Consider the following 113243-nt stretch of genomic DNA (forward strand, 5'->3'; position numbering starts at 1 on the left):
CTCCGCCCTGCGCGGCGCGCCGGTGGTGATCTTTTTCTACCCGCGTGACGACACCTCTGGCTGCACCAAGGAAAACGAGGCCTTCACCGCGCTCTTGCCCCAGTTCGAGGCGCTGGGGGTCAAGGTCTACGGGCTGTCCAAGGACACCATCGCCAAGCATGAGAAGTTCATGGCCAAGAAGAACCTGACCGTGCCGCTGCTGTCGGACACGGAGTCCGACGTCTGTGAGAAATTCGGCGTGTGGAAGGAAAAATCCATGTATGGCAAGACCTTCTTCGGGATCGAACGGTCCACCTTTCTGATCGACGGCGAGGGGCGGATCGCGCAGGAATGGCGCAAGGTCAAGGTGCCGGGCCATGCCGAGGCGGTGCTGGAGGCGGCGAAGACGCTGTAACTCTGGCGGCGGTACGGGGGGCTTGCGTCATGGGGGCGCTGCCCCCATACCCCCGGCGGTGTTTGCAAAGAGAAGAAGCCAGGGAGTGCGCCCGGATGATGAGCCTGTGCGAGATGGCGGTGGACGTGTTGACCACCGCAGATGGCCGGCAGAAAACCGCCAAATCGCGGGACTATGCCGCGAGATGGTTCGCCGCGAAGGACGCAGGCACGCCGATCCCCGTGGGGCAGGCCGCGCCACCGATGCGACCCGCCCGCCCCGCGCAGCCCGAACTGCTGGACCCGCGCGATGTGCCGAAACGCAAGCCGGGCAGCCCGCAGGGGCGCATCGCGCTGTTGCACGCCGTGGCGCATATCGAGCTGAACGCCGTCGATCTGCATTGGGACATCATCCCGCGCTTTGCCGACACGCCCATGCCCGCCGGGTTCTATGACGACTGGGTCAAGGCGGCGGACGAGGAATCGAAACACTTCAACCTGATGTGCGACTGCCTTGAGGAGTTGGGCAGCTTTTATGGCGCCCTGCCCGCCCATGCGGGCATGTGGCGCGCCGCCGAGGACACGGCGGAGGATTTCATGGGCCGTCTGGCGGTTGTACCCATGGTGCTGGAGGCGCGCGGGCTGGATGTGACCCCGGGCATGATCGGGATTTTCCGCAAGGCGGATGCCAAGAGCGCCGTTGCGGCGCTGGAAACCATCTATGCCGAAGAGGTGAGCCATGTCGCCTATGGTTCAAAATGGTTCCATTTCCTCTGTGGCCGACACGACATGGACCCGAAACTTGTGTTCCACGATCTTGTCAAAACCTATTTCAAAGGCGCGCTGAAGCCGCCCTTCAATGAGGAAAAGCGCGCAGAGGCCGGGTTGCCGCCGGACTTCTACTGGCCGCTTGCGGATCAGCCCGCGCCGCGAAGCCGTTGAATCGGCGGTTTTTTGCCATTTCGGCCCGTTCCCGCCGGTGCGGCCGAATCGCAGGCCCAAATACCTTGCGGGAATGTGAACGGCTGGGGTAAGCCCGTCGGGAGTGTGCCGTATTGTGGGGACAACGGGCACCGTATCTGGGACGGGACTAGGGGACAGTCGGGTGAGATCACGTCTGACGATCAGAATTCATGCGCTCGTGGAGCGCTTCTTTCCGGAACGCCGGCTGTTTCTGCGGTCCGATACCGACACGCGCTTCATCCGGCTGAAATCCGAAACGCAGGCGATTGCCTTTGGCGGCATCGTGATGGTGGTGGGCTGGACCATCGTGGCCACGGCGATCCTGCTGATGGACTCGATCGGCGCCGGCAACTTCCGCGAACAGGCCCTTCGTGAACAGATCACCTATCAGCAGCGGCTGAACGCCCTGTCGGCCGAGCGCGACTCGCGCGCCGCCGAGGCGCTGGCCGCGCAGGAACGCTTTGGCTCGGCGCTGAAGCAGATTTCGCTGATGCAGACCGAACTGCTGGATTCCGAAACCCGCCGCCGCGAGCTGGAAACCGGGATCGACGTGATTCAGGCGACGCTGCGCGACGTGATCCGCGACCGCAACGAGGCCTCGACCCGGCTGGCCGAGCTGGAAGCGGAGCTGAAGGGTGAGGTCGCCCTTGCCCGTTCGGAAGGCGATGACACCACCGTCAAGATGCTGTCCGACGCGCTGGCCCGCACTGCCGTGGAACGGGACCAGATCCTTGCCGATGCGCAGCAGGCGCTGATCCGCTCTGCCGAGATGCAGGCCGAGATCGAAGGCATGGAAGACAAGAACGACCGCATCTTCCGCCAGCTGGAAGAGGCGATGACCGTGTCGATGACGCCGCTGGACAAGATGTTCCAGAAGGCCGGCATGGATCCCGACCGCATTCTTGGCGAGGTCCGCAAGGGCTATTCCGGCCAGGGCGGCCCGCTGACCCCGCTGAGCTTTTCGACAAAGGGCGATGGCGACTCGCTTGATGCCCGCCGCGCCAACCGCATCCTGAACCAGATGGACCGGCTGAACCTGTACCGGATCGCCGCCCAGAAGGCGCCTTTTGCCTCGCCGCTCAAGGATTCCTTCCGCTTTACCTCTGGCTTTGGCTACCGTTGGGGCCGCCTGCACGCAGGCACCGATTTCGCCGCGCCGCATGGCACGCCGATCTACTCAACCGCAGATGGTGTCGTGATCCACGCGGGCTGGCAATCGGGGTATGGCCGTCTGGTCAAGATCCAGCATGAATTCGGGATCGAAACCCGCTACGCACATATGTCCAAAATCCGCGTGAACGTCGGCCAAAGGGTCTCGCGCGGGCAGCGGATCGGTGATATGGGGAACACCGGTCGGTCGACGGGGACGCATCTTCACTATGAAGTCCGAGTCGGCGGCGAACCCGTCAATCCGATGATCTATATCAAGGCTGCGAACGATGTTTTCTAAGAGCAAGATCAATGAGCCCGGCCACAAGGCCGACGACGTGTCCAAACCGGCCATGCCCGAGGCGTCGAAGCCTGCGGCAGGCGACTACAAGCCCGCCGCCACCCCCAAGGCCAAACCGCCCGCATCGGTGCTGTCGGCTGACCTGCACGTCACCGGCAACATCAAGACCACCGGCGATATCCAGGTCGAAGGCACGATCGAGGGCGACATCCGCGCCCACCTGCTGACCATCGGCGAGAGCGCAACCATCAAGGGCGAAGTGGTCGCCGACGACGTGGTCGTGAATGGCCGCATCGTGGGCCGCGTGCGTGGCCTGAAAGTCCGCCTGACCGCCACCGCGCGCGTCGAGGGTGACATCATCCACAAGACGATCGCCATCGAATCCGGCGCCCATTTCGAAGGCTCGGTGCAGCGTCAGGACGATCCGCTGAACGGCGGCAAGCGTCCGGCAGCGCAGACCCCTGCCCCGGCCGCCCCTGCGAATACGGGCCAGTAACGCCGCAGCCTTACCGGACCAGAAAAAAGGCCCCGCATTTGCGGGGCCTTTTTTGTTTGGCAGGGCCGTCGTTGATCAGCCCCCTCCAAAACTTGCGTCAGTTAGTTGCCGCGGCTCCGGCTTTGCACGTTTTGCTGGGCCTGGGCCTGCGCGCGATCCCGGCTCTGATCCCGATCGCGGTTGTCGTCGGTCACGCTGGGGCTGACGGGGCCGGCCACGGTTCCATCGGGCAGAACGAAGTTGCCATCGACAATGGTTCCGCCGACAACGTTGCCGTATTTGTCCAATGTGACCGGGTAATAGACCCCGACCTCTTCTTCCTGCTGTGCACAGGCTGCAATCAGCAAACCCGATGCAATCATAGCCATTGCCTTGAAACGCATGTTCTGTCCCTTTGTCTGGTTGGTTTGGATTATCCTTGACCAAGGGTCGCAAAGGCACAAGAGCCATATTTCAATTTTAGAATGCGACTCAAAGAGTCATGTTTAGGCTGAGGCCCAAGTTCAGGCTGCGGCCCCTGTCGGTTTTTCCTCGCGTCGTGGGTGGGCATTTGGTTTCCTGTCCAAAGACGGCCGGAACCGGGGGAGATTGTCCGATGCACCACCTGATGTCAGCTATGAGCCTGTTCGCCTTGGGCGCCCTACTCGGTATGGGAAGCCCCGCTGAGGCGGCAGAGATCACCCTGTCAGATGACCCAGCCTATGGCTGTATTGCGGATCTGCGCGGGCGCATCGAAGAGGGAGACCTTGCCCGGCTGCGGGCCGTGGTCGATCAGGTCGCGCGCCTGCCTCAGTATCGCGATCTGATCTATGTGGGGGAGGATTTCGAGGACGGCACACCAAACATGGGGTTTTACACGCCGCTGAACCTGTGCCTCGACAGTCCCGGCGGATCGCTGACAGAGGCGATGGACCTGACCGAATTCGTGCACGGGCGGCTGGGCACCGTGGTGCGGGCCGGGGCGCGCTGCGAATCTGCCTGCGCGCTGATCTTCATGGCGGGCAGCTTTTCCACGGAAAGCGATATTGGCCTGACGGTGAACCGCTTTCTGCACGTGGACGGAAAGCTGGGGTTTCATGCGCCCAGCCTGACGGTGCCAGAGGGCCGGTATGATGCCGCCTCCGTGGCCAAGGCCTATCAGATCTCGGTCGCGGTGACGGAACTGATCTTTCGCAACCTCGTGGCCTATCGCTTTGCCCCCTCGCTGGCCGCGCGGATGCACGCGACCCCGGCCGAGGACATGCATTACATCACAAAGGTCCAAGAGGCCGCGCGCTGGCGCATCTCGATCCTTGGCATCGATTCGCCCGGGCCGGTCACGGATGCGGTGGTCCGCAACGGCTGCACGAACCTGTACCTGTCCGCGCTGGATCAGGACACCAGCGACCCGGACGCATGGCCACGTCTGGGCGCCCCGCTGGAAGAGGTCCGGCGCAACGAATACGGCGCCTATGAATACACCGCCTTCGGGATGGAGGCCGCGGGCACCTGCGGCGTGACGGCGGGCGATCTGGGGTCCGATTTCACCCCGGATTTCTGGGGCGAAGGCGCCTTGATCCGGCAATCTGTCTGGGGGGTCGGCGACGTGGAAAACGCCGTCCCGGCGGTCTTTTTCGGCTACCTTCAGAATTACATGGCCTGGCCTGGGGAACTGCCTCTCACCGCCCTGCCCCGCAACGGGCGGGTTCAGGAACTGACCAGCGGCGGGCGGTGTTACGTCTTCACCGGTGCGGAACCGGCCCGCATGACGGACAGTGAGGCCTGCTCTCGCTCACGCCGCACCGCGCCGGGCGGGCTGATGATCGACACCCATCTCTGGCCGTCCGGGGCCCGCACGACGGTCGAGGATGCGGGGCTGGTGCTCAGCCTCAACGGCAACCGCGCGACGTCATGGTACTGGCCGGGCGATCTCCTGCCGGACCCGTCCGCCCGGCCCCGGTGTTTCCGAAACGATGCCTCGAACAACGTCTTCTGTTTCGTCCCGGCCAGCTGACTCAGCCGTTCGAGTGCCGGATCAAATGCCCGCCACCATAGTGGCCCGCCGCCATCTGATCCCGCGGGCACCAGACGGAGAAGCCGTAGAAATGCTCTGTCTCCATGGCCAGCAGCATGTCTTCTGACAGGGCAAACAAGCAGTCCTGCCCGCGCAGATCCTCTGAATTGTGGGGCGGCGGCGTTTCCAGCCCGAACAGGCGATGCCCCCGCCATGCGGTGATTTGCAGATCCAGAAAGGGGCGATAGGCCTTTGGCACACTGCCGAAATCCCCGTCGCGCTGTATCTCCGGATAGGCCCAGAGCAGCTCTCGCAACATCTTGTTTGCCCCACCGCGCAGGTGCTGTCCGGGTGCATAGGGCCCCATCCGGTCACACAGCGCATCGCGCCGCGCCATGATCTGCGCCAGCGCGTCGGGATCGACAGCCTCCTCCGGCGCCCCCTGCCCGCACAGTGCGACAAACTCCTCAAGCTCGGCGATCAGGCCCGGGGCCTCCTCTGCCATGAGCTCATGATGCCGCTGCTCCCGCCGCTTGTGCTCGGGCAGTTGCGACATGTCCTTGTCCTTGAAGAAAGCCTCAAAGGTCTCGGCAAGCCGGATCGCCTGCCGCAGCGTTTTGATGGCGTGTCCGGCCTCGAAGGCGGCAAACCCCTTTGTGGTGATCCAGCCCTCTGGCCGGGCAAAGAGATCCGGCAGCCCCGGCGGACGCTGCCCGTCCTCGTCCATGAACGGCACCAGATCCACCGCGTGGCAGGGAAATTCGTGCTGTTCGGCGAAAAATCCGATGTCGCGAAGCAGCGGCAGGTCCGGCGGCGGATCCGTCGGCACCGCCTCTTGCATCTGCGCGGCGTCCAGCAGTTCGACGTGATGGGCCCACATGCCGATGAACACCACCAAGGCCCCCTCCGTTGGCAAACCGGGCGGGCGTACCCCGGTCTGGGGTTCGGGCAGAATATCCGCCAGATCGATCTGCATCAGGAAGGTCAGCGGCACGCCCTCGGGATCGCGCGGCCAGTCCAGCACTGCGGGCCGCTTGGGTCGCCCGCCGATCCAGGATGTCACCGGCCCCTGCCCCGCATAGGGAGAGCGCAGGCGCAGCATCCAGCCGGGCAGCGCATCCGCGCGCCCGTCGATGCCGGTCAGCGCATGCAACTGCGCGCCGATATCCTCGATATCCAGGCTATGGATACGGCGCCCCGCCCCGGCGTCCCGCTGCTCCGACGCCCTCTCTTTCTGCCTGCGCCGCGTCCGGTCCTGCGGTTCCGGACCGTCCGAAGGCCTGCGCCGGTCGGAGGCACGCGCCATACGGTCGTGGCCCTTCTTGAGGTAGAGCAACAGCGCCGTCAGCCCCAGAAACACCGCCAGAACGCCCAGCATCAGGCCAAGCGGCTGGGACCGGTCGACCTCATTTGCCCAGAAAAGCCAGCCAAGGCTGCTGGCCCAGACCAGACCGATCACCGCCATCAAAACCTTGTCCATATCACTCACCCGTTGCCTTGGCGCAGGGGCACGGGGAACAGGGCGTCCATGGCGCGGCGCCACAGGGACCTGTCCGGAAACGGACAGGGTTGCCCCGATCCTGCCCGTGCCTCAGGCCTCCAGTTCGGCGTCCCAGTACAGGAAGTCGATCCAGCTGTCATGCAGATGGTTCGGCGGAAACCGGCGCCCCATGTTCAACAGCTCAGAGGCCGACGGCTGACGCGGCGGCTTGCGCAGGCTCATCCCTACCTTGCGCAGGCTTTTCGACCCTTTGCGCAGGTTGCAGGGCGCACAGGCGGCCACCACGTTTTCCCAGCTTGTCACGCCTCCGGCGGCGCGCGGCACGACATGGTCAAAGGTCAGTTCCGTCTTGGTGCCGCAGTACTGGCACCTGAATTCGTCCCTCAGAAAAAGATTGAAGCGCGTGAAGGCCACGCGCTTCTGCGGTTTGACGAAATCTTTCAGGACCACCACGCTGGGGATCCTGATCGCCATACTGGGACTGCGCACCACCTCATCGTATTCGGCGACGATATCCACCCGGTCGAGAAAGGCCGCCTTGATCGCGTCCTGCCACGGCCAGAGGCTCAGCGGATAGTAGGACAAAGGCCGGTAATCCGCGTTGAGCACCAGCGCGGGATAGTGTTTCAGCGCGCCCGGCTCGCGCACGAAATTGGTTCTGAACTCGGTATTCATGAGAGACTCTTCCCTCGCCCTGCCTGCTCACCCACGTAGCACCAGAGCGGGGAACCCGCCCCAGCCTTCGAAACACTATATCTCGCGTTTCGCCTCTGGCAAGTCCCGCAAGATAAGGTGTTCGTGCACAGGGGTAGCCTGCCTATGTAAGAGGCATGTGACAGCCGCACCGGGTCAGCCCGTCCGTCGCCCTCCGCCCGCCGCGTGGCTCAGGGCTGCACCAGGTCGTAATGGCGGATCAGCCGGTGTTCGACCAGCTCCTCCTCCGCCGGGTCGATATGCGCCGAGGTATAATCCTCGCCGACGAAATCCTTGAGCGCCTGCAGATCGCGCCAGATCATGACAAAGGCAAACTCTCGCGGGCTTTCGGCGCGCGGCGCGCCCGGCAAGACGTCGACGACGCCCTCGGTTCCCTTGATCAAGGGGATGGCGACCTCGTGAAAGAACTTGCCAAACTCCGCCTCCTTGCCGGGGCGAGTGATGACCTGAAAAATGCGCATGATCATGGTGGGGCCTCCCCTGTGACAGGGCCGGAGCCCCCGGCCCCTTGGGGAGAGTGTAGCACAGAAGGCGGTGTGGCGGGGGATGTGGTGGTGTCTGATGACGGCCCAGAGCTGCCATTCATGCCAAGTTCCCTGAATGACGGCTGTGCACCCCAAAGCGGAATATTGTCAGCCTAAGTGTAGGTAAGTTGCACGGTACAAGGCCGCCATACGAGCAATCCAGTGACTTCCCGATCCAATGACTTCACTCATCGTCGTGAGAAACACTTCGTGATTTGAAATGTCGAAATCATCCTCTTACCGCAGGAAAAGCAACTTTCTTCGATAATCGCAAGTCAAATTTGGGTCAAAAGTTGAAATGGAAAATCTGATTAAAAAAATCAACCTTTTTCGAAGAACCTTTTTTCGAAATAATTTCTACTATATTCTCCGCATTGATCGCAATGGCGCCACGATGGCTCCCTGTTGAACTGGAATGCAGAAAATCTTCGCAGTGCATTCCACTCTTGATAGTCGCCTCCCCAGCCAATAACATTTCAGTAGGATCAAGTTTTGAGTCATTTAACGTACCGCCATTAAACTTAACGCACCTTCGAAGTAGAACTGAGTGAAAATAAATTTGGTCAATCACGAACCCCGGGTCGATATTCGTAGTATTTACTATCTTTTTGTCCTTTTTCTCTTGCCAAATTCTCTGCAATTGAACATCCGTCAATGAAATGAAGCTATTTGCAATTATCCTATCCGCGAATGAAGAACTCCGAGATGAAACAAGATGGTGACCGTTGAGGATAAGTGCAGAAGATACAGCTTTCGATGATCTCGCTGAGTTTAAAAGTGTAAGCAAGAAATTCTCAAGTTGCTCGTACTTCCCTTCCCGTTCCAGGTAGATGTACCCCATATATTGACTTGCCGACCTCAAGTTGCGGTAGTTCGACGCTACGTCAAATCTTTCTTGCCACCGCTGACTTGTCGATCCAATCTCAAGAATCTTTTTTGGAATGCTCCCAAGCGCATGATCAAGTCCTTCGGCGATGTTTTGCGCTCCAATATTTGGACCCTCTTCGACAAAAGACAGCATCTCCGGGTTTGCAAACGAAAAGAACGTTCTGTATGTGTCCTTAGTAAAGGACACCCTGCAGAAGTATTGACTTACGAGAAACTCGATATAGCTCTTATGAGGAAAATAGAAATAATTTGGCCCTTTCAGTCCAACGAGACCCGCGTCAGATTGATTTGATGCAATTTCTGCAACAGACCCAATGAGAGCTTCCCGGATATCGTTTAGTTGAACCTTCGTTGACCTCAGTGCCTTCGGAAGCAAGCGATATGGAATTTCGGATGGCAGGAATCTATTCTCTCGGTGCTCCGTTGACACCCACCAAGCTAGTTCTTGCATAAAAACAGTTCGCGGATCATCGTAACCAAGCTCGTAATTTGGGGTCGCGTCCGCCAACCCCCGAGCGGGCTTCTCACCTTCTCTCTTTGCAAAGCGCTTAATAAACTCTTGGTACAACCTGTATCGAGTTAGTTCAGTTTCTCTTCGCCTCGAGAGGTAGGAAAGAATTTTGGTAAACATGTTGACTTGCACTGGCCTCGACAAAGTTTGATATTCGCTCTCAGTCAAGTTGTCTATCAATTCTCCTTCGTCAGTTGATAAATCTCTCCGCTCACGATAATTTCTGAGATACGCTTGCACGTCTTCTTTTGAGAACATCTCCACTTCGAATTTTGGAATCTCGTCCTCCTTGCAATCAGTGGCGTCAAGCAATGCGTTAACGACATCCAACTCTTCTTTTTCGTCAAAAAATGCGTCTGGTCGCCCCAAAATTAACGCCCTTGAATTTTCTTGGAAAAGCGGAGACATTTGTTCAAAGGTGTACGAAAAATCTTCGATGGACATCGCGTGTCGCATTTCGTCAAATCCATCCAATATCAAAAATATAGCACCTCTTCGCACCATTTGAAAAAAAAGATCATATGAAAAATTATTTACGGCGGGTTGCCCTTCTGCCCCAGTGAGCTCTGAACAGATCAGAGCTTTCAAGTCTTGTTTTGTGTAAAGTCCGCCCAGCGAAATACGCACAGGTATGCGAGAGAAATCACCTGAAAGATATTCTCTGGTAAGTTCACTAGCAATATAATAACTGAAAGTTGTCTTTCCCAGACCATATCCACCATAAACCATTGCGAGTGGAGTCTTTAATTCTTCCAACCATGTTCGAACCCGATATTCCAGCCGCTCTGAATTCCCCACAATCCTTGGGTGAATAAAATTTTGAGATCCTTCATGGTTGTCAAATGCCGCAATATTACTTTGCAGGAGAAGGCTGAAATCCATTAGAGAGTGAACAAACACATCAAATGTCATGTGTTCCACGCTATCAAGGTCTTTGAGACTTGCGCTGGGTTGCTGACCTAGTTCATGTCTTGATATGATTACCAGCCTATCGATTGCGCCAGAGTTAAGGGCGGGGCTATATAGTAAATGTATTTCTGCAAGATCTTTCGAAGTTAAGGATTTTGACCAATCCTTGCACTCAATGGCGATTTTTATTGATCCGAATTGCGAGATATCTTCAAAATACAGATCAGCAGTTGTTGTTCCGATTTTTGCTTCCTTTTTAACGCCCGGATATTTTGCTCGGAGCAGCCCAAAAATCGTGTCTCTTAGTTCGGATCCCGGATTCTTTTTCAACGTCTTGATCCCGTATTGTTATCGGTATCTCTTGGAAATATTGAGATTGCCTTTGAAGGTATGAGAGGAGATACGTCAAGTAGCTGCGCTGAACCTCTAGTCGATCACCTCCGGGCGGTTTCTTTGAGAAGGAGTCCCTCAGCGCTTATATGTCATTGAAAAGTTTTCATTGTTTTACGCGGGCGAATTCGGAACAGGGGTTGTTTTTTGGTTCTGAATGTAGTGGTTCGTGTTTCAACTTATAGTTTGACCCTCTGTTTGCCCTTTGTCGAGAGGCGGGATGCTGTGCCGTATGCGAACATCGGCAAGACCGGCTGTGGCAATCGGGTTCTTTCGTAGAATGCGGTTTGGGTGGTATGCAAAAGTTTGCAAAGTCTGCGATGCGGCGCGAAGCTGTCATCTGTGCGTTCTGCAGCGAACTTCGGCTCTCCGCCCTCGATCCCCCCAGACTTGCGGCCCCGTTCCGGGGCCGCTTTCCTAACCAAGGGTTAAAACGCCCTTGTAACCCCTTGAATCTACATTCCCCCTAAGCTGTCCACGCGTGGACACCCCCGGGAAAGGCCCCGTTTCAGAAGCCGCATTTGTCCCGCAAAAAGGCCAGCGCCACGCCCAGCCCGTCCGGCGCGATGCCGTGGCCGGTGCCCTCCATGATATGGGCGTAGACCTCCTTGAAGCCCGCCTCCTGCAGGGCCTGGGCCGCCTCCGGCAGCGACTGGGGCGGCACCACGTCGTCCTGATCGCCATGCACCAGCAGGATCGGCGGCTTGCTCACCACCTCATCGGCCAGAAGCTCCGGCGCCAGCAGACGCCCCGAGAAGCCCACGATCCCGGCCAGTTCATCCTCCCGCCGAGGCCCCACGTGCAGGCTCATCATCGTGCCCTGGGAAAAGCCCACCAGCGCCACCTGTTCCGGCAGCAGATCCTCATCCACCATCAGCGCGTCGAGAAAGGCGTTCAGATCGTCCACCGCGCGCGCCATGCCGGCCATCGACTCCTCCTCGGAAGAGCCGTCGATCCAGGGGATCGGGAACCACTGGAACCCGAAGGGCGCCCCGGCGCAGGCCTCTGGCGCGTCGGGGGACAGGAACAGCGTGTCGGGCAGATGCTCGCCCAGCGGGTCGGCCAGCCCCAGAAGGTCGGCGCCATTGGCGCCATAGCCGTGCAGAAACACCACGCAAGAGCGCTTGTCTCCCGAAACCGGCTCTTTGCGGCCGGTCTGCAATACTCGTGTCATACCCTGTCTCCCGTGATGAGCCTGTGGTCTGCGTTTCTCGAACGATCAGACCTCGACCGCGCCCGCAGTTGCCCCAAGCGCCGTGTCGTTGATGCGAAATTCCGTGACCTGCGTGGTGTCGGCCTTGTTGATGGTCCTGCCGTTGCCGGTATGGCCGACGCAGCCCTGACCAAACACGCCGCCACCACAGCGGCGGCCACCACACCATGCCTCATGCGATCCCCTCGCGGTTCTTGTCCACATGGTAGTAGGCCCAGAGGATGCGGGCCGCAACCGATCGCCAGGGCGCCCAATCCTCTGCCATGACCCGCAGGGCGCGTTCCTTGGGGCGTTCGTGCAGATCGAAGAGCGCGCGCGCCGCCTCTTGCAGGGCCAGATCGCCGGGGGCAAAGACATCGGCCCGGCCAAGGCTGAACATGGCGTAGATCTCGGCGGTCCAGACGCCGATGCCCTTGACCGCCACAAGGGTCTTGATCACCTCGCCGGTCGGAGCGCTGCGCAGGGCGTCATAGTCGATCCCCGCCCCGGCCAGCGCGCGGGCATAGGCGGCCTTCTGCCGGCTCAGGCCCAACCCGCGCAGGTCATCTTCGGTGCGGGCAAGCACGGCCTCGGGCGTCACCATGCCTGCCGTTTCCAGCCGCGCCCAGATCGCACGGGCGGAGGCGACGCTGACCTGCTGGCTGACGATGGCGCTCAGCAGTTGGGCAAATCCGTCCGGGCGCAGGCGCAGCGGCAGCGGGCCGACCTGATCCAGCGCATAGGCAAAGCGCGGATCCTGCCGTGCCAGCCACGCCGCGCCTTCGGCCACGCAGGCGTCGCCCCGAATGACGCGCCCTATTGTGTCCTGATCTCCAGCCATCGCAGGGCCTCCGTAACGGTTTCGACGCGCGGGCCGTCCGGGCGGCGCGGACGGGCCAGCATGGCCACCGGCAGGTGCAACTGGCGCGCGGCCTGCAGCTTGGGCCAGCCGCCGGTCCCGCCTGCATTGTGCACCAGCAGCCAGTCAACCCGTTCCCTGCGCATCAGGCGGATCTCATGCTGGACGGTGAAAGGCCCCGACCCGCCCAGAAAGCGCCCACGTTTGAGCGGGAAGGGCCCGGTTTCCCCACCGATCCGCCGCATCAGGACATGGGCCTGCAGGGCCTTCAGCCCCGGCAGAGCCTCGCGCCCCGTGGTGACAAGCACACGTGCGCCGCGCGGGATTACCGCTGCCGCCTCCCGGACGTGTTGCAGCGGCAGCCAGAGATCGCGCCGCCCCGCCCGCCACGCAGGCCGGACCAGTTGCAGGTGCGGCACAGCCGCCTCCTGCGCCGCCTTGGCCGTGGCGTGGGCGGTTGCGGTGTCGCAGGGATGCGCCGCCTCGACCACGGCGCGCGCGCCGGCCAGCCGCAGGGCCGCCGCGTCGATGGGGCCAACCCGCACCGGCCCGGGCCAACGCCGGGCCACCCGTTCGGGCGCGCTCAACAGTACTGTCGCCCCCGGCAATTGCCGCGCCAGGCGATAGGCCTCGACCGAGCCACCTATGATCACGATCCCGTTCATCCCGACTGCTTAGAACAGAGTGATCCCAAGCGAAACCTCCTCTCGCGCGCGCGTTTCGGTCTGCCGAGAGGCCACGAGGAGAGGCGCAGGACATATAGGCGCAGCGCCCGGCGGCATATTGCCTCTTGCCCCTCTATGCGCCGCCGCCTACCCATTCGCCATGAGCACCCTGTCCCCCGCCGCTGCCGACGCCCGCGCCCGCCGCAACGTCATCGTTCTTGTCCTTGCGCAGGCCATCCTTGGCGCGCAGATGCCGATGATCTTTACCATCGGCGGGCTGGCCGGGCAGTCGCTGGCGCCGAACCCCTGCTTCGCGACCTTGCCGATCTCTCTGATCGTGCTTGGATCGATGCTGTCGGCCACGCCGGTGTCCGCCTTGATGCAGCGCTATGGCCGCCGCGCCGGGTTCTTTGTCGGGGCCAGCGCCGGGGCCTTGGGTGGTGCGGTCGGGGCTTATGGGCTCTATGTCGCCTCTTTCCCGATCTTCCTGCTGGGGTCGCTGATCACCGGCACCTACATGTCGGCGCAGGGGTTTTACCGCTTTGCCGCGACCGACACCGCCTCTGACGAATTCCGGCCCAAGGCGATTTCCTATGTCATGGCGGGCGGGCTCTTGTCGGCCATCATCGGGCCGCAACTGGTCAAGGTGACGGCGGATGCCTTTGTCGTGCCATTCCTTGGCACCTATGCGGCGGTGATCGCGGTCAACCTGCTGGGCGCTCTGCTGTTCCTCTTCCTCGATATCCCGAAACCGCCGCGCCCGTCCGAGGACGCGCCGCGCGGGCGCAGCCGGTGGGAGCTGCTGACCACGCCGCGCATCGCCGTTGCGGTGATCTGTGCCACCGTTTCCTACGCGCTGATGAACCTTGTGATGACCTCGACCCCGCTGGCCGTGGTCGGCTGCGGGTTCGAAACGGATGATGCGGCCAATGTCGTGACCGCCCACGTGCTGGCGATGTTTGCGCCCAGCTTTTTCACCGGCCACCTGATCGCGCGCTTCGGCGTGGAAAAGATCATGGCGACGGGGCTGGTGATCCTTGCGGGCGCAGGCGTCGTCGGCCTGTCGGGGGTCGAGTTGGAACAGTTCTTTGTGGCGCTGGTCCTGTTGGGGCTTGGCTGGAATTTCGGCTTTATCGGCGCGACAACCATGCTGGCCGGGGCGCATGAAGCGCATGAGCGCGGGCGGATGCAGGGCTTGAACGACTTGATCGTGTTCGGCGGCGTGACCTTTGCCTCGCTCGCTTCGGGCGGGTTGATGAACTGTTCGGGCGGCTCTGCGCAACAGGGCTGGACGGCGGTGAACCTTGCCATGGCGCCCTTCCTCGCGCTGGCGGGCGGGGCGCTGATCTGGCTGCTGCTGCGCCCAAAGGATGAGGCGAAGGCCTGATCCGTCAGGCCGTCAGCAACCGCCAGCGGCGCTGAAATTCGCTGAGCCGCAGACGCCCCTCGGCCACCGCCGCGGGATCGCGTGCCACCATCACCAACAGGGGCCGCGCCTGCGCAAATTCGCGCAAGGCGGCGCCTGCGGGGCCGAAGGATCTGCGCAGCGCCGACAGGCTGCGCGGCATCTCTGCCAATTGTGCCTGTGCCAGCCGTGTCAGCGCCTCTGCCCGGCCGTCGGGCAAGGGCAGCTTGCCGCGCGCCTCCAGTTCCGGCACCGCCTGCAGATAGCGGACCAGCGCCGCGCCCCGCGCATGGGGCAAGGCCGCATCGACCCTTTCCGGCGCAGCGCCAAGCGCCGCCAGCGCCGTCAGGGCAATCCCGCCAGAGGTCCGTTCAAGATAGTCCAGCAGCGCGGTCTCATCCTCGAACGGCACGCGTTCCAGATCGCGTTCGCGGGCCTCCACCGTCGCCCTCAGCCGGGCGAGATCGACGCCCGACAGGACCTGAGCCAGAGGCGTGACCACCTCATGCCGCCGCACGAACCCGCCTGCGGCGATTTCGTCCAGCGCATCCAGCCACCATTGCAGCCGCATCTGTGCGATCATCGGCTCCTGCGTGACCCATGGCGCACGGGAGACTTCGACGTTGAAGGCATAGAGCGGGAACAGCACGGCACGCGCCGCGACAGGCGCGGCCATGGCCGCGGCAAAGCGTTCCGGATCGCCCTTTTCGACGATCTGTGCGCAGGCGTAGAGGTCTCCTCCGGGTTCCCAGCTCATGAGCGCCGCGCCACCGTCAGAAGATAGCCGGTTTCGGCCCGCAATGCCCGCCATTGCACGGCCTCTGCCGCGCAATAGTCCAACATCCCGGTCAGGGCCGGGTCGCCCTCTGCCCGCAGCTTGGCAATGCGGGCCTCCATGGGCTGGTAATAGGCCTCCCAGCCTTCGTCCGACACCGGGCGCGATCCCAGCACCTCGAACCCCGTGGCGGAAACCGCCGACAGGATGCCCCCGACGTCCCGGGTGGAATAGCCTTCCCAGAACGCACGCGCCTCTGCAGACGGCGCATCGGTAAAGAAGCAAGGTTCGGAAAACGCCAGCACACCGCCGGGTTTCAGGGCCGCGCGCATGATGTCCAGCCCGTCTTTCAGACCAAGGAAATATAGCGCCCCGGCGCACCAGATCATGTCGAACGGCGCCTCCGGCAAATCCCCGATCGCGGCAAGATCCGCCGTGCGCACCGTCACGCGCGGCTCGCCCGCGAACCGCGCCTGCATCGTCTCGACAAATTGCGCCGTCTTGTCGAAGGCCAGCACGCGCGCGCCCGGTGCGGTCAGCAGTGCGGCCACATCGGCGCCCGGTCCGGCGGCGGCATCGCAGATCATTGCCCCCTCGGGCAAGCCCGCAAGCTCCAGCGCCCATGACACGTCATCCGCCGTGCCCGGCCCCTCTCGCGGGAGGTCCTTGTGGACCGTGAAGAAGGCGCTCCAGTCCATCAGGCCGGCACCCCGTCGCGCACCAGTTTCCAGCGCACCGCATCCAGCAACGCCTCGAACGAGGCGTCGACTATGTTGGCGCTGACGCCCACGGTGGCCCAACGCCGCCCCTGCCCGTCTTCGCTGTCGATGATGACGCGGGTCACGGCCTCTGTCCCGCCTTGGGTGATGCGCACCTTGAAGTCGACCAGCCGCATGTCGTCGATCGCCTCCTGGTAGCGGCCAAGGTCCTTGGCCAGCGCCTTGGACAGCGCGTTGACCGGGCCGCGGTCATTGCCGTCCTCGTCCATCGACTCCGACACCGAGAGTTTCTTCTCGCCGTCCACCTTCACGACAACCACCGCCTCGGACAGCGAGACCATCTTGTCGTACTTGTTCTTGCGCCGCTCCACTGTCACCCGGTAGCGCTTGACCTCGAAGAACTCGGGCAACAGGCCCAGTTCGTCCCGCGCCAGCAGTTCGAAACTCGCCTGAGCGGTGTCATAGGAATAACCTTCGGTTTCCAGCGCCTTGACCCGTTCGAGGATGCGCGCAAGTGCCGGATCGGCCTTGTCCACCTCCAGCCCCATCTCACCCAGACGTTTGCGCAGGTTCGACTGCCCCGCCTGATTGGACATCGGGATCACCCGGCGGTTGCCCACCAGCGCAGGGTCGATGTGTTCATAGGTGGTTGGATCCTTGAGGATCGCGCTGGCGTGCAGCCCCGCCTTGTGGGCAAAGGCAGAGGCGCCCACATAGGCCACCTGTTTCTGCGGCACCCGGTTCAGGATGTCGTCCAGCATCCGGCTGGTCCGGGTCAGCCCGGCCAGCGCCTCTGTGCTGACGCCGGTGTCGAACAGGTCCTTGTAGGGCGCCTTGAGCAACAGCGTCGGGATCAGCGCCGTCAGGTTGGCATTGCCACAGCGTTCGCCCAGCCCGTTGAGCGTGCCCTGGATCTGGCGCGCGCCCGCCATGACGGCGGCCAGCGATCCCGCGACGGCGGTTTCCGTGTCATTGTGCGTATGAATGCCCAGACGGTCGCCGGGGATGCCGTTGTCGATCACATCCCCCACGATCCGCCCGATATCATACGGCAAGGTCCCGCCGTTGGTATCGCACAGCACGATCCAGCGCGCGCCCGCCTCCAGCGCGGCGCGCAGGCAATCCAGCGCATAGGGAGCGTTCGACGTGTAGCCGTCAAAGAAATGCTCAGCATCGAACAGCGCCTCGCGCCCCTGCCCCACGATATGAGAGATCGAGGCCGCGATATTGGCGATGTTCTCCTCCAGCGTGATGCCCAGCGCCGTTGTGACGTGGAAATCATGCGTCTTTCCCACAAGGCAGACGGCGGGCGTGCCCGCGTTCATCACCGCCGCCAACACCTCATCATTGGCGGCGGAACGCCCGGCGCGCTTGGTCATGCCAAAGGCGGTCATCGTGGCGCGGGTCTTACCCACTTCTTCGAAAAAGCCGGAATCCGTCGGGTTCGCTCCGGGCCAGCCGCCTTCGATGTAATCGACACCAAGGCTGTCGAGCGCCGCAGCGATTTTCAGCTTTTCGGCGGTGGAGAACTGAACGCCCTGCGTCTGCTGCCCGTCGCGCAGGGTGGTGTCGTAGAGGGATAGGCGTTCGCGGGTCATTGGCAGGCCTCCAGCAGATCGAACTCGCACAGGCGGGTTGCATGGGTTCCGTGAAGCGCAAAGGGCAGTCCCCGACCGAGGGTGGGGGCAAAGCCCCCGCCCTGGGGGGCGGTCGGGGGCTGCCCGGCGTGCCGCCGGGCGAAGAGGTTCGAGTGGAGGATCATTTCAACGCCTCCACCAGGTGAATCGGCATCGACGTATCTGAAAGATGAGCCAAGCCGCCATTTACACCGTTCGGCGATCGAGAAGCTCGTAGTTCTACGCCAATCGACAATGCTTCAGTCTTGAGCCTGTCTGCGTTTTTCCAGTCCTTCCCCCGTCGATACGCGAGCCATCGATGGACTAACCCCAGTACAGCGGTTTGCAATTCTTCGGGGGCTTCACCCCAGCCAACAAGTCCCACAGTCGGTTGGTAGTCGATACCCTCCTCCCAGAACTGACCGCCTTCGATTTCAAGGCTGAACGGCTTGGCCCATTGGTTATTCGATATTTCGGCGAGATCAAAACCGAGAATTTTGGCCGAGGCGCAAAGTGCGGCACGAGCATCATCGTCATAGAGCTCATTTAGTCGTGAAATTGCCGCCGCTGTGTTCAAGTCATCCGATAGATACTCGAGAAAATCCTCATCGACATCGAAGCTGGTGTATTGGGTCGCCGCACTCGCCCATTTTCTGAGCGTTTCCTTGGCCTCGCGCGCCTTCTCCGCCGTCCAGTCCATAGGCTTTCGGTAATGCGTCGACAGCATGACAAAGCGGATCACCTCGCCCGGGACACTAGGTGCTCCGTCGTGCCCGTCCAGAAGATCTCGCACGGTAAAGAAGTTGCCCAGTGACTTGGACATCTTCTTGCCCTCCACCTGCAGCATCTCGTTATGCAGCCAGACCCGCGCAAAATCCCCCTCGGGATGGGCGCATTTCGACTGGGCGATCTCATTCTCGTGGTGCGGGAAAGTCAGGTCGTTGCCGCCGCCGTGAATGTCGAAACTATCACCCAGCAGCGCGTGGCTCATGGCCGAGCATTCGATGTGCCAGCCCGGACGGCCCCGGCCCCAAGGGCTATCCCATCCCGGCAAGTCATCGGTGGACGGTTTCCACAACACGAAATCCATCGGGTTCTTCTTGTAGGGCGCCACCTCGACCCGCGCGCCTGCAATCATGTCATCGACCGACCGCCCCGACAGCGCGCCGTAGGCCTCGTAGCTCTCGACCGAGAACAGCACATGGCCTTCCGCCGCGTAGGCGTGGCCGCTGGCGACCAGATCCTTAATCATCGCCACCATCTCGCCGATATAGGCGGTTGCGCGCGGTTCCTGCGTGGGCCGCAAGGCCCCCAGCGCATCCATGTCTGCGTGATACCAGCCGATGGTCTCATCGGACCGTTCGCGCACCAGATCCTCCAGCGTGCCCTCGGCCCCCGCCTCCTTGCGCGCCAGCGCGGTGGCGTTGATCTTGTCATCCACGTCGGTGAAGTTGCGCACATAGGTCACGTGATCGTCGCCATAGACATGGCGCAAGAGCCGGAACAGCACGTCGAACACCAGCACGGGGCGGGCATTGCCCAGATGCGCGCGGTCATAAACCGTCGGGCCGCAGACATACATACGCACGTTCGTCGGGTCGATCGGCTGGAAGATTTCCTTCTTCCGGGTCCGGGAATTGGTGAAGCGTATGTCCATGGCCTCGTCCTTCGCAAATGTTGCGGCGGGCCTAGCAACTCTGATGATGGATTGGAATAGAGGACCGTCCCGCCGTTGACCGGGGAACCCCGGCCTATGTCAGCAGGTAATGCAGCAGATGATGTGTGCAGCGGTCGTCATGGTAACGCTGTTACCACGGAGCGGTATCCAAGCAAAGGAAAATCCGGCGCGGCGGCTGTGACCGCGCCGGTGCCGGATCAGGCGTAGCTGACCACCTCGTATTCTACCGCATCCGGGCCGTCGAAATAGAACCGCTGTCCGGGTTCGTAATCGGCGTGGCTGTGCGGGGCATAGCCCGCGGCCCGGACGGCTTCCTCGGCCGCCTTCAGGTCCGTGACGCGAAGGCCGATGTGGCACAGGCTGCCTTCGTGGCGATACCGCGGGATCGCGGCGTCCAGCGCCCGGGCCGGCGCGTAGAGCGCCAGATAGGTCTCTTCATTGCCGACATGCACGGTGTGGCCATTGTCCTTGGCCGGTCCTTCCCAGCGGATGCGCCAGCCAAAGACCTCTTGCAACAAGGCGGCGGTGGCGCGCGGATCGGGCACCGCGATATTGACGTGTTCAAGGGTGGTGGACATGGGAAACTCCTGTGATCCTGTCATCGGCGACCAAGGTAATTCCTGAACCGGACTTGAGGACAATCCAAAACTTCAACGAAAAAACAGTGCCTTGCGAAACCAGCCGCCGGACCCACAGGAAAACTTGCGCGAATCCCACCATCCGGCACACTGATCACATGAGCCGTGACACCGTGAACCGAATCTGCAGAACATTCCCCGGCGCCGAAGTCTCGGACCCTTGGGGCGGCGGGCATGATGCGTGGAAGGTCGGCGGCAAGATGTTCGCCTGCATCGGCAGCATGGGCGACGGGGTTTCGGTCAAGACACCGTCGGTCGAGGACGCGCAACTGCTGATCGAGATGGACCGCGGGCAAAAGGCCCCCTACTTCCACCGCTCATGGGTGCGCATCGACTGGGACAGGGTCCCCGAGGACGAATTGCGTGACAGGCTGGAAACCTCGTATTCCCTGATCTTTTCCGGCCTGACCAAAAAGAAGCAACGCGAAATCGCGGGCGACTGACCCCAGCCTCAGCAAACGCCGCTGTCTGGTCCCTGCCGGTCCCGCAAGCGCAATAGCGCGCCGAAAGGCGCGCTTATCGCGGGACCAAGGCCTCAGGCCGCCGGGAGCGCTCCCCCTGCGCGCGCGCCAGCGCGCACCGCTGGATTACGCCCCCGAAACCTTATTGATCCCGCTGCGCCTCCAGCGCGCGATAGATCGCCACGTTCTTGTTGTGCTCGTCCAGCGTCACCGCAAAATTATGCCCGTCCGCAGGGTTCAGCGTCTTGGCGACGAAGTACAGGTAATCGGTCTGCGCAGGGTTCAGCGCCGCCTCGATGCTGGCACGGCCCGGATTTGCAATCGGGGTCGGCGGCAGGCCGGAAATCACATACGTGTTCCACGGCGTCTCGCGGCGCAGTTCGGACTGGCGCAGCCCGCGGCCAAGGATGCCCTCGCCCTTGGTGATGCCATAGATCACCGTCGGGTCGGTTTGCAGCCGCATCCCCTTTTCCAGACGGTTGATAAAGACACTGGCCACCTCGGGGCGTTCTTCGGGGCCGCCGGTTTCCTTCTCGATGATAGACGCCAGGGTCAGCGCCTCTTCCGGGCTGGTCAGCGGCAGACCGCTGTCCCGGTTGGCCCAGGCCTGCGCCACGATCACCTCCTGCGCCTGCTGCATCCGGGCGATCAGGCTTTCGCGAGTGTCGCCCGGCGCGATCTCATAGCTGTCCGGCGCAAGGCTGCCTTCGGGGGGCACCTCCACCGTGCCTTCGAGAATGTCGATCTCTTTCAGTTCCTCGACCACCTGCCAGCTGGTCACGCCTTCGGCCAGCGCCACGCGATACCGCGTGTCGCGCGCCTGTTTGACCGTGGCATAGATCTCTGGCGCGGCCCCTTCGCCGGGGTCGAAACTGGCGCGTTCTTCGTAACGGCCGGTGTTCGGGTCGATCTCACGGACCTGTACGCTCGCCCGGGTGATACCAATGCGGTACACCACCTCTGTCCCGCAGGTCGAGGCACCGCCGCGCGTCACGATATCGACGATCTCGGCCATGGAGGCCCCTTCGGGGACGATATAGCTGCCCGCTTTCAGGGATTGCGCCTTGTCGGAGTAATCCGCGCCCAGCCGCAGCATCAGCGGGCTGGCCACCGCCTCGCGATCGCCCAGATCCTCGGACACGGCGCGCATGTTGGTGCCACGCGGCACCTCAAGGCAGATCGGCGCGGTCAGCGGCCCCTCTGCGGTGTATTGCCGTTGCGCCCAGATCAGGGCGCCGCCGAGGAGAAAGAGCGCGACGACCAGAAAGGTCAGCGCGTTCGAGGCGATACTGCGCCACATTTGGAGTTACTCCACCTTTCCGAAGATCACGCTGGCATTGGTGCCGCCGAACCCGAAGGAGTTCGACAGGGCGTAATCCACCTTGCGTTCCCGCTTGGCATTGGGAGCAAGATCGATGGGCGAGTTGACCGCCGGGTTTTCAAGGTTGATCGTCGGCGGAACAACTTGGTCGCGGATCGCGAGGATCGAAAAGATCGCCTCGATCGCGCCGGCCGCGCCCAGCAGGTGGCCGGTTGCGGATTTGGTGGACGACATGGTTGCCTTGGACGCGTGATCACCCAGAAGGCGTTCCACAGCGCCCAGTTCGATGGTGTCCGCCATGGTCGAGGTGCCGTGCGCGTTGATATAGTCCAGCGCCGTCGGCTCCAGCCCGGCATCCTTCAGCGCGGCCCGCATGGACCGTTCACCGCCTTCGCCATCCTCGGAGGGGGCGGTGATGTGATAGGCGTCGCCCGACAGGCCGTAGCCGCAGACCTCTGCATAGATCTTTGCGCCGCGCGCCTTGGCGTGTTCGTATTCTTCCAGAACCACGACCCCCGCGCCTTCACCCATGACAAAGCCGTCACGGTCCGCGTCATAGGGGCGGCTGGCCTTTTTCGGATCGTCGCCACGCTTGGTCGACAGGGCCTTGCAGGCGTTGAAGCCCGCGATACCGATTTCGCTGATGGCGGCCTCGGCCCCGCCCGCGATCATGACATCGGCATCGCCATATTTGATCAGCCGTGCCGCATCGCCGATGGCATGCGCCCCGGTGGAACAGGCCGTCACAACCGCATGGTTCGGCCCCTTGAAGCCGTAGCGGATCGAGACGTTGCCCGAGATCAGGTTGATCAGTGCGCCGGGGATAAAGAAGGGCGACACGCGGCGCGGGCCCTTGTCGCGGATCAGAAGCGCGGTTTCGGCGATGGAATTCAGACCGCCGATGCCGGACCCGATCATAACACCGGTGCGCAGGCGATCCTCTTCGCCCTCGGGCGTCCAGTCAGCGTCGCGCACGGCCTGTTCTGCCGCGGCAATGCCGAACTTGATGAAGTCGTCGACCTTGCGCTGTTCTTTTTTGTCCATCCAGTCGTCGGCATTGAAGGTGCCGTCGCTGCCATCGCCATACGGCACTTCGCAGGCATAGGTGGTGGCAAGGTGACTGGCGTCGAACTTGGTAATGGTGCCCGCGCCGGACTGTCCGTCCAGCAGCCGCGACCACGTTTCCTCGACTCCACAGGCCAACGGTGTGACCAATCCTAATCCGGTGACGACAACGCGACGTGCCATGCGCCTGCCCTTCTCTTGTTCGCTCTTTATCCCGCTCTTACCGCGCGAAGCCCCACAGGGGCAAGAGGATCACCGCGCGATCGGCAGAAGACCGACCCCCGGGGGTTCTTGTTTGATTTGTATCTTGCCCAGCAGAGGCTGGTGGATGCACAGCCCCTCAGGCCCAGTCGTCGCCCAGATCCGCCCGCGCCCGGTCGATCCAGTGATCGGCCAGCCAGTCGCAGGGTTTGGAATAGCGGATGACCGACCCGCTGTACCCGGACAGTGCGTCCGTCATCTTGGGCCGACCGTGGAAACAGACGACGCGCGCATCGGCGGGCAGTTTCGGCGCGCGCAGATAGTTGGTCGGGAACGGGTTGCAGTCGTACTTGAAGGACACGACCCAAGGCTCTGGGATATAGGTGAAAACGCCGCGATCCATCGCCTTGTGCGAAGTATAGCGCTGCTCGGACCCGCGCGCTTTTTCCACCTCTTCGTAGGGGTTGGCGGCCAGATCGTCATAGAGGAACCCGTGCAGCGCCGGATCGAAGCGAAAGACAGATCCGTGCCCGGTAGGCCGCCCCTTACGCTTTTCCGTCCAATCGTGGCGCATGGCCACCGTTCCGGGGGCCAGATCGTGGATCTCGTCCAGCGATCCGGTGATCACCACATCGAGGTCAAAGCCCAGCACAGGCCCTTCGAGATCCGGCACCAGACCGGGCCGGAACAGCGAGGTCTTGCGCATCGCCCCCTGCCGGTTCGCCACCGCAAGGGCCGCGTTCATCGGTTCCAGGAAGGGTTCCACCGGCAGGTCCAGCACCTCGATATCCGGGTGCAGACCGTCCGCATGTTCGGTCATGACCATGAAACGCACCGGGCGCGACAGGTTGCGCCGCACGCCGGAATAAAGGCGGTTGACGTATTCGGGGCCAAACAGCGTGCCCCACTTGATGCACATGATATTGACCCGTGTCATCGCGCCCTTCCCTTTTCCGGTTCGGGCCAGATAACAACGCGCGGGCGGGAATACCAGCGCTTGCCGCAGCACATGCTCTGGGCTAACGTGCCGTCCAACCTGATCCCGAAGGGAGGACGTGATGGAGATTGCATCGACCCTCCGGGTTGCGCGCTGACACAAGGCCCGCCGCCCGTGCATGTGAACCGGACCGCCGCGCGCGGACCGTATCTGAATGCTTGAACGGGATTCCACCAAATTGACCGACTATACACTTGCCGACCTTGGATGGTCGGACCACTTCGCGCGCCAGCTGGATGGTGACGAAACGCTTACACCTCTGCGCATCACCGAGGTCCACCGCGACCGCCTGCGGGTGCTTGGCGCGAATGGCGCTGCGGAACTCATCCCCACCGAATCCTCTGGCGCCTATGTGGTTGGCGACTGGGTGCTGAGTGACGGGGTGCACGCGGTGCGCCGCCTGACGCCGTTTTCCGATCTGGCCCGCCGGGCAGCGGGACGCGACGCCGTGTTGCAACGCATCGCGGCCAATCTGGACACGCTGGCCGTGGTCACCAGTTGCAACGCCGATTTCAACCCCGCGCGGCTGGAACGCTACCTGGCATTGGCGCACAGCGCCGGTTGCCTGCCGCTGATCGTGCTGACCAAGTCCGACCTGGCCGAGGATGCGGGCGATTTCCTGCGCCGGGCCGAACGGATTTCGCCCTTGGCCAGTGCCATCGCGCTGGACGCCACCGACCCTGAAGACGTGGACCGTCTGACACCATGGTGCCGCGATGGGCAGACGCTGGCGCTTGTCGGGTCTTCGGGTGTGGGCAAAACCACCCTGCGCAACCTGCTGACCGGAGAGTCGGCGGAAACGCAGGCCATCCGCGAAGATGACGCCAAGGGCCGCCACACCACCACCACGCGCAGCATGGTGGCGACGCGCGCGGGGGGGTGGCTGATCGACACGCCGGGCATGCGCGAATTGCAGCTTGCCGGGGTCGAGGACGGCATCAGCGCCGTCTTCGAGGACATCGAGCAACTGGCGCAGGACTGCCGGTTCCGCGATTGCGCGCATCAGGGGGAACCCGGCTGCGCCGTGCAGGCGGCCATTGCGGCGGGGGAACTGGACCCCGACAGACTGGCGCGCTGGCAAAAGCTGCTGCGTGAGGACCGGTTCAATTCCGAAACCGTGGCCGAGGCGCGGGCACGGGGCAAGGCCTTCAACCGGATGGTCAAGGACGCGGTCGGCAAGAGCAAACGAAAGCGCGATCCGGGCGGTCTGGCCTGAGACAGCCGGGCAGGTCCAAAGCGCCTGCCCGGCAAATTTCCGCCTGCGCGCGCGTTTTTTGTGGTGCCGTAAGGTCACGCCGCGGTGCGGCAGCCCCTTGAGAGATTGAAAGCCGGAGCAGTTTCCCGCTACCCCCGTTAGCGCTAACTCAATTATTGGAGGCTCCCATGAGCACCCCCCAGATCGACACCGGCATGATCGCCGAAGCCGCCTATAACCTTTGGCTGGAAGAAGGTTGCCCGAATGGCCGCGACCAGGAACATTGGTTCCGCGCCACCGAGGCCCTGAAAGCCGCCGCCAAGCCGGCCCGCAAGCCCCGCGCCAAAGCCGCCGCGAAACCGGCCGCCAAAAAGACCGCGCCCAAGGCGGCAGCCACCAAGGCAAAAGCCGCTGACAAGCCCGCAGGCGAGGCAAAGACCGAAGCAAAACCGGCGGCCAAACGCACCCGCGCGGCTGCGAAACCGGCCGCCAAAACCAAAGCCGCAGCCGAAGCAGCCCCCGTCGCCGCGACAGCAACGGCCAAGCCAAAGACCACGCGCAAACCGCGCAAGGCCCCGGCAAAAACTGACACCTGAATTGAAATAACGGCGGGGAGTACTGCCCCCGCCGCCCTTTAGGTCAGGACGCCAGCGGCATCCGCCGTTCGACGATCTCGGCCCACCACGAGCAGCCTGCAGGAATCGCCTCGTCGTTGAAGTTGTACTCCGGATGATGGACCATCGCCGTGTCGCCGTTGCCGACAAGGATATAAGCCCCCGGACGTTCCTCCAGCATATAGGCGAAATCCTCGCCGCCCATGACCAGTTCGGCCTCTTCGACGCCGCCGGACACGGCCTTGGCCACTTCGCGGGCGAACTCGGTCTGCTCGGGGTGGTTGACCATGACCGGATAGCCCTTGTGGTAGGTCACATCGGCTGTGCCGCCAAAGGTCGCCGCCACGCCTGCCGCAATCGCCTGAATACGTTCTTCTGCCAGCGCGCGCATTTCCTTGGACTGGGTGCGCACGGTGCCCTTGATGTGGACCCGCTGCGGGATCACGTTGAACGCCTTGGACGAGGTTTCAAACGAGGTCACGGAGACCACCACCTGATCCACCGGATCGGCATTGCGCGAGGCGATGGTCTGCAGGCTGAGCACCAGTTGCGAGGCCATGACCGTAGTGTCCACGGTCTCATGCGGCTTGGCCGCGTGGCCTCCGCGCCCTTCGAGATGGATTTCGAATTGGTCGGTGGCTGCAAAGAACGCGCCTTCGCGAATCGCGAAAGAGCCGACCGGACGGCCCGGCCAGTTGTGCATGCCATAGACTTCCTGAATGCCCCAACGCTCCATCATGCCGTCGTCGCACATCTCCTTGCCGCCGCCGCCGCCTTCTTCGGCGGGCTGAAAGATTACCACGACCGTGCCGTCGAAATTGCGGGTCTCCGACAGGTACTTGGCAGCGCCCAGCAACATGGCGGTATGGCCGTCATGACCGCAGGCATGCATCGCGCCATCGGTTTTGGAAGCGTAATCAAGCCCGGTCTGTTCATGGATCGGCAGCGCGTCCATGTCGGCCCGCAATCCGATCACCCTGCCCGACCCGGTGCCGCGTCCCTTGATGACACCGACAACGCCGGTCCGGCCAATGCCCGTAACAACCTCGTCACAGCCGAAATCCTTCAGCTTTTCCGCCACCATGGCCGAGGTTCGATGGGTTTCAAAAAGGATTTCAGGGTTCTCGTGGAGGTCCCGCCGCCAGGCGGTGATCTCGTCCTGCAGTTCTGCAAAGCGGTTCTTGACCGGCATCGTTTGCTCTCCTTGTGATGGTATGATGGCGCGACCCTGCCAGCGCGCAGAGACCTGCGCAAGACGGGACGCGACGGGGTTCTGATTATTTTGACCTTTCGGTCAAATAAGGGGTCGCGCGCCTAGCCGATGGGCATCCGGCGCTCTGCCATCTCGGCAAAGAAACTGGCCCCCACCGGGATCAGCGCGTCATTGAAATCATAGGCCGGGTTGTGCAGGTCGGCGCTGTCCTCGCCATTGCCAAGAAACAGAAAGGCGCCGGGGCGCGCGGCCAGCATGTCGCCGAAATCCTCGCTGCCCATCACGGGGGCAACATCGCGCTGCACCCGGCCAGAGACCGCCTCTGCCACATCCGCAGCAATGCGGGCGTTTTCCGCCGTGTTCACCAGCGCGTTGACCCCACCGTGAAAGATCAACTCGGCCCGGCATCCATGCGCGGCGGCGGAGGCGGTTACGATCTCCTCCATACGGCTGTCGATCACCGCGCGGTCCTCCGGGTGGTAAAAGCGGATCGTGCCGATCAGGCGCACGGTATCCGGCAGAACATTGTAGGCGTAGGTGTCCGACCGGATGCCGCCGACCGTCACGACCGCCGGGTGCTGTGGGTCGATGGCGCGCGACACCACGCTCTGCAGGGCCATGACGATCTGCGCGGCGGCAAGATTGGTGTCCCGCGCCAGATGCGGCATCGCCCCGTGGCCGCCCTTGCCCGTCACCACGATTTCGAACTTGTCATTGGCGGCAAGAAAGGGTCCGGCCCGCGTCCGGAACTCGCCCACCGGCACGCCGGGCCAGTTGTGCAGACCGTAAACCTCCTGCACGTCAAACTCGTCGAACACCCCATCGGCCAGCATGGCCTTTGCGCCGCCACCGCCCTCTTCGGCGGGCTGAAACAGCGCCACGACCGTTCCGTCGAAATTCCGGGTCTCTGCCAGATAGCGCACCGCCCCCAGCAACATGGTTGTGTGACCGTCATGACCGCAGGCATGCATCTTGCCCGCGATGGTCGAGGCATGATCCGCACCTGTCTGTTCATGGATCGGCAGCGCGTCCATGTCGGCGCGAAACCCCACGACGCGCCCGGTCGCGTCGCTACGCCCGCGGATCACGGCAATGACCCCGGTCTGCCCCACGCCTTCGCGGACCAGATCGCATCCCATGGCGCGCAGCTTTTCCGCCACCAACGCGGCGGTTCGGTGCTCCTCAAATCGTAATTCCGGGTTTCGGTGGATGTCCTGACGCAGCGCGGTCAGGTCCTCTTGCCATTCGGCAATGCGGTTCTTGATCGGCATGACATGGCCCCCTTGGCTGTGACCAGCGTGACAGCCCGCATGCCCCACGGCAAGCGGCGTCAGAGGTTGGGACCGGGCACCAGCCTTGAGCCGTCAAAGAACCGTCCCATGCGGAACCGCGTCAGATCATGCCCCGGATCGCGCCCTGTCGCCAGATCCACGGCAATCCGGCCAAAACCCGGCCCCGCGCCAAAGCCATGCCCGCACATGCCGGTGACAACGGTCAGGCCGGGCAGTTGCGCGACCCGGTCCACAACCGGCACCACATCAGGCAGCACATCGATCATGCCGCCCCAGGTGCCGCGCGGGACCACCCGCCCGACCGCCGGATAGATCGTCGCGAACCGCTCTGTGATCTCATCCACTTTTGCCTCGTTCGGGCCGGGATCCAGAATGCGCATCCGCTCAAAGGGGCTGACCTCTGCCGCGCTCCAGTGGCGCGGCGTGGAAAAGGCATCGGGCCATCCGCGCGGCTGCGGCGGGCGCGGATGAACGTCAAATTCACCCGACATGGCCAGCGGCAGGTAATGCCGCGCGTGACGCAACAGGTCCGGACCAAGGTAAAGCTCGCCAAAGGCGGCGGGCGCCAGTGTGTAGCCGCCATCGGCGCGCGCGCGAAAGGCCAGCCGATCATCCACCGCCGCCGTGTCCACCACCTGCGGCAAGGGCTGTGTCGCCACCACGGTCGACCGCACTGACAATTGCGGAATATCCACGCCGTGCCGCCGCAGGAAGAGCGAGGACCACGCGCCCCCTGCCAGCACCACCGCCCCGGCCCGGATCCGGCCTGCCTCTGTGACGACGCCCGTCACCCGGCCTGCCTGCCGGTCCAGCCCGCGCACCGCGCAATGTTCCCGGATCAGCGCGCCCTCGGCCTGCGCCAACCGCGCCAGTTCCGGCACCGCGACCCAAGGCTCGCCCTTCATGTCCGTCGGCGTATGCAGCGCCCCGATCCAAGGCGCGCGCGGCAACCCGAGACGCCGCAACATGGTCTCGCGGCCCAGCAATTCAGAGCTGACGCCTAGTGGCCGCGCCGCCTGCAGCCAACCTTCGAAACCGGCCATCTCCGATTCGCGGTGCGCCAGGTAGGTCACGCCCACCGTCTTGACGCCCAGACGCCCGTGGCAATCGCGATCCAGATCCTGCCACAACTGCTGCGACTCCAGCGCGATCGGAATCTCGGCCAGATCGCGCCCCTGCACGCGGATCCAGCCCCAGTTGCGCGAACTCTGTTCCGCGGCGACCCGGCCCTTTTCCAGCAGGACTACCCGCAGCCCACGCCGCGCGGCGAACAGTGCCGCCGAAACGCCAATCACGCCGCCGCCGATTACCACCAGATCCGCCGCCTCGGGCAGGTCATCCCGAAACGTCAGGGCACCAGCAGCGCGAAAGGGGATTGTCACCGGTTCACGTGCCATCTCAGGCCAACCGCTCCAGCAACCGCTGCATGAACTGCCGCCCCTCGTCGAATTGCGCCAGCGTGATGTATTCATCCGGCTGATGCGCCACGGTGATGCTGCCGGGGCCGCAGACCACGGCCTTGTAGCCCGCCACCTGAAAATGACTGGCCTCGGTGCCGTAGCTCACAAAGTTTTCGGAATTGTCGCCGGTGATCTGGCGCACCAGCCCCTCGGCGGTGTTGTCCTCTTCCGGCGCAAAGGGCGGCAGGCTGAACTTCTCGGTCACCTCGATCCACGCCTCGGGGCGGATCGCCTGCATGCCCTTGGTCAGCTCCGCCACCTTTTCTTCGGTCAGGCGGCGCCACTGATCCAGCGTTTCACCCGGCACCACGCGATAGCCGAAACCGAACTCGCAGTCCTTGGCGGCGATGTTGTGGGCGGTGCCACCGTGGATCTGCCCGACATGCACGTTGGTGTAGGGCGGGTCGAACAGACCGGCCATGCCGACGGGCGCTGCCGCCGACAGTGTGGCGTTCATCTGGTTGGCCCAATCGATCATCTTGGCCCCCCACATGATCGCGCTGACGCCGGTGTGCAAAAGCGAGCTGTGGACTTCGAAGCCGTGCACATGCACCCAATAGGTCACGCCGCCCTTGTGGCCTGTGACCGCCTTCATCATTGTGGGTTCGCCGACGATCACATCCGATGCGCGGGGCAGCACCTGCATCGCCTTGATCAGCGGCGGGGCCCCGGCGCAGCCGATTTCCTCATCGTAGGACAGCGCGATCTGCAAGGGCCGGGTGACACCGCGCCTTTGCGCCTCGACCAGCGCCCAGATCGCCAAAGCGTCAAAGCCCTTCATATCCGTTGTGCCGCGGCCGAAAAGCTTGCCGTCCTTTTCGGTCACGGTGAAGGGATCGGTGGACCACTCCTGCCCGTCCACCGGGACCACGTCCGTGTGCCCCGACAGAATCACCCCGCCTTCGATCTCCGGCCCCACATGGGCGAAAAGCGCTGCCTTTTCCGGCTCATCGGGTTTGACATGACGGTGGACCGTGATGCCGTGCCCGGCCAGATAGGCCTGCACCCAGTCGATCAGCGGCAGGTTGATGTCGCGGCTGACGGTGGGAAAACTGACCAGCTTATCCAGCAGGGCGCGCGGGGACAGCACCTCGGGCATCGGGGACCTCTTTGTGTTGGTGTGCGTATCCCTGTCACGGCAGCCGGATGTCCGCAACCACGGGGTAGTGATCCGATGGCCAGTCCCCCGCCCGCCTGCCCCGCACTGCCCAAGGACCGTTCAGAACCGTCACCTGCGGGCTGTGCAGGATGCGGTCGAGGGCGGGCAACAGGTGCAGGCCCCGATTGAAATGAAAGCTCGCCCCATTGGGGTCGGTCAGTGTCAGGCCGGCCCTTTGCAGGGTCCGTACCGGGGTCCACCGCATAAAGGAATTCGTATCGCCCATCACGATCACCGGCATGCCGTCCGCCAGCGCCGGGGCGGCATGATCCGCAACGCGGGCTGCCGCATGGCGGCGTTTGAGGGCGTCGAAGAAATGGAAATGCACGTTGTAGACGCGAAAGACTTGCCCGCCACGGTCTTCGAACTCGGCCCAGGTGGCATGATAGATCCAGAACCCGCGTCTGCGTTTTTCCCGCGCCACGACATCGGGAGGGTCGTGGAAGAACCACCCATGATCGCGCAGCCGCAGCCTGTCGGTTCGGTAGAAGATCGGCTGTCGCGTTGGAAAGCGTCGCCAGTCGCCGCTGGCGGCCACCCCGTACCCGGGATTGCGCGACAACAGCCAGTCGCGGGCAAGGTTCACATCGCGGTTATCGTCCGGGCCGATGCTGACCATTTCCTGAAAGGCGACAAGGTCCGCATCCGTCTCCTTGAACACCGCATCCAGCGCATGTTTGCGGTCCTCCCAATCGGAAAGGGACCACGGGCCGCGCGCCTTTGTCATGCGGATGAAATGGACGTTGTGAGTGGCAATGCGCAGCGCATCGGGCGCGGGGTGCGGCGGACGGGACGGTGCGGCACACCCCGTCAGCAGTAACAAGCCCGACAGCGCGGCAATCAACCGGACGGCCGCGCGCATGATCAGCCGCCCTCCGGGACCGGCGTATCGCGCAACCATTTGCCGTCAAACCACTCCGTGTACCAATCTGGCCTGTCCGATTCGACGGCGCGCAGCACCTGCGCCGCCGCGCCGTAATCGTCGATCGACAGGCTGATATAGGGCTGATCGCGGCTGGGCATCAGGATCTGGATCTGGAACCCGCCGCGCCGAAAGAACCCGTTTCCCCGCTCGTTCCACTGAATCCCCGGCAGGTGCCGGTCAAACACCGTGCGGATATCCTCTGCCCCATCGAAGGCACAGGCCGGATTGGGCGGCAGCAGATCCTCGATCCCGAACCGGTCCCCCAGCGAGGGGTCATCGGGCGACGGCGGCGGCGGACCGTCAAAGCGGTAGATCCGGATCAGCGCCGCCATCCCCTGCCCCGGTCAGTAACCGCTGTCCGTGGTCAGGACAAAATGGCCCGGGCTGACCTCATCATAGCGCGAGGGCTCGGGCTCATAGTCAATCGGATGGATCGGCGAGGGAATCGGTTTGAATTTCAGGTCCTTTTCGGACTTGCGCTTGCGCGGGTCAGCGATGGGAACCGCCTTCATCAGGGCCTGCGTATAGGGATGGCGCGGGTCTTCGAACACGGCGCGGCGCGGTCCCAGTTCAACGATCCGGCCAAGGTACATGACACCGACGCGGTGGCTGACCCGTTCGACCACCGCCATGTCGTGACTGATGAAGAGATAGCCCAGCCCCAGTTCCGCCTGCAGCTCCATCATCAGGTTGATGACCTGCGCCTGCACCGAAACGTCCAGTGCGGAAACCGCCTCATCAGCCACAATCAGACGCGGGCGCAGGGCCAGTGCGCGGGCGATGGCGATCCGCTGCCGCTGACCGCCGGACAGTTCGTGCGGATAACGGCGCATGAAGCTGCGCGGCAGTTCGACCCGGTCGAACAGCTGCGCGACGTTGTCCATCACCGCCTGCCCTTTTTCGATGCCGTAGTTGTGGATCGGCTCGGCCACCTGATCGGCAAGCTGCAACTGCGGGTTCAAAGAGGCAAAGGGATCCTGAAAGATCATCTGCATGTCGCGCCGCGCCTCGCGCAGCGCCTCGGTCCCAAGGCTCATGATGTCCTTGCCATCAAGGTCGATCTTGCCCGACAGCGGTTCGACCAGCCGCAGGATCGACCGCCCGGCAGAGGATTTGCCGCAGCCGGATTCGCCCACAAGACTGAGCGTCTGACCCTTGTTTAGGACAAAGGACACGTCTTCGACCGCGTGAACATTGGCCACGGTGCGGCGGAAAAAGCCGCCCTTGACCGGAAAACGCGTTGTCAGCCCCTCGACCGTCAAAAGCGGCTGGTCGGTGCCTGGGATCGGACGCAGATCCTGATCGGAACGGCCTACCAGCTTCATCGGTTCGGGCAGGTCCTTGCCCGTCATCTCTCCCAGCTTGGGCACTGCGGCCAAGAGCGCCTTTGTATAGGGGTGCTGCGGATGCTCGAAGATCTGTTCGACCGGCCCTTCCTCGACCTTGTTGCCGCGGAACATGACGATCACGCGGTCGGCCATCTGTGCCACCACGGCCATGTCGTGGGTGATGAACATCACCGCCGTCCCGGTTTCCCGCTTCAATCGGTCCATGAGCGCCAGAATCTCGGCCTGAATGGTCACGTCCAGCGCGGTGGTCGGCTCATCCGCGATCAGCAGACGCGGCTTGCAGGCCATGGCCATGGCGATCACCACGCGCTGGCGCATGCCGCCGGAAAGTTCGTGCGGATATTGCGTCAAACGGCGTTCGGGTTCGGGGATTCGCACCTCGCGCAGCAGTTCGATTGCGCGGTCATCGGCCTGCTTTTTGGACATGCCGCGATGGACCCGCAGCCCCTCTGTCAGCTGTTTTCCCACGGTGAACACCGGGTTCAGCGCGGTCATCGGCTCCTGAAAGATCATCCCGATCTCGTTGCCGCGAATGCTGCGCATATGTTTCTGGTCCAGCGTGCGCAGATCGACCTCGCCGCCTTCCTTGCGGTCGAACAGCAGCCGCCCACCGGCGATGTCGCCGCCGCCATATTCCACCAGCCGCATCAGGGACAGCGACGACACCGACTTGCCCGACCCGGATTCGCCCACAACACAGACGGTCTCTCCGGGACCGATGTCAAAACTGACATCCTCGACGCCCAGAACCGGTCCGTCCTTGGTCTGGAACTCGACCCGCAGCTTTTCGATCCGTGCGATCGGCCCCTTCGACGTCCCCGTCGGCATGTCCAGCATGTCCCGCGCTCCCCGTGGTTTGCCAGTGGTTTGATTGCCGAGGCTATGGGCAGGCCACGGAGCCTGTAAAGGGGGCGGATGCTTTTACGTTAGGCAACGCTTGCAATTTGCGCATGTTATGCGTTCGATGGGCGGTGAGTGGGGTTTGCGGTACATCTATGGAACGAAGCGGTTGCAACGCCCGGTCCATCTGTTGAATCCTCCCCACCACAATCCAAAGGACCGGACTAAGCCGGTCGAGACCAACATGGAGTGACGTTATGAAACTCAAGACCCTGATGCTCGGGGCTGTGGCCGCGATGGCGTTTGCGCCTGCCGCATTCGCCGAGCGCGGTTCGGATGGCGAGGTGAAGATCCTGTATTGGCAGGCGCCCTCGATCCTGAACCCGTTCCTGTCGGGCGGCACCAAAGATGTCGAATCCTCGTCGATGATCATCGAGCCGCTGGCACGCTACAACGAAATGGGCGAGCTGGTTCCCTGGCTGGTTGAGGAAATCCCCACCGTGGAAAACGGTGGCGTCAATGCCGAGCTGACCCAGATCACATGGAAGATCACGCCCGGCATCCTGTGGTCGGACGGCACGCCCTTCACCTCCGAAGACGTGAAGTTCACCTATGAATACTGCACCCATCCCGAAGGCGGCTGTGCGCAGCTGACCAAATTCGAGGGTGTGACCTCTGTCGAGACGCCGGACGAAACCACCGTTGTCGTCACCTTCGGCGGCGCGACCCCCAACCCCTACGGCCCGTTTGTGGGCGGCGAAAGCCCGATCCTGCAGAAGGCCCAGTTCGAAGGCTGCGTCGGCGCGGCTGCCTCGACCTGCACCGATGAAAACTTTGGCCCGATCGGCACCGGCCCCTTTGTGGTCACCGAGTTCAAACCGAACGACGTGATCACCATGGTCGCCAACGACAACTACCGTGACCCGGCCAAGCCGGCCTTCGCCAGCGTGACCTTCAAGGGTGGCGGCACGGCCGCTGCGGCGGGCACCGCTGTCATGGAAACCGGCGAATTCGACTACGCGTGGAACCTGCAGCTTGCGCCCGACGTCATCTCCAAGATGGAACAAGGCGGCAAGGGTGTGCCGGTCGCAGGCTTTGGCCCGCTGCTGGAACGCATCATGCTGAACAACGCCAACCCCGATCCGGCACTTGGCCCGGATGAGCGTTCGGTCATTCGCCCGCACCCGTTCCTGAGCGATCCGGCAGTCTACAAGGCGATGTCGATGGCCATCGACCGCCCGCTGCTGGTCGAAGTCGGCTACGGTCAGGCCGGTCGCGTGTCCTGTTCCTGGGTCCCGGCTCCGGCGGCCTTTGCCGTAGATATCGAAGGCTGTGACGTGCAGGACATCGATGGCGCCAAGGCAATGCTGGACGCCGCGGGAATCGTCGACACCGATGGTGACGGCATCCGCGAAAAGGATGGTGTGCCGCTGTCGATTGTCTACCAGACCTCTGTCAACGCCGTCCGTCAGGACTTTCAGGCTCTGATCAAGGAATGGTGGGAACAGATCGGCATGGAAGTCGAACTGCGCTCCATCGACGCCTCGGTCTTCTTTGGTGGGGACGCCGGCTCGCCGGACACCTTCCAAAAGTTCTATGCCGACGTGGAAATGTACGCCAACACCTTCAACGGCACCGACCCGCAGGCCTACCTTGGCAACGGTCTGTGCGACAAGGCTCCGCGTCCGGAAACCCAGTGGCAGGGTGAGAACATCTCCCGCTTCTGCGACGAGGAATACGACGCCCTCCACAAGCAGCTGACCGAGACCGCCGACATGGCCGAGCGTTCGCGCATCGGCAAGGAACTGTCGCGCATGGCGTTCGAGCGTGGCGCGATGATCCCGCTGGTTCACCGTGGCCGTCTGTCGGCACATGCCAACAGCCTTGGCGGCGTCAAGCTGAACGTCTGGGACTCCGAGCTGTGGAACGTTGCCGACTGGTACCGGATCGGCGGCTGACCCATTGAGCCGGGGCGCCGCGGCGCCCCCTCCGCAGGCCGGGTATCCCCCGGCCTGCCCCCTTCGGCCACAAGGCCGCAAAATCTGAGGCGCCGATGCTCTCATTTGCGACACGCCGTCTGATCCTCTCGATCCCGACGCTTCTCTTCATCAGCTTTGTCATCTTCATGCTGCTGCAACTCGCCCCCGGCGACCCGATGGCGCAGGTCCCGCTGACCGTGCCCCCGGAGGTCAAGGAAAAGATGCGACAAGCACTTGGCCTCGGCGAGCCACCACTCGTGCAGTACTGGAAATGGCTGGTCCAGATGTTCTGGATCGAACCCAAGGTCTTTGTCGACTGGATGTTCGGTACGCAATTCGCGTGGCACTGGGAGGTTCCGGTCACCCCGTTGAGTGAAAACCAGCTGACCACGCTGACCGACGCGGGCCGTATCCGCGAGGTCGATGGCGTTTTGCAGGTGCTGGTGCAGGATCAGCGCGTGATTTCCTGGCAGACCCGGTCGCCGGTGATGGACATCGTGATCCAGCGGATTCCGCAGACGCTCTGGGTGGTGGGCACCGCCTATGTCGTCGCCATCCTCATCGCGCTGCCGGTGGGCGTCTACTCCGCTTACAAGCAGTATTCGATCTTCGACCAGTCCGGCACCTTTGTCACCATGATCGGCTTTTCGATCCCCCCCTTCTTCACCGGGCCGCTGCTGATCGTGATCTTTGCCGTGCAGCTTGGCTGGTTCCCGTCGAAATATGACACCACCCATGTCGTCAACGACTGGGATAGCTTCAAGGTGCAGCTGAACCAGATGATCATGCCCGTCATGGTGCTGGCGCTCCAGATCACTGCCCAGCTCAGCCGCTACATGCGCGCCTCTACTCTGGACAACCTTGGACAGGACTATGTCCGCACCGCGCGTGCCAAAGGGCTGTCAGAGGCGGTTGTCGTCACCTCTCATGTCGTCCGCAACTCGATGATCCCGGTGGTGACCGTGATCGCGCTGGGGGTGCCGTCGATCTTTGGCGGTGCCATCATCACCGAGAACGTGTTCAGCGTGAATGGCATCGGCCAGTTGCTGATCACGTGGCTGTTTGCCAACGACCTGCCGGGTGTCATGACCCTGACCTTCATCTTCGCCGTGCTGATCGTGCTCTTCAACCTGATCGCCGACATCCTCTACGGCCTGCTCGACCCGAGGATCCGCTATGACTGACAGCCCGCAGAACGACGTCATCCTTGGCGAAAACGCGCCCCTTCAGGCGATCGAGGCGCTCAAGGACAAGGAACCTTCCAAGCCGCCCCGCTCTCGCGGCAAGGACGTCTGGGACCAGTTCCGCAAGCACAAGGGCGCGATGTTCGGCCTTGGGTTCCTGACCTTCATCACCCTCGCGGTTCTGGTCGGCCCCTTCCTTTGGGACGCGGATCCGACCAAGACCGATATCCGCAACAAGAATTTCCGCCCGATCTACGTGGCGCTGTGGGATTCGGACGCCAAGACCGGCTGGTTGAAACCACTGGGGTCTGACCAACTGGGCCGCGACCAACTGGCCCAGATGCTGTCGGGCGGACGGGCGTCGATGGCCGTGGGCTGGGCGGCGATGATCCTCAGCCTTGTGATCGGCACCGCCGTGGGCGTCACGGCGGGCTATTTCAGACGGCTAGACGGCCCCCTTATGCGGATGACGGACCTGTTCCTGTCCTTGCCGATCCTGCCTTTGCTGCTTTTGGCCGTGACCCTGTTCCGACAACCGCTGAGTGCGAATTTCGGGCTGGAAGGCGGGATGTTCATCCTGATCGTGACCATGATCGCGATCACTTCCTGGATGCCGACGGCGCGCATCGTGCGCGGCGATATCCTTGCCATCAAGGAACGCGAATTCGTTCTGGCCGCCCGGTCGATCGGCACCACGCAGGGCAAGATCATCCGCCGTCACCTGCTGCCCAACGTGCTGTCGCCCATCATGGTCTCGGCCGCACTGGGGCTGGCCACCGCCATCATCACGGAATCGGCGCTGAGCTTCCTTGGCGTCGGCTTCCCCTCGGACTTCCCCACATGGGGCAAGATGCTGGCCGATGCGGTGGTGCGGATGGAGGAATTCCCCGAACGCGTCCTGCTGCCCGGGATCGCCATTTCGCTGACGGTGCTGTCGGTCAACTACCTTGGTGACGGTCTGCGCGACGCGCTGGACCCGCGGATCAGAGGACGCTGAACAGAGCAAACGGCAAGAGGGGCGGTTCGGAAACGGGCCGCCCTTCGTCTTTTGGGGCGCTTTCCGCTTGGCTTCCAGTTGCCCGGATCCCTCCTCATTCCGCCAGTTTGTAAAAAAGAATGAGATATGGCCCTGCCGCCCGCCACGCGAACAGCCGTCACAGGGCCTGGGCGAACCATCGGGCCCCTCATTCTCTCGCATCCGAAAATTCCAGAACGTTGTTCCGGATACTCTGCCTCGCCACATAGATCATGCCCTTGCCAAGCGACGGCAACCTCCTCATTTGGAACAAAATCCCGATTCACGTTTTCCGGAGGCTGCCATGTATGAATCACTGGGCTTCGAAAACCTGACCGCGCCACAGGCGGTGGTCTGGTTCGCACTGATCCTTGGGGCGGCCTTTGGCCTCTTGGCCGAGCGCACGCGCTTCTGCTTTCGCCGCGGCCTCGTCGGAGAGGATCGCCGCGCCGCCCTTGGCGTCTGGCTGACCGCACTGGCTGTGGCCATCCTCGGCACGCAAGGCGCCGTGGCAATGGAGTGGATCAGTTTCGACGATCACCGTTTCATGGCCGCCGATCTGCCCTATGCCGCGATCCTTGTGGGCGGCGCCCTGTTTGGCGCGGGTATGGTGCTGACGCGCGGCTGCGTCTCGCGCCTGACGGTGCTGACCGGCTCCGGCAACCTGCGCGCCCTGACCGTGCTGGCGGTCTTTGCCGTTGTCGCCCATGCCACCCTGAAGGGCGTGCTCGCCCCGGTGCGCCTGACATTGGCGGAACCGACACTGCCGCTGGGCGACACCGTCAGCCTCGCCGCCCTGCCCGGCGGCGCGCTGCTCTGGTCCGGGCTGCTGGCGATTGCGGCGCTGGCCTATGCGCTGCGCTCGGGCAACAGCCCGCTGATGCTGATCGGGGCGGCCCTGCTTGGCCTGCTTGTTCCGCTGGGATGGGTCGGCACCGGCTTTGTCCTCTATGACGACTTCGACCCGATCGCGATGGAAAGCCTCGCCTTTACCTCGACTTGGGCCGATACGCTGTTCTTCACCGTTGCTTCCACCTCGATCCCGGCTGGGTTCGGCGCTGGCCTGATCGGCGGCGTGCTGCTGGGCGCCCTGTTCTCCTCGCTGGCCGCGCGCCGGTTCCAGTGGCAAAGCTTTTCCTCGCCGCGGGAAACAGGCCGCTACCTCGCCGGTGCCACGCTGATGGGTGTCGGCGGCGTGCTGGCCGGTGGCTGCACCGTGGGCGCGGGCCTCTCCGGGGTTCCGACGCTCTCCATCGCAGCCTTGCTGGCCATCGGCGCCATCGCCGCTGGCGCGCTGCTGACCAATGCCGCGCTCACCGCCGCCCCGCGCGGCGCAGCCCTGCAACCGGCCGAATAACCCTCCAAGGGGTCTATTTACTGGTGAATCCCTTCGCGCGCCCGACGGGCGCGCGCCGGTCGACCCGCGCAAGCGGGGCGAAACCCGTCTCAGATCCGGTTACAGATCGGGGCCGCTGCCTTCTACATGGTGCCGTATACGCCGGATCATCAGCCAGACGATCGCGACCACCGGCAGAGTCACGACGGCCGTCATCGTCCCCTTGCTCAACCCAAGCACCTCGGCCACCGGGTACAGCAGGTATCCTGCCAGAGACACCGCGTAATAGCTGATCGCCACCACCGACAGGCCCTCGACCGTCTTCTGCAATTGCAACTGCAGTTCCGCGCGCTTGTCCATGCTCTCCAGCAACAGCTGGTTCTGGGCAGAGCGGCCAACCTCGACCCGCGTTCGCAGCAGATCGGCAGCCCGCGTGGCGCGGTTTGTCATGTTCTCCAAACGCCGCTCGGAGCTTTTGACCGTGCGCATGGCAGGATCGTAGCGCCGCGTCATGAACTCCTTGAACGTCTGCCGCCCCAGGAACCGCTCCTCGCGCAGGACCTCGATCCGCTGACCGACAATGGCCTCATAGGCCCCGGTCGCGCCCAGACGGAACGCCGTCCGCGCCGTCAGACTTTCCAGTTCCGCCGAAGCCTTCAGCAGGGCCTTCAACGTGTGCTCTTCGAGCCCGTCGTCCTCGGTCATGATCTGCATCAGACGGGTCAGCTCCGCGTCGATCTCTCCCAGCCGGGGGCCGATTTCGCGCACCCGCGTAAAGCCCAGCATCGACATCGCCTTGTAGGTCTCGATCTCGCACAGCCGCTGCACGATGCGCCCCACGCGACGGCGGCCGACGCCGTCCCGCGCAAAAACCGCAAACCGCTGATGGCCCGACGGATCGATGCGGAAATCGCCCGCCACAACAGCATCACTGTCGATCACGTCACTGACCGCCACGCTTTCCGGCACCAGCCAGTCGTTGATCATCCGGCTGATCGCCTCGTCGTCTTCGGGCCGCTGTTCGACGCGGAGCATGGCCGAGGTCACCCGGACGCCCGGTGCGCGTTCCAGCCAGTCCGATGGGAAGACGTCGAAATCTGCCGGGTCAAAAGGCCGTTCGCCCAACCCGTGCATGAAGACCGTGTAGGTGACGAATTCGGTATGCTGTTCCCACTTCAGGTGGTGCTGGCCGATCTGCCCCTGGTAATGCGTGGCCCCCGGCTGCGGATGCGGGGTTCCGTAGCGGTCCAGCAACTCGATCAGATGCGTCAGGTCCGCGCTGCGATCACGTGAGGCGGCGTCCTTGGGCTGTTTGACCGCAAGAAACATCGCGCGGCAGGGCGCTGTAAGCGAGGGAAAGGGGCGCGCGTGCAACTCATTGGCCAGCTTGTAACGCAGCGGGTGATCCTGGATGGGCGGCATGTCTCTGCTCCGGTGATTGGCGGCAATCTGGTATGCCGCAGGTGCAAAGTAAAGGCGAAAAATCAAATAGTTTCAGAGCGTTACCGGAATGCCATCGTATACCGAACCGGCCACGCAGAATCTGCGCCGAATCATGTGCTTACCGGTGTCGTCCGGCTGTAGCGCGTGAAGCTGGCGTAAGCCTTGCGGGGGCCGAACACCCGCCAGGTGACGTGCCAGTCCGGCCAACCGGAGAAATCGTAATGGCCGTCGTACTGATCCGGCGGGCACCAATGCGCCACGTCGCCACCCTGCGGCGGGACAGTATGAAACAGCCGCCCGTCTTCGAAATACACCGTCAGGTCCGTCCCCCAGCGATACCGCCGCTCTGCGTGGAACGGTCCCTGCCCCGCAAGCCAGAATTGCCCGGTCTCCACATAGATCGCGCCGTCCTCATCCGCGCGCCACTCTGCCGTGCCTTCGAACCTCCCCTCTGCGCCATCGTCCTGCCGGATCTGGCGCGTGATTTCCCACTTTCCCAGAAACGCGCTGAGTGCCCGTGCCGTCTGTTTGTCCTGCATACCTGTCCCGATGCTGCCCGCCCGATCTTGCAGGGCTAACATGCCGGCCCCCTGCAGGAAACGCTGCTGATTGCCCGGCACCCGGCCAAAAGGTGCACCGCCACTGCCCCCAATCGTCGCGGAATCGCCCCGCCCCATTGCCGACGCGAGGCTTGCGGCGTATGGCAGCGCACGCCGCAGTCCAGACGAGAGGTCCGCCATGATCCCCCGCTATTCCCGCCCCGAGATGGTCGCCATCTGGAGCCCCGAAACCAAGTTCCGCATCTGGTACGAGATCGAAGCCCATGCCTGTGACGCCATGGCCGATCTGGGGGTGATCCCCAAGGCCAACGCCGAAGCGGTCTGGAAGGCCAAGGACGTCGAATTCGATATCGACCGCATCGACGAGATTGAGCGTGAGACCAAACATGACGTCATCGCCTTCCTGACCCACCTGGCCGAGCATGTGGGCAGTGACGAAGCACGCTTTGTCCACCAGGGCATGACCTCTTCGGACGTGCTGGACACCTGTTTCAACGTGCAGCTGGTGCGCGCCTCGGATATTCTGATCAAGGATCTGGAGGGGTTGCTGGAGGCGTTCAAGCGTCGCGCCTATGAGCACAAGGACACCGTCCGCATCGGCCGGTCCCACGGCATTCACGCCGAACCCACGACGATGGGCCTGACCTTTGCCCGTTTCTACGCCGAGATGGACCGCAACCTCAGCCGGATGCGTGACGCGCGGGCCGAAATCGCCACGGGTGCCATTTCCGGCGCGGTCGGTACATTCGCCAATATCGATCCGGCGGTCGAAGAACATGTCTGCGACCAACTGGGCCTTGTCCCCGAACCGATCAGCACGCAGGTCATCCCGCGCGACCGCCACGCGGCGTTTTTCGCCACGCTGGGCGTGATCGCCTCCTCCATCGAAAACGTCGCAACCGAAATCCGCCACATGCAGCGGACCGAGGTGCTGGAAGCGGCGGAATTCTTCTCGATGGGGCAGAAGGGGTCGTCCGCGATGCCCCACAAGAAGAACCCGGTCCTGACGGAAAACCTGACCGGTCTGGCGCGTCTGGTGCGCATGGCCGTTGTGCCCGCGATGGAGAACGTGACGCTCTGGCACGAGCGTGACATCTCGCACAGTTCGGTCGAGCGCAACATCGGCCCCGATGCCACCATCACGCTGGACTTTGCGCTGGCCCGTCTGACCAGCGTCATCGACAAGCTGCTGGTCTATCCGCAGAACATGCTGGACAACATGAACAAGTTCCCCGGACTGGTCATGTCGCAGCGGGTTCTGCTGGCGCTGACGCAGGCCGGAGTCAGCCGCGAGGACGCCTATCGTCTTGTGCAGCGTAACGCGATGAAGGTCTGGGACCACCGGACCGATTTCCGCGAGGAGCTGCTGGCCGACGATGAGGTGCGAGCCGCGCTGTCCGAGGAAGAGATCAACGAGAAGTTCGACCTTGGCTATCACACCAAGCACGTCGACACGATCTATGCCCGGGTGTTCGGCGACTGAGGCAGTCGGCCGTTCCGCATAGAGACTGAGCAATAATCGCGCGCGGGATGTCACGATCTTGCGCGCGCCCCTGCGCCCCGACAACTTTCTTTTGGACGATTTCGGGCTGCGTGCTACCTTGCTGGCCATCCGATCAGGAGGACGAGAAAGATGAAGCTTAAGATGATTCTTGCGGCGGCCGCTCTTGTCGTATCGCCGACGCTGGCCCTTGCCGCCTGCAACGGCCACGCGGATCAGGTCATGACCTGCGCCGAAGGCATGGTCTATGACACCGCCACCAATACCTGCAAGGTGATGTCGAGCTGACGCCGCACAGGCGCCTTTGACAGGAAGACCGGGCAGCCCTGCGGCTGCCCGTTTCCTTTTGGGTCAGGACCGCTGGTCGCGGTCCACCATGTCCGAAAACGCCAGCAGCATCTCTTCCAGCCGGTCAAGTTCATCCAGCGCCTTTTGCGGATCGCGGCGCGACACGCGCGCGCGCACCATGCGCAGGGTGCGCAACATGCGCGACAGAACCGGTGCCATATCCTTGCCCAGACTGTCGCTGAAATCCGCCACCAGTCGCGCGCTTTCCGTATCGCGCAGGATTTCGCGCTCTTCCAGAAAGGCAGAGACCATGTCCCAGATGGTGCGCGTGTTGAGGTGATCCTTTGACAGGGCGGTGATGCCGTCGCTCAAAAGGCGCGGATCATCGTTGGTGACGACACAGATCATGGAATCGCGCATCCGGCCGTCGCGGTGCAGTTCCTCCGCAAAGTCCGCCCCCAGACCATCCGGCATCCGGTTGTCGAGAAGGATCAGATCGTACTTGCCCTGATCAAGAAACGCCCGCGCCTCTGCCAAGGTGGCGCATTCGTACATCTGCAGATCGGGGCGGTCGCGCGTGACGCAGCGCTTGATCATGTGGCGATCAAAGGTGTCATCATCGACAACAAGGCAAGTTGTTACCGTCTTTTCCAATGGCCCGTCTGCGGGATTGGGGCGCAGTTGCGGCTGCATTGGCGTCACCTCCGAAAATGAATTGGTGTTGAGCCTGTGGACCTGCCGCCTAACAGGGCCTTAACAGCGCACCGTATTTTACCATCAATTGCAGACACTTCCGGCATCGAAACGATCCATCAGCCTTAACGGGCCGGAAACCTTGTCGGTCTAGCACTGAGGTCGAAGCAACACCCCAAAGGTCGAGTCGCCCGGATGTCAGCCCTTGCCGCCCTTCCCGCCCCAACCGCCCCTCGCCCGGGCAAAGCGCCCCTCAGCCGCAAGGCAAAGGCCGCCATCATCGTGCAATTCCTGCTGAACGAAGGCGCCGATGTGCCCTTGTCTGCCCTGCCGGACGAATTCCAGGCCGAACTGACGACGCTGCTGGGCAACATGCGCTACATCGACCGCGATACGCTGAACACCGTGGTCGAGGAGTTTTCGAACGAGTTGGAATCCATCGGCCTCGCCTTTCCCGGCGACATGGCCGGGGCGCTGACCGCGCTGGATGGCAAGATCAATCCCCACACGGCCATGCGCCTGCGCAAGGAGGCCGGTGTGCGGCAAACCGGCGATCCGTGGCAGCGGATCAACGGGCAGGACATCGACCGGCTCAAGGATCTGGTGCTCTCCGAAAGCACCGAGGTCGCCGCCGTCATGATGTCGAAGATCGATGTGGGAAAGGCGGCGCAGGTGCTGGCCAAGCTGCCCGGCGACAAGGCGCGGCGCATTTCCTACGCGGTGTCGATGACCACCGGCGTCACGCCCGACGCGGTGGACCGGATCGGCCTGTCGCTGGCCGCGCAGATCGACGCAGAGCCGCCCAAGGCGTTCAAGGCACGGCCCGACGAACGACTTGGCGCCATCCTCAACTATTCCAACACCACCATCCGCGAGGAATTGCTGCAGAACCTCGAACAGGAAGATGCACAATTTGCCGAGGCCGTGCGCAAGGCGATCTTTACCTTCGCCAATATTCCCGAACGGCTGAACCCGATGGACGTGCCCAAGATCACCCGCGACGTGGACGCCGCCACGCTGGCCACGGCAATGGCCGCCGCGGCAGAGGGCGGTGACGGCGAACGCCAGACGATGGATTTCCTGTACGCCAACATGTCCAAGCGCCTGTCGGACAATATCCGCGAAGAGGCGCAGGGCCTTGGCAGCGTGAAACCGAAAGTGGGCGAACGCGCCATGGCGGCGGTTATCGCGGCGATCCGCGATCTGGTCGAGGTCGGCGAGATCGAGCTTGTGGACCCCAACGCCGACGACTGAGGCCATGCCGCTCCCCTTGCCCAGTGCGCTGGCCCTGCTTAGAACAGGCCCATCGGCGGAAAACGGGTGCAACACGTGGGCAAGAACGACGCGGCGGGACAAGACAGCAGCAAAGGCGGCTGGCAGGACTGGCTGTCCGATATGGCCTTGCGGGTGCTTGTCGGCTCTGTCGGGCTGTTGCCGGTGCGCGCACGGCTGAACCTTGTGGGATGGGTCGTGCGCCGGGTCATTGCGCCGCTTCTGGGCTGGTACGACCGGGTCGAGGCGAACATCGATCACGTCTGGCCGGAAACGCCGCCCGCCCGAAAGCGCGAGATTGCCGAGGCGGCGATCACCAACCTGGGCCGCGCCATTATCGAGAATTACGACCCGCAGGAAATGAAACGCCGCGGGGCCGCCTACCCGGTCACAGGGCCGGGGCTGCCGGCGCTGGAAAAGGCGGTGGCCGACGGACGTCCCGTGCTGCTGTTGTCGGGCCACTACGGCAACCCGGTCTGCGCCCGCAGCGCGCTGGTCGCGCGCGGCTACACCGTGGCGGGCCTGTTGCGCCCGCTGTCCAATCCCTATTCCAACGCCCGCTATATCCAGAACTACAAGGACGTCTGCGAGCCGGTTTTCGAACAGGGACGGCGCGGCACGATGGACCTGCTGAAATACATCCGCGGGGGCGGCGTGGCGGCCATGGCCTTCGACGTGTTCGAAAGCTCCGGCCCCGCCATCGACTTTCTGGGTCAGCCCGCCCCCACGGCCCTGTCACCTGCGGAGATCGCGCTCAAGACCGGGGCGCTGCTGATCCCCTATTTCGGCGTGCGCCGCCCGGACGGCTACGGATTCGACTGCGTCGTCGAAGAGCCGATCGCCGAAGGCGAACCGATCGAGATGATGAAAGAGGCAACGCGCCGGCTGGAGGCGTGGATCGAACGCGATCCGGGGCAATGGATGTGGACTCACCGGCGCTGGAAACCCAAGCGCCAGATGAAACGTCAGCGCAAGCGCGCCGCCGCCACGATGTGACCGTTCTTCGGGTCCTGCACCAGCACGACCACCGGCAGGTCTGCCGCCACGGTCACGCGGCCCTCATAGACGCCCTGCCCGTCCCAACGCGCCGCCACGTCCCAGCTTTGCACCACATGAGTATAGGACAGGGTGCGACCGGCGTTTTCGCCGCGCGCGATCTGGACTTCCTTGCGCGGAATGTAGCGCACGATGTGAATGTCACAGGGGCGCAGCGCGCCCGTCGCCTCGGCCCGGATGGCAATCGCGTCTCCGTCCCGTGACACCTGCAGATCGACGTGCGAGCCCTTCTCCAGATGCTTGCGGATCAGGGCGGCCAGCTTCATCGGGCGCGACCCGACGACATCGTCCTGCCCGTTGACCACCATTTGCGGCGTGTAGATCATCTTCCAGCCGCCGGTGCGCGCATAGGATTTTTGCCGGCGGGTAAAGGCGTGCTGGGCAAAAACATCCTTCCAGCCGATGTAATCCCAATAGTCGACGTGCAGCGCCAGCGGGATCACATCCTCGCGGTCGCCCAGTTCGGCAAGGATCGCATCCGCGGGCGGGCAGGAAGAACAGCCCTGCGAGGTGAACAGTTCGACCACCACAGGAGAGGTGTCGGCCGCAGCCGCGCCAGCGAGCGCGATCCAGCCTGCGGCCAAAATGCCTGTGATACGGGTCATAAGGCCGATGCCTCCGGTTCTTGTGTGCCTTTGCGGTCTACCCAACCCGGTTTGCGAACGCCAATCAAGGTTTTGCGAGAGCAAGTGAGGCGTTTCACGGGTCGGTGAGCCTGCACCTTCCTCAGGCGTTGCACCGGTTGCGCAAACACGCAAGACTGGAATTGCAGCGAAGTGCCGCAAATTGTGTGCGACGGTATACAAAAACGCCGCACCCCCCTTGATCGAGTCGCCCCCTTTGGGGCAAGAGGGGCGCAATCACTGCATATCGTCACCCCATCGGAGGTACCCATGACCATTACCGTAGGCCATGACAGCGCCAAGACGCGCAAGACGCTCGAGGCCGGAGGCCAGACCGTCGCCTATTACTCGATCCCGGCGGCCGAAGCGGCCGGTCTGGGCGAGTTTTCCAAACTGCCCGCCGCGCTGAAGGTGGTGCTGGAGAACATGCTGCGCTTCGAGGACGGCAAGACCGTCACCGTCGATGACATCAAGGCATTTTCCGACTGGGCCAAGAACGGCGGCAAAGGCGACCGTGAACTCGCGTACCGCCCCGCCCGTGTGCTGATGCAGGACTTCACCGGCGTTCCCGCCGTGGTCGACCTTGCCGCGATGCGCGACGGCATCAAGGCGCTGGGTGGCGACGCGCAAAAGATCAACCCGCTGAACCCCGTCGACCTGGTCATCGACCACTCGGTCATGATCGACGAATTCGGCAACCCGCGCGCCTTCCAGATGAACGTGGACCGCGAGTATGAGCGCAACATGGAGCGCTATACCTTCCTCAAGTGGGGCCAGACCGCGTTCAACAACTTCCGCGTTGTGCCCCCGGGCACCGGCATCTGCCACCAGGTGAACCTGGAATACCTGTCGCAGACCGTCTGGACCGACACTGACCAGAACGGTGACATGGTCGCCTACCCCGATACGCTGGTCGGCACCGACAGCCACACCACCATGGTCAACGGCGCCGCCGTTCTGGGCTGGGGTGTGGGCGGGATCGAGGCCGAGGCCGCGATGCTGGGTCAGCCGATCTCGATGCTGATCCCCGAGGTCATCGGCTTCAAGCTGACCGGCGCCATGATGGAAGGCACCACCGGCACCGACCTTGTTCTGAAGGTCGTGGAAATGCTCCGCGCCAAGGGCGTTGTCGGCAAGTTCGTGGAATTCTACGGCGAAGGTCTGGATCATCTGCCGCTGGCGGATCGCGCCACCATCGCCAACATGGCCCCCGAATACGGCGCCACCTGCGGCTTCTTCCCGATCGACGACGAAACCCTGCGCTACCTGACCAACACGGGCCGCGACAAGGACCGCATCGCGCTGGTCGAGGCCTACGCCAAGGAAAACGGCATGTGGCGGGACGCAGACTATGCGCCGGTCTACACCGACACGCTTGAGCTGGACATGGGCACCATCGTTCCGGCCATCTCGGGCCCCAAGCGTCCGCAGGACTACGTAGCGCTGACCGGCGCCGCGTCGGCCTTTGAAAAGGTTGTCGCCGACTTCCGCGGTATCGACGTATCGGACGACGCCAAAGACATGCTGGACGAAGGCCCCGCCGCCACCAAGCAGATCAACATCCACAAGACCGCAAAGGTCGAGGGTGAAGATTACGAACTCCGTGACGGGTCGGTCGTGATCGCCTCGATCACCTCCTGCACCAACACCTCGAACCCCTACGTCATGATCGGCGCAGGCCTCGTGGCCCGCAAGGCCGCGGCCCTTGGCCTGACACGCAAGCCCTGGGTCAAGACCTCGCTGGCACCGGGTTCGCAGGTCGTGTCCGCCTACCTGGAGGCCGCAGGCCTGCAAGAAGATCTGGACAAGATCGGCTTCAACCTCGTCGGTTACGGCTGCACCACCTGCATCGGCAACTCCGGTCCGCTGCAGTCCGAGATCTCGAAGGCCATCAACGACAACGACCTGATCGCCACCTCGGTCCTGTCGGGCAACCGCAACTTCGAAGGCCGTATCAGCCCCGATGTGCGCGCCAACTACCTTGCCTCGCCGCCGCTGGTCGTGGCCTACGCGCTGGCCGGTGACATGAACATCGACATCACCAGCGAGCCGATCGCCCAGACGCCGGACGGCAAGGACGTCTACCTGAAAGACATCTGGCCGACGACAAAGGAAGTCGCCGATCTGGTGCAGGAAACCGTCACCCGCGAGGCGTTCCAGTCCAAGTATGCGGACGTCTTCAAGGGCGACGAAAAATGGCAGGGCGTCGAGGTTCCGCAACAGGAAACCTATGACTGGCCGTCGACCTCGACCTACATCCAGAACCCGCCCTACTTCCAGGGTATGGGCAAGGAAAAGGGTGAGATCACCAACATCGAAGGCGCGCGTGTCCTCGCCCTCTTGGGCGACATGATCACCACCGACCACATCTCTCCGGCCGGGTCCTTCAAGGACACCACACCGGCGGGCAAGTACCTGACAGAGCGTCAGGTGCCCCAGCGCGAGTTCAACTCCTACGGCTCGCGTCGCGGCAACCACGAAGTCATGATGCGCGGCACCTTCGCCAACATCCGCATCAAGAACGAGATGCTGGACGGCGTCGAGGGCGGCTATACCAAGGGCCCCGACGGCAACCAGACCTCGATCTTCGACGCGGCCATGGCCTACAAGGATCAGGGCACCCCGCTGGTGATCTTCGGCGGCGAACAGTACGGCGCGGGTTCCTCGCGTGACTGGGCGGCCAAGGGCACGGCCCTGCTGGGCGTCAAGGCGGTCATCGCGGAATCGTTCGAACGTATCCACCGCTCGAACCTCGTCGGCATGGGCGTCATCCCGTTCGAGTTCACCGGCGGCGACACCCGCAAATCGCTGGGCCTGACCGGCGAAGAGACCGTTTCGATCACCGGTCTGGACACCGTGCAGCCGCTGCAAGAGGTGCCCTGCACCATCACCATGGCGGATGGCTCCACCAAGGAGATCACGCTGAAGTGCCGGATCGATACTGCCATCGAGGTGGAATACATCGAACACGGCGGCGTTCTGCACTACGTGCTGCGCAACCTCGCGCAAGAGCCGATCGCGGCAGAATGATCTGACCGATTAACCTACAAGAAAGGGCGCCTTCGGGCGCCCTTTTTTCATGCCCGGGATTCGGCCCGCCCGGCGTCCCCCCTTTCACTCGATAGCTCCGGGAAATGACGGGTTACTGTCCGCCCACAGCTTTGGATTCAAATCCGATTGACGGTGCCAACCGGTGCAGTAACGTGCCGGTGTTTATCCAATATTGTGGGGAAAAATGTCCGATTTCAATTACGTGCAGGATTTCGTCTATGATCCGGCAGGCACGCAGATCAACAATTCCATCGCTGGCGGATCCCTTGCGGATGAGGACAATGACGACCAGTTCGAAACCGGCGATCAGACCTTTTCGACCAACGATTACGTGGGCACCATCACGGTCGGTGGCATTGAAATGCCGGTTTTCCAGCGTCCCGACGGCTCGCACCATGTGTACAACCCCGGTCCGGGCTGGGTTACTCCCCCGGCGAGTTTTCCGGGGGCGACACCGGGCGCGCATCTTTTCTGTTTCGCGGCCGGAACGCGGATTTCGACCCCTGACGGCACGGCGGCGGTCGAGGATCTAACCATCGGCGATGACATCCTGACCGAGGATGGCCGCTGTGTTCTCGTGAAATGGATCGGGCGTCAGACGGTACGCACGGCATTTGCCGCGTCGAAGCGGCAATTGGTCAGGCTTCGCGCAGGCTCGCTTGGCCATGGACTGCCAAATGCCGACCTGACCGTGACCGCCGACCACGGCATGGTGCTGGACGGATACGTCATCAACGCGTCCGCGCTTGTGAACGGCGACAGCATCAACTGGGTGCAGAGCGCCGAACTGGGCAACAGCTACACCGTCTACCACGTGGAAACCGAAGCGCATGACGTGATCCTCGCCAATGGCGCGCCTTCGGAAACCTTCATCGACTACGCAGACCGCCGCGCCTTCGACAACTATCTGCAGTACCTTGATCTCTACGGCGCTGAGCGGGTCATCCCGGAAATGGCCCGCCCGCGCATTTCAGCCCGACGACAATTGCCCTTGGCGATCAGGGACAGGCTGGGCGTCTTTCCCACCGAGGATTTGGCTCTCACGGCCTAGCCCCACCTGAAGCAGCGCAGGCTGCTTGAGGGACACGACAGAAGCAGGGGCCGCCGTCCCTTGCAGACCCCGCTCCGGCGGGGTCTACTCGTTTCATGACCCTGACCCTGATCACCGGCGCCTCCAACGGCATCGGCGCCGCCATCGCCCGCGAACTGGCCGCGCAGGGGCACAGTCTTGCGCTGACCTACCGCGATGACCGCCAAGGCGCCGAGCATCTTGCCTCCGAAACCGGGGCACAGATCTTTCACGCGGATTTCGCAGACCCCGGGGCCGCCGCGCGTCTGCATGCCGAAGTCACGCAGGCTCTCGGCCCGGTCCATACCCTCGTCAACAACGTCGGGCCGGGGCGCGCCACGCCCCTGTCGCCCGGCATAGGGGCTGAGGCGATGCAGATGATGCAGGTGGGTCTTGCCCCCGCACTGGACCTCTCGGCGCTCTGCGCGCCGGACATGGGCGCGGGCAGCGTCATCCTGAACATATCGTCGCTGAACGGGCGACTGCCCCCTGCCCGCGTCTCGGCCTTTGCCGCGTCAAAGGCGGCACTGGACGCCGCGACGCTGGCGCTGGCGCAAGAGCTGGGACCGCGCGGCATCCGGGTCTGCGGCATTGCCCCCGGACCCATCGAGCGCGACGATGCCCCGCGTCCCGACGATATCCGCGACAAGATCCGATCCCGCACCGCCCTGCCCCGTTTCGGCACGCCGCAGGACGTGGCCCAACTTGCGGCGTTCCTTGTGTCAGACAGGGCCGGGTTTCTTACCGGAGAAGTGATCGGGCTGCACGGCGGCTGGCAATAGCCTGCCAATTTCTCGGGCAGCCACGCCGAAAACCGCGCAAACCGCTCGCATTGCGGGTATTCCTGACCTGCGCTTCGGATGTTTCCCCCTGTAATTCAATCTCATTATCCCATGTGTTGAACACAAAGACTAATGAGGCAGACCCGATGAAACTCCTGACCCTTGTACAGGCCGCAGCACTCCTTCTCCTCGCCGTGATCGGCGCCTACGCCGCGCAGGACAGCGGTACCCCGCCCTGCACGGCCCCGACGGACGTGACCGTGTCCGTGACCTGCGAGCTCTGACCGCAGGCCCCGACGCGCGGGATTATTCCGGGTCCGGCTGTGGCGGGATGGTGCGCAGGTACAGGATCAGCGCATCCATGTCGTCCGCCGTCATCCGGGCCAGATAGCCATAAGGCATGGGTGGCATCATCTGGCTGCCGTCCGGCCGCACGCCCTTGGCAATCATGTCCTTCAGTTCCGCGTCCGAATACCCCGCCAACCCGTCCTCGTGCGAAGTGATGTTCGACGCCACCGACCCCCCCCAGGGCCCGTGGAATTCGAACCCGCCCCGGCCCAGATGAGTGTCGAACATCGGCCCCATGTCGCCAAAGGTCGTGTGACACTCCAGACAATGGGCCACCGGCCCGGCCAGATAGGCCCCGTATTCGACGCTTACGCCCTCTTCGGGATGCGGGACGCTGTCCAGCGGCGGTCCATAGGCGGGCGGCAAAGGGATGTTGTAGGTGCTCTTGCCCGGATCCAGATCGACCGCCGGGACAGAGCGCAGGTACATCACCATGCTCATCACGTCGTCATCCGACAGGCCCCGGTACAGCAGGATGGGCATCGGCGGCCCGATCACGCTGCCATCGGGGCGAATGCCTTCGCGGATGGCCTTGGCCAATTCGCCGTCCGTCCAATCGCTTACCGCACCCGCCGGCGTGATATTCGGTGCAATCGCGGTGAAAGCGGGGTTCTTCTCGACCAGACGCCCACCAAGGTTCTGATCCATCACCGGGCCCTGCGGCCCCAGCGGCGTATGGCAGTTGCCGCAGCCCGCAGGCCCCTCGACAAGGTATTCGCCGCGCTCAAGGCTCGGCTCTGCAAGGCCCATCGTGGCAGAGGTCAGCACGATGATCCCGCTTAAAATCGGTTTCATTTCCGTCTCCGTGAAATCAGTTTTTCTTGAAACAAGGCGACTCATGCACCTGCACAGAATAGCGCAGGTCGCGTCAGCCTCTCAGGGGAATCTTGTTCAGCGCCCCAGCGCCTCGTTCAGCCTGGGCACAAAGCGCTGCCGGTAGTCGGACCCGACCAGAGGGCCGACGAACTTGAACAGGACCGTTCCGTCACCGTCCAGGATAAAGGTCTCGGGCGGGGCCGTGACGCCCCAGTCGATGGCCGTACGGCCCGGTGGATCAAAAGCGATGGCAAGGAAGGGGTTGCCCTCATCTTCCAGATAGGCCGTCGCATTGCCCGCCTGATCCTTGAAATTCACACCGACGATGCGGATGCCGTCCGCCTTCATCTGCATCAGTACCGGGTGTTCGGCGCGGCACGGCGGGCACCAGCTGGCCCAGAAGTTGACCAGCGTCACCTCCCCCGCGGCCAGCGTTTCCGGCGTGATGGCGGCATAGCCCGGCAGCGCCTGATCGGTCATCGCCGGGGCCGGCTTGCCCTCGAAAACGGATTCGAGGTCATCTTTGCCCTCTCGCCCAAGGCCAAGGTAAAACAGCAGACCAAGCGCGCCAAAGATCACCGGCGGCAGGACCATCAAAGGCGACAGTTTAGCCATTCTTCACCCGTTCCTCGACCTTCTTCAGCTCTGCCCGCACCCGGCGCGCCCGCCAGACGCTGAAGATCACCAGCGCCACGATCAGCCCCAGCGACACGGCGTAGGACGACAGGACCGCGCCCGCGTATTTGCCAAGTTCCGGCATCATGCCATCCGCTCCCGCGCCAGCAGCGCCTTGGTCCGGCGCGCCCGGATTTCCGTCTGCGTGCGCAGGAAAACCAGCGCGATGAACAACAGGACAAAGCCCAGCCCCGACACCAGCATCGGGTAGAAATAGACGTTCGACACCTTTTCGGTGGTGTCGGCCCCCACCACGGCCTCTGCCCGCAGCACAGATTGCCCCTGATGCAGCCCCTGGTTCCAGAAATGCACCGCATATCGGCTGAGCACGGCAAAGACCGATCCCACAAGGCACAGGATCGCGGTCAGATCGGCGGCGGTGTCGTCATCCTCGATCGCCTGCCACAGCGCCATATAGCCAAGGTAGAACAGGAACAGCACCAGAAAGGCGGTCAGGCGCGGATCCCAGGCCCACCATGTCCCCCACATCGGCTGGCCCCAGATCGCGCCCGTCGCCAGCCCGATCACCGTCATCGTCGCGCCAATGGGTGCCGCGGCCCGCGCGGCCAGCGCGCTGACATGGTGACGGCGCACGATCCAGATCAGCGAGGCCACCAGCATCATCGCCCATGCGTTGATCGCCATCATCGCGGCGGGCACATGCAGGTAGATGATCTTGACGGTGGACCCTTGGCGGAAATCGTCAGGCGTAAAGAAAAAGCCCCAGATCAGCCCGACGGACAGACAGATCACCGCCGCCACGGACAGCCACGGCAATACCCGGTCCGCAGTACGGATGAACTTCACCGGATTGGCGTATTCCCAGATCGACATGGCCATGTGCCTCCCTACCCCCGGGGGTTACAGCGCAAATATCGCGCGGACGCAATACGTCAGCATGGCGCGCTCACCGCAGGTTGATGCGCAGCACCGCCGCGCTGGCAAAGGGCAGCAGCGCCGCGACGCCAAAGCTGATCCCGGCCAGCATCATCAGGGGCGTCTGCACGGGCAACCCCTCTGCCCCGCGCCGCGCCACCTCGGCCCCAAAGATCAACGTCGGCACATAGAGCGGCAGCACCAGCAGGGACATCAGCAATCCGCCGCGTTTCAACCCCACCGTCAGTGCCGCGCCAAAGGTGCCGATCACCGACAGCGCGGGCGTCCCCAGCGCGAGGCTGACAAAGACCCAGACGTATCCGGGCGTCGCAAGATTCAACAACACGCCCAGAACCGGCGCGGCCAAGACCAACGGCAGACCCGTGGTCAGCCAATGCGCCAGCGCCTTGATCGCGACGATCCCCTCCATCGGCAGCGGGGCGGTCGCCAGCAGGTCCAGCGACCCGTCCTCCCAGTCCAGCGCAAAGATCCGGTCCAGCGACAGCAGACAGGCCAGCAGCGCCCCGATCCACAGCACCCCGGGCGCAATCCGCCCCAAGAGGCCGGTCTCCGGCCCCACGCCAAAGGGCACCAGCACCGTCACGATCAGGAAAAACGCAAGCCCAAGGCCAAAGCCGCCCCCGGCCCGCACCGCCAGCCGCAAATCCCGCATCAAGAGCGCAATCACAGGAAGGCCTCGTCTTGCACGGCGGCGCGCGGCGTGGCGCGATAGGGGGCCACATCCAGCACATCCGCCTCCAGCCCAAGGTCGATATGGGTCGCCATCAGCGCCGATCCCCCGCCCGCCAGATGCGCCCTGACCGCATCGGCAAACAGCGCCACAGAGGCCACGTCCAGCGACACTGTCGGCTCATCCAGCACCCAGACAGGTCGCCCCGTCACCATCAGCCGCGCCAGCCCCAGCCGCCTTTTCTGACCTGCCGACAGGGTGCCGGCCAGACGGTCTTCAAGGGCCTCAAGGTTGAACGCCCGCAGCGCCTCGCCGATATCCGCCGTGCCGAACACCCGCGCCCAAAACCGCAGGTTCTCCCCGACACTCAGCATGGATTTCAACCCGTCCGCATGGGCGGCATAGGCGATCCGCTCGCCCGCGCCCTCAACCCGGCCCTGCATCGGTGGCTGCAATCCGGCGACGCAACGCAAAAGCGTGGTCTTGCCCGCACCATTCGGCCCCCGCAAAACCAGCGCCCGCCCCTCGGGCAGCACGAACCCGACGCCTTCCAGGATAGGAAGACCGCCGCGCGCCACCGTCAGATCGGACACTTTCAATTCCATGCCAGTGGCTTACCCCAGCCCGCGCCGACGCAAAAGCCCCAAGCCGCCCCCGCGACGCGATGACCGCGCAACGCCCTGCTTCTTTGGTTTTTCAGATACCCGCGGGGGAGTCGCGCAACGCGCGACGGGGGTAGCGCCCCCAAGCCCCGATTTTTCCCCGGAAAAATCGTGCCCAGCTCAGACCGGCAGTGCCGCAACGGCCACCCGCCGCCCCTCGCTCAGCAACACGTTGTAGGTCCGGCAAGCCGAGGGAGAGTTCATCGCCTCGACGCCCAGCCCGGCCTCCTCCAACTGGGTGCGCAGCGCGGTCGGCACATGCATCGTCTCGGCGCCGGTGCCCACGAACAGCACGTCCACCAGCCCCGCGAGGGTCAGCAAAGCCGCCGCATCCTCCAGCCCGCCCCAGTCCGAGCGGCCGCGATCCCACAAGAGCAGCGGCCCCTCATGGACATCGCCACCAACCCGGAAAAACCCGGGCCCGTAGCCGTCCACCGGCACCGCATCGGTATAGACAATCTCATTCAGTCGCATGCCGTCTTCCTACCCCCAAACCGGCAGCCCCGACAAGGCCGCCATCAGGATCAGAACATAGGCCACACCGCGATAAAGACGCTCTTTCGCCGGATCGAACAGCCGCCCGCCAACCCAGTTGCCCATCATGTTGGGCAGCGCCATCGCCAGACCGAACAGAAAGAACGACCCCTCCAGCCGCCCGAAGGCGCCCATGTAGCCCACCAGCATCAGATCATAGGCCAGAAGGAACAACAGGATGGTTGCCCGGATCATCCGCACCGGCAGGGGGCGCGACATGTAGAACAGGATCACCGGCGGCCCCGGCAGCCCCGCCATGCCGCCCAGCACGCCCGCCGTCGCCCCGATCGCCGTCACCATCCGCCGTTCGACGGTGCCGCGGTACCGCAGCCCCAGCGACAGAACCAGCAGCATGGCCAGCGCCAAAAGGCTGACCGCCCATTGAAATGCGTCGGGCGGCACCTGCGTCAGGATCCACAGGCCCAGGGGCAGGCACAGGCCACAGCCCAGGACCAGCCGCTTCAGATCGCCCCTGTCCACGTCGCCCCAGGCCCGGCGCAGAATCGGCACCGGACCGAAGAGGTCCATCAGGGTCATGGTGAGGATTGCGCCGAAGGGCGGCAGGAACTGCGCCGCCACCGGCAGAAAGACGAGGCCGGACCCGAACCCGGTAAACCCCCGGACCAGACCGGCCAGAAAGGCCGCGAACACGATCCAGCCCAGCCCCTCGGGGGCCGGGCCGAACACGTCAGGCATCGATGTCGCCGAACTGGTTGCCGGTGTTGTCCGCCGGCTTGGACCAGTCACGCTTGACCCCCAGCCGCATCAGCATGGCCGAGGCCACGAAGATCGACGAATAGGTGCCGACGATGACGCCCCAGATCATGGCAAAGACAAAACCGCGGATCACGTCCCCGCCCAGCACGAACAGCGCAATCAGCGCCAGCAGCGTGGTGAAGGAGGTCATGAAGGTCCGGCTCAGCGTCTCGTTGATCGAGAGGTTGAGCACCTCTTTCAGGTCCTTGGTCTTGTACTTGATCAGGTTCTCGCGCACCCGGTCGAACACGACCACGGTGTCGTTCAGCGAATAGCCCACGATGGTCAGCAGCGCCGCGATGATGGCGAGGTCGAACTTGATCCCGACCTCGGAAAAGATCCCGATGGTCAGCACCACGTCATGCACCAGCGCCACGACCGCACCGACAGCAAACTGCCATTCGAACCGCAGCCAGATGTAGATCAGCACCGCCCCGATCGCCAGCACGACAGCGATAGCCGCCGTCTGGATCAATTCGCCGGAAACCTTGGGGCCAACCGATTCCACCGACACGAACTTGATGTCCGGCGAAATCTCGACCAGTGCCGCCTCGGCCTGCGCGATGACCTCGCTCGATACGGCTTCTTCGCCGTCCTGCGCGCCGATGCGCACCATTGCGACGTTCTCTTCGGGGCCGAAATTCGGGTCGAAGACCTCGGAAATCACCACGTCGCCCAGATCCAGCGCGTCCAGTGCGGCGCGATAGGCGCCCACGTCCACCGGCTGCGCGCTTTCGGTCCGGATCGTGGTGCCGCCCTGAAAGTCGATGCCATAGTTCAGACCGCGCACGCCAAAGCTGATCAGCGCCAGCACCATCATGAAGGCCGAAATCCCCAGCCACAGCGCCGGTCTCGAAAAGAAATCAAAGTTGGTCTCTTGAGGTACCAGTTTCAGGCGCATGTCAGACCTCGATCGTTTTCGGACGGCGGCGTTCGAACCAGATGACGATCAGCAGCCGCGTGACGAAGATCGCAGTAAAGACAGAGGTCAGGATGCCAAAGCCCAGCGTGACCGCAAAGCCGCGCACCGGACCGGACCCCATGACATAGAGGATCACCGCCGTGATGAAGGTGGTGATGTTGGCGTCCACGATTGCGCTCAGCGCCTTTTCATAGCCTAGCTCGATGGCCCGCGCCGGACCGCGCGCGGTGCGCAGTTCTTCGCGGATCCGCTCGAACACCAGCACGTTGGCGTCGACGGCCATACCCACGGTCAATACGATGCCCGCGATGCCCGGCAGGGTCAGCGTAGCGCCGATCAGGCTGAGAAAACCGAACATCAGCCCGATGTTCAGGATCAGCGCCACATTGGCAAAAACGCCGAACAGCCCGTAGCTGAGGAACATGAAGACCAGCACCGCGACAAAGGCGACGATGGTCGCGATCTTGCCCGCGTCGATGCTGTCCTGCCCCAGTTCCGGACCGATGGTCCGTTCTTCAAGGAACACCATCTTGGCCGGCAGCGCACCGGCGCGCAGCAGCACGGCCAGATGCGTCGATTCCTCGACCGTGAAGTTGCCCGTGATGATGCCCGATCCGCCGGGGATGTGGGACTGAATCACCGGGGCAGAGATCACTTCGTCGTCAAGGACGATGGCAAAGGGAGAGCCGATGTTGTTGGCGGTATAATCGCCGAACTTACGCGCGCCCGAGGGGTTGAAGTTGAAGTTCACTGCCGGACGGCCGTTCTGGTCAAAGGCGGGCTGCGCGTTGGTCAGTTCCTCGCCCGTGACCACAGGGGCCTGTTCCAGAATGTAGAAGACCCCCTCGTCGTCCAGTGACGGCAAAAGCTCGTTGCCCACGCCCGGCGCCTCGGAGGCATCCGTCGTGCGCGTCACGACCGGCTGAAAGGTCAGCTGCGCCGTGGTGCCGATGATTTCCTTCAGTTCCTGCGCCGATCCGATGCCCGGCACCTGGATCAGGATACGGTCAAAGCCCTGCCGCTGGATTGTGGGTTCCCGCGTGCCGACCTCGTCGATGCGGCGGCGGATGATCTCAAGGCTCTGCTGCATGGTGCGGTCGTCCATGGCCTGACGTTCGGCCTCGGACAGGGTCACGACCAGAACGTCGTTCTCGCTGCTGACCTCGATGTCAGAGGCGCCCGCCCCTGTCAGCGACACGACCGGCGTGGCCAGATCGCGCACAACCTCCATCGCACGCGCCATGCCCTCGGGCTGTGAGACACGCACGCGCAATTCGCCCGGCACCCGCGACGGCTGCAGGCGGATGGTGCCCACGGTGTCCCGCTCGGCGCGCAACACGTCGCGCACCTCGGGCCACAGCGCCTCCATCCGCGCCTCATAGACGTCCTCGACCTGAACCTCGGCCAGCAGATGCGCGCCGCCGCGCAGATCCAGCCCCAGGTTCACCAGCCCCGAGGGCAGGAAAGAGGGCCAGTTGCCCAGCGCCGTCCGGTTTTCCTCGGTATCGAAACCCGCCTCGATGGCCTTGGCCGCGTCGTTATGAACCTCGACGCGGGTATAAAAGGCATTCGGCATGGCGAGCAGCAGGCCGACCACCACGGTGGCCCAGATCAGCACGCGCTTCCAGAGATCGACCTGCAGCATCTGGGATCAGCTTTCCGCGGGTTCGGTCTTGGACAGAACCTGTGCGACGGTGGCCTTGACCACGCGAACCTTCACGCCCTCGGCGATCTCGACTTCAAGTTCCTTGTCGTCCTTGACCTTGACGACCTTGCCGATCACGCCGCCCTGGGTGACGATCTGATCGCCCCGGCGCAGCGCCGCGACCATATTCTGGTGATCCTTCATCTTCTTCTGCTGCGGACGGATCAGCAGGAAGTACATGATCGCGAAGATAAGGATAAGCGGAAGAAACTGGCCGATGGCTTCCATAGGGATGATGCTCCTGTAGAGGGACAGCGGGGCACCCCCCGCGAAATTGCGCGGAACCTATGCGCGGCACGGCCCAGATGCAAGGCGGCCCGGCCCCGTTCGCCCGTGTTTCGCCCCGCGCCCCGGCCGATGGCGACGCAAATTGCCGCTGTCCCGCGGAAAGCCCGGCCTTGCCTCTTCCCTCGCCCTGCCCTGACGCTATCGTTGTGGCGATGCTGTTGCGCCTGTTCCTTTTGCTGATGCTGCCCGTCGCCCTGCACGCCGGCGAAGAGGATGCGATTGGCCGCCTGAACACCGCCGGATACCGCACCACGGAAATGTGTACCGCCACGCTGATCGCGCCCGCGCTGATCCTGACGGCTGCGCATTGCGTCACCCGGCCCGAGGACGGCTATCTCAAACGGGTGGATGACATGGTCTTTGTCGCCGGCTGGGATGGCGCGGACCATACCGGCGCCGCCCGGATAAAAGAGGTGCATGTGCACCCGCAGGCCTATGCAGAGGGGCGTTTCGACATCCGCCATGACCTTGCGCTGGCCGAATTGACGGAACCGCTGACACCCGCGCCGCTGACCTTCGGCAACGGCACCCTGCCCGGCCCGCTGACCCTGATGGGCTACATGCGGTCGCGCCCGCACCGGCTGACCATCACCCCCTATTGCTATGGCGAAGCGGTCTCTGGCCTCTGGCGGATCGGCTGCCGGGTGGAACCGGGACAGTCCGGCGGCCCGGTCATCCTGGGAGAGGGCCAGGCGCGGCGCGTGGTCGCGGTGATCGTCGCCGTGACAGAGGAACAGGCCCTTGTGGTGCCCGTCGACGGATGGCTCCGGCAACAATTCGCGGCATCCCGTTGAGTTTGCGCCCGAACCGGCCCGCGGCCTCTACCGTCCTTTGCCAAGTTGGGGCATAACCCACCCGACTCAACCGCACGCTAGAAAACTGGAGGAGACGATGCACGACATCCGCGCCATCCGCGAAAATCCCGAAACCTGGGACGCGGCGCTTGTCCGCCGGGGGGTGGAACCGATGTCCTCGTCCGTTCTGGAACTGGACCGCGCCCGCCGCGCCGCCATCACCGCCGCCGAAGAGGCGCAGGCCGAACAGAACCGCGCCTCCAAGGACGTGGGCCGCGCCAAGGCCAGCGGCGATGAGGCCGAATTTGAACGCCTGCGCGCGCTGGTCGCTGCGAAAAAGGCCGAAGTGGCCGAAATGCAGGACAAGGCCAAAACGCTCGACGCCGAACTGACCGACCTGCTCATGGGCATCCCCAACCTGCCCTTCGAGGACACGCCCGACGGCAAGGATGAGGACGACAATGTCGAGATCAAGCGCTGGGGCACCCCGCGCGAACTCGATTTCGCGCCCAAGGAACATTTTGACATCGATGGCGTAAAGCCGGGCATGGATTTCGAAGTGGCGGCCAAGCTCTCGGGCAGCCGTTTCGTCGTGCTGTCCGGCGCCGTGGCCCGCATCCACCGCGCGCTGGCGCAGTTCATGATCAACACCCACGTTGATGAAAACGGCCTGACAGAGACATGGACCCCCGTCCTTGTCCGCCCCGAAATGATGTATGGCACCGGTCAGCTGCCGAAATTCGGCGAGGACAGCTATGAAACCACCAATGGCTGGTGGTTGATCCCGACCTCCGAGGTGACGCTGACCAATATCGTCAATGGCCTGGTGGTCGAAGAGGGTTACCTGCCGCGCCGCTACGTGGCCCATTCGCAGTGTTTCCGCTCCGAAGCGGGCAGCGCGGGCCGCGACACGGCGGGCATGCTGCGCCAACACCAGTTCGAAAAGGTCGAAATGGTCTCGATCACCAAGCCGGAAAACAGCCGCGCGGAACACGATCGCATGACCGGCTGCGCCGAGGGCATCCTCGAACGGCTGGGCCTGCCCTACCGCACCGTGGCACTCTGCACCGGGGACATGGGCTTTGGCGCGCAGCGCACCCATGACATCGAGGTCTGGCTGCCGGGTCAGAACACCTACCGCGAGATCAGCTCTGTCTCGCTCTGCGGCGATTTTCAGGCGCGCCGCATGAACGCCCGCTACAAACCCGCCGAGGGCGGCAAGCCGGAATTCGTGCACACGCTGAACGGCTCCGGCCTTGCGGTGGGCCGCTGCCTGATCGCCGTGCTGGAAAACGGCCAGCAGGCCGATGGCTCGGTCGATCTGCCAGAGGTGCTGCACCCCTATCTGGGCGGCAAGACACGTCTGAACGCCGACGGGACGCTGGCATGATGGCCTCCGGCACCGTCTCCAGCGCAAAGCCCAAGGCATGACGCGGCTCTGGTCCATCCTCTGCGCTGTTGCGGCGCTGGCCTTCGCGGCCTCGCCCTGGCTTGCACCCGGGTTCAACGGGTTCGAGCCCTCGCAATTCCCGGTCCCGCTGGAGGACCCGCCGGTGCAACCGGCGGGCTACGCCTTTGCGATCTGGGGTTTGATCTATGTCTGGCTGATCGTCGGCACGGTCTTCGGCGCGCTCCGGCGCGGCGACGATCCCGACTGGGCGCCGATGCGGCCCATGCTCTTCGCCAGCCTCGCCATGGGCATCGTCTGGCTGCCGCTGGCCACGGTCTCACCAGTTGCGGCCACGGTTCTGATCTGGGCCATGCTGGGCACCGCTCTTGTTGCCCTCTTCCGCGCCGGGGACACCGATCGCTGGCTGCAACAGGCCCCCATCGCGGTCTACGCGGGCTGGCTCTCGGCGGCGGCCTGCGTGGCGCTTGGCGTGGTGATCGGCGGCTATGGCTGGATGCCCCCCACCCCGGCGGCCCTGCTGGCGCTCTCGATCTGCATGGCGCTTTCGGTGATCATGCAATACCGGCTGCACCGCGCGCCGGAATACGGCATCACGGTGATCTGGGCGCTGGTCGGGGTCGTGGTGCAGAACTCGCAGCCCTTCAACGCCGCCGTGGCGCTGCTGGCGGTTGTCGGCATGGTCGCCATCCTGGGCGTGCGCGGCACCGATACCGAGTAATTCTGGACAGACCCGCGGGCCGGGGCCTAGGCTTGGGTCGAAATTTTCCAGAACAAAGGCCATTGCCATGCGCGCCCTGTTTTTCGCAACCGTCCTCAGTGTCTTGCCGCCAATGGCCATGGCGCAGGAAACCACGCACCAGAGCGAGGCCGCCATCGCCGGCACCTACGCGGTCAGCGGCCGCAACCCGGACGGCTCGGCCTATACCGGCACGGTCGTGCTCCGCCAGCAGGGCGCGGACTACAACATCGCATGGTCCATCGCAGGTCAGGACTACCAGGGCACCGGCCGTCTCGAAGGCCGCGTGCTGACGGTAAACTGGCAGGGCGACTCCAATCCGGTGGTCTATGTGCTGATGCCCGACGGCGAATTGCATGGCACCTGGGCCGATGGCCACGCGCTGGACCGGCTGGCCCCGCAGCGCTGACGCCGGATCGCCGCCCAGCCGTCTGTTCGCCGGAGCCGCCTCTCGCTTGATGCCGGAAAGAGGGGAGCGCGCCGCCGGTGCAAGGGGGCGCAGCCCCGCGCCTTGCGCGGCTTGCCCTTGCAGCGGGGGCGGGCTTGCCTCAGGCAGCAATTCAGCGAGAGGGGGATCCGGCGAACAGACAGCGTCCTGTTCACGGGTGGGTCCCGAAGCGAAACCCGCGCCCGTCAGGGCAGGCGCAGCCCTTCAAGTCTTACCAGGAGGTTAAAACGTCCTCGTAACCCCTTGAATCCACATTCCCCCTAAGCTGTCCACGCGTGGACACCCCCTCAGGACTTCTTCGCCTGCAGGCTCCCAAGGTGCTTTTTCAGCGCGCCGGCGTTCTTTTTCTTGCGGCCCTTGTAGGGGTTCTTGTCCCCCTGCCCGCGCATGGTCAGACGGATCGGCGTGCCCGGCATGTCGAAATCCTCACGCAGCCCATTCACAAGGTAGCGCGAATAACTTTCCGGCAGCTTGTCGGGCAGCGAGCACATCACCACAAACGCCGGCGGCCGCGTCTTCACCTGCGTCATGTAACGCAGCTTGATCCGGCGGCCCTGCGGCGCGGGGGGCGGATGCCGCTGCACCATCCCCTCCAGCCAGCGGTTCAACTGCCCGGTCGACACCCGGCGGTTCCAGACGTCATAGGCCTTCATCACCGCCGCCTGCAGCTTGTCCAGACCCTTGCCGGTCCGCGCCGAAATGGTCACCAAGGGGGCACCGCGCAACTGCGGCAGGACATGCTCGAACTGCTCGCGCAGCCACTTCAGCTTTTCCTGCTTCTCGTCCTCGATGTCCCACTTGTTGACCGCAACGACCACGGCGCGGCCCTCACGCTCGGCCAGATCGGCGATCTTCAAATCCTGCGTCTCGAAGGGGATCGCCGCATCCAGCAGCACAACCACCACTTCGGCGAACTTCACCGCCCGGATGCCGTCCGAGACAGACAGCTTCTCCAGTTTCTCCTGCACCTTGGCGCGCCGCCGCATCCCGGCGGTATCGAAAATCCGCGTCGGCACCCCGCCCCAGTCCAGCTGAACGGAAATCGCATCCCGCGTGATCCCGGCCTCCGGCCCGGTCAACAGCCGGTCCTCGCCTAGGATCGCGTTCACCAGCGTCGACTTGCCCGCATTGGGGCGCCCGACCACGGCGATCTGCAAAGGCTTGTCCTGCGTCGGCACCCGCGCTGCCGTCTCCGCATCCTCGTCGTCGCTGACCGCGATATCCGTCTCGGGCGCATCCGCCTCGGCGCGTTCCGCAAATTCCTCGGAAATCGGCAGGAGCACGCTGTAAAGCTCGTTCATCCCCTCGCCATGCTCCGCCGACAGGCGCAGCGGCTCGCCCAGCCCCAGCCCATAGGCCTCCAGGATACCGGCATCCGCTGCCGACCCCTCGGCCTTGTTGGCGGCAAGGATCACATGCGCCGAGCGTTTGCGCAGGATCTCGGCAAAGATCTCGTCATCAGGCAGGATTCCCACGCGCGAATCCACGAGGAACAGACAGACATCCGCCATATCCACCGCCCGCTCGGTCAGCCGCCGCATCCTGGCAGGCAGGGAATCGTCGCTGGCGTTCTCCAGCCCAGCGGTATCGATCACCGTGAACCGCAGGTCGCCCAGCCGCGCCTCGCCTTCGCGCAGGTCGCGGGTCACACCCGGCTGGTCGTCGACCAGCGCAAGACGCTTGCCGACAAGACGGTTGAACAGGGTCGACTTGCCCACGTTGGGGCGGCCGACGATGGCGAGCGAGAAAGTCATGAGCGGCTCCGCGGATCAGGCGCGCGGCTTAGCGCATTTTCAACGCGCGCGAAAGAGCAATGCGACCACACCGCCGGAGACCAACCCCGCCCAGACCAAGGGCCCGCGCACAGACAAGACCGAGGCAAGGCTTCTTTGGGTTCCCAAAAACCTTGGGGGACCGCGCCTCGGGCGCGGTGGGGGCAGCGCCCCCACACCCGAGCCAATGGCCCAAAGGGCCGTTGCGCGAGTGACCCTGCGCGCGCGCAAGCGCGCTCATCTAGGTCAAGGGTTAGCGGTAGGCGTGCAACACGCCCTTGCGGGACACAGCATACAGCGTGCCACCGGCCACCACTGGACGTGTCGTGGCGCCACCGGGGATGGCAACCTCCTGCACGATCTGCCCGTTGGCCGGGTTGAAGATACGCAACTTGCCGTCCGAGCTCGCCACGATCAGGCGATCCCCCGCCAGTATCGGACCGTGATTGGCAAAGGCCTTGTCCCGGCGGCGGTTGGGGTTGCGCGAAGGTTCATAGCCCGGCAGTTCCGTCGACCAGATCTCCTGCCCGGTGCGCGCGTCCAGCCGCACAAGGTCGTTCAGGTCAGAGACGAAGAAGACCGAATCGCCCGCAGGCCACATCGGCCCCAACGCACCGCGCTTGGCGGTCCAAAGACGCTCTCCGTTGTAGACGTTCAGGGCCACGACGCTGCCCGAGTGGTTGCCGGCGAAAACCGTATCACCCGAAATCAGCGGATCGCCCGTCACGTCATCGATACCGGCAATGGTGAACCCGGACCGACGGCCAAGGATATCGGCGCTCCAGACCCGCAGGCCGCCTTGGCGGAACGCGCCCTGCACTGTGCCCGATCCAAAGGAGAAGATGACGTATTTGTCGTTCACCGCCGGTGCAGGCGCACCCGCGATATTGTTGAGGTCCTTGGCGCCGTCCATTTGCCAGCGCACCCGGCCGTCCCCGGCCTCGATGGCCCAGGCCGTCTGATCGCCCGACACCACATAGACCAGACCGTCGCGATACGAGGGCGCACCCGTGGCGGTGTTGTTCAGATCCTGCTCCCAGAGCTTGCCGCCCGTTGCCGGATCCAGCGCGGTCAGCTTGCCGAAACCGGAAGAGACAAACAGCTTGCCGTCACCATAGGCCAGACCGCCGCCCTGCCCCTGGGGCGCCTTGTCCCGTATCGGAACCAGCGATGCGCTCCACAGGGTTTGCCCGCCCGTCGAGGTCGCGCGCACGACGTGATCGGCATCCATTGTATAGATGCGGCCACCGGCAACGATCGGATCGACGTTCAGGCGCTGCTTGCGTCCGTCCCCCGCGCCGATGGAGACCGAAAACAGCGGCTGAAGTCCCTGTCCAAGGGCGGCATTCGTCACGCGGACATGGGGTGAGACCGGGCTTTGCGACCAATCGGCATTTGCCACTTTCTTCGGAGCGGAAAAGGCCCGGGCCTGCGCATCAGGCTCCGCCGCAACGGTGGCGTCCTCGGCATACTCCCCGCTCAGGGCATCGCGCACGTTCAGCCGCTCCCCCGGAAGGATCTGCTCACGCTCGGAACATCCGGCAGCCAGCGCCATCGCGGCCAGCGAAATCAGCAGAGAGGTGGTGCGCAGCATCTCGTTACCCTTTCGTCACCTTGCGGGGGCCCGCCCCCGAGGTCTGAGCCGCTTGGGCTCAAGTCCCGGGCGGTGTACCGCCCAGTGCCACAATCAGTTGCGAGGCGCGGCGGCGCAAGCCCTGCGTGGCCTCGGAGTCTTCGACCAGGCGCCCCAGTCGCGTCAATGCCGCTTGCCGCTCGCCGATCTCGATATCGATCAGGGCCAGTTGTTCCTCGGCCAAAAGGCGCAGCGGTTGCCCCGGCACGGCCAGCGCCTCGAACCCGGCGCGGCGCTCATCGACAGAAAGCACCTCTGTGCCGCGGGTCAGCGCCTTGTAGCTGGCAATCTGGCGGTAGATCGACGGAATTTCAGAATTGTCCGCCACCGCCTGCAGGCGCTTGACCGCCTCGGCATCGTCACCTGCGGTGCCCTCTTCGGCGGCGGTCAACATGTCCAGAACGGCCTGGGCGCCCGTTGTCGGCGCCTCGATTGCCTCCAGCGCACCGATCCGTGCCGCTGCATCGCTGCCGTCCAGCGCCGTCACCACGCTGTCGCCAAAGGCCTGCGCCTGCGTCTCTGCCGAAGCAATTCGCCATTCGCGGTAAGCCGTACCGCCGACGATCAGGACAACGATCAGAACGCCGACCCAGCCCCATTTGCGCATCCAGGCAAAGAGGCGGTCGCGTTTGACCTCTTCGGTCACCTCTTCGATAAAACTGTCGGCGTCGCTCACCGGGGCCCCCATCCATCTAGATTTTCTCTCTCTTACATGTCCCGCCTGCGGGTGCCAAGGCGGGAACGGTTGCATCCTGCGCCTGCCTGTCGAACGGGCGGTTCTTTGCATGAGCGGGAAAAATGTCCGAAATTCGCGATGATTTGACCAAAAACCGGCTGCTTGACTTGCATTTCGGAGGGCTGTGGTTGAAGCGCGCGCCTTGACGGCATAAAACTGAACAGTACGGTTCAGGCGTCTTGCAACGTGTCCTTGGGGGAACATGCGGCTGCTGCTGAAAGAGCTTTTTGAAATTTCGCGCCGGTCCAAGGGTTGGCGCAAGAAGGACTGACAGACGATGCGCATCATGTCGATCTTGACCGCGTGCCTTGTGGCGGCCGTGCTTTATGCCCTTGTGATGGAACGTGACAGCCTGTTGCAATTCGCGCGGGACATGGCCCCGGCCCCCTTGAACGGCAGCGACGACGGGGCCGAGCCGACAGATGCGCCCGATCCCGCCGCTGATCCGGCCCCTGCGGCTCTGGCGGTCGACGTCCTGCCCGAAGGTGCCGTGCGCGTGATGGCGCGCCGTTCGGTGGCACAGGTGGTCGACAGCGCCGTGATCCTGCGAGGAGAGACAGAGGCCGTCCGGCAGGTCAGTGTCATGTCCGAAACCTCGGGCAAGATTTCGTCGGAGCCTTTGCGCAAGGGCGCGATGGTGGCGGCGGGGCAACTGCTTTGCGAAATCGATCCGGGCACCCGGCAGGTGTCCCTGCAGGAAGCGCTTGCCCGGCTGACGGAATCAAAGGCAAGCCTGCCAGAGGCGAAGGCCCGGCTAGCCGAGGCCGAGGCCGCGGTGCCCGCCGCCCGTGCGCGCATTCTGGAGGCCGAGGCCGCGGTGCCCGCCGCCGAGGCGCAACTGGCAGAGGCCCGGGCCGGCGTTCCGGCGGCGGAGGCGCGCCTATCCGAGGCCAAGGCCCGCATCCCAGAATACGAAGCCCGGCTTGAGGAAGCAGAGGCGCGCGTCCCCGAAGCCGAAGCCAAGCTGGCCGAGGCCAAGGCAGGCGTTCCCGCCGCAGAGGCGCGTTTGAAAGAAGCCGAGGCAGGTATTCCCGCGGCCGCCGCCGGGCTGGCAGAGGCCGAAGCCCGCGTCCCCGAGGCAGAGGCGCGTCTGAAGCAGGCGCAGGCACAGGTCCGGGAGGCCGAAATCAACCTGCGCGCCGCACAGGAACTGGCACGCGACGGGTTCGCCGCCCAGACACGGTTGGCCGCGGCCGAGGCCGCCAACGAAGCGGCCCTGACCGCCGTTCAAACCGCGCAACTGGGCCTGAAATCGGCTGCAGCCGGGATCGAGGCGGCGAAATCACAGCTTGAAGGTGCGAAGGCCGCAGTCGAAACCGCCAAGAGCCAGATCGCCTCCGCCAAAGCGGCGGTTCAGGCTGCGGAAAGCGGGATCCGCAATGCCAAGGCGGGCGTGATCTCGGCCAAGGCGCAAATCCAGAACGCGCTGGCGGGCGTGCAATCGGCGGAAAGCCAGCTGGAGGGCGCCAAGGCCGCCGTCGCCTCTGCCCTGTCCGGCGTCGAAGGGGCCAAGGCCGCCGTCATTTCCGTCAGATCACAACTGGAAGGCGCGCTGGCGAGCGTCCAATCCGCCAAGACCGGAGAGCAAAGCGCGCTCAGCGCCATCCAGGCATCGGAGGCCGCCGTCGCCACCGCGCAAAAGGAAATCGAAAGACTGAAAATCCACGCGCCCTTTGCCGGGTTGCTGGAAACCGATACAGCCGAACTGGGCACCCTGATGCAACCGGGATCGGCCTGCGCGACAGTCATCCAGATCAATCCGATCAAGATCGTCGGCTATGTGCCGGAAACCGATGTGGCGCGGGTGGAACTGGGCGCGCGGGCCGCCGCGCGGCTGACCAACGGGCGCGAGGTGGTGGGCAAGGTCACCTTCGTATCGCGCAGTTCTGATCCGACGACCCGAACCTTTGCCGTTGAACTGACCGTCGACAACAGCGACCTGTCGATCCGCGATGGCGAAACCGCCGAGATCGCCATCGAGGCCGAAGGCGCCAAGGCGCACCTGCTGTCTTCATCCACGCTGACTTTGAACGACGAGGGCAAGCTGGGCGTACGCACCGTGACCAAGGACGATGCGGTCCAGTGGATGAACGTCGCCATCCTGCGCGACACCCGTGACGGGGTCTGGGTCACAGGGCTGCCCGACACGCTGGACGTGATCACCGTGGGCCAAGAATATGTCACCAACGGCGTGACGGTTGTGCCCAGTTATGAGGATGTCATCCAATGACCGGGGTAATCGACTGGGCCGCCGCCCGCGCGCGGATGATCCTGGCCTTTATCGTGCTCAGCCTTGCAGCGGGGGCCTATGCCTATGTTTCGCTGCCCAAGGAAGGTGAGCCGGATATCGAAATCCCGGCTCTTTTCGTTTCTGTCCCCTTCCCCGGCATTTCGGCCTCTGACGCCGAAAAGCTGTTGGTCAAGCCGATGGAAAGCGAGCTGAGCGACCTTGACGGCCTCAAGAAGATGACCGCCACGGCTGCCGAAGGCTATGCGGGTCTGTCGCTGGAATTCGAGTTTGGCTGGGACAAGACGAAGATCATCGCCGATGTGCGCGACGGCATGAACAACGCAGAGGCCGATTTCCCCGACGGCGCCGAACAGTACAGCATCAACGAGATCAACTTTTCCGAATTCCCGATCCTGATCATCAACCTGTCCGGCCCGGTGCCGGAACGCACCCTGAACAAGGTGGCCAAGGACCTGCAGGACCGTGTCGAGGCGTTGGAGTCCGTACTGGAGGCCGGGATCGCCGGGAACCGAGACGAGATGCTGGAGGTGCTGATAGATCCCCTGCGACTGGAGGCTTACAACGTCACGGCAAGCGAGCTGATCGCGGTCGTCCGGAACAACAACCAACTGATCGCGGCGGGCGAGGTCGAGACCGAGACCGGCGCCTTCGCGGTGAAGATCCCGTCAAGCTTTGACGAGGCCCGCGACGTGTTCAACCTGCCGGTCAAGGTGAACGGCGACCGGGTGGTCACGCTGGGCGATCTGTCGACCATCAACCTGACCTTTGAAGACCGCAAAGGCACGGCGCGCTTCAACGGCGAGCAGACCGTCGCGCTGCAGGTGGTCAAGCGCAAGGGATTCAACATCATCGACACGGTCGCGCAGGTGCGCGAAGTGATCGACGCAGCGCAGGAAACATGGCCGGATGAGCTGCGCGCCGTTCTGAACGTGGGCAGTTCCAACGACCAGAGCCGACAGGTGGCCAGCATGGTCAGCCAGCTTGAAGGCTCGGTCCTGACGGCCATCGCGCTGGTGATGATCGTGGTGCTGGCCTCTTTGGGACTGCGCCCTGCCCTGCTGGTGGGTTTCGCCATCCCGACCTCTTTCTTGCTGTGCTTCGTACTACTGGCGCTGATGGGGGTGACGATCTCGAACATCGTGATGTTCGGCCTGATCCTTGCCGTGGGCATGCTGGTCGACGGTGCCATCGTCGTGGTGGAATACGCCGACAAGCGCATCGCGGAAGGCACCGGCCCGATGCACGCCTATGTCGAGGCCGCCAAGCGCATGTTCTGGCCGGTGGTCTCCTCTACCGCGACCACGCTTTGCGCCTTTCTTCCCATGTTGTTCTGGCCCGGTGTCGCGGGCGAATTCATGGGCATGCTGCCGGTCACGCTGATCTTTGTCCTGTCCGCCTCGCTGGTTGTGGCGCTGATTTACCTGCCGGTCATGGGCGGTGTTTCGGGGCGCTTTTCCCGCAACGTGGGCCGCGCGGGCAACTGGCTGCGGGCACGCCTGCACTGGAGCCTGCGCATCCTGCTGGTGCCTGTTGCGCTGCTGGGCCTGTTCACCGGCGCCATGATGGTGCTGAACCCCGACTACCTGTTTCCGTCCCAGGCAGAGGGCTTTGCCGCCCGCCTGCCCGGCGTCGTGATCTTCATGCTGTTTGCGGTGATCGCCTCTGTGGTCATGGATGCCGCCGAGATCCGCCGCCCGCCGAGAAAGGTCGCAAGCGGAACCCGGCGCAACCTGTTCGGTTGGGTCATCAAGGGCATCGCGGGCAATCCGATCATGCCACTGGTGACCGTGGGCGCGGTGATCTTTTTCGTGATCAACGTCTTTGCCTATTACGGCGAAAACAACAACGGCGTCGATTTTTTTGTCGAGAGCGAGCCCGAACAAGCCATCGTCTATGTCCGCGCGCGCGGCAACCTCGGCCTTGCCGAGAAGGACGCCTTGGTAAAGCGGGCCGAGCAGATCGTGCTGACGCATCCCGGCATCCTCAACGCCTTTTCCTTTGCCGGCGAAGGCGGTCTGGACAACAACACTGGCGGCGCGATGGCCCCCAAGGACACTATAGGACAGGTTCAGCTGGAAACGATCCCATGGGAGGATCGCCCGGCCTATGCCCGCCAGAACGGCATCCCGCTGGCCCAGTTGGACGGCGACGTGATCCTGGAGGACCTGACGGCCAAGCTGGAGCGAATTCCGGGTGTCGAGATCGAGATCCTTGCCCAGGCTCGAGGACCCGCCAGCGCCAAGCCGGTGCATCTGCGTCTGAAGGGCGACAACTGGAACGACCTGTTGCAGGCCGCCACGACTGCGCGCGAAAAATTCGACACCACCCCCGGTCTGACGCTGATTGAGGACACCCGCCCCCTGCCCGGCATCGACTGGGAGATCGACGTCGACGTCGAAAAGGCCGGACGCTATGGCGCAGACGTGGCGACCGTGGGCGCGATGGTGCAACTGGTCACGCGCGGCGTGCTGCTGGACGGCTATACGCCCGGCGGTTCGGACGACGAGATCGAGATCCGCGTCCGTCTGCCAGAAGAAGATCGCGTGCTGACCACGCTGGACAGCCTCAAGGTACGCACCGCCGATGGTCTTGTGCCGCTGGTCAACTTCATCACGCGAAAGCCTGTGGCCAAGCTGGCCGAAATCGAACGGATCGACCAGAAACGGTTTTTTGACGTCAAAGCCGGGGTGCAGGAAAGCCTTGTCGAGGTCGGCTGGGACGTGACCCGGACCGGGCCGGATGGCGAAGATGTGACCGAGTTCGAGCCACTGCTGACCGCGATTGAACTGGAGCCGGAAGAGGCCGGAGAGGACGCCGCCGAATGGCGTCATGACTTTGGCCGCGCGGCGCATTTCGAACAACTGATGGGCAAGAACATCCGTTACTTCGACCAGATCCGCCTGCTGGGCGACCTGACCCTTGACGACATCACCGCCCGCGCAGGGACCGACGGCTTCTCCAAGCTCAAGGTCGTTCCCGTGACCGGGACAGAGCGGATCGAGGCGCTGACCACCTGGTTGGAAACCAATCCCTTGCCTGCAGGCATCGAATGGGAATGGACCGGGGATCAGGAAGATCAGGAAGAATCGCAGGCTTTCCTGCAGTCGGCCTTTACCGGGGCGCTGTTCCTGATGTTCATCATCCTGCTGGCGCAATTCAACAGCTTTTACAACGCGGTACTGGTGCTGCTGGCGGTGATCCTGTCGACCACCGGCGTGCTGATCGGGATGCTGGTAATGGATCAGTATTTTTCCGTCATCATGACCGGGACGGGGATCGTGGCGCTGGCCGGGATCGTGGTGAACAACAACATCGTCCTGATCGACACCTATCAGGATTATTCCCGCTACATGCCCCGGATCGAGGCCATTGTGCGCACGGCACAGGACCGTCTGCGGCCCGTTCTGCTAACTACGATCACCACGATGGCCGGTCTTGCCCCGATGATGTTCGGCCTGTCGCTGGACTTCTTCGGCGGCGGCTATTCGATCGACAGCCCGACCGCGCTGTGGTGGAAAAACCTCGCGACGGCGGTGGTCTTTGGTTTGGGGATCGCGACGGTTCTGACGCTGGTCTTCACCCCGTCGATGCTGGCGATCCGGGTCTGGTTCACCACCTATGTCCTGTGGATCGCCCGCCTGCTGGCCCGGCTGTCGCTGGGCCGCAGCAGCCGTGCGGCGCGGGACTGGGCATTGAACCGGGCCGCCCGGCAGGTCAAGGCGCCAGAGATCATCTGGGAGGACGACAGTGCGCCCAATGTCGACCGGAGCCCGGAACTGCGCGCGGCGGAATAGGGTTGGGCAGGCAGGTTTCGGTTCGCCGTCGCGGACCGATCCACTCGCGCCTGTGGCGCGCGTTTTCCGCTTGTTGAACCCACAAGTGAACAGCCCTCGGCTCATCCCTTGGCCCCGCGACGGCACCGTTCCGAGCAATAGCGAACATCGTGCCAGTTGCGCGCCCATTTCCTGCGCCACGTGAAGGGACGTCCACAGGTGGCGCAGGCCTTTTGCGGAAGATCGGATTTTTTCACACCGCGCGGCATCAGGTATCGAGGCTCAACTGACGGTCCTTTCGGGCTACGCGGGGATCATATCCGGGAATTCAGCTATCCACCACGGCGCCCGTTCGCCCGTCGATCTGACGCTCCGCGCCATCCGGGTCCTGCCCTTGGGCGAAAACCCAGCCCAGAAAGACCACGAGCAGGGTCGCCGCGAAGCCGACGGACAGTCCGATGCCAGTCAATGAGGGGCGGTGGCGGCTTTGTTGTTTATCGATATTCGTGTCGGGTGCCGACATGGTGTTTCCTTTCCTGTCTTTGCCGAGCGCCCTGCGGTTGCAGGCGGCCGGTCGTCGCCCTAACACTTATGACAACCAAACCATCCGTCCACTCAGCCCCCGGAGATCCGCCGTGAAAGATGCCGCGCCGAAGACGATTTACCTCAAGGATTACAAACCCTTCGGCTGGCAGGTGCAGGATGTGCACTTGACCTTTCGCCTGAGCCCAAGAGCCACGCGCGTGGTGGCGAAAGTCCATTTCGCCCCGAACCCTGATGCGCCCGCGCAGGAGTTCTTTTTGCATGGCGAGGATCTGACGCTGATCCGGGCCGCAGTGGACGGTGTCGAGGTCTCTCCAGAGGTGTCGGCGGACGGGTTGCGCTGCGCGGTACCGGAGGGACCGTTCCTGTGGGAATGCGAGGTCGAGATCGCGCCGGAAGACAACACCGCGCTGGAAGGGCTGTACATGTCGCGCGGCATGTACTGCACCCAATGCGAGGCCGAGGGTTTTCGCAAGATCACCTTTTACCCCGACCGCCCCGACGTGATGAGCGTCTTTACCGTACGCATCGAAGGCGATCTGCCGGTGCTGCTGTCCAACGGCAATTCGCTGGACCGCGGCGAAGGATGGGCCGAATGGCACGATCCCTGGCCCAAGCCCGCCTACCTGTTCGCGCTGGTCGCCGGCGATCTGGTGAACCACCCGGACAAGTTCACCACCGCCTCCGGCAAGGAGGTGAAGCTGAACATCTGGGTGCGCCCGGGTGATGAGGGAAAATGCGCCTTTGGCATGGAGGCGCTGAAAAAGTCCATGAAGTGGGACGAGGATGTCTATGGCCGCGAATACGACCTGAGCGTGTTCAACATCGTCGCCGTGGACGATTTCAACATGGGCGCGATGGAGAACAAGGGGCTGAACATCTTCAACTCCTCCTGTGTTCTGGCTTCTCCAGAGACCTCGACCGATGCCAATTTCGAACGGATCGAGGCGATCATCGCGCATGAGTATTTCCACAACTGGACCGGCAACCGCATCACCTGTCGTGACTGGTTCCAGCTGTGTCTGAAAGAGGGTCTGACGGTGTTCCGCGATCAGCAGTTCACGGCGGATGTCCGCTCTGCCCCCGTCGCGCGGATCGACAACGTCGCCATGCTGCGCGGTCGCCAGTTCCCGGAGGATCAGGGCCCGCTGGCACATCCGGTCCGGCCCGAAAGCTTTCAGGAAATCAACAACTTCTACACTGCAACGGTCTATGAAAAGGGTGCCGAGGTGATCGGCATGCTGAAAACGCTGGTGGGGGATCAGGCCTATGCCAAAGCGCTGGACCTGTATTTCGATCGCCATGACGGCGACGCCGCCACCATCGAGGACTGGCTGAAGGTGTTCGAGGATGCCACGGGCCGCGATCTGACGCAGTTCAAGCGGTGGTATTCACAGGCCGGCACGCCCCGGGTCAAGGTGGCTGAAGATTGGGCAGACGGCACCTATACGCTGACCTTCACCCAGCACACGCCGCCCACCCCGGGCCAGCCCGACAAGGCCCCGCAGGTGATCCCGATGGCCGTGGGTCTGCTGAACCCCAACGGCGATGAGGTGGTGCCGACGCGTATCCTGGAAATCACCGAAGAGACGCAAAGCTTTGCCTTTGAGGGGTTGGCCTCCAGGCCTGTGCCGTCGATCAATCGCGGCTTTTCGGCACCGGTGGTGCTGGAGCGTGAGGTCAGCCGCGAGGAGCGGGCCTTCCTGTTGGCCCATGACACCGATCCCTTCAACCGCTGGGAATCGTCCTTCATGCTGTCGCGTGAGACGCTTGTCGCGATGATCTGTGAGGATGCCGGGCCGGATGAGGCTTGGCTGGATGGTCTGGAACGGCTCTTGCGCGACCGCGATCTGGACCCGGCCTTCCGCGCGATGATGATGGGGCGGCCCTCGGATTCGGAACTCGCGCAGGTGCTGTTCGAACGCGGTGTCACGCCGGACCCGGATACGATCCACGCGGCCAAGGAAACGCTGGTTCAGGTCATGGCCGAACGCTGGGCCGATCTGTTGCCGCAACTGGCCGCCGAGGGCCGGGTCGATGCCGCCTTTGCGCCGACCGCCGAACAGGCGGGCAAGCGGGCGCTGGCGACCTCTGCGCTGTCACTGATCACGCAACTGGACGGCGGCAAGGCGGCGGCCGAGCAATATGCACGCGCCGACAACATGACGCTGCAGCTTTCCGCGCTGGCGCAATTGGTGCGCGCGGGCAAAGAGGAGGAGGCGCTCAAGGCCTTCGAAGCGCAGTGGAAACATGATCGTCTTGTCATGGACAAATGGTTTGGCCTGCAGGTCGGGGCAACCGCGCCGGAAAACGTGGTGCCGCGCGCCGAGGCACTGACGCAGCATCCGGATTTCGACCTGAAGAACCCCAACCGCTTTCGTGCACTGTTCGGGTCGATGATCGGCGCCCATGCCGGGTTCCACCGCAAGGATGGCGCCGGCTATGCGCTCTTGGCCGATTGGCTGATCCGTCTGGACGACCTGAATCCGCAGACCACGGCGCGGATGTGCACCGCTTTCCAGACGTGGAAACGCTATGACAGCGGGCGGCAGGCGCTGATGCAGACCCAGTTGGAACGCATCCGCGACAAACCGAACCTGAGCCGGGACACGGCGGAGATGGTGGAGCGCATTCTGAACGGGTGAGTGGCGGCCTACAGGCCCGCCTCTGGTCACGTCCGGCCTGACCGGCAAACTGGCCTTCTCAGGGCAGCAGGCAGGCTTGTCGCCCGGTCGCAAACCGGGATAGCCTGCGAGGACACCGTATTGATGGGAATGGGACGCGCATGAACGGCTTGTTGATCGTGACCGGGGCCAGCGCCGGAATCGGGGCCGCCACCGCGCGGATGGCTGCCTTTTCCGGGTGGCAGCGGATTGTCGTGCATTACGGTCAGGACAAGGACGGCGCCGAAACCACGGCCGCCATGGTCGAAAGCATGGGCGCGCAGGCCTACCTGCTTCAGGCGGATGTGTCCAAACCCAAGGCCATCGAAAAGATGTTTGGCAAAATCCGCGCGTTGAAGCCCGGGCCCGTGGGTCTGGTCAACAATGCGGGCATCGTCTCTCCCCACGGCGGCATTGCCGATCTGACCCCGGAGCGGGTGGAAAAAGTCTTTTCGGTCAATGTCTTTGGCGCGATCGAGGTGGCGCGGCAATCGGTGGCCCTGATCCGCGACTGGGGCATGGGCGGATCCATCGTCAACATTTCGTCCGCGGCGGCGCGGCTGGGATCGGCCAATCAATACGTCGACTATGCCGCCAGCAAGGGCGCCATCGACACCTTTACCATCGGGCTGGCCGATGAACTGGCCGGCGAAGGCATCCGTGTGAATGCCATTCGCCCCGGACTGATCGAAACCGCGATCCACGCCAAGGGCGGAGAGCCCGACCGGCTGGACCGTTTGGCGCATACGACCCCAATGGGCCGGGCCGGCACCGCCGAAGAATGCGCCGAGGCGATCCTCTGGATGTTGTCGGACCGCGCCTCTTATGTCACGCGCTCTATCCTGGACGTGGCAGGCGGGCGGTGACCCCACCGCTGGAGCATGCGTCCACGGGGCGGTCGCTTCGCGCCTTCCTTGTCCTGATGCTGATCTGGCTGGCGATCCTGACACTGTGGTTTGCCCTTCACGCCTCGGTTTGGGTCGTTCTGGTGCTTTTGGCTGTCAGCCTTCCCGCGCTTGTGGACTTCGCCACCGGAAGGCGCGCGTGGCTGCATCTGGACGACAGGATGCTGCGCTGGGGGTCGGGCCGGGCCGAGGGCGAAGTGGCCTTGACCAGGCTCTCCAAGGTGCGGTTCGAGACGCGACTCGATCTGTCGATCAGGGTGCGTCTGGTGCTGGACGATGGCCGCCGCATCACTCTGCCGCAGGATGCGCTACCCCCGCACCCAACTTTGCAAGAGGCGCTGGAGGCGCGCGGGATTACCACCGAGCGGGCGCATTTCGTCTTGTTCGGGGGTTGAAAAACCGCTGCCAAATTTTTGATTTCAAACATGAAAGAACGGCACAGCTTGAATGCCTCAATACACAATCCGCCGTCGATCTCCGTCCAAACCGGCGTCAATAACAACCAGCAAAACACATCTCTTGATGGCAAAGCTTTGCCGACCCCTTATCTCTTGAAGGTGCGTCAGGTAAAACAGTGGTGTATCTTGCCGGTAAGGAAGGCGCGCCCGTCATGGAAGTGTCACGAAATTTTGATCTTGGGGCTGGAATGAAAGACCGCATTGATCCGCTGATCGAAGAGCGCGCCCCTTGGTTCTCGCGCGACAATGCAGGTGTCCGTCTTGCGCGGACCGTTTTGGAACGGCTGCTGCAGTACGACCACACGTTGGAAGTGGCAAACCAGCTGGATCACCTCAGCGCGCAGGATGGGTTTCGACTGCTGGGCGGATTGGTGGCCAAGGACGTCGAGGTCATCGGCCTGGAAAACATCCCCCGCAACGGTCCGGCCCTGATCGTGTCGAACCACCCCACCGGACTGGCCGACGGCGTCATCCTTTACAGTGCGCTGGGTCAGATCCGACCGGACACCTATTTCTTTGCCAACAAGGACGTCAGCCGCGTGCTGCCTCAGCTGGAAGACATCGTCTGCCCTGTGGAATGGCGCAAGGAAAAGCGCAGCCATGCCAAGACGCGTGAGACGATGGCCTATTGCCGCAACGCGGTGGACAAGGGCCGTCTGGGTGTCATTTTCCCGTCGGGCCGTCTGGCCAAACGACGCTGGCTGAGCCTGCATGAGCGGCCTTGGATGGCCAGTGCGGCCATGATCGCGCGCAAGCTGGAACTGCCGGTAATCCCGGTGAACATCCGCGCGCGCAACTCGGCCATGTTCTACATGTTCGATGCGCTGCACCCGACGCTGCGGGATATCTCGTTGTTCTACGAGACTTTGAACAAGGCGCGACAGCCATTCCGCATCACCATCGGTGAGCCGATTTCGCCGACCGCTCTGCCCGCCAAAAGCGAAGATGGCATCGAGATGCTGCGCAAGGCGACGCTTGCCCTTGGGGGACCAAAGGCCCCGGCGGTGTCACTGGTCGATGCCACCCGGCGTCCAAGCTGGCTCAAGGCGTGATCGCAGAGGCAACCGCCCCGCTGTCCAGAATATCTTAGATAAAACGATGATCTCCCCGCGCTTCACCAGCGTGGAGAGATCAAAAGCGATCAGCCTTCCGTTTTCGGGAAGGTCACCGGATCGCCTGCGTCCAGTTGCGGACGGGATTGCGGCAGGATGCTGTCCGGACCAAACACTTCGGGTCGTGCAATCGGACGCAACGAACTGGACATTCCCTTGCAGTAGCTCTGCTCACGCGTCCAGTTCATGATGTCCTCGCGCTTGCGGCGCGAATGGAACGGCCCCCAGTCCGCCGCCACACCGCGCATCCCGCGGCTGATGACGTTGTCCCGCGGGACGGTCACCGCCATGATCCGCATGGCGCAGGACAGGTTGTCCTCCGGATCTGTCAGGGCCGAGCCGCTCTTGGCCTTGCATTTGTAGAAACGCGCGGTCGGCGGATAGATCTGGACCAGCCCGTACCAACGTCCGCCTCCGCCCACCGCTGTGGGGCGATGCGTGCTTTCGTGCCATGCAAGGGCAGAGGTCAATCCGACCCAGAACGCCTCACGCTGGGCCCGGCTGGCCGTGGGATAGGCCGGGCAATAGTTGGCGATATCCTTGGGCACGAGGTCCGGCAATTCATCCGCATGGGCGCGCAGGGCCGACAGGATCGCAAGGCTCCAGCTGCGGCTGCCGGGGATGTTGTCCCAGCGCGCCTTGGGCACCTTGATGGCTTTGCGCGCCTTGGGGCGCAAAGACGACGGCACGGCGAGCGCCGAAATCTGTTCGGCCTCGGGCAAAGCGGGCAAGGCGGCCAGCTTTTCGACCGGATCGGCGGAGAATACTCCGGCAGGGTCCGGGGCCTTGATCTCTGTCTCGGCCAGAGCAGTCTGACCAGCCAGCACAAGGCAGCATATGTATGCAGCAATTTTCATCATTTCGCCGCGCAATTTGCCCAAGGCTGCAAAGTTATCAAGCCACCCTGCCGCCGCAGGGCTGAAATCAGCCTATGGCGTCACGCGGCCCGCGAAATCGCGCTATTTCTGGCGGAGGATTGTTCAGGCTTGCGCAACATCTTGTTTGCTTTTGCTGATCGACGCCCGGCAATGGCCGGAAGAAGGTCGGCGCAAAACCCGCTTCGTGCCCCGATTTGGCCCCGAATCGCACGCATCTTGGCACGCATGACGATGCGTGAACTGCTTCCCAACATGCGCTTGATCGGCGCGCGCCTGTCGGCGCAACGCCCAGAGCCGGAACCGACCGACACCCCCAAAGCGCGGGTGCCGCGCCCCTTGCCTTCTGTGCCGCCGCTGCGGACGAGGGTCGAGATACCGATATGTGACCCAGCGCCCGATGCAGAGGCCTGTGCCTCCCTGCGTCAGCGCGGCCAGTTTCTGGCCCGGCAGGAGGATTGGGAAACCCTGGCCCAGGAGATCGAGACCGCCGACAATGCCCGCCAACTGACGCCGGGCCTGCGGGGCGTGGCGGCGTTGCTGTGTGAAGGGGCGCGGTCAGACGTGCGGGCGGCCATCGTGCAGGCGTCTGCCCGGCAGAATGCCGCAGAAGGTCTGGCCGCATTCGAGGCCCTTGAGACCGTGCTGGAAGACCTGCCCGATTGCCCGGCCTTCGCCAGTGTTCTGGCGCTTGCCCATGTGGATGCGGCAAAGGTCTGGCGCGGGGCTCGCAGCTTGGCCGATCTGCCCGAGAACAGGCGCGCCTGTTTCGACCACCACATGGCGGCGGCCACGGCGCTGAGCGACCGCTACGATCCGTTCCAGCATGGCTCGGCACTTTGGGCGCAGGTGCGGTGCCTGGTTCTGGACGCGGATCCGAATCCGCGTGAACGGGTGACCGACGACTACGAGGACCTGATCGATCTCGACCCCGGCAATCCCGGTCATTTCCGGGATCTGGGGCGAGAGCTGCGCCCGGCACGGTTCGGTAACTGGGACCTGCTGGATCAACAGGCGCGCCGTACGGCGGCGCAGACAGCGGATGTCTGGGGCGTCGGAGGATATACTTGGGTCTATTTCGGCGTCCTGAGTGCCGATTCCGGCGCGTTTCGCCGTCTGGACGCAGAGCTTTTCGCCGAAGGCTTACATGACATCCTGTCGCGACGCCCGACACAGGAAATGGCCAATCTCCTTGCCGCCCTGACCGGGTTCACGCTGGGCAGTGCCTCTATGAACGGAAGCGCGCATCGCCGGCTGGCGGAGTGTTTTGGCTGGATCGCGCAGGATCACCTGCGCGAAATCCATCCCCGGATCTGGGCCGAGGCCGCCTGCCCGCGCCATGACCCAGACGCAGAACCAGAGGACCGCGATCTGGTCAAACGCGGGCGGATGCGCGCCCTTTCCAGCCTGACGCAGTTTTATGCACCCGCGCTGGACGCCGGTCGGCGTCTGGTCTTTGACGCTGACGGAATGCGCATGGTCAAGGACGACTGACGCGCGGCTCTTGCTCCCTGACCCGCGCTGTTCTAGACCGCTCGGCAATCTTACCCGAGCATGAGGACCTGTTATGCTGGATCTGACCTATGAAGCGCCAAAACCCAAGGTAATCGCCGGGGCCAAGCACGATTGGGAACTGGTGATCGGCATGGAGGTTCATGCGCAGGTCGCCAGCAAGGCCAAGCTGTTTTCCGGCGCCTCGACCAAGTTCGGCGCAGAGCCGAACTCGAACGTGTCTTTCGTGGACGCGGCGATGCCGGGGATGTTGCCGGTCATCAACGAATTCTGCATCGAACAGGCGGTGCGCACCGGTCTGGGCCTGAAGGCGCAGATCAACCTGACCTCGGCCTTTGACCGCAAGAACTATTTCTACCCCGACCTGCCGCAGGGCTACCAGATCTCTCAACTGTACCATCCGCTTGTGGGTGAAGGTGAGATCATCGTGGACATGGAGCCGGGTGTGGCCCGCCTTGTGCGCATCGAGCGCATCCACGTGGAGCAGGACGCGGGCAAATCGATCCACGACATGGATCCGCACATGTCCTTCGTCGACCTGAACCGTACCGGCGTGGCGCTGATGGAAATCGTCAGCCGCCCCGACATCCGTGGCCCCGAAGAGGCCGCCGCCTATGTCGCCAAGATGCGCCAGATCCTGCGCTACCTCGGCACCTGTGACGGCAACATGCAGAACGGCAACCTGCGCGCGGACGTCAACGTCTCTGTCTGCCTGCCGGGCCAGTACGAAAAGTACATGGAAACGCAGGATTTCGGCCATCTCGGCACCCGCTGCGAGATCAAGAACATGAACTCCATGCGCTTTATCCAGCAGGCTATCGACTATGAGGCCAAGCGCCAGATTGCTATTCTGGAAGCGGGCGGAAAGATCGATCAGGAAACGCGCCTGTATGATCCCGACAAGGGTGAGACCCGCTCGATGCGGTCCAAGGAAGAGGCACATGACTACCGCTACTTCCCCTGCCCCGACCTGCTGCCGCTGGAGATCGAACAGGACTGGGTCGACGATATCAAGGCCAGCCTCCCGGAACTGCCGGATGAGAAAAAAGCCCGTTTCGTCACGGAATTCGGCCTGTCGGAATATGACGCCAGCGTCCTGACCGCCGAGGTGGTGAATGCCGCCTATTTCGAAGAGGTCGTCGGCACTGCTGGCGACGGCAAACTGTCGGCCAACTGGGTCATCAACGAGCTGTTCGGTCGTCTGAAAAAGGACGACAAGGAGATCACGGATAGCCCCGTAAGCCCGGCGCAGCTTGCAGGCATCATCACCTTGATCAAGTCGGACGCCATCAGCGGCAAAATCGCCAAGGACCTTTTCGAGATCGTCTATACCGAAGGCGGCGACCCCGAGAAGATTGTCGAAGAGCGCGGCATGAAGCAGGTCACCGACACCGGTGCGATCGAAACCGCCGTCGATGAGATCATCGCCGCAAACCCCGCGCAGGTTGAGAAGGCCAAGCAGAACCCGAAGCTGGCAGGCTGGTTCGTCGGCCAGGTGATGAAGGCGACCGGCGGCAAGGCGAACCCCAAGGCCGTCAATGAAATCGTGAGCGCCAAACTGGGCCTCTGAACGAAACGGCGGGGGCAGCCCCGCCGCATTCGCATTGGTCTTATTTGGAACAGCCCCTCTGGCAGCGCATGCACGGGGGCGCCAAGAGCGCACGGGTTGGTGAGCCTGCGGGCAACCTTCGGGCCTGCGCTTCGATTTGGGTCATCGACGTTTGCCGCGCCTTTTTCAGCATGACCCAACCTTCGGTGGACGAGCATAAGGCAAGGAACCGCCTGCGCGCTTATGTTGCGACAATCCGTCAGATCGCGCTTCGAATCAGCTTAGTCGGAACCGCGCTGCAATCGCCGATTCGGGACAAATAAGACCGCTTTCCAAACGAAAAATGGTCAAAAATCCCCAAAACGCGCGAAAAGTTGACTGAGCGTAAGGTATTCCGGACTCACGGAGACAGACACAGATATGTTAACATAGTGTTACCGGCAGCGATTTCCTGTTGGGAGCGTCAGGATAGTTCGACGTGCCAAGATATTCATTTTAGTCGGGGGTTTTTATCCGTTTCTTTCTGCATAACGGGGGCAGGGTCCACTGGACCCGCCCCCATTTTATTTGCAGCCGGTTCTGCCTGACGTCGACACCCGCGCGTCAGGCGTCCACGTCCAGACTCAACGCGTGGATCTTCGCTACCAGATCCGCCCCCAGCGCCGAATGCACCGCGCGGTGACGCGCGATCCGGCTTTTCCCGGCCATCGCCGGCGCGCGCAGAGTGACATGAAAATGGCTCTCTCCGCTGCCGTCGTCGCCGCTGTGGCCCGCATGACGTGCGCTGTCATTGCGCACGTCGACGGTGCTTGGCTGAAACGCCGCTTCGAGTTTTTCCCGTATGTCGTCAGCCCGTGACATTTTTCGCGTAACCCCCTGTAACTTGATCGGGGATAGTCTATGCTCCGGTGTCCGAGTCGAGAAGAGGTCCGAGATGAGTAAACCTGATCCCTTCGGTTTCGACATGTCCGTCAAGTCCGCGAAAAAAAAGAACCCCCGTGGGCGCAAGGGCATGACTGGCGCGCAAGAGACCTCTACGAGGATCTGCGACCATGACGACTGTCAGGAACCGGGCAAATTCCGTGCGCCCAAAGCGCCGGACGTGCTGGACGATTTTTTCTGGTTCTGTAAGGACCACGTCCGCGAATACAACGCTAAGTGGAGCTTCTTTGACGGCAAGACCGAAGCAGAGATGAATGCGCAGCAAAGTTCGGACAAGGTCTGGGAGCGCAAGACAAAGGACTGGCGCGATCCCGAGGCCAAGGCCTGGGCCCGTCTGGGCATCGAGGACCCGCATCAGGTGCTGGGCGACAAGGCGACGCGCAACCCCGGCAAGAACGGCGGTGGCGGGCGCAAATTGCCCCCGACCGAGCGTAAGGCGCTGGATATTCTTGACGCCAAGGACAACATGAGCAAGGCGGAAATCCGCAAGGTTTACAAGAGTCTGATCAAGGTTCTTCACCCAGACATGAACGGTGGAGACCGCAGTCAGGAAGAGCAATTGCAGCAGGTGGTCTGGGCCTGGGATCAGATCAAGGACAGCCGCAGCTTCAAATGATCGCCCTCTTGGGCCGTCGAACAGAAAAAACTCCGTGCCCTACTTTGGTCCACGGCTGTCGTCGTGCAGTGAATAACACTGGACTTACAACCTAAAGGCGAATAATAGTGGAAGGGTCCAAAGGGACTCTACACAACCACTCACGGAAAACGGGCGCCCTCAGTTTCCTCCCGGGTGCCCGTTTTTGCGTTTCGTCGGGCCGAGTCTCAAGCTGGCCGGAACGTCATGCTGACACCGTTGATGCAGTGCCGTTTGCCCGTGGGCTGCGGTCCGTCATCGAAAATATGCCCGAGATGCGAGCCGCATCGGCGACAATGGCATTCGGTGCGCACGACAAACAATTTGCGGTCCCGCTTTGTCCCGATGGCATTCGGCAGGGCCTGCCAGAACGATGGCCAGCCGGTGCCGCTGTCAAACTTGGTCTTTGATGAATAGAGCGGCAGGTCACAGCCCTTGCACAGGAATGTGCCGGTACGGTTCTCCTTGTCCAGCGGCGAGGAAAAGGCACGCTCGGTGCCCTCTTCACGCATCACGCGGTATTCGGCAGCGCTGAGCATAGCCTTCCATTCGGACTTGGTTCGCGTGATCTCGAAATTGCCGCTGGCCGCGGCGGCGCCGCGCGCCAGAAAGGGCAACGCGGCACCGGCGGCAAGGAAATGTCGTCTGTTCATCGGGGTCTCCATGAATCCATTGGTGAAAAGGATGCGCGCCCCGGCCTTTGGGGGCAAGAACGGGGCACGCACGATCGCGCGAGGGAACCCTGACGGTCCTGATCCTCGCATGAGCGCCGGGGATTACTGCTTGGGCAGCAGGACGCGATCGATGACGTGGATCACACCGTTGGACTGCTTGACGTCCGCCACCGTCACACTCGCCTCGCGGCCGTTTTCATCAACCAGCACGATGTCGTTGCCCTGCATCTTGGCCTGCAGGATGCAGCCGCCCACGGTGGGCACCGGGTGCATGCCGCCGTCATCGGCGATCATTCCGGCGATGGCGTCCGACATGGCACTGGCCGCGACCACGTGGCAGGTCAGGATGGTGATCAGCTGATCCTTGGCTTCGGGCTGCAGCAGCGCAGTCAGGCTCTCGTCCTTGATCATGCCAAACGCCTTGTCGGTCGGCGCGAAGACGGTAAAGGGACCGTCGCTGTTCAACGTGTCCACAAGGCCCGCAGCCTTGACCGCTGCGACCAGCGTGGTGTGATCGGCGGAATTCACGGCGTTCTCGACAATGGTTCTGTCCGGGAACATCGCCGCCCCGCCGACCATCGGGTTGCCGGTGTCGGCGTGGCTTTCGGCAAGGGCCGGGGCGGCGGTCATCAGCAGGATCGCTGCGGTTGTCTTGAGGGGGTTCATTCTGTGTCCTTTCCCTGTGGGGCATGCGTTGTCACACGCACCTGACTGGTGCGGCTGATCAGAACCACGAAGGACCTTGGCGTTAGTTTCAGAAACCCGGTCACATGTTCATAACAGCAGCGTGAGCGCCTTTTGCGGACGGGATGTCGCTTTCGGGGTCCGCGCCACGCCCCTGTTGCGATAGGTGTCAGGCAAGAGCGCAGGAGGGTGCGATGTTTTTATCCGTCTTCGAAATGTTCAAGGTCGGGATCGGGCCATCGTCATCCCATACGATGGGGCCGATGGTGGCGGCGGCACGGTTTCTGGATGCATTGCGGGCCGCACCCTTCCGGGCGCACGGGCTGAAGGCCACTCTGCACGGCTCGCTCGCCTTTACCGGTGTCGGCCATGCCACGGACCGTGCCACGGTTCTTGGCCTCGCCGGGTTCCTGCCCGAAACCTATGACCACGAAAAGGCCGAGGCCGCCCTGGCCAAGATCCGCGAAACGAAACATGTGGCTCCGGACGGTTTGCCGGAACTGGCCTTTGACCCCACGGCGGATCTGGTCTTTGATTTCGGGCCCAACCTGCCCGGCCACGCCAACGGCATGATCCTGCGCGCGACGGATGCGCAGGGCGACGTGATCCTGCAGGAAACCTATTACTCCGTCGGCGGCGGATTTGTCCTGACAGAGGCGGAACTGGCCGCAGGCAAGGCCACCGATCAGGGCGCGCCTGTCCCCTTCCCGTTCAAGACGGCGGCCGAAATGCTGGAGATGGCGCACGCCTCGGGCAAGAGCGTCGCCGAGATGAAATACGCCAACGAAGTGTCCCGTGGCGGGGCGGACAATCTCGAAAAAGGCGTCGCGCGGATCTGGGAGGTGATGGAGGCCTGCATCGACCGGGGCATGGCCGCAGACGGGGAATTGCCGGGCGGGCTGCGGGTCAAGCGGCGCGCGCGCAACATCCACGACCAGTTGCAGGCAGAGCGGGGCCGGAACCTGTCCGCGCCGCATACCATCAACGACTGGATGAGCATGTATGCCATGGCGGTGAATGAGGAAAACGCCGCCGGTGGACAGGTGGTGACCGCGCCCACCAATGGCGCGGCGGGGGTGGTGCCTGCGGTGATCCGCTATTGGCTGGACCACGTGCCCGGCGCCTCGCGCAAGCGCATCCCGGAGTTTCTGCTGACCGCCGCCGCGATCGGCGGGCTGGTGAAATACAACGCCTCCATTTCCGGTGCAGAGGCGGGTTGTCAGGCAGAGGTTGGCAGCGCCTCTGCCATGGCGGCGGCGGGTCTTTGCGCGGTCATGGGCGGCACGCCGGAACAGGTGGAAAACGCCGCCGAGATCGCGCTGGAGCACCACCTTGGCATGACCTGCGACCCGGTGAAGGGGCTGGTTCAGGTGCCCTGCATCGAACGCAACGGGCTGGGCGCGATCAAGGCGGTCTCGGCGGCCTCGCTGTCGCTGCGTGGGGATGGCACCCATCTTGTGCCGCTGGATGCCTGCATCGAGACGATGCGTCAGACCGGCCACGACATGAGCGAGAAATACAAGGAAACGAGTTTGGGCGGGCTGGCAGTCAACGTTCCGAATTGCTGAGGCCCGGCCTACCGCAAGGTGATCCCCGTTGGTGGTGTCCACGCGTGGACAGGTTAGGGGGAATGCCAGATCAATGGGTTACAGAGGCGAATTAACACACTGTTAGAACTTTGGCCCCAGACGCAAGCTGCGAAATCGCCGCCCGGGGCCCTGCGCGACCTGACCTCGATCGCGCGGGTGACTGGCCGGGCGCGGTGCAAGTCGAGGGTGGCAAGGGCGCTTAGCTGGTGACGCTGACCATCATGAATTTGGCGGCCTGCCCCCTGTCCGTGATCAGCCGCACCTCGCCGTGTTCGCGATAGCGCAAGGCATCCCCCGGACCCAGATCATAATCCGACCCGTCAAGATTGACGTGCAGGTAGCCAGACAACAGGATCAGGTGGTTTTCCTGCCCGACAACCTCGGGTGTATCCTGCACCATTTCCGAATTCGGCGTCATCTTGCATTCGACCACTTCACCGGCCAGAGCCGCCGCCGCGGGCGACACGAAGCGTTTGGTCAGACCGGTTTCACCATCCCGCCAAAGCGCCTGTTCGTCCCGCGTGACATGGGCAGAAAACCCATCTTCGATCATTGCAAATAGACGTGACAAAGACATTTCATGCGCCGCCGCCAGGCGCGAGAGAACATCGGCCGAGGGGCTGACCTCGGCATTCTCGAGCCGCGACAGGGCCGCACGGCTGACGCCGCTTGCCGCCGCGAGTTGATCAAGCGTCCAGCCACGGGCAGCCCGTAGCGCCGACAGGCGCCCGGCGAGGCGGACCGTCAGATCGCTCTTCATTTTTATCCCCCCGGGAAACTATCCCGTATCTCGAATTAGATACGGATTCCCGCTCAAAGGCAACGATTCAGGGTCCGCCGGATGATGAGAAGTCTGCCCAAAAATCCCGCGTCACATGGGGTAATTCACCGGTTGCATCGGCTTTGTGCGGTAACTTCACGCGGTCAAAACGCTTTCCCGGATCGGGTATCGTCCCGCCATCTGAGCCTGCGTCAGCCGTTCCAGCGCACCACACCATGGCCGGTCAGGTCATAGCCGCCAAGGCGCTGCGCCTGCGCCTTGAACCCCTCGGTCCGGCAGAATTCCAGCAGCTGTTGCAGCGGCGGATCGAAATAGGCGACGCGGTCCACCAGCAGGTCAAACCTCTCTTCGATAACCGGGACAAAGCGCAGGCCAAAGTCGCGCGCAACGGTTTCCAGCCCGAATGTGGCAGTTGCCTCTCCGCGCGCCACCGATTGAACGGCCTCTGTCTCTGTCCGGGCGACCGGGGTCAGCGTCAGAGCACCTGAGTCCAGACCGGCATCCGCCGCCAGCTGTCGAAACAGCGCATCGGTGCCTGAAAGCGGCTGACGCGGCGCAAAGCTGTGTCCCGCCAGATCGCCAAGGGTCGCGATCTGCGGCCCGTCCGCGCGCAGGACCAGCCCGCGACGGCGACGGGCAAAGCCGATCAGAACCGCATCCGGTGCCCCGGCGGCGACGACGCTGGCGATGTTCCAGTCGTCGCTTTCCGCGTCAAAGACATGCATGCCGCAGGCCACGCCCTCATGCGCGGTGAACCGCTGCAAGCCGTCCAGCGAGCCGTCGAAATAGGTGGCAAGGCCGCAGCGGCTTTCGCGCACAGCCCAATCCAGCAGGGGATCGTGAGACCCCAACAGGACGCGCGGGCGCGGGTCCGGTGCGGCGCTCAGACCCGAGCTATGCGCCGCGATCCACGCGCGGACCTCACGCGCCGGAAACAGCAGCTTTCCGGTTGCACGCGAACAGGGCACCTGACCCGAGGCGGCAAGATCATAGATCTTGCGCTCTTTCAGGCGCAACAAGTCGGCCAGTTCGGCAACAGTCAGGTATTCGGGGGCTTTTTGCGGGTCCATTGGGGGGCCTGAAGTGAAGACCCCCCTGCCCTAGCTCATTTGGGCGCGTTGGGAAAGAACAGCTGCTGGTCGGCGACCCGGTAGGCAGCAATGGCCTGCTGACCCGCCTCCGAGGTCAGCCAGTCAGCAAAGGCCTGCGCCTCATCCGCCTGAACAGAGGGGCATTTTTCTGCGCTGACCGGGATCACCCCGTATTGATTGAACATGGCCGCGTCGCCCTGCACATGGATTTGATAGTCCTGCTTGTTGCCAAAGCTGATCCAGGTGGCGCGGTCGGTCATGACATAGGCGCCCATGCCGATGCCCGCATTCAGCGTGGCCCCCATGCCCGACCCGGTTTCGCGGTACCACTCGCCCGAGGCACCGGTGGGATCCAGCGCAGCCGCCGCCCAGAGCGCGCGCTCTTTCTTGTGCGTGCCGGAATCGTCCCCGCGCGAGGCAAAGAGGGCCTGACTGTCGGCAATCTGTTTCAATGCAGCCTGCACATCGGTCAGGCCGGTCACTCCCGCCGGGTCAGAGGTCGGGCCGACGATGACAAAATCGTTGTACATCAGGTCGGTTCGCTGCGTGCCATAGCCTTCGGCGACAAATTTCTCTTCCGCGGGCTTGGCGTGAACCAACAACACGTCGCCGTCACAGTTCATCGCATTGCGGATCGCCTGCCCGGTGCCGACGGCGACGACATTGACCTTGATTCCGGTCGCCTCTGTGAAGATCGGCAACAGGTGATCGTAAAGCCCGGAATTGGCGGTCGAGGTGGTCGACTGCACGAGAATATCCGCCGAAACGGCACAGGGCAGCAGGGCCGCGCCGAAAAGCGCAGCAAGGCGAGTGGTCTTCATTTCTGGTGGTCCTTCGGTCTTTTAAAAGGTTTGGGGTTTCAGAAAACAAGCCCGCCAGAGACATGCGCGCGCGCGGGCGCGGTCTCTGGCCGGGGGAAAAAGCGGGTGACTGGGGCGTGTTCGACAACGCGACCGCCGTGCAAGAAAACCACGTCATCGGCCATCCGGCGCGCCTGCCCGATGTCGTGGGTCACAAGGATCACGCGGGTGCCGCGCGCCGCCGTGTCGCGCATGATCTCTTCGATCCGGTTGACAGAAGCGGGATCAAGGCTTGCCGTGGGTTCATCAAGGAAAAGCACCTCGGGCCGGGTCGCCAGCGCGCGGGCCAGTGCAAGGCGCTGCGCCTCTCCACCGGACAGCAGGCGGGCGGGCTGGCGCGCCTTGTGGGCAAGATCGACATGGTCCAGCAGCTGATCCCGGCGCGACATTGGCAGGCCGCGCGACTTCAGGACAAAGTCGATGTTGGCGGCGACCGAGCGGCGCAACAGAACCGGCTTTTGAAACACCAACGCATGGCGGTTGCGCGCCTTATCCGCGCTGTTGCCGTTCCAGTCGATAGTGCCGGAGGTCGGCGCAATCAGCCCGTGCAGCAGCCGCAAAAGTTGCGATTTGCCTGCACCGTTGGGCCCAAGGATCACGGTGCAGCCAGACGGCCCTAGCGTCAGGTTCAGCCCGTCGATGACCCGCTTGCCATCCAGTTCCAGCACAAGGTCGCTGACGTTGAGTGGCAAGAGACCCGCCGAGGCGGCTTTGGCGCGGGCCAGACCGGCCGGGAAAAACAAGGCGTCGTCAGGCATAGGCGTACCTGTTGGCTGTGAGGCGGAGGCTGTGGACAAGGGCGTTGACCCCCAGCGCAAGGACCATCAGCACGATGCCAAGGCCCAGCGCCAGCGGCAGATCCCCTTTGGAGGTTTCCAGCGCGATGGCCGTGGTCATGACGCGGGTCAGGTGGTCGATATTGCCGCCGACGATCATCACGGCGCCCACCTCGGCCACGGCGCGGCCAAACCCCGCCAGCGCCACGGTCACCAGCGCATAACGCGCATCCCACAACAGCGCGCGCATGGTTTGCAATGCGCTCAGGCAGAGCGACCGGAAGTGATCGGCATATTCGGCGTGCATATCCTCGATCACTTGCCGCGAAAGGGCGGCGGTGATGGGGGCAATCAGGATGGTCTGCGCGATGATCATCGCCGTGGGCGTATACAGCAGGCCAAGAAAGCCCAGCGGGCCAGCGCGCGACAGGTGCAGGTAGACGATCAGGCCCACCACCACCGGCGGCAAACCCATGAGCGCATTCATAAGCACCAGAACTGCGCCGCGCCCGCGAAAACGGGTGACCGCGACCAGCGCCCCCAGCGGCAGGCCAATCACACAGGCGGCGACCGTGGCGCTCAGGCTGACGCGCAGAGACAGGGCCACGATCTCGATCAGGTCGGGATCGCCGGAGAGGACGAGCGCAAAAGCGACAGCAAGGGCCTCTCCCATGTCCTGCATGTTTTCTCCTGCAAAATTTACGGGAACAATCCCCCAATTACATATCAGCTTAAGAAGAACACGCATCGAAAATCAAGGCAAACCAAGGGACAAGGTGACCCACACCGCAGAAAACCGCAGAGATGTCAGGGTCAATGTGTCCGCTTCAGGCCGGAAATTTTGCAGTGCATTTCTTGCCGCCATTCGAACGGTGCTGGAATATCAGATCGACCGACGTGAACCGGTCCATCCGCGCCCGAGAAAATGAGGTTCGAGCGTTCCGGGACTCAGAGATCATTTGCAGGGTCTCCAAGCACGATTTCGCCAGACAATACGCTTGCGATGAATCCACATCCGTTCTCTGGATGGCTGAAATGCACATAGGCCAGCGCAGCAAATTTCTCCGGTGCGGCCATAAGGATGAAAGGGTTGAAGTAGCCAATGTCCACTTGGGTCGGCATGTCGCGACCGGCAAAGAAAGTCGCCCGATGAGAGGCCTGCATCCCGGCGATCTGCATGGCATAAGCGATATATTCATGACCAGAATGCGTGATTTCGCGGTCACCAATCGTGTGTTCTATCGCGGCATGGGTCAATTCGTGGGTCAGGATGCCCGCAAAGAGGTCCGCGCCCGAAAGTCCGCCATATAATTCCACGGCCAAGGTATTGGTTTTCAAGACGTCGGGATCGAGAACCTCGATACGCTCTTGTTCGCACCGATAAGCGCCAAGGCAATGAGCAACGTCAGGAGCCATCTCGGGCACCGCCTCAACCGTGACCGAGCGGGAAAGACGAAGACCACAAGCGGAGAGGACAGGAAGAAAACCGTCGGTCACACTGCAAATGCGGTCCCTGTACGCCTTGGAGGCAGGCGCGATGTCGATTACCCCGTTCGAACACTGCGCCCCAAGCTGTCCTGCCATCAGGATGAGGGTCAGCGACGCTCTGACGATCATATGTCCGCCCCCCTTGCCAGCGCCCCTGCGGTCTCACTCTGAACGAAGTAGACTAACCGATCGGGGTATTGTCAAACGCGGCCAAGACTGCCGGGGCTTTCGGAACCCGGTCAGACACCTTCGCCCCAACTGGCCACCTTGCGGTCAATGGTCTTGCGCGAAACACCGAGTCGCCGCGCGGCCTCGGCCCGGTTGCCGCCGGATTGTTCGAGGATGTGCAGGATGTGGCGCTGCATCACCAGATCGAGATTCTCGATCGCCTGTGCGCCTGTGACGGTCCCACTGCCCGCGAACTCATCCGGGAAGCCGCCAAGGATCACGGATCGTTCGATCATGTTGCGCAATTCGCGCACGTTGCCGGGCCAATGATAGCGGCGCAGTTTCATCAGCGTGTGGTCATCCAGCTTCAAAGCAGGCAACCCCAGCGCCTTGGAGAAATGCTGCATGAACAGCGCGGCAAGCTCGGTGATGTCCTCAGACCGGTCACACAGCGGCGGCATCTCGATCTTCAGCACGTTGAGCCGGTGATACAGATCCGCCCGGAACCGCCCCTCTTCCACCGCCCGCTCCAGATCGGTGTTGGTGGCAAAGGTCAGGCGCAGGTTCAGCGGGATCTCCCGCTCTGCCCCCAAGGGGCGCACGCGCTGATCCTCCAGCACCCGCAACAGCGCGGCCTGCAAGGGTTCGGACATCTGCGCGACCTCGTCCAGGAATAGCGTGCCGCCATCGGCCAGCAGGAACAGGCCGGGGCGCAGGCGGTCCCCCTCGACCGCACCAAAAAGTTCGGCGGCGATGCTGTCCGGGGCGATGGCCGCGCAGTTCACCGCGACAAAGGGGCTGGTCGATCGCGCCGCCATGCCATGCAGGGTGCGCGCGGCCAGTTCCTTGCCCGTACCGGTCGCACCGGTGAACAGAACCGGCGTCGGCAAGGGCGCCAGCTTTTCCAGTATGGCGCGCACTTCCATCATCGGCGGCGAATGCCCGATCAGCCGGGTGGCGTTTTCGGTGCCCAGCGCATGCCGCAACAGGCGGTTGTCCCGCCGCAGCGCGCCCCGGTCAAGCGTGCGCGCCACCGCGCCGATTAACTGATTGGCGCGAAAGGGTTTCAGGATGAAATCCGACACGCCCGCCCGCAGCGCCGCGATGGCCGTTTCCAGATCCGCATAGGCGGTGATCAGCACCACCTCTGCATAAAGGCCCTTGCGCCGCTGATCGGTCACCCAATCGATACCGGAGCCACCGGGCATCTTGTTGTCGACGACGATGACGTCGAATTGCGCCTCATCCAGACGCTCCGTCGCCTCGCGGGCAGAGGCCGCCTCGGCCAGCCTTTTGACCCGTGGCCCTAGTGTCTTGGCCAGAAAATTGCGCATTCCCGGTTCGTCATCAATGACGAGGACCGAGGCGGTGCTGAGCGTACGCCCATAGTCGTCCAGTGTTGTCATACGGTCAGTCTAGCCTCTCCGCGCGATCAGTCGAGGCGGACATTGGCGCCTGATTGAACGTCAGCCGAAGAAAAACCGAGCTGATGCAGCCCGTACCAGGCTCCATAGGCAAGGAGGGCGGCGGCGGCGAAACCGGCAAGCATGGCTTTCATTGGGTCTCTCCCGTTGCGGATTTGAGAAAAGCGATCAGGTCGGCCCGGTCAGACGGCTGGGCGATGACCTGCATCGGCATCTTGGAACCGGGAATGTAATGGTCCGGCCCTTCGTCGAACAGTGCGTCAATGGTATCATCGGACCATGTGAAATCAGCGGTGCGCAGGGTTTGCGAATAGCTGTAGCCGGGCAATGTGCCCGCCTTGCGGCCAAAGACACCGTATAGCGAAGGCCCCGCCTTGCGCGAGGGGCCATTGCTCAGCGCGTGGCAGATCGAACATTTGCGCATGAACTGGCGTTCACCATTGGTCATGGTTTCGGGGTCACGCAGGAACGTGCGCTGGCCGGAGCCTTCGGGCGCATCCAATTCGTCCAGCAGCGCGACGGGCCAGGCATAGACCACGTCATCAAGCCCGCCCGCATAGATGGTCTGCCCATCCGGCGAAAAGGCCAGCGCCCAGACCGGCCCGTGCCGCATGGCGCGGAAATCGCGGGTGATGCGCCACTCGGCAGTGTCGACCATCATGATGTAGCCATGCCCGTCGCCCACGGCCAGTTGCGCGCTATCCGCATGGTAGGCAAGCGCAAGGATCGGGCGGCGGTCCAGCGTGAAATCGGCGACCTGCGCGCCGGTTTCCGGGTCGATCACCCGCGTACCGCCATCAACCGCGCCATAGGCCAGCCACCCCTCGCCCAGCGCAAGACGGTTGATACCGAATCCGTGCTGGACAACAGGCAGCGGGGCGTTGTCCGTCGTCAGATCGTACCTCAGCAGCTCTCCGTTGGAGGTCGCCGCGTAGAGGCGGGTTCCATCAGCGGAATGCACAACCGCGTTCACCCCCGCGCCGGGATAGGGCAGTTCGCGGTTCGCGCCCCCCTCACCCAAGGGCCAGAGGCGGATGCTGCCGTCCCAGCTGCCGCTGGCGACATGGCTGCCGTCAGGAGCCACCGAAAGTGTCGTGACCTTGCCCAGATGCCTGCCCAGCACACGTTCCTGTGGCTGCCATTGCCGCACGGCAAAGTCGTCGCCGCCAGAGATCAGCTGCCCCCCCGGCCCCCATGTCAGGGCCGTGACGGCGGCGGCGTGCCCTTCCAGCCATTGCGGCGCACGGCCTGACCAGACACCCACGGAATTGTCGAAACTGGCGCTGGCGACCTGCCCCTCTTCCATGACCACAAGGCCCATGACCGGGCCGCCGTGGCCCTTCAGCGTCGTGAACTCCTCGGCCCCGGCGGGCAAGGCGGCCAGCGTCAGGCAGAACAGCGCAGCGGTGCGCATCATTCTGCAGGGGTTGCGTCCGACGGGGCGGATTTGCCCTTGGCCGCCTCCCGCGCCTTGACTTCGTCCAGCCAGATCGAGTGGTGCTGATGCGCCCATGCCTCGTCCACCTCGCCGGAGCCCATGGCATCGAACGCCCCCTCCATCCCGATGGAGCCGATGTAGATATGGGCGATGATGATCGCCATCAGGACAAAGGCCACGATGGCGTGCCATAGCTGCGCAAGCTGCATTTCCTCTTGCGGGCTCAGCTCCGTCGGCAGGGCGCCATAGCCCAGAAGCTGCGGTGCACCGATGTCGTTCAGGATGGTGAATGTCTTGGCAAAGAGCGGCAGTTCAAAGGGGAACAGCAGCGACAATCCGGACAGGGAGATCGACCCGCCCAGCAGGATGACAGACCAGAAGATGATCTTTTGCCCGGCATTGAATTTCTTGGCGGGGGGGTGGTTCTTGCCGATGATACCGCCGGCCTGCGCGAACCATGTGATGTCGGTGCGGTTCGGGATGTTGTGCCAGACCCACATCACAAAGACGAGTATCAGCCCCAGCATGAAGGGCCAGGCCAGATTGTTGTGTACGAACTTGGAGGCGATCAGCAGGTAGGAATTCACCTCCGGACCGAACAGCGGCAGGATCGCGAAGCGCCCGAAAAGCGTCAGCAGCCCCGACAGGCCCAGCAGGACAAAGGACCCCGCCAGCATCCAGTGCGAAAACCGCTCAAACGCCTGAAAACGGGTGACGGTGCGGCCGGTCAGCGGCTCATCGATGCGAACCCGGCCCCGAAGCAGGAAGAACAGGAAAAGCGCACCGATGGTGCCCAACAGCAGCCAGCCGCCATAGAAGGCCAGCGGCCCCTTGCGGAAGTTGTACCAGGCCATGCCGCCATCCTGAACCAGCACCTTGGCCACGTTGCCCCCGGCCGAGACATTCACATCCGCCGCGTCATAGCGCAGCGCGCGCCACAGGTCGGGATCGGATGCGCCTCCAAGGGGGGCCAGCGCCAGTGGCGCATTCGGGTCGGCGCCCGGTTCCCCGAACTGGCGCCGGAAACTCAGATCAACCTTTTCGCCGCGTTGGCGGGCAAGGATATCCTCCAGCGTCTGCGCGCCGCCGGTGGCCTTGCGCGCCTCGGCCAGAACCGCCGGATCGGGGCCGGGATCAGCCGGGGGCTGCAAGAAAAAGGCCAGCGCGGCAAGACCCGCCGCCAGAAGCATGAACCATCCGAAACCGCTGGAGCGTTTTGACATGACTGTCCTCGTCGATCGTCACGCCGGAGGTGCGGCAGCCGAACTGGCGGCGCCGAAAACCCAAGGCGTCTTGTAACTGCGTAGGACAGAGGCCCGGTCAGCCGGGCCTCTGCCAAGTGAGTGTGATTCAGGGCGGGGTCCAGCCCCGCCCGGAGGGCTCAGCCGCCCTTTTGGTCGTAGGCGGTGCCCCAGCCCCATGCGCCCGAGCCGAAGCCGCGGGCCACGACGCGTTCACGGTAGATGGCCGAGACAACGTCGCCGTCACCGGCGAGCAGCGCCTTGGTCGAACACATCTCGGCACAGATGGGCAGCTTGCCCTCTGCGATCCGGTTGCGCCCGTACTTGGCGAACTCGGCAGTCGAGTGCGTCTCTTCGGGACCACCGGCGCAGAAGGTGCATTTGTCCATCTTGCCGCGAGAGCCGAAGTTGCCCGCCTGCGGGAACTGCGGCGCGCCGAAGGGGCACGCGTAGAAGCAGTAGCCGCAGCCGATGCAGAGGTCCTTGGAGTGCAGAACCACGCCTTCTTCGGACTGGTAGAAGCAATCCACCGGACAGACGGCCATGCAGGGCGCATCCGAACAGTGCATGCAAGCCACCGAGATCGACCGTTCGCCCGGGGTGCCGTCCTGGATCGTCACCACCCTGCGGCGGTTGATCCCCCACGGCACCTCGTGCTCGTTCTTGCAAGCCGTGACGCAGGCGTTGCACTCGATACAGCGCTCGGCGTCACAGAGGAATTTGGATCGTGCCATTTCTGGTTCTCCTTACGCTGCCGTGATCTTGCACAGGGTACACTTGGTTTCCTGCATCTGGGTCACGGAGTCATAGCCATAGGTCATCGCCGTGTTGGCGGATTCCCCAAGCACATAGGGGTCAGCCCCGTCCGGGTATTTGGACCGCAGGTCCGCACCCTGATAGTGACCGCCAAAGTGGAAGGGCATGAAGGCGACGCCCTCACCCACCCGCTGGGTGACCATGGCCATGACCTTGACCTTGCCGCCCTCGGGGCCTTCGACCCAGACATCTGCCCCGTCACGAATGCCAAGGTTGTTGGCGTCGCGCGGGTTGATCTCGACGAACATGTCCTGCTGAAGCTCGGCAAGCCATGGGTTCGACCGGGTCTCGTCCCCGCCGCCCTCATATTCGACCAGACGGCCGGAGGTGAGAACGATCGGGTACTCCTTCGAGAAGTCGTTCTTCTGGATCGACGCATACATGGTCGGCAGACGATAGAACTTGCGGTCCTCGTAGGTCGGATAGTCCGCCACCAGATCGCGCCGCGGCGTATACAGCGGCTCGCGGTGTATCGGAACCGGGTCCGGGAAGGTCCAGACAACCGCGCGGGCCTTGGCGTTGCCGAAGGGCGCACAGCCATGCGCGATGGCAACCCGTTGGATACCGCCCGACAGGTCGGTCTTCCAGTTGACCTTGCCGATGGCTTCGCCCGAGGTTGACCAGATCGCCTCGACCGCGTCGGGGGTCTCACCGTCCTCGAAGTCCGCTTCGCTCAGATCAAGCGCCTCGACCCCTTCGTAAGAGCCGTCGGCCACCGCCTGGATCACGGCCCATTCCGCCTTGGTCAGGTCGGTGTCCCAGCCAAGGTCATGCAGCATGGCCATGGTGAATTCCGGGTAACCGTCCTGAATTTCGGAGCCTACGGAATAGACGCCGTCCGCCAGCAGGTTGTCGCCGTCGCGCTCCACGCCAAAGCGGGCGCGGAAGGTCAGGCCGCCCTCTGCGACAGGCTTGGACATGTCGTAGAGGTTGGGCGTGCCCGGGTGCTTCATCTCCGGCGTGCCCCATGTTGGCCAAGGCAGACCGTAGTAGTCGCCATCGGCCGGGCCACCGACCGCCTGCAGCGTGGTGCGGTCGAATGTGTGCTGGTTTTCCATGTGCATCTTCAGCCGTTCCGGCGACTGGCCGGTATAGCCGATGGTCCACATGCCGCGGTTGATCTCGCGCAGCGTGTCCTCGACGTTCGGCGTGATGCCATCCTCTTCCAGCGCGATGTTGCGGAACAGGCGGTCATGAAAGCCGAACTTCTGCGCGAACAGGCCGATGATCTCTTGATCTGGCTTGGATTCGAACAGCGGATCGACGATCTGCTGACGCCACTGGAACGACCGGTTCGACGCGGTGACAGAGCCGTAGGTTTCGAACTGCGTCGCTGCGGGCAGCAGATAGACGCCGTCCTCACGATCATGCAGCACGGCCGAGACGGTGGGATACGGGTCGATCACGACCAGCATGTCCAGCATCTCCATCGCCTTCTTCATCTCTGTCATGCGCGTCTGCGAGTTGGGCGCATGTCCCCAGAGCACCATGGCGCGGACCTTGTCCGGGTTGTCCATGTTTTCGGGGTCTTCGAGGATGCCGTCGATCCAGCGCGACACCGGGATCCCGGTGAGGGTCTGAAGCGACTTCTCCTTGCCGTCGGCGCCGGTGACCTTGGCGAACTGCCCTTCGAGCCATGCCGGGTCTTCCTCCCAGACGCGGGCCCAATGCGCCCATGCGCCTTTGGCCAGACCATAGTAGCCGGGCAGCGTGTGCGACAGAACCCCAAGGTCCGTGGCGCCCTGCACGTTGTCATGGCCGCGGAAGATGTTGGTGCCGCCGCCGGAGGTGCCCATGTTGCCCAGTGCCAGCTGCAGGATGCAGTAGGCGCGGGTGTTGTTGTTGCCGTTGGTGTGCTGCGTGCCACCCATGCACCAGATCACCGTACCGGGACGGTTGTTGGCCATGGTGCGCGCCACGCGGCGCAGCTGCGAGCCCGGGGTGCCGGTGACACGCTCGACCTCTTCGGGCGTCCACTTGGCCACTTCCTCACGGATCTGGTCCATGCCCCAGACACGGGTGCGGATGAACTCTTTGTCCTCCCAGCCGTTCTCGAAGATGTGCCACAGGATCCCCCAGACCAGCGCCACGTCGGTGCCGGGACGGAAACGGACGTATTCATCCGCGTGGGCCGCGGTGCGCGTGAAGCGCGGGTCGCAGACGATCAGCGGCGCGTTGTTCATCTCCTTGGCGCGCAGAACATGCAGCAGCGACACGGGGTGCGCTTCTGCCGGGTTGCCGCCGATGATGAAGATGGCCTTGGAGTTATGGATGTCGTTGTAGCTGTTGGTCATGGCGCCGTAGCCCCATGTGTTCGCAACACCCGCAACGGTGGTCGAATGGCAGATCCGAGCCTGGTGATCCACGTTGTTCGTGCCCCAGTAGGCGGCGAACTTGCGGAACAGGTAGGCCTGTTCGTTCGAATGCTTTGCCGAGCCCAGCCAGTAGACAGAGTCAGGTCCGCTCTCGTCGCGGATCTTCATCATGCCGTCGCCGATCTCGTTGATCGCCTGCTCCCAGCTGATGCGCTTCCACTCACCGCCTTCTTTTTTCATCGGGTACTTCAGGCGGCGCTCGCCGTGGGCGTGTTCCCGGACAGAGGCCCCCTTGGCGCAATGCGCTCCAAGGTTGAAGGGGCTGTCCCAGCCGGGTTCCTGCCCGACCCAGACGCCGTCGCTGACCTCGGCCATGACGGTGCAGCCCACGGAACAGTGGGTGCAGATGGATTTCTTGATTTCCACCTTGCCCAGTCCGGCCGCCGATGCGGCGCTGGCCTGTTGTACGGTGCCGCCGGTGGCGGCGATGGCGGCAATGCCGCCGATGGCAAGACCCGAGCCGCGCAGGAACGCGCGGCGATCGACCGAGGCGTTAGCTGCCTCGGACAGGATACTTGTCCGCTGGGGGCGTCGCGCAACCCCGTTGGTCTTTTTCCTAAGCATGTTTCTATCTCCCTGACGCGCCTTTGTTAGGGGCGCGGGACTTTGACGGTGGCCTTGGGCAGTCGGGCGTCACGCAACCAGTCGCCTGTGGCCGTTGAGCGCACGTCCGGTTGGCTCCGGGCGATGCGGGGCGCGGTTCTCAGAACCGGGCTGTCTCGTAGAAGGCGCGGGTATGCGCCGTGTCCTGCATCTTTTCCGATGTCAGATCAGGCTCCGCCGGGCCGGCTTCGGCGGCGGTGCCACTGGCGATGGCGACAGCAGCCGCGGGGGCCGAAACGCTTGCCAACTTGAGGAAATTCCGGCGCGAGGCCTTGGTCTCCTGGGTCATGAAAGTCTCTCCTTTCACGGGTTCCGACAGTCGCCTGCCGCTCGACAGGGGCGGATCGCGCCCCGGTTCACACTCTCACTCACCACTCATCCTGAAAGCTTCGGCCTCGATCTCCATGAACAGCCGCCCGACAGTGGCCACGGGGGCGTAAAAGACCGAGTTCTTGGCGCTTTCGAGGTCGGAAAAGAAATGCCCGGCCCAAGGGCCGATGTGCTTGTTGAAGAACTCTTTCTGGGTGTCGAGGCTGGCAGGCGCGCCGAACCGTCCGACGATCATCGCCCCCATCATCTCCATCAGGCTGGCGATGTTGTCTTCGGGCTCGAACACGTTCTCGGCCCGCGCCAGCCCGCGACGGGCCATGTCCTGCCGCAGCGCCGCCAGCGGTTTCTCATTCAGGAAACCGGTCAGGTAATACGACGCGTAGGGCAGCAGTTCCCCGCGCCCCAGACCGATGAAAAGCTTGTTGTACTCGCTGGTCACGGCCTTGGGTTTGGACACCTTGCCCAGCTTGGCCAATGTGCCGATGGCCTGCCCCATCTCGGTTTCGTCGCCCGACAGACTGGCGGTCTGCGCCAGCAGCATCTCGTCCGGCGGACCGGCCAGCAAAAGGCCGAGGAAATTGTAGAGGTCAGCGCGCAGGCGGTCCTCTTCGGCGATCTGGCGGGTTTCAGCGGTGTTGGTCATCGGGTCCTTGTCTGTGCTCATGTGGCGGTCTCGAAGCGAAAGCGCATCCGGCGCGGGGATGCGGCGGGCGCCTCGGCGATTTCCGGCTCTGGTGCGTTTTGCGGTGCAGGCGCGGGCGTGGGATCGGGCCTGTCGTCATCCTCGACCATGACCTCGGCATCTGTCGTTTCCATGTCCGCGTCTGCGCTGTGATCCGCGGCCTGATCGCCGTCCTGATCTTCGGCGGCGGCCTTGTCCGTCTCCGCCTTGGCCAAGCCTTCGGCGGTTTCGGCCTCGTAGGCGACCTTGTCGAACATGCCCTTGCCGACCTGATAGAGCGTCTGCAAATTCTCAACGACCGTGGCGGCGTCGGTGAAATCCTCACCATAGTCCACCAGCCCGTCGACATTGGCCAACACCGGGTTCAGGCGCCATAGGCGGCGCAGGGCGCGGGTCTTGAGGCGTTGCGGAACCGCCGCCTGAAGGAGGCTCTGCACCTGATCCGGGCTGTCCATTTCCTCGGGCACCGGCAGGTCCAACTCTGCCAGAATTTCCTCATCGGGGCGTGCCTGCAGGCGTTCCTCTTCGACGGCATGCGCTTCGGCCTCTGCCTCACGCAGCTCGGTTTCGGTTTCTGCCGCCACCTTCGCGCGGCGACGCGACCAGAAATCAGAGGGTGTCTCGCCGTTCAATGCAAACGCCTCCTCTGCAGCTTCGGCGAGGCATAGACATCCAGCTTGTCGATGCGCGGATCGCCGATGCCATCCTGTTCCAGATCGACCCGCTTCTTGTCACGCTTGCGCTTGATGAACACTTCTTCCTCGTGGAATTCCTCGACGAACTCCGCGACAAAACCCAGCAGCGCGGGCGGCATCGGCACCTTTTCGATGATCTCTTCGCCGCTGTCCGCATAGTCCTGCGCCTCATAGGGAGAGGCGGTCACGGTCAGCACGTTCAGCGGGCAGTCGCTTCCGCCCTCGTCCCGGAGAACGATGTAGACGCTGGGACTGCGGGCCTGGAGTTCATGCAGGTAAGCGCCGGTGTCCGCACCATGCAGTTCAAGGTCCAGCGTGGCGGCGTGAAACTCGGCCGCGTCGCCCTCGCGCCGCAGCTCTCGCCAGTCCGCAGGCCCGGCGCCCGGCAAGACGGCAGAGGCCGTCCACACCCATTTCGCCCAGCGCGTCACACCCGGCGCGCGGCGCAGCACGATGCCAAGCGGCAAGGTCCGATAAAGTTTCGGATTGTGAATCACATCGCTCCTCCCACCTTCAGTAAGCAACGCAAGCGCCCCACCGGGAAAGAGAAATCCGGCATGCTGCGGTATTCCGGGTCACTTCCGGTCAATTTGGGCATGTGGATCAGGGAAGCACCGGCCAATCGGACGAAATGTCCAACCCGACTTTTTTGCTCAGATTTCGGGCGGTTTGAAAACGGGCGAATCACCCGGGCGCAACGGGGCCGGATACCGCGAAACCGGCGGCGCGGCGGTTCCGGCAATCTGGTTGTGGCGGGCATCGAATCATGACTAGCTATCGCCGGGGACAGATCAAAAAACGCCAGTCAAGCGGCGTTTCGGAGGAGGGGCATATCATGGTCAAGCATCTGATAACATGCGATTGCTTGGGGACGCAGACCCTCGACACAGAGGGGTTGTCACGGACCACCGGTCTTGACGTCAAACGCCCCTGCACGGCGCTGTGCACCCGCCAGATCGACCGTGCCGCTGCCGCGTTGCAGGAGGGTGATGCAGTTTTTTGCTGCACGCAGGAGGCCCGCGTGTTCGACGCACTGGCAGAGGAATTGGGCGTGCCCGCCCCTCCGGTGCTGGACCTGCGTGACCGGGCCGGATGGACCGCAGATCAGGCCCCGACACTACCCAAAATGTCCGCCCTCGTGGCAGAGGCGCTGCTGCCCGCCGCCCCGGAAAAGACGCTGGATGTGATATCCGAGGGGCTGTGCCTGATCCTTGGCGCCCCAGAAGTGGCCCTGCCCGCCGCGGAACACCTGTCGGATTACCTTGCCGTGACGGTTCTGCTGCCAGAGGGATCAGAGGTGCCGGACACCCGCGCCTTTGACGTCATCACCGGCCGTTTGCGGCAGGCCCGCGGCGCTCTGGGGCAATTCGAGGTGGTGATCGACCGGCTGGCGCAGGTCGATCCCGGCGGGCGCGGCGGGATGGGCCTGACAGAGCCGCGCGATGGCGGCGTTTCGGACTGTGACGTGCTTCTGGATCTGCGGGGAGAGCCGCCGCTGTTCCCGGCCCATGAAAAGCGTGAGGGCTACCTGCGGGCCGATCCGGGTCACGCGCCCTCCGTAGCGGCCTCGTTGCTGGCGGCTTCGCACCTTGTCGGCACCTTTGAAAAGCCGCTCTACGTTCGGACAGAGGCCCTGCTCTGTGCCCACTCGCGGGCCGAACAGACCGGCTGTTCCCGCTGTCTGGACCTCTGCCCCACCGGCGCGATCACACCGAACGGCGACCATGTCACGGTCGACCCGATGATCTGCGCGGGCTGTGGCGCCTGTTCGGCGGTCTGCCCCTCGGGCGCGATCAGCTATGACGCACCGCCGGTCGACCAGACATTTCGCCGGGTTCAAACCCTGGCCAAGGCTTATCTGGACGCGGGCGGCATCTCCCCGCGCCTTATGGTGCATGATGCACACGGAGGTGAGATGATCCGCATGGCGGCCCGTCACGGGCGCGGCTTGCCCGCCGATGTGATCCCGCTGGACTTGCCGGTGGTCGGCGGCTTTGGCCACGCGGAAATCGTCGCCGCGCTGGCGGCGGGTTTTGCCTCGGTCACCCTGCTGCCAGGACCGGGCGCGGACCGCGTGGCCCTGTCGGCGCAGATCGACCTCGCGCAGGCGATCGGCGGGCGCGACAGGGTGCAGCTGCTGGACACCCCCGACCCCGACGCCATGAGCGATGCGCTTTACGGTGAAACCGCCCCCGCCCCCGTGGCCGAACCGGTGCGCCCGCTTGGCACCCGGCGGCAGATCACCCGGCAGGCGGCGCGCGCGCTGCATGGGGAGACCACCTTGCCGCTGCCCGATGGTGCGCCCTATGGCGCGGTTGTGGTGGACACGGACGCCTGCACGCTCTGCCTGTCCTGCGTCTCGCTCTGCCCGTCGGGCGCGCTGGGGGATAACCCGGACAAGCCGCAACTGCGCTTTCAGGAGGACGCCTGCCTGCAATGCGGGATCTGCGCCACCATCTGCCCCGAGGATGCGATCTCTCTGCAGCCGCAACTGGACCTCTCCGACAGCGCTCTGCGTCAAGAGGTGCTGAACGAGGAAGAGCCCTTTGCCTGCGTCGAATGCGGCACGCTCTTCGGGTCGAAATCCGCCATCGACCGGATCACCGAAAAGCTGTCTGGCCATGCAATGTTCCAGAGCCCGGAAAAGCTGCGGATGCTGCAGATGTGCGACAATTGCCGGGTCTCGGCGCAGGCCTTGTCACAGGACAATCCCTTTGCCGGTGGTGAGCGTCCGCGCGTCCGCACCACAGAGGACTACCTGTCCAAACGGCGTGATCACTGATGCTGCAACGGCGCGCCCAGATCGGCGGCCTGCATGGCCGCCACATAGGCGACGACCGCCTCGACCTCATCCAGTGTCAGTTCGACCGGGATGATGGCTGGCGGGCGGTTTTCGGGAAAGGGCGGCGTGACATCGGCGACGATGGTAAAGGACGGATGCGGGTTCAGCGCGTAGAACGAGTAGAACCGCTCTTCCCAATCCCCAAGGCTGCGCAGCACCGCGAAACTGGGGGTAGAGCCGATACCGACGCCGCGGCTTTCGTCGTCGACCACATGGCAACGGATGCACTTGGCGCGGCTGACCTCATGGCCCAGCTTCGCGTCGCCCTCGTAGGTGACGCTGACCTTGATGTCCTGCGTGTCGGGCGGCGGGCCGAACAGCGCGGCACCGTCCGGTGCAAAGCTGGCGATGGTGTTGCTGCCGATCTCCGAGGTCAGCCAGTCCGCGAAACGCGCCGCACCCACGTGTTCCGTCCGCCCCATCCGCAGGTGCCAGACCGCGTCCAGCCCGGAAAACAACGGCCTGCCCTCTGCGCCCAGCGCGATATCCGCGCCCTCGGCGCTCTCCGCCAATCTGACACGCACCCGCGTCTTGAGCGTGAAGCGCGGCAGGATATGTTTGATCAAACCGCTGTCCACAAGTTCGGGCGGCGCATACAACTGCACGGGGCCGGCATCCTGTGCGGTGGCAGTCATGGGCAGGCAGGCAAGGGCCGGCCCGACGAAAGAATGGAAAACGCGCCGGGTCATGGTGGCATGCTAGGCCCCTGCCCCGTCCCGCGTCAATTGAAAGGGAGCGATGAAAGATGAGCGACGACTTCAACATGTCGATGCGGAAATTCCTGAAACAGGTGGGCGTCACCTCTCAGCAGGCCATCGAAGAGGCCATGCGCAATGCCCCGGCCGGTGGCAAAAGCTTTGAGGTCAAGGCCGTGGTCACCATCCCCGAACTGAACCTGACCCATGAGGTCACGGGCGAGATCAAGGGACAGGAATGACCCAGGTGGCGGCGGATCGTGCGGCGGTTCTGGACATTCTGAAAACCGTGGCGGACCCGGTGGCGGGCGGTGACATCGTTGCCAGCGGCGTCATGCGGGCGCTGAACGTGGATGGCGGCGCGGTGCGCTTCGTGATGGAAATCGCGCCCCAACACGCAGAGGCCTTTGGCCGGACCAAGGCCGAGGCAGAGGCGAAACTGGGCGCGATGCCGGGGGTCGAAAAGGTCTCTATCGTGCTGACGGGCCATTCGGAAAAGGCCCCGCCGGACCTTGGCCTGAAGAAAAAGGCGGAACCGCAGGGACCGCAGAAGATCCCCGGCGTTGACCACATCATCGCCATCGCCTCTGGCAAGGGCGGGGTCGGAAAATCGACCGTTTCCTCCAACCTTGCGGTCGCACTGGCGGCACAGGGACGGCGCGTGGGCTTGCTGGATGCCGATGTCTACGGTCCGTCGCAGCCGCGCATGCTGGGCGTCTCCGGGCGTCCCGCCTCGCCGGATGGCAAGACCATCCTGCCGCTGCGCAACCACGGCGTCACCATGATGTCCATCGGCCTGATGACGAACGAGGATCAGGCCGTGGTCTGGCGCGGGCCGATGCTGATGGGGGCGCTGCAACAGATGATGACGCAGGTGCAATGGGGCGCACTGGATGTGCTGCTGGTGGATCTGCCGCCCGGCACCGGCGACGTGCAGATGACCCTCAGCCAAAAGGCGCATGTGGACGGCGCCATCGTGGTCAGCACCCCGCAGGACGTGGCGCTGATGGACGCGCGCAAAGGCATCGACATGTTCAAGCAGCTAAATGTGCCGATCCTTGGTATGATCGAAAACATGAGCACACATATCTGCACCAACTGCGGGCATGAGGAACATGTCTTTGGGCACGGCGGCGTGGCCGCCGAGGCGGCCAAGCTGGGCGTGCCCCTGCTGGCCGAAGTGCCGCTGGACCTGCAGATCCGCCTTGCCTCTGACGGCGGCGCGCCCATCGTGGCCAGCAAACCCGACAGCGCGCAGGCGCAGGCCTTTCATGCCGTGGCGCAGGCGCTGGTGGCGCGGGGCGTGGCATGAGCGCAGAGGCCCAGCCGCTGACCTTTCCCCCCGCCATGAGCGGCGAGGCGGTCAGCGGCGATCCCTTTGACGGCGCGGTGATGCGCGCCATCCGGGGCTGCGACGCGGGACTGATCTGTCACCGTGTGGCGGTCGACCGGATGGGCGCGGCGCTGATCTTTGCGCCCGAAGTGCCGCTGCGCGAGGCGGCGGTGATGCTGCCGCTCTGCGGCGTGGGCTTTCAGAACGCGCTTGGCGCGCTGGCTCCGCCAGAGGTGGCGGTGCATCTTGCCTGGGCGGGCGCAATCCTTGTGAACGGCGCGGGCTGTGGCGTGTTTCGTGCCTGCGCCTCGGACAGTGACCCGGACAAGGTGCCGGATTGGCTGGTCGTGGGGTTCGAACTGCCCCTGACACTGGCCGGTGGCGATCCGGGCAATGCGCCCGAACAGACCGCCCTCTTCGAGGAAGGCTGCGCCGACGTGGATCCGCATCGCCTTGTCGAAGCCTGGGCGCGGCACACGCTGAACTGGATTGCGCGCTGGGAGGCCGAGGGGGCGAAACCGCTGCATGCCGAATGGCGCGGTCTGGCCCATGGCATCGGCGAAACCGTGGTGCAGGATGGCCGCCCCGGCACGTTCCTTGGCATCGACGAAAGCTTTGGCATGCTCTTGCGTGACCACGACACCACCCACCTGATCCCGCTGACCAGCCTGCTGGAGGACGCCCCATGAAGCTTGCCCGTGCGATCCATTTCGATGAAAGCGACATGAACGTCTTCGCCAGCCCGGCGCGCACCGGAGAGTGGTGCGTTTCCGGCGGGTTCGAGTTTTCCAACTGGACCGAGGGCGATCTGGCGGGCAAGGCGCGGCAGGCCTTTGCCAATGGCTGGTTCGGTCTGGAAACCGGCGGTCGAGTGACATTTGTTGCGGTCACGGCTGTGGAACCGGCAGAGATGGACGCGCTGACCGATCTCTTGGCACAGCACTTCGTGACCTATTACGGCGCGCCCTCGGTCGAGGCCGCGCGCCCGGTGGCGCAAGAGGAAATCGACCATATGGCCGAGTTGTGCGAAGACCACGACGCCAACACCCTGCTGACGGTCGCCCGCGAATTGACGCCTTCGGGCGTGCGTGAGGCGTACCGCGTGATCGAGGCGCAGGCGGCGGGGCTGGAACAGTTCGCGATCCATGGATCGCTCGACGACTGATACCACCCGGCGCGGGCGGCGGCCCGCGACCTCGGTGCGCCTGCGCCTTCTGGTGCTGGCGCTGGCCCCCTTGACGGTGCTCATGCCGCTCCTGCTGATCCTCGGGATGACGCGGTGGACCAGCGACTATGACGCGGTGCTGATCGCCAACGTGGAATCCGATCTGCGGATCGCCGAACAGTACCTTGCCCGCATCATGGACACCACCGGCGACGAGTTGATCGGCGTGGCCGAAAGCGCCGAGTTCGGGCGCGTGCTGGCGCGTGACGCCACGGCGCTTGGCGACTACCTCTCCGGCAAACGCGCCTCTCTGGGCCTCGATTTCCTTTACTACCTGCCCAAGGCCGACGCGATGGATGCCATCCGCTGGCCGGTGATCGCCGCCGGTCTGGCCGGCCGCCCCGAAACGCAGATCGACATCTTCGCGGCCGAAGACCTTGGTGCCTTGCCGGGCAAGCTGGCCGCCCGTGCCCGCATCCCCCTGATCGAAACAGAGGCTGCGGTGCCCACCGACCGCACGGTGGAGGATCGCGGCATGGTGGTGCATTCCGCGGCCCCCGTTCATCTGGATGGCCACGACGGTGTGCTGGTGGGCGGCATCCTGTTGAACCGGAACCTGCAATTCATCGACACGATCAATGCGCTGGTCTACCTTAACGCGGTGACCGGCGGCGACCGTCAGGGCACCGCGACGCTGTTCCTCGAAGACGTTCGTGTCTCGACCAATGTGCGCCTGTTCGAGGATGTGCGCGCCTTGGGCACGCGGGTCTCTGCCGTGGTGCGGCAGGCGGTTCTGGGTGACGGCAAGACATGGCTCAACCGCGCCTTCGTGGTCAATGACTGGTATATTTCGGGCTACCTGCCGCTGACCGACAGTTTCGGCCAGCGGGTCGGGATGCTGTATGTCGGGTTTCTGGAGGCACCGTTCACGGCGGCCAAACGGCAGGCGGTGATGTGGATGCTGGGCGCCTTTGCCGCGGTTCTGGTGCTGTCTGTGCCGGTCTTCTTCTGGATGGCGCGGGGGATCTTTGAGCCCTTGGAACGCATCACCCAGACCATGCGCCGCGTCGGGCGCGGCGATCTGTCGGCGCGTTATGGCGATGTCGGCTCGCGCGATGAGATCGGACAGGTGGCCGGGCATCTGGACGATCTTCTGGGACAGGTGCAGGACCGCGACGCCCGCCTGCGCGCCTGGGCGGATGACCTCAACCAGCGGGTCGAAGAGCGCACCGCCGAACTGCGCGAGGCCAATGCCAAGCTGGAAGAGACCTATCGCCAGTTGGTCATGAACGAGAAACTGGCCTCCATAGGCGAAATCACCGCCGGTGTCGCGCATGAAATCAACAACCCCGTGGCGGTGATACAGGGCAACGTGGACGTGATCCGCGAAACGCTGGGCGACAAGGCGGAACCGGTCAGGACGGAACTGGACCTCGTGGACCGTCAGGTGGCGCGCATCGACGCGATGGTCGGCAAGCTGCTGCAATTCGCGCGGCCCGGCGAATTCCACGGCTATGAGGACCGCGTGGTACTGGCCCCGCTGATCGAGGATTGCCTGCTGCTGGTCGAACACGTCCTGTCCAAGAGCGCCATCACCGTCGAGACCCATCTGGGACCGGCGCCAGAGGTGCAGGCCGATCCGGGAGAGATGCAGCAGGTCATCATCAACCTGATCATGAATGCGATGCAGGCCATGGGACATGACGGCAAGCTGACCCTGACCCTGTCGACCGAGGACCGCGACGGCAAAGCCGGGGCCTGCCTGCGGGTGCGCGACAGCGGGCCGGGTCTGCCCGAGGGGATGGCAGAGGCGGTCTTTGATCCCTTCTTCACCACCAAACACGGAGAGGGCACCGGCCTCGGCCTGTCGATCTCGCAGACGCTCGTCCAGCGCGCGGGCGGTCTGATCACCGCCGGCAATGTCGAGGGCGGCGGCGCGGTGTTTCGCGTGTGGCTGCCTGCCGCCTAGGCCAGTACCGCCGCGCGGGCGTCCTCGCGGATCATGTCGGCGGCCTTCTCGGCGATCATGATCGTCGGCGAATTGGTGTTGCCAGAGGTGATGCACGGCATGACAGAGGCATCGACCACGCGCAGCCCCTCCATCCCTTTCACCCGCAGGCGCGCGTCCACGACCGCCGCATCGTCTGTTCCCATGCGCGCGGTGCTGACCGGGTGAAAGATGGTCGAGGCGATCTGCCCTGCCCCTTCGGACAGTTCGGCATCGGTCTGGTACTGCGGGCCGGGCTTGAATTCCTCGGGGCGGAATTGCGCCAGCGGCTCCTGCGCCATGATCCGGCGCGTCAGCCGGATGGCGCGTGCGGCGACCAGCCTGTCGCCCTCGGTGGACAGGTAGTTGGGCTGGATTTCCGGGTGCGCCGTGGCATCAGGAGAGGTGATGCGCACATGCCCCCGGCTTTCCGGGCGCAGGTGGCAGACACTGGCGGTGATCGCCGGAAAATCATGCGGCGGCTGGCCAAAGGCGTCCAGCGTCACCGGCTGCACATGGTATTCAAGGTCCGGCGTCGCCACGTCCTGTGACGAATAGGCAAAGGCCCCCAACTGGCTGGGGGCCATCGACATCGGTCCGGAGCGCGTCAGCAGGTATTCCAGCCCGATCTTCGCCTGCCCGATCATGCTGTTGGCCATGGTGTTCAGCGTCTTGACCCCCTGCACCTTGTAGGCGCAGCGGATCTGCAGGTGATCCTGCAGGTTCGCGCCGACCTGCGGCTGATCCAGCCGCACCTCTACCCCGTGTTCCTGCAGCAACGCACCCGGACCGATGCCCGACAATTGCAGGATCTGCGGTGTCCCGATTGCGCCGGAGGACAGGATCACCTCCTGCCGCGCCTGCACGGAAAAGCCGGTGTTGTCCTTGCGAAACCGAACACCGCTGGCACGCCGCCCGTCGAACAGCAGGCGCTCTGCCTGCGCCCCGGTCATGACCGTCAGGTTGGCCCGTGTCTTTGCCGGGCGCAGAAACCCCTTGGCGGTGCTCCACCGCCAGCCGGATTTCTGGTTCACCTTGAAATAGCCGACGCCAAAGTTGTCGCCCCGGTTGAAATCCTCGGTCGCCGGAATGCCTGCCGCCACCGCCGCCTCTTTCCACGCATCCAGAATGTCCCAGCGCACGCGCGGTTCCTCGACACGCCATTCGCCGCCTTCGCCGTGCACCTCGTCCGCACCGCCGTAGTAATCCTCGGACTTCATGAAATAGGGCAGCACGTCGTCCCAGCCCCAGCCGGTCAGGCCCATCTGCCGCCAGCCATCGTAATCCGCCGCCTGCCCGCGCAGGTACAGCATCCCGTTGATCGACGAACACCCGCCCAGGATCTTGCCGCGCGGATAGAGCAGTTCGCGCCCGTTCAGCCCGGCACAGGGCGCGGTCTTGAACCCCCAGTCGGTGCGCGGATTGCCGATGCAGTACAGGTAGCCGACCGGAATATGGACCCAGTGGTAATTGTCGCTGCCGCCCGCCTCCAACAGCAGAACGCGGGTTCCGGGGTCTTCGCTCAGGCGGTTGGCCAGCACGCAACCGGCGCTGCCCGCGCCGACGATGACATAGTCGTAGGTCCCCAGATCCTGCATCACAGCCTCTCCCTGTTGGTCCGGGGGCAGTATGGTCAGGCCGCGCGGAGCCACAAGTTGCTAAATCCGGGGGAACGGCCGCATTTACCGCGCGCCCTCCTCGTTTGCGGGACGACTAGGACGCCCATCAAGCGGGCAAAACACACGAAAAATGGGCAATATGCGGATTTCGTGCCGCAAAAGGCCATGATTTCCAGAGGTTCCGTCACGCGGTTTTGTGGTTATGGTGGCAAGCAACACATTTTTTCCGCGAGGAGCCTCTGCCCGTGAATACCAAGACCCAGCCGCCTGTCGTGAAACAATCGGCCCCCGGTCTGCCGCGACGCGCTGTCATCGGTGCCGTTCTTGTCGCCCTGTCGCTGGGCGGGGCCGCTGCGCTGGGGATTGCCGGGGCGGCGCTCTCGCCTGCCTCTGACGACTTCTTCTTCAGCCGCGGCACCAGCTTTGCCAAGGGCGAAGAGGCGCGGCTGAAGGCCAAGCTGGCCGAACTGGCCGCCGATGACCGCATCACCCTGCGCATCACCGGACACAGCGGCACACAGGGCGACGACTCCGCCAACCTCGATCTGTCGGAACAACGCGCCGAAGCCGCGCGCAGCGTCGCCCGGGCGGCGGGGTTCCCGGCGGAACGCGTCGACTGGGTCGGCGGTGTGGGCGGCGGCGATCCCCTGTCGCAAAAGGATGGC

The 113243-nt window shown here is 63.7% G+C and carries 109 protein-coding genes (2 of these 109 cut by a window edge); 42 read left to right on the forward strand and 67 right to left on the reverse strand.

The genetic code is table 11. From position 1 onward, the window contains the following. The 4 genes from ACTXGA_RS01635 to ACTXGA_RS01650 all read left to right on the forward strand — a co-directional run. On the forward strand, positions 1-394 hold the 3' portion of the coding sequence (locus ACTXGA_RS01635; RefSeq protein ID WP_443391350.1) for a peroxiredoxin. 62 nt of this gene lie to the left of the window's left edge; the window shows 394 of its 456 coding nt (coding positions 63-456); its start codon lies beyond the left edge, outside the window; its stop codon occupies positions 392-394. Positions 395-489: 95 nt separating this feature from the next. Next, positions 490-1314 (forward strand): ferritin-like domain-containing protein, encoded by an 825-nt coding sequence (locus ACTXGA_RS01640; RefSeq protein WP_443391351.1) that lies wholly within the window; start codon positions 490-492, stop codon positions 1312-1314. A gap of 163 nt (positions 1315-1477) precedes the next feature. After that, positions 1478-2785, forward strand: coding sequence for a DUF5930 domain-containing protein (locus ACTXGA_RS01645; RefSeq protein WP_443391352.1), 1308 nt, complete (start codon positions 1478-1480; stop codon positions 2783-2785). Further along, positions 2775-3281, forward strand: coding sequence for a bactofilin family protein (locus ACTXGA_RS01650; protein WP_443391353.1), 507 nt, complete (start codon positions 2775-2777; stop codon positions 3279-3281). The genes ACTXGA_RS01645 and ACTXGA_RS01650 overlap by 11 nt, the downstream gene beginning before the upstream one ends. A gap of 101 nt (positions 3282-3382) precedes the next feature. Here the strand turns inward: ACTXGA_RS01650 and ACTXGA_RS01655 are convergent, their stop codons facing one another. Continuing rightward, entirely contained in the window at positions 3383-3664 is a 282-nt protein-coding gene (locus tag ACTXGA_RS01655) for a hypothetical protein (RefSeq protein WP_443391354.1), read from the reverse strand. Between the two features lie 212 nt (positions 3665-3876). Here ACTXGA_RS01655 and ACTXGA_RS01660 point away from each other — a divergent pair, with 212 nt between their 5' ends. Further along, on the forward strand, positions 3877-5274 hold the full coding sequence (locus ACTXGA_RS01660) for a COG3904 family protein (protein WP_443391355.1): 1398 nt from the start codon (positions 3877-3879) through the stop codon (positions 5272-5274). A gap of 1 nt (position 5275) precedes the next feature. Here the strand turns inward: ACTXGA_RS01660 and ACTXGA_RS01665 are convergent, their stop codons facing one another. From ACTXGA_RS01665 to ACTXGA_RS01700, 8 genes are all read right to left on the reverse strand, one after another. Beyond that, entirely contained in the window at positions 5276-6754 is a 1479-nt protein-coding gene (locus ACTXGA_RS01665) for a DUF1963 domain-containing protein (RefSeq protein ID WP_443391356.1), read from the reverse strand. Between the two features lie 111 nt (positions 6755-6865). Beyond that, the gene (locus ACTXGA_RS01670; protein WP_443391357.1) at positions 6866-7450 is read right to left on the reverse strand and encodes an HNH endonuclease; all 585 of its coding nucleotides are present in this window, start codon (positions 7448-7450) and stop codon (positions 6866-6868) included. A 209-nt stretch (positions 7451-7659) separates the two neighbouring features. Then, positions 7660-7956 (reverse strand): antibiotic biosynthesis monooxygenase family protein, encoded by a 297-nt coding sequence (locus ACTXGA_RS01675; protein ID WP_443391358.1) that lies wholly within the window; start codon positions 7954-7956, stop codon positions 7660-7662. Between the two features lie 343 nt (positions 7957-8299). Continuing rightward, entirely contained in the window at positions 8300-10651 is a 2352-nt protein-coding gene (locus ACTXGA_RS01680; protein WP_443391359.1) for an NACHT domain-containing protein, read from the reverse strand. A gap of 568 nt (positions 10652-11219) precedes the next feature. Then, complete coding sequence (locus ACTXGA_RS01685; RefSeq protein ID WP_443391360.1) at positions 11220-11885, reverse strand: alpha/beta hydrolase; 666 nt, start codon at positions 11883-11885, stop codon at positions 11220-11222. A gap of 45 nt (positions 11886-11930) precedes the next feature. After that, positions 11931-12062, reverse strand: coding sequence for a hypothetical protein (locus tag ACTXGA_RS01690; RefSeq protein WP_443391361.1), 132 nt, complete (start codon positions 12060-12062; stop codon positions 11931-11933). Between the two features lie 34 nt (positions 12063-12096). Next, complete coding sequence (locus tag ACTXGA_RS01695) at positions 12097-12744, reverse strand: DNA-3-methyladenine glycosylase family protein (protein ID WP_443391362.1); 648 nt, start codon at positions 12742-12744, stop codon at positions 12097-12099. After that, positions 12720-13427, reverse strand: coding sequence for a precorrin-6A/cobalt-precorrin-6A reductase (locus ACTXGA_RS01700; protein WP_443391363.1), 708 nt, complete (start codon positions 13425-13427; stop codon positions 12720-12722). The genes ACTXGA_RS01695 and ACTXGA_RS01700 overlap by 25 nt, the downstream gene beginning before the upstream one ends. A gap of 160 nt (positions 13428-13587) precedes the next feature. Between ACTXGA_RS01700 and ACTXGA_RS01705 the strand changes: the two genes are divergently transcribed. Then, entirely contained in the window at positions 13588-14814 is a 1227-nt protein-coding gene (locus ACTXGA_RS01705) for an MFS transporter (protein WP_443391364.1), read from the forward strand. A gap of 4 nt (positions 14815-14818) precedes the next feature. On the opposite strand, the gene ACTXGA_RS01710 is transcribed toward ACTXGA_RS01705, so the two are convergent. From ACTXGA_RS01710 to ACTXGA_RS01735, 6 genes are all read right to left on the reverse strand, one after another. Next, positions 14819-15589 (reverse strand): squalene/phytoene synthase family protein, encoded by a 771-nt coding sequence (locus tag ACTXGA_RS01710; RefSeq protein WP_443391365.1) that lies wholly within the window; start codon positions 15587-15589, stop codon positions 14819-14821. After that, on the reverse strand, positions 15586-16305 hold the full coding sequence (locus tag ACTXGA_RS01715) for a class I SAM-dependent methyltransferase (protein ID WP_443391366.1): 720 nt from the start codon (positions 16303-16305) through the stop codon (positions 15586-15588). The genes ACTXGA_RS01710 and ACTXGA_RS01715 overlap by 4 nt, the downstream gene beginning before the upstream one ends. After that, positions 16305-17924 carry a citramalate synthase gene (gene cimA, locus ACTXGA_RS01720; RefSeq protein ID WP_443391367.1) on the reverse strand — a complete coding sequence of 540 codons (1620 nt, stop codon included), beginning with the start codon at positions 17922-17924 and terminating at the stop codon, positions 16305-16307. The genes ACTXGA_RS01715 and cimA overlap by 1 nt, the downstream gene beginning before the upstream one ends. Further along, on the reverse strand, positions 17921-18088 hold the full coding sequence (locus ACTXGA_RS01725) for a hypothetical protein (RefSeq protein ID WP_443391368.1): 168 nt from the start codon (positions 18086-18088) through the stop codon (positions 17921-17923). Before ACTXGA_RS01725 ends, cimA begins: the two co-directional genes overlap by 4 nt. Next, positions 18085-19599 (reverse strand): cysteine--tRNA ligase, encoded by a 1515-nt coding sequence (cysS, locus tag ACTXGA_RS01730; protein WP_443391370.1) that lies wholly within the window; start codon positions 19597-19599, stop codon positions 18085-18087. The genes ACTXGA_RS01725 and cysS overlap by 4 nt, the downstream gene beginning before the upstream one ends. Positions 19600-19817: 218 nt before the next feature. Continuing rightward, entirely contained in the window at positions 19818-20198 is a 381-nt protein-coding gene (locus tag ACTXGA_RS01735) for a VOC family protein (RefSeq protein ID WP_443391371.1), read from the reverse strand. A gap of 158 nt (positions 20199-20356) precedes the next feature. Between ACTXGA_RS01735 and ACTXGA_RS01740 the strand changes: the two genes are divergently transcribed. Further along, positions 20357-20701: an MmcQ/YjbR family DNA-binding protein gene (locus tag ACTXGA_RS01740; RefSeq protein ID WP_443391372.1), complete on the forward strand. Its 345-nt coding sequence runs from the start codon at positions 20357-20359 to the stop codon at positions 20699-20701. Positions 20702-20861: 160 nt separating this feature from the next. On the opposite strand, the gene mltG is transcribed toward ACTXGA_RS01740, so the two are convergent. The 3 genes from mltG to ACTXGA_RS01755 all read right to left on the reverse strand — a co-directional run bounded on the left by mltG (position 20862) and on the right by ACTXGA_RS01755 (position 24243). Continuing rightward, on the reverse strand, positions 20862-22019 hold the full coding sequence (gene mltG, locus ACTXGA_RS01745) for an endolytic transglycosylase MltG (RefSeq protein ID WP_443391373.1): 1158 nt from the start codon (positions 22017-22019) through the stop codon (positions 20862-20864). Between the two features lie 6 nt (positions 22020-22025). Continuing rightward, positions 22026-23288 carry a beta-ketoacyl-ACP synthase II gene (fabF, locus tag ACTXGA_RS01750; RefSeq protein ID WP_443391374.1) on the reverse strand — a complete coding sequence of 421 codons (1263 nt, stop codon included), beginning with the start codon at positions 23286-23288 and terminating at the stop codon, positions 22026-22028. Positions 23289-23445: 157 nt separating this feature from the next. Then, positions 23446-24243, reverse strand: coding sequence for a glycosyl transferase (locus ACTXGA_RS01755; protein ID WP_443391375.1), 798 nt, complete (start codon positions 24241-24243; stop codon positions 23446-23448). 238 nt (positions 24244-24481) lie between these two features. On the opposite strand from ACTXGA_RS01755, the gene rsgA reads away from it, so the two are divergent. After that, on the forward strand, positions 24482-25519 hold the full coding sequence (gene rsgA / locus ACTXGA_RS01760; protein ID WP_443391376.1) for a ribosome small subunit-dependent GTPase A: 1038 nt from the start codon (positions 24482-24484) through the stop codon (positions 25517-25519). A 167-nt stretch (positions 25520-25686) separates the two neighbouring features. Beyond that, on the forward strand, positions 25687-26094 hold the full coding sequence (locus ACTXGA_RS01765; protein WP_443391377.1) for a DUF2934 domain-containing protein: 408 nt from the start codon (positions 25687-25689) through the stop codon (positions 26092-26094). Positions 26095-26137: 43 nt separating this feature from the next. Here ACTXGA_RS01765 and ACTXGA_RS01770 read toward each other — a convergent pair whose 3' ends face one another. The 7 genes from ACTXGA_RS01770 to ACTXGA_RS01800 form a co-directional block, all read right to left on the reverse strand. Continuing rightward, positions 26138-27304 (reverse strand): M20 aminoacylase family protein, encoded by a 1167-nt coding sequence (locus ACTXGA_RS01770; RefSeq protein WP_443391378.1) that lies wholly within the window; start codon positions 27302-27304, stop codon positions 26138-26140. A 122-nt stretch (positions 27305-27426) separates the two neighbouring features. Then, positions 27427-28596, reverse strand: coding sequence for a M20 aminoacylase family protein (locus tag ACTXGA_RS01775; RefSeq protein WP_443391379.1), 1170 nt, complete (start codon positions 28594-28596; stop codon positions 27427-27429). Between the two features lie 59 nt (positions 28597-28655). Then, on the reverse strand, positions 28656-30014 hold the full coding sequence (locus ACTXGA_RS01780) for an NAD(P)/FAD-dependent oxidoreductase (RefSeq protein WP_443391380.1): 1359 nt from the start codon (positions 30012-30014) through the stop codon (positions 28656-28658). Between the two features lies 1 nt (position 30015). Further along, positions 30016-31176, reverse strand: coding sequence for an acetylornithine deacetylase (argE, locus tag ACTXGA_RS01785; RefSeq protein WP_443391381.1), 1161 nt, complete (start codon positions 31174-31176; stop codon positions 30016-30018). A 34-nt stretch (positions 31177-31210) separates the two neighbouring features. Beyond that, on the reverse strand, positions 31211-32098 hold the full coding sequence (locus ACTXGA_RS01790) for an endonuclease/exonuclease/phosphatase family protein (RefSeq protein ID WP_443391382.1): 888 nt from the start codon (positions 32096-32098) through the stop codon (positions 31211-31213). 2 nt (positions 32099-32100) lie between these two features. After that, on the reverse strand, positions 32101-32493 hold the full coding sequence (locus ACTXGA_RS01795; protein WP_443391383.1) for a hypothetical protein: 393 nt from the start codon (positions 32491-32493) through the stop codon (positions 32101-32103). A 12-nt stretch (positions 32494-32505) separates the two neighbouring features. Beyond that, positions 32506-34347, reverse strand: a complete 1842-nt coding sequence (locus ACTXGA_RS01800) for an ABC transporter ATP-binding protein (RefSeq protein ID WP_443391384.1) — start codon at positions 34345-34347, stop codon at positions 32506-32508. A gap of 260 nt (positions 34348-34607) precedes the next feature. Here ACTXGA_RS01800 and ACTXGA_RS01805 point away from each other — a divergent pair, with 260 nt between their 5' ends. From ACTXGA_RS01805 to ACTXGA_RS01820, 4 genes are all read left to right on the forward strand, one after another. Further along, positions 34608-36308, forward strand: a complete 1701-nt coding sequence (locus tag ACTXGA_RS01805) for a peptide ABC transporter substrate-binding protein (protein ID WP_443391385.1) — start codon at positions 34608-34610, stop codon at positions 36306-36308. Positions 36309-36403: 95 nt separating this feature from the next. Beyond that, positions 36404-37513 carry an ABC transporter permease gene (locus ACTXGA_RS01810; protein WP_443391387.1) on the forward strand — a complete coding sequence of 370 codons (1110 nt, stop codon included), beginning with the start codon at positions 36404-36406 and terminating at the stop codon, positions 37511-37513. Next, entirely contained in the window at positions 37506-38510 is a 1005-nt protein-coding gene (locus tag ACTXGA_RS01815) for an ABC transporter permease (RefSeq protein WP_443391389.1), read from the forward strand. The genes ACTXGA_RS01810 and ACTXGA_RS01815 overlap by 8 nt, the downstream gene beginning before the upstream one ends. 322 nt (positions 38511-38832) lie before the next feature. Next, entirely contained in the window at positions 38833-39885 is a 1053-nt protein-coding gene (locus ACTXGA_RS01820; RefSeq protein WP_443391390.1) for a YeeE/YedE family protein, read from the forward strand. 99 nt (positions 39886-39984) lie between these two features. Here ACTXGA_RS01820 and ACTXGA_RS01825 read toward each other — a convergent pair whose 3' ends face one another. Together ACTXGA_RS01825 and ACTXGA_RS01830 are read right to left on the reverse strand one after the other, a co-directional pair. Beyond that, positions 39985-41286: a DUF3422 family protein gene (locus ACTXGA_RS01825; RefSeq protein ID WP_443391392.1), complete on the reverse strand. Its 1302-nt coding sequence runs from the start codon at positions 41284-41286 to the stop codon at positions 39985-39987. 131 nt (positions 41287-41417) lie between these two features. Then, positions 41418-41888, reverse strand: coding sequence for a DUF6314 family protein (locus ACTXGA_RS01830; protein ID WP_443391393.1), 471 nt, complete (start codon positions 41886-41888; stop codon positions 41418-41420). A gap of 157 nt (positions 41889-42045) precedes the next feature. On the opposite strand from ACTXGA_RS01830, the gene purB reads away from it, so the two are divergent. Then, positions 42046-43350, forward strand: a complete 1305-nt coding sequence (purB, locus tag ACTXGA_RS01835; RefSeq protein WP_443391395.1) for an adenylosuccinate lyase — start codon at positions 42046-42048, stop codon at positions 43348-43350. Positions 43351-43500: 150 nt separating this feature from the next. Next, on the forward strand, positions 43501-43656 hold the full coding sequence (locus ACTXGA_RS01840) for a carbohydrate-binding module family 14 protein (RefSeq protein ID WP_443391397.1): 156 nt from the start codon (positions 43501-43503) through the stop codon (positions 43654-43656). 63 nt (positions 43657-43719) lie between these two features. Here ACTXGA_RS01840 and ACTXGA_RS01845 read toward each other — a convergent pair whose 3' ends face one another. Further along, entirely contained in the window at positions 43720-44349 is a 630-nt protein-coding gene (locus ACTXGA_RS01845) for a response regulator (protein WP_443391399.1), read from the reverse strand. A 195-nt stretch (positions 44350-44544) separates the two neighbouring features. On the opposite strand from ACTXGA_RS01845, the gene ACTXGA_RS01850 reads away from it, so the two are divergent. Continuing rightward, positions 44545-45603, forward strand: coding sequence for a FliG C-terminal domain-containing protein (locus tag ACTXGA_RS01850; RefSeq protein ID WP_443391401.1), 1059 nt, complete (start codon positions 44545-44547; stop codon positions 45601-45603). Positions 45604-45678: 75 nt separating this feature from the next. Continuing rightward, positions 45679-46617: a lysophospholipid acyltransferase family protein gene (locus ACTXGA_RS01855; RefSeq protein ID WP_443391403.1), complete on the forward strand. Its 939-nt coding sequence runs from the start codon at positions 45679-45681 to the stop codon at positions 46615-46617. Here the strand turns inward: ACTXGA_RS01855 and ACTXGA_RS01860 are convergent. Next, positions 46587-47282, reverse strand: coding sequence for a DUF1223 domain-containing protein (locus tag ACTXGA_RS01860; RefSeq protein WP_443391404.1), 696 nt, complete (start codon positions 47280-47282; stop codon positions 46587-46589). The genes ACTXGA_RS01855 and ACTXGA_RS01860 overlap by 31 nt on opposite strands. Positions 47283-47570: 288 nt before the next feature. Here ACTXGA_RS01860 and acnA point away from each other — a divergent pair, with 288 nt between their 5' ends. From acnA to ACTXGA_RS01880, 4 genes are all read left to right on the forward strand, one after another. Beyond that, positions 47571-50330 carry an aconitate hydratase AcnA gene (gene acnA / locus ACTXGA_RS01865; RefSeq protein WP_443391406.1) on the forward strand — a complete coding sequence of 920 codons (2760 nt, stop codon included), beginning with the start codon at positions 47571-47573 and terminating at the stop codon, positions 50328-50330. A 205-nt stretch (positions 50331-50535) separates the two neighbouring features. Next, a complete protein-coding gene (locus ACTXGA_RS01870; protein WP_443391408.1) occupies positions 50536-51402 on the forward strand; it encodes a Hint domain-containing protein in 867 nt (288 codons plus the stop codon). A 95-nt stretch (positions 51403-51497) separates the two neighbouring features. Further along, positions 51498-52202 (forward strand): SDR family NAD(P)-dependent oxidoreductase, encoded by a 705-nt coding sequence (locus ACTXGA_RS01875; RefSeq protein ID WP_443391410.1) that lies wholly within the window; start codon positions 51498-51500, stop codon positions 52200-52202. A 146-nt stretch (positions 52203-52348) separates the two neighbouring features. Beyond that, positions 52349-52486 (forward strand): hypothetical protein, encoded by a 138-nt coding sequence (locus ACTXGA_RS01880; RefSeq protein ID WP_443391411.1) that lies wholly within the window; start codon positions 52349-52351, stop codon positions 52484-52486. Positions 52487-52508: 22 nt separating this feature from the next. Here ACTXGA_RS01880 and ACTXGA_RS01885 read toward each other — a convergent pair whose 3' ends face one another. From ACTXGA_RS01885 to yajC, 11 genes are all read right to left on the reverse strand, one after another. Continuing rightward, positions 52509-53345: a c-type cytochrome gene (locus ACTXGA_RS01885; protein WP_443391413.1), complete on the reverse strand. Its 837-nt coding sequence runs from the start codon at positions 53343-53345 to the stop codon at positions 52509-52511. 96 nt (positions 53346-53441) lie between these two features. Further along, complete coding sequence (locus ACTXGA_RS01890) at positions 53442-53981, reverse strand: DsbE family thiol:disulfide interchange protein (RefSeq protein WP_443391414.1); 540 nt, start codon at positions 53979-53981, stop codon at positions 53442-53444. Then, positions 53974-54129 carry a heme exporter protein CcmD gene (gene ccmD, locus ACTXGA_RS01895; protein ID WP_443391416.1) on the reverse strand — a complete coding sequence of 52 codons (156 nt, stop codon included), beginning with the start codon at positions 54127-54129 and terminating at the stop codon, positions 53974-53976. The genes ACTXGA_RS01890 and ccmD overlap by 8 nt, the downstream gene beginning before the upstream one ends. Beyond that, positions 54126-54875 carry a heme ABC transporter permease gene (locus ACTXGA_RS01900; RefSeq protein ID WP_443391417.1) on the reverse strand — a complete coding sequence of 250 codons (750 nt, stop codon included), beginning with the start codon at positions 54873-54875 and terminating at the stop codon, positions 54126-54128. The genes ccmD and ACTXGA_RS01900 overlap by 4 nt, the downstream gene beginning before the upstream one ends. 73 nt (positions 54876-54948) lie before the next feature. Then, a complete protein-coding gene (gene ccmB, locus ACTXGA_RS01905) occupies positions 54949-55605 on the reverse strand; it encodes a heme exporter protein CcmB (protein ID WP_443391418.1) in 657 nt (218 codons plus the stop codon). Next, positions 55602-56213 (reverse strand): heme ABC exporter ATP-binding protein CcmA, encoded by a 612-nt coding sequence (gene ccmA, locus ACTXGA_RS01910; RefSeq protein WP_443391419.1) that lies wholly within the window; start codon positions 56211-56213, stop codon positions 55602-55604. The genes ccmB and ccmA overlap by 4 nt, the downstream gene beginning before the upstream one ends. Positions 56214-56390: 177 nt before the next feature. After that, positions 56391-56744 carry an Mth938-like domain-containing protein gene (locus ACTXGA_RS01915; protein ID WP_443391420.1) on the reverse strand — a complete coding sequence of 118 codons (354 nt, stop codon included), beginning with the start codon at positions 56742-56744 and terminating at the stop codon, positions 56391-56393. A gap of 9 nt (positions 56745-56753) precedes the next feature. Continuing rightward, positions 56754-57500, reverse strand: a complete 747-nt coding sequence (locus ACTXGA_RS01920; protein WP_443391421.1) for a sulfite exporter TauE/SafE family protein — start codon at positions 57498-57500, stop codon at positions 56754-56756. Beyond that, on the reverse strand, positions 57493-58461 hold the full coding sequence (secF, locus tag ACTXGA_RS01925) for a protein translocase subunit SecF (RefSeq protein ID WP_443391422.1): 969 nt from the start codon (positions 58459-58461) through the stop codon (positions 57493-57495). Before secF ends, ACTXGA_RS01920 begins: the two co-directional genes overlap by 8 nt. 1 nt (position 58462) lies before the next feature. Continuing rightward, positions 58463-60127, reverse strand: a complete 1665-nt coding sequence (gene secD, locus ACTXGA_RS01930) for a protein translocase subunit SecD (RefSeq protein WP_443391423.1) — start codon at positions 60125-60127, stop codon at positions 58463-58465. 6 nt (positions 60128-60133) lie between these two features. Beyond that, positions 60134-60415 (reverse strand): preprotein translocase subunit YajC, encoded by a 282-nt coding sequence (gene yajC, locus ACTXGA_RS01935; RefSeq protein ID WP_443391424.1) that lies wholly within the window; start codon positions 60413-60415, stop codon positions 60134-60136. Between the two features lie 170 nt (positions 60416-60585). Between yajC and ACTXGA_RS01940 the strand changes: the two genes are divergently transcribed. The 4 genes from ACTXGA_RS01940 (at position 60586) to lfb1 (ending at position 63825) form a co-directional block, all read left to right on the forward strand. Further along, a complete protein-coding gene (locus ACTXGA_RS01940; RefSeq protein ID WP_443391425.1) occupies positions 60586-61269 on the forward strand; it encodes a trypsin-like serine peptidase in 684 nt (227 codons plus the stop codon). Positions 61270-61366: 97 nt separating this feature from the next. Beyond that, a complete protein-coding gene (gene serS, locus ACTXGA_RS01945) occupies positions 61367-62659 on the forward strand; it encodes a serine--tRNA ligase (RefSeq protein ID WP_443391426.1) in 1293 nt (430 codons plus the stop codon). A 37-nt stretch (positions 62660-62696) separates the two neighbouring features. Continuing rightward, entirely contained in the window at positions 62697-63398 is a 702-nt protein-coding gene (locus tag ACTXGA_RS01950; RefSeq protein WP_443391427.1) for a TspO-related membrane protein, read from the forward strand. A 67-nt stretch (positions 63399-63465) separates the two neighbouring features. Further along, positions 63466-63825: an LIC10280 family protein gene (gene lfb1, locus ACTXGA_RS01955; RefSeq protein WP_443391428.1), complete on the forward strand. Its 360-nt coding sequence runs from the start codon at positions 63466-63468 to the stop codon at positions 63823-63825. A 326-nt stretch (positions 63826-64151) separates the two neighbouring features. Here lfb1 and der read toward each other — a convergent pair whose 3' ends face one another. The 3 genes from der to ACTXGA_RS01970 all read right to left on the reverse strand — a co-directional run bounded on the left by der (position 64152) and on the right by ACTXGA_RS01970 (position 67945). Next, positions 64152-65618, reverse strand: coding sequence for a ribosome biogenesis GTPase Der (gene der, locus ACTXGA_RS01960; protein WP_443391429.1), 1467 nt, complete (start codon positions 65616-65618; stop codon positions 64152-64154). 271 nt (positions 65619-65889) lie between these two features. Next, complete coding sequence (locus ACTXGA_RS01965) at positions 65890-67230, reverse strand: PQQ-like beta-propeller repeat protein (protein ID WP_443391430.1); 1341 nt, start codon at positions 67228-67230, stop codon at positions 65890-65892. A gap of 58 nt (positions 67231-67288) precedes the next feature. Then, on the reverse strand, positions 67289-67945 hold the full coding sequence (locus ACTXGA_RS01970; RefSeq protein WP_443391431.1) for a tetratricopeptide repeat protein: 657 nt from the start codon (positions 67943-67945) through the stop codon (positions 67289-67291). 346 nt (positions 67946-68291) lie between these two features. Between ACTXGA_RS01970 and ACTXGA_RS01975 the strand changes: the two genes are divergently transcribed. Both ACTXGA_RS01975 and ACTXGA_RS01980 read left to right on the forward strand, forming a co-directional pair. Then, on the forward strand, positions 68292-70235 hold the full coding sequence (locus tag ACTXGA_RS01975; protein ID WP_443391432.1) for an efflux RND transporter periplasmic adaptor subunit: 1944 nt from the start codon (positions 68292-68294) through the stop codon (positions 70233-70235). Continuing rightward, positions 70232-74050 (forward strand): efflux RND transporter permease subunit, encoded by a 3819-nt coding sequence (locus tag ACTXGA_RS01980; RefSeq protein WP_443391433.1) that lies wholly within the window; start codon positions 70232-70234, stop codon positions 74048-74050. Before ACTXGA_RS01975 ends, ACTXGA_RS01980 begins: the two co-directional genes overlap by 4 nt. A 101-nt stretch (positions 74051-74151) precedes the next feature. Here ACTXGA_RS01980 and ACTXGA_RS01985 read toward each other — a convergent pair whose 3' ends face one another. Together ACTXGA_RS01985 and ACTXGA_RS01990 are read right to left on the reverse strand one after the other, a co-directional pair. Further along, positions 74152-74298 (reverse strand): DUF2256 domain-containing protein, encoded by a 147-nt coding sequence (locus ACTXGA_RS01985; RefSeq protein ID WP_443391434.1) that lies wholly within the window; start codon positions 74296-74298, stop codon positions 74152-74154. A 59-nt stretch (positions 74299-74357) separates the two neighbouring features. Then, entirely contained in the window at positions 74358-74552 is a 195-nt protein-coding gene (locus ACTXGA_RS01990) for a hypothetical protein (protein ID WP_443391435.1), read from the reverse strand. A 112-nt stretch (positions 74553-74664) separates the two neighbouring features. Here ACTXGA_RS01990 and pepN point away from each other — a divergent pair, with 112 nt between their 5' ends. From pepN to ACTXGA_RS02010, 4 genes are all read left to right on the forward strand, one after another. Continuing rightward, positions 74665-77217, forward strand: a complete 2553-nt coding sequence (gene pepN / locus ACTXGA_RS01995; RefSeq protein WP_443391436.1) for an aminopeptidase N — start codon at positions 74665-74667, stop codon at positions 77215-77217. 140 nt (positions 77218-77357) lie between these two features. Then, positions 77358-78101 (forward strand): SDR family oxidoreductase, encoded by a 744-nt coding sequence (locus ACTXGA_RS02000; RefSeq protein WP_443391437.1) that lies wholly within the window; start codon positions 77358-77360, stop codon positions 78099-78101. Further along, complete coding sequence (locus ACTXGA_RS02005; RefSeq protein ID WP_443391438.1) at positions 78098-78535, forward strand: hypothetical protein; 438 nt, start codon at positions 78098-78100, stop codon at positions 78533-78535. The genes ACTXGA_RS02000 and ACTXGA_RS02005 overlap by 4 nt, the downstream gene beginning before the upstream one ends. Before the next feature lie 251 nt (positions 78536-78786). Beyond that, positions 78787-79650 (forward strand): lysophospholipid acyltransferase family protein, encoded by an 864-nt coding sequence (locus ACTXGA_RS02010; RefSeq protein WP_443391439.1) that lies wholly within the window; start codon positions 78787-78789, stop codon positions 79648-79650. 89 nt (positions 79651-79739) lie between these two features. On the opposite strand, the gene ACTXGA_RS02015 is transcribed toward ACTXGA_RS02010, so the two are convergent. After that, positions 79740-80567 carry a transglycosylase SLT domain-containing protein gene (locus ACTXGA_RS02015; RefSeq protein WP_443391440.1) on the reverse strand — a complete coding sequence of 276 codons (828 nt, stop codon included), beginning with the start codon at positions 80565-80567 and terminating at the stop codon, positions 79740-79742. A gap of 252 nt (positions 80568-80819) precedes the next feature. Between ACTXGA_RS02015 and ACTXGA_RS02020 the strand changes: the two genes are divergently transcribed. Next, positions 80820-82079 (forward strand): hypothetical protein, encoded by a 1260-nt coding sequence (locus tag ACTXGA_RS02020; RefSeq protein ID WP_443391441.1) that lies wholly within the window; start codon positions 80820-80822, stop codon positions 82077-82079. Positions 82080-82152: 73 nt separating this feature from the next. Next, on the forward strand, positions 82153-83667 hold the full coding sequence (gene gatB / locus ACTXGA_RS02025; protein ID WP_443391442.1) for an Asp-tRNA(Asn)/Glu-tRNA(Gln) amidotransferase subunit GatB: 1515 nt from the start codon (positions 82153-82155) through the stop codon (positions 83665-83667). 582 nt (positions 83668-84249) lie between these two features. Here gatB and ACTXGA_RS02030 read toward each other — a convergent pair. Further along, the gene (locus ACTXGA_RS02030; protein ID WP_443391443.1) at positions 84250-84507 is read right to left on the reverse strand and encodes a BolA family protein; all 258 of its coding nucleotides are present in this window, start codon (positions 84505-84507) and stop codon (positions 84250-84252) included. A 73-nt stretch (positions 84508-84580) separates the two neighbouring features. Here ACTXGA_RS02030 and ACTXGA_RS02035 point away from each other — a divergent pair, with 73 nt between their 5' ends. Beyond that, positions 84581-85204, forward strand: a complete 624-nt coding sequence (locus ACTXGA_RS02035; RefSeq protein ID WP_443391444.1) for a J domain-containing protein — start codon at positions 84581-84583, stop codon at positions 85202-85204. A 206-nt stretch (positions 85205-85410) separates the two neighbouring features. Here ACTXGA_RS02035 and msrB read toward each other — a convergent pair whose 3' ends face one another. Together msrB and ACTXGA_RS02045 are read right to left on the reverse strand one after the other, a co-directional pair. Then, the gene (msrB, locus tag ACTXGA_RS02040) at positions 85411-85875 is read right to left on the reverse strand and encodes a peptide-methionine (R)-S-oxide reductase MsrB (protein WP_443391445.1); all 465 of its coding nucleotides are present in this window, start codon (positions 85873-85875) and stop codon (positions 85411-85413) included. A gap of 123 nt (positions 85876-85998) precedes the next feature. Further along, complete coding sequence (locus ACTXGA_RS02045) at positions 85999-86562, reverse strand: fasciclin domain-containing protein (protein ID WP_443391446.1); 564 nt, start codon at positions 86560-86562, stop codon at positions 85999-86001. A gap of 212 nt (positions 86563-86774) precedes the next feature. On the opposite strand from ACTXGA_RS02045, the gene ACTXGA_RS02050 reads away from it, so the two are divergent. Beyond that, on the forward strand, positions 86775-88148 hold the full coding sequence (locus ACTXGA_RS02050) for an L-serine ammonia-lyase (RefSeq protein ID WP_443391447.1): 1374 nt from the start codon (positions 86775-86777) through the stop codon (positions 88146-88148). Positions 88149-88368: 220 nt separating this feature from the next. Here ACTXGA_RS02050 and ACTXGA_RS02055 read toward each other — a convergent pair whose 3' ends face one another. From ACTXGA_RS02055 to ACTXGA_RS02130, 16 genes are all read right to left on the reverse strand, one after another. Beyond that, the gene (locus ACTXGA_RS02055) at positions 88369-88929 is read right to left on the reverse strand and encodes a helix-turn-helix domain-containing protein (protein ID WP_443391448.1); all 561 of its coding nucleotides are present in this window, start codon (positions 88927-88929) and stop codon (positions 88369-88371) included. Positions 88930-89141: 212 nt separating this feature from the next. After that, positions 89142-90020 (reverse strand): substrate-binding domain-containing protein, encoded by an 879-nt coding sequence (locus ACTXGA_RS02060; protein ID WP_443391449.1) that lies wholly within the window; start codon positions 90018-90020, stop codon positions 89142-89144. A 35-nt stretch (positions 90021-90055) separates the two neighbouring features. Next, positions 90056-90862: an ABC transporter substrate-binding protein gene (locus ACTXGA_RS02065; protein WP_443391450.1), complete on the reverse strand. Its 807-nt coding sequence runs from the start codon at positions 90860-90862 to the stop codon at positions 90056-90058. Between the two features lie 38 nt (positions 90863-90900). Then, positions 90901-91659 (reverse strand): ATP-binding cassette domain-containing protein, encoded by a 759-nt coding sequence (locus ACTXGA_RS02070; protein ID WP_443391451.1) that lies wholly within the window; start codon positions 91657-91659, stop codon positions 90901-90903. Continuing rightward, positions 91652-92359: an ABC transporter permease gene (locus ACTXGA_RS02075; RefSeq protein WP_443391452.1), complete on the reverse strand. Its 708-nt coding sequence runs from the start codon at positions 92357-92359 to the stop codon at positions 91652-91654. The genes ACTXGA_RS02070 and ACTXGA_RS02075 overlap by 8 nt, the downstream gene beginning before the upstream one ends. 266 nt (positions 92360-92625) lie before the next feature. Continuing rightward, positions 92626-93294 (reverse strand): DUF6639 family protein, encoded by a 669-nt coding sequence (locus ACTXGA_RS02080; protein WP_443391453.1) that lies wholly within the window; start codon positions 93292-93294, stop codon positions 92626-92628. A gap of 110 nt (positions 93295-93404) precedes the next feature. Then, positions 93405-94739: a sigma-54-dependent transcriptional regulator gene (locus tag ACTXGA_RS02085; protein ID WP_443391454.1), complete on the reverse strand. Its 1335-nt coding sequence runs from the start codon at positions 94737-94739 to the stop codon at positions 93405-93407. Positions 94740-94765: 26 nt separating this feature from the next. Further along, the gene (locus ACTXGA_RS02090) at positions 94766-94891 is read right to left on the reverse strand and encodes a hypothetical protein (protein WP_443391455.1); all 126 of its coding nucleotides are present in this window, start codon (positions 94889-94891) and stop codon (positions 94766-94768) included. Then, a complete protein-coding gene (locus ACTXGA_RS02095) occupies positions 94888-96171 on the reverse strand; it encodes a c-type cytochrome (protein ID WP_443391579.1) in 1284 nt (427 codons plus the stop codon). Before ACTXGA_RS02095 ends, ACTXGA_RS02090 begins: the two co-directional genes overlap by 4 nt. Then, on the reverse strand, positions 96171-97418 hold the full coding sequence (locus ACTXGA_RS02100; RefSeq protein ID WP_443391456.1) for a formate dehydrogenase subunit gamma: 1248 nt from the start codon (positions 97416-97418) through the stop codon (positions 96171-96173). The genes ACTXGA_RS02095 and ACTXGA_RS02100 overlap by 1 nt, the downstream gene beginning before the upstream one ends. A gap of 158 nt (positions 97419-97576) precedes the next feature. Beyond that, a complete protein-coding gene (fdh3B, locus tag ACTXGA_RS02105) occupies positions 97577-98170 on the reverse strand; it encodes a formate dehydrogenase FDH3 subunit beta (protein ID WP_443391457.1) in 594 nt (197 codons plus the stop codon). Positions 98171-98182: 12 nt separating this feature from the next. Beyond that, on the reverse strand, positions 98183-101191 hold the full coding sequence (locus ACTXGA_RS02110; RefSeq protein WP_443391458.1) for a formate dehydrogenase subunit alpha: 3009 nt from the start codon (positions 101189-101191) through the stop codon (positions 98183-98185). 139 nt (positions 101192-101330) lie between these two features. Then, positions 101331-101519, reverse strand: a complete 189-nt coding sequence (locus ACTXGA_RS02115) for a twin-arginine translocation pathway signal protein (RefSeq protein ID WP_443391459.1) — start codon at positions 101517-101519, stop codon at positions 101331-101333. A 75-nt stretch (positions 101520-101594) separates the two neighbouring features. Then, the gene (locus ACTXGA_RS02120) at positions 101595-102224 is read right to left on the reverse strand and encodes a TorD/DmsD family molecular chaperone (protein WP_443391460.1); all 630 of its coding nucleotides are present in this window, start codon (positions 102222-102224) and stop codon (positions 101595-101597) included. Beyond that, positions 102221-102874, reverse strand: a complete 654-nt coding sequence (locus tag ACTXGA_RS02125) for a DUF3306 domain-containing protein (protein WP_443391461.1) — start codon at positions 102872-102874, stop codon at positions 102221-102223. The genes ACTXGA_RS02120 and ACTXGA_RS02125 overlap by 4 nt, the downstream gene beginning before the upstream one ends. Further along, positions 102871-103404, reverse strand: a complete 534-nt coding sequence (locus tag ACTXGA_RS02130; protein WP_443391580.1) for a DUF3305 domain-containing protein — start codon at positions 103402-103404, stop codon at positions 102871-102873. The genes ACTXGA_RS02125 and ACTXGA_RS02130 overlap by 4 nt, the downstream gene beginning before the upstream one ends. A 368-nt stretch (positions 103405-103772) precedes the next feature. On the opposite strand from ACTXGA_RS02130, the gene ACTXGA_RS02135 reads away from it, so the two are divergent. Further along, positions 103773-105719, forward strand: coding sequence for a 4Fe-4S binding protein (locus ACTXGA_RS02135; protein ID WP_443391462.1), 1947 nt, complete (start codon positions 103773-103775; stop codon positions 105717-105719). Here the strand turns inward: ACTXGA_RS02135 and ACTXGA_RS02140 are convergent. Beyond that, positions 105713-106468 carry a c-type cytochrome gene (locus tag ACTXGA_RS02140; RefSeq protein WP_443391463.1) on the reverse strand — a complete coding sequence of 252 codons (756 nt, stop codon included), beginning with the start codon at positions 106466-106468 and terminating at the stop codon, positions 105713-105715. The genes ACTXGA_RS02135 and ACTXGA_RS02140 overlap by 7 nt on opposite strands. 56 nt (positions 106469-106524) lie before the next feature. Here ACTXGA_RS02140 and ACTXGA_RS02145 point away from each other — a divergent pair, with 56 nt between their 5' ends. From ACTXGA_RS02145 to ACTXGA_RS02165, 5 genes are read left to right on the forward strand one after another with little or no spacing between them, the layout of a single operon-like run. Continuing rightward, positions 106525-106716, forward strand: a complete 192-nt coding sequence (locus ACTXGA_RS02145; RefSeq protein ID WP_443391464.1) for a DUF6494 family protein — start codon at positions 106525-106527, stop codon at positions 106714-106716. After that, positions 106713-107786: an Mrp/NBP35 family ATP-binding protein gene (locus ACTXGA_RS02150; protein WP_443391465.1), complete on the forward strand. Its 1074-nt coding sequence runs from the start codon at positions 106713-106715 to the stop codon at positions 107784-107786. The genes ACTXGA_RS02145 and ACTXGA_RS02150 overlap by 4 nt, the downstream gene beginning before the upstream one ends. Further along, complete coding sequence (locus ACTXGA_RS02155) at positions 107783-108496, forward strand: biotin/lipoate--protein ligase family protein (RefSeq protein WP_443391466.1); 714 nt, start codon at positions 107783-107785, stop codon at positions 108494-108496. The genes ACTXGA_RS02150 and ACTXGA_RS02155 overlap by 4 nt, the downstream gene beginning before the upstream one ends. Further along, the gene (locus ACTXGA_RS02160; protein ID WP_443391467.1) at positions 108493-108972 is read left to right on the forward strand and encodes a DUF6505 family protein; all 480 of its coding nucleotides are present in this window, start codon (positions 108493-108495) and stop codon (positions 108970-108972) included. Before ACTXGA_RS02155 ends, ACTXGA_RS02160 begins: the two co-directional genes overlap by 4 nt. After that, positions 108953-110941, forward strand: a complete 1989-nt coding sequence (locus ACTXGA_RS02165) for a sensor histidine kinase (protein ID WP_443391468.1) — start codon at positions 108953-108955, stop codon at positions 110939-110941. The genes ACTXGA_RS02160 and ACTXGA_RS02165 overlap by 20 nt, the downstream gene beginning before the upstream one ends. Here ACTXGA_RS02165 and ACTXGA_RS02170 read toward each other — a convergent pair. Then, a complete protein-coding gene (locus tag ACTXGA_RS02170) occupies positions 110938-112557 on the reverse strand; it encodes a GMC family oxidoreductase (RefSeq protein WP_443391469.1) in 1620 nt (539 codons plus the stop codon). The two genes, ACTXGA_RS02165 and ACTXGA_RS02170, sit on opposite strands and share 4 nt — an antisense overlap. Positions 112558-112823: 266 nt before the next feature. Here ACTXGA_RS02170 and ACTXGA_RS02175 point away from each other — a divergent pair, with 266 nt between their 5' ends. Next, positions 112824-113243, forward strand: partial view of an OmpA family protein gene (locus tag ACTXGA_RS02175; RefSeq protein ID WP_443391470.1) — the 5' portion only. 66 nt of this gene lie beyond the right edge of the window; 420 of the gene's 486 nt are visible here — the first part of the coding sequence; its start codon is at positions 112824-112826; the stop codon falls past the right edge of the window.

The sequence above is a fragment of the Antarctobacter jejuensis genome (assembly GCF_052266595.1).
GTDB lineage: Bacteria > Pseudomonadota > Alphaproteobacteria > Rhodobacterales > Rhodobacteraceae > Antarctobacter > Antarctobacter jejuensis.

Excerpts from the sequence above, each read along its gene's own strand:
- ACTXGA_RS02085 (WP_443391454.1), bottom strand. The coding sequence starts at position 94,739 with ATGACAACACTGGACGACTATGGGCGTACGCTCAGCACCGCCTCGGTC.
- ACTXGA_RS02110 (WP_443391458.1), bottom strand. The coding sequence starts at position 101,191 with ATGCTTAGGAAAAAGACCAACGGGGTTGCGCGACGCCCCCAGCGGACA.
- ACTXGA_RS01815 (WP_443391389.1), top strand. The coding sequence starts at position 37,506 with ATGACTGACAGCCCGCAGAACGACGTCATCCTTGGCGAAAACGCGCCC.
- cimA (WP_443391367.1), bottom strand. The coding sequence starts at position 17,924 with ATGACCCGCGAACGCCTATCCCTCTACGACACCACCCTGCGCGACGGG.
- ACTXGA_RS01715 (WP_443391366.1), bottom strand. The coding sequence starts at position 16,305 with ATGGACTGGAGCGCCTTCTTCACGGTCCACAAGGACCTCCCGCGAGAG.
- ACTXGA_RS01820 (WP_443391390.1), top strand. The coding sequence starts at position 38,833 with ATGTATGAATCACTGGGCTTCGAAAACCTGACCGCGCCACAGGCGGTG.
- ACTXGA_RS01765 (WP_443391377.1), top strand. The coding sequence starts at position 25,687 with ATGAGCACCCCCCAGATCGACACCGGCATGATCGCCGAAGCCGCCTAT.
- ACTXGA_RS01655 (WP_443391354.1), bottom strand. The coding sequence starts at position 3,664 with ATGCGTTTCAAGGCAATGGCTATGATTGCATCGGGTTTGCTGATTGCA.
- ACTXGA_RS02170 (WP_443391469.1), bottom strand. The coding sequence starts at position 112,557 with ATGCAGGATCTGGGGACCTACGACTATGTCATCGTCGGCGCGGGCAGC.
- ACTXGA_RS01965 (WP_443391430.1), bottom strand. The coding sequence starts at position 67,230 with ATGCTGCGCACCACCTCTCTGCTGATTTCGCTGGCCGCGATGGCGCTG.
- ACTXGA_RS01980 (WP_443391433.1), top strand. The coding sequence starts at position 70,232 with ATGACCGGGGTAATCGACTGGGCCGCCGCCCGCGCGCGGATGATCCTG.
- ACTXGA_RS01830 (WP_443391393.1), bottom strand. The coding sequence starts at position 41,888 with ATGTTAGCCCTGCAAGATCGGGCGGGCAGCATCGGGACAGGTATGCAG.
- ACTXGA_RS02000 (WP_443391437.1), top strand. The coding sequence starts at position 77,358 with ATGAACGGCTTGTTGATCGTGACCGGGGCCAGCGCCGGAATCGGGGCC.
- ACTXGA_RS01660 (WP_443391355.1), top strand. The coding sequence starts at position 3,877 with ATGCACCACCTGATGTCAGCTATGAGCCTGTTCGCCTTGGGCGCCCTA.
- ACTXGA_RS01665 (WP_443391356.1), bottom strand. The coding sequence starts at position 6,754 with ATGGACAAGGTTTTGATGGCGGTGATCGGTCTGGTCTGGGCCAGCAGC.
- cysS (WP_443391370.1), bottom strand. The coding sequence starts at position 19,599 with ATGGACATACGCTTCACCAATTCCCGGACCCGGAAGAAGGAAATCTTC.
- ACTXGA_RS02160 (WP_443391467.1), top strand. The coding sequence starts at position 108,493 with ATGAAGCTTGCCCGTGCGATCCATTTCGATGAAAGCGACATGAACGTC.
- ACTXGA_RS01735 (WP_443391371.1), bottom strand. The coding sequence starts at position 20,198 with ATGTCCACCACCCTTGAACACGTCAATATCGCGGTGCCCGATCCGCGC.
- secF (WP_443391422.1), bottom strand. The coding sequence starts at position 58,461 with ATGCGCCTGAAACTGGTACCTCAAGAGACCAACTTTGATTTCTTTTCG.
- ACTXGA_RS01950 (WP_443391427.1), top strand. The coding sequence starts at position 62,697 with ATGACGCGGCTCTGGTCCATCCTCTGCGCTGTTGCGGCGCTGGCCTTC.
- ACTXGA_RS02035 (WP_443391444.1), top strand. The coding sequence starts at position 84,581 with ATGAGTAAACCTGATCCCTTCGGTTTCGACATGTCCGTCAAGTCCGCG.
- ACTXGA_RS01860 (WP_443391404.1), bottom strand. The coding sequence starts at position 47,282 with ATGACCCGTATCACAGGCATTTTGGCCGCAGGCTGGATCGCGCTCGCT.
- ACTXGA_RS02135 (WP_443391462.1), top strand. The coding sequence starts at position 103,773 with ATGGTCAAGCATCTGATAACATGCGATTGCTTGGGGACGCAGACCCTC.
- ACTXGA_RS01850 (WP_443391401.1), top strand. The coding sequence starts at position 44,545 with ATGTCAGCCCTTGCCGCCCTTCCCGCCCCAACCGCCCCTCGCCCGGGC.
- ACTXGA_RS02165 (WP_443391468.1), top strand. The coding sequence starts at position 108,953 with ATGGATCGCTCGACGACTGATACCACCCGGCGCGGGCGGCGGCCCGCG.
- ACTXGA_RS01840 (WP_443391397.1), top strand. The coding sequence starts at position 43,501 with ATGAAGCTTAAGATGATTCTTGCGGCGGCCGCTCTTGTCGTATCGCCG.
- ACTXGA_RS01920 (WP_443391421.1), bottom strand. The coding sequence starts at position 57,500 with ATGCCTGACGTGTTCGGCCCGGCCCCCGAGGGGCTGGGCTGGATCGTG.
- ACTXGA_RS01675 (WP_443391358.1), bottom strand. The coding sequence starts at position 7,956 with ATGATCATGCGCATTTTTCAGGTCATCACTCGCCCCGGCAAGGAGGCG.
- ACTXGA_RS02015 (WP_443391440.1), bottom strand. The coding sequence starts at position 80,567 with ATGAAAATTGCTGCATACATATGCTGCCTTGTGCTGGCTGGTCAGACT.
- ACTXGA_RS01740 (WP_443391372.1), top strand. The coding sequence starts at position 20,357 with ATGAGCCGTGACACCGTGAACCGAATCTGCAGAACATTCCCCGGCGCC.
- ACTXGA_RS02115 (WP_443391459.1), bottom strand. The coding sequence starts at position 101,519 with ATGACCCAGGAGACCAAGGCCTCGCGCCGGAATTTCCTCAAGTTGGCA.
- ACTXGA_RS01650 (WP_443391353.1), top strand. The coding sequence starts at position 2,775 with ATGTTTTCTAAGAGCAAGATCAATGAGCCCGGCCACAAGGCCGACGAC.
- ACTXGA_RS01810 (WP_443391387.1), top strand. The coding sequence starts at position 36,404 with ATGCTCTCATTTGCGACACGCCGTCTGATCCTCTCGATCCCGACGCTT.
- fabF (WP_443391374.1), bottom strand. The coding sequence starts at position 23,288 with ATGGCACGTCGCGTTGTCGTCACCGGATTAGGATTGGTCACACCGTTG.
- ACTXGA_RS01825 (WP_443391392.1), bottom strand. The coding sequence starts at position 41,286 with ATGCCGCCCATCCAGGATCACCCGCTGCGTTACAAGCTGGCCAATGAG.
- ACTXGA_RS02150 (WP_443391465.1), top strand. The coding sequence starts at position 106,713 with ATGACCCAGGTGGCGGCGGATCGTGCGGCGGTTCTGGACATTCTGAAA.
- ACTXGA_RS01870 (WP_443391408.1), top strand. The coding sequence starts at position 50,536 with ATGTCCGATTTCAATTACGTGCAGGATTTCGTCTATGATCCGGCAGGC.
- fdh3B (WP_443391457.1), bottom strand. The coding sequence starts at position 98,170 with ATGGCACGATCCAAATTCCTCTGTGACGCCGAGCGCTGTATCGAGTGC.
- secD (WP_443391423.1), bottom strand. The coding sequence starts at position 60,127 with ATGCTGCAGGTCGATCTCTGGAAGCGCGTGCTGATCTGGGCCACCGTG.
- ACTXGA_RS02070 (WP_443391451.1), bottom strand. The coding sequence starts at position 91,659 with ATGCCTGACGACGCCTTGTTTTTCCCGGCCGGTCTGGCCCGCGCCAAA.
- ACTXGA_RS02095 (WP_443391579.1), bottom strand. The coding sequence starts at position 96,171 with ATGCGCACCGCTGCGCTGTTCTGCCTGACGCTGGCCGCCTTGCCCGCC.
- gatB (WP_443391442.1), top strand. The coding sequence starts at position 82,153 with ATGCTGGATCTGACCTATGAAGCGCCAAAACCCAAGGTAATCGCCGGG.
- ACTXGA_RS01915 (WP_443391420.1), bottom strand. The coding sequence starts at position 56,744 with ATGCGACTGAATGAGATTGTCTATACCGATGCGGTGCCGGTGGACGGC.
- mltG (WP_443391373.1), bottom strand. The coding sequence starts at position 22,019 with ATGTGGCGCAGTATCGCCTCGAACGCGCTGACCTTTCTGGTCGTCGCG.
- ACTXGA_RS01775 (WP_443391379.1), bottom strand. The coding sequence starts at position 28,596 with ATGCCGATCAAGAACCGCATTGCCGAATGGCAAGAGGACCTGACCGCG.
- ACTXGA_RS02140 (WP_443391463.1), bottom strand. The coding sequence starts at position 106,468 with ATGACCCGGCGCGTTTTCCATTCTTTCGTCGGGCCGGCCCTTGCCTGC.
- ACTXGA_RS02120 (WP_443391460.1), bottom strand. The coding sequence starts at position 102,224 with ATGAGCACAGACAAGGACCCGATGACCAACACCGCTGAAACCCGCCAG.
- ACTXGA_RS01705 (WP_443391364.1), top strand. The coding sequence starts at position 13,588 with ATGAGCACCCTGTCCCCCGCCGCTGCCGACGCCCGCGCCCGCCGCAAC.
- ACTXGA_RS01685 (WP_443391360.1), bottom strand. The coding sequence starts at position 11,885 with ATGACACGAGTATTGCAGACCGGCCGCAAAGAGCCGGTTTCGGGAGAC.
- ACTXGA_RS01790 (WP_443391382.1), bottom strand. The coding sequence starts at position 32,098 with ATGCGCGCGGCCGTCCGGTTGATTGCCGCGCTGTCGGGCTTGTTACTG.
- ACTXGA_RS01795 (WP_443391383.1), bottom strand. The coding sequence starts at position 32,493 with ATGGCGGCGCTGATCCGGATCTACCGCTTTGACGGTCCGCCGCCGCCG.
- ACTXGA_RS01885 (WP_443391413.1), bottom strand. The coding sequence starts at position 53,345 with ATGAAACCGATTTTAAGCGGGATCATCGTGCTGACCTCTGCCACGATG.
- ACTXGA_RS01695 (WP_443391362.1), bottom strand. The coding sequence starts at position 12,744 with ATGGCTGGAGATCAGGACACAATAGGGCGCGTCATTCGGGGCGACGCC.
- ACTXGA_RS02155 (WP_443391466.1), top strand. The coding sequence starts at position 107,783 with ATGAGCGCAGAGGCCCAGCCGCTGACCTTTCCCCCCGCCATGAGCGGC.
- ACTXGA_RS01990 (WP_443391435.1), bottom strand. The coding sequence starts at position 74,552 with ATGTCGGCACCCGACACGAATATCGATAAACAACAAAGCCGCCACCGC.
- ACTXGA_RS02100 (WP_443391456.1), bottom strand. The coding sequence starts at position 97,418 with ATGTCAAAACGCTCCAGCGGTTTCGGATGGTTCATGCTTCTGGCGGCG.
- ACTXGA_RS02030 (WP_443391443.1), bottom strand. The coding sequence starts at position 84,507 with ATGTCACGGGCTGACGACATACGGGAAAAACTCGAAGCGGCGTTTCAG.
- ACTXGA_RS02050 (WP_443391447.1), top strand. The coding sequence starts at position 86,775 with ATGTTTTTATCCGTCTTCGAAATGTTCAAGGTCGGGATCGGGCCATCG.
- ACTXGA_RS01670 (WP_443391357.1), bottom strand. The coding sequence starts at position 7,450 with ATGAATACCGAGTTCAGAACCAATTTCGTGCGCGAGCCGGGCGCGCTG.
- ACTXGA_RS02010 (WP_443391439.1), top strand. The coding sequence starts at position 78,787 with ATGAAAGACCGCATTGATCCGCTGATCGAAGAGCGCGCCCCTTGGTTC.
- ccmD (WP_443391416.1), bottom strand. The coding sequence starts at position 54,129 with ATGATGCCGGAACTTGGCAAATACGCGGGCGCGGTCCTGTCGTCCTAC.
- ACTXGA_RS01975 (WP_443391432.1), top strand. The coding sequence starts at position 68,292 with ATGTCGATCTTGACCGCGTGCCTTGTGGCGGCCGTGCTTTATGCCCTT.
- msrB (WP_443391445.1), bottom strand. The coding sequence starts at position 85,875 with ATGAACAGACGACATTTCCTTGCCGCCGGTGCCGCGTTGCCCTTTCTG.
- ACTXGA_RS02045 (WP_443391446.1), bottom strand. The coding sequence starts at position 86,562 with ATGAACCCCCTCAAGACAACCGCAGCGATCCTGCTGATGACCGCCGCC.
- ACTXGA_RS01640 (WP_443391351.1), top strand. The coding sequence starts at position 490 with ATGATGAGCCTGTGCGAGATGGCGGTGGACGTGTTGACCACCGCAGAT.
- ACTXGA_RS01900 (WP_443391417.1), bottom strand. The coding sequence starts at position 54,875 with ATGTCGATCTGGGAATACGCCAATCCGGTGAAGTTCATCCGTACTGCG.
- ACTXGA_RS01780 (WP_443391380.1), bottom strand. The coding sequence starts at position 30,014 with ATGGCACGTGAACCGGTGACAATCCCCTTTCGCGCTGCTGGTGCCCTG.
- ACTXGA_RS01755 (WP_443391375.1), bottom strand. The coding sequence starts at position 24,243 with ATGACACGGGTCAATATCATGTGCATCAAGTGGGGCACGCTGTTTGGC.
- ACTXGA_RS02065 (WP_443391450.1), bottom strand. The coding sequence starts at position 90,862 with ATGAAGACCACTCGCCTTGCTGCGCTTTTCGGCGCGGCCCTGCTGCCC.
- ACTXGA_RS02020 (WP_443391441.1), top strand. The coding sequence starts at position 80,820 with ATGCGTGAACTGCTTCCCAACATGCGCTTGATCGGCGCGCGCCTGTCG.
- purB (WP_443391395.1), top strand. The coding sequence starts at position 42,046 with ATGATCCCCCGCTATTCCCGCCCCGAGATGGTCGCCATCTGGAGCCCC.
- ACTXGA_RS02055 (WP_443391448.1), bottom strand. The coding sequence starts at position 88,929 with ATGAAGAGCGATCTGACGGTCCGCCTCGCCGGGCGCCTGTCGGCGCTA.
- ACTXGA_RS01805 (WP_443391385.1), top strand. The coding sequence starts at position 34,608 with ATGAAACTCAAGACCCTGATGCTCGGGGCTGTGGCCGCGATGGCGTTT.
- der (WP_443391429.1), bottom strand. The coding sequence starts at position 65,618 with ATGACTTTCTCGCTCGCCATCGTCGGCCGCCCCAACGTGGGCAAGTCG.
- ACTXGA_RS01845 (WP_443391399.1), bottom strand. The coding sequence starts at position 44,349 with ATGCAGCCGCAACTGCGCCCCAATCCCGCAGACGGGCCATTGGAAAAG.
- ACTXGA_RS01985 (WP_443391434.1), bottom strand. The coding sequence starts at position 74,298 with ATGCCGCGCGGTGTGAAAAAATCCGATCTTCCGCAAAAGGCCTGCGCC.
- argE (WP_443391381.1), bottom strand. The coding sequence starts at position 31,176 with ATGCCCGAGGTGCTGTCCCCGCGCGCCCTGCTGGATAAGCTGGTCAGT.
- ACTXGA_RS01710 (WP_443391365.1), bottom strand. The coding sequence starts at position 15,589 with ATGAGCTGGGAACCCGGAGGAGACCTCTACGCCTGCGCACAGATCGTC.
- serS (WP_443391426.1), top strand. The coding sequence starts at position 61,367 with ATGCACGACATCCGCGCCATCCGCGAAAATCCCGAAACCTGGGACGCG.
- ACTXGA_RS01800 (WP_443391384.1), bottom strand. The coding sequence starts at position 34,347 with ATGCTGGACATGCCGACGGGGACGTCGAAGGGGCCGATCGCACGGATC.
- ACTXGA_RS01875 (WP_443391410.1), top strand. The coding sequence starts at position 51,498 with ATGACCCTGACCCTGATCACCGGCGCCTCCAACGGCATCGGCGCCGCC.
- ACTXGA_RS01725 (WP_443391368.1), bottom strand. The coding sequence starts at position 18,088 with ATGATCCTCCACTCGAACCTCTTCGCCCGGCGGCACGCCGGGCAGCCC.
- ACTXGA_RS01890 (WP_443391414.1), bottom strand. The coding sequence starts at position 53,981 with ATGGCTAAACTGTCGCCTTTGATGGTCCTGCCGCCGGTGATCTTTGGC.
- ACTXGA_RS02090 (WP_443391455.1), bottom strand. The coding sequence starts at position 94,891 with ATGAAAGCCATGCTTGCCGGTTTCGCCGCCGCCGCCCTCCTTGCCTAT.
- ACTXGA_RS01700 (WP_443391363.1), bottom strand. The coding sequence starts at position 13,427 with ATGAACGGGATCGTGATCATAGGTGGCTCGGTCGAGGCCTATCGCCTG.
- ACTXGA_RS02145 (WP_443391464.1), top strand. The coding sequence starts at position 106,525 with ATGAGCGACGACTTCAACATGTCGATGCGGAAATTCCTGAAACAGGTG.
- ACTXGA_RS01770 (WP_443391378.1), bottom strand. The coding sequence starts at position 27,304 with ATGCCGGTCAAGAACCGCTTTGCAGAACTGCAGGACGAGATCACCGCC.
- lfb1 (WP_443391428.1), top strand. The coding sequence starts at position 63,466 with ATGCGCGCCCTGTTTTTCGCAACCGTCCTCAGTGTCTTGCCGCCAATG.
- ACTXGA_RS02080 (WP_443391453.1), bottom strand. The coding sequence starts at position 93,294 with ATGATCGTCAGAGCGTCGCTGACCCTCATCCTGATGGCAGGACAGCTT.
- ACTXGA_RS02075 (WP_443391452.1), bottom strand. The coding sequence starts at position 92,359 with ATGCAGGACATGGGAGAGGCCCTTGCTGTCGCTTTTGCGCTCGTCCTC.
- ccmA (WP_443391419.1), bottom strand. The coding sequence starts at position 56,213 with ATGGAATTGAAAGTGTCCGATCTGACGGTGGCGCGCGGCGGTCTTCCT.
- ACTXGA_RS02060 (WP_443391449.1), bottom strand. The coding sequence starts at position 90,020 with ATGGACCCGCAAAAAGCCCCCGAATACCTGACTGTTGCCGAACTGGCC.
- ACTXGA_RS01880 (WP_443391411.1), top strand. The coding sequence starts at position 52,349 with ATGAAACTCCTGACCCTTGTACAGGCCGCAGCACTCCTTCTCCTCGCC.
- acnA (WP_443391406.1), top strand. The coding sequence starts at position 47,571 with ATGACCATTACCGTAGGCCATGACAGCGCCAAGACGCGCAAGACGCTC.
- yajC (WP_443391424.1), bottom strand. The coding sequence starts at position 60,415 with ATGGAAGCCATCGGCCAGTTTCTTCCGCTTATCCTTATCTTCGCGATC.